At 43.1% G+C, this 98549-nt stretch carries 84 protein-coding genes; 34 read left to right on the top strand and 50 right to left on the bottom strand.

What is annotated here, in order from left to right; genetic code table 11:
* The 9 genes from AB4160_RS01720 to AB4160_RS01680 all read right to left on the bottom strand — a co-directional run.
* The coding region (locus tag AB4160_RS01720) for a cadherin-like domain-containing protein (protein WP_372003408.1) at positions 1-1154 on the bottom strand (1154 nt) is incomplete at its 3' end.
* Positions 1155-2003: 849 nt separating this feature from the next.
* Positions 2004-2774, bottom strand: coding sequence for an ABC transporter permease (locus AB4160_RS01715; RefSeq protein WP_372003406.1), 771 nt, complete (start codon positions 2772-2774; stop codon positions 2004-2006).
* A complete protein-coding gene (locus AB4160_RS01710; protein WP_372003403.1) occupies positions 2774-3709 on the bottom strand; it encodes an ABC transporter ATP-binding protein in 936 nt (311 codons plus the stop codon). Before AB4160_RS01710 ends, AB4160_RS01715 begins: the two co-directional genes overlap by 1 nt.
* Before the next feature lie 162 nt (positions 3710-3871).
* Complete coding sequence (gene hpt, locus AB4160_RS01705; protein WP_102440266.1) at positions 3872-4402, bottom strand: hypoxanthine phosphoribosyltransferase; 531 nt, start codon at positions 4400-4402, stop codon at positions 3872-3874.
* Positions 4403-4409: 7 nt separating this feature from the next.
* Entirely contained in the window at positions 4410-5081 is a 672-nt protein-coding gene (locus tag AB4160_RS01700; protein WP_102475935.1) for a flavin prenyltransferase UbiX, read from the bottom strand.
* An 88-nt stretch (positions 5082-5169) separates the two neighbouring features.
* Complete coding sequence (gene mpl / locus AB4160_RS01695; protein WP_372003400.1) at positions 5170-6558, bottom strand: UDP-N-acetylmuramate:L-alanyl-gamma-D-glutamyl-meso-diaminopimelate ligase; 1389 nt, start codon at positions 6556-6558, stop codon at positions 5170-5172.
* Between the two features lie 164 nt (positions 6559-6722).
* Positions 6723-7541 (bottom strand): ion transporter, encoded by an 819-nt coding sequence (locus AB4160_RS01690; RefSeq protein ID WP_198589978.1) that lies wholly within the window; start codon positions 7539-7541, stop codon positions 6723-6725.
* 143 nt (positions 7542-7684) lie between these two features.
* Positions 7685-8068 carry a VOC family protein gene (locus AB4160_RS01685; protein ID WP_102475934.1) on the bottom strand — a complete coding sequence of 128 codons (384 nt, stop codon included), beginning with the start codon at positions 8066-8068 and terminating at the stop codon, positions 7685-7687.
* Between the two features lie 47 nt (positions 8069-8115).
* Positions 8116-9348, bottom strand: a complete 1233-nt coding sequence (locus AB4160_RS01680) for a DEAD/DEAH box helicase (protein WP_372003397.1) — start codon at positions 9346-9348, stop codon at positions 8116-8118.
* A 278-nt stretch (positions 9349-9626) separates the two neighbouring features.
* Here AB4160_RS01680 and AB4160_RS01675 point away from each other — a divergent pair, with 278 nt between their 5' ends.
* The 3 genes from AB4160_RS01675 (at position 9627) to AB4160_RS01665 (ending at position 14029) form a co-directional block, all read left to right on the top strand.
* Positions 9627-11210, top strand: coding sequence for an alkaline phosphatase (locus tag AB4160_RS01675; RefSeq protein WP_372003394.1), 1584 nt, complete (start codon positions 9627-9629; stop codon positions 11208-11210).
* Between the two features lie 12 nt (positions 11211-11222).
* Positions 11223-13133: an alkaline phosphatase gene (locus AB4160_RS01670; protein ID WP_102475932.1), complete on the top strand. Its 1911-nt coding sequence runs from the start codon at positions 11223-11225 to the stop codon at positions 13131-13133.
* Between the two features lie 134 nt (positions 13134-13267).
* A complete protein-coding gene (locus tag AB4160_RS01665) occupies positions 13268-14029 on the top strand; it encodes a hypothetical protein (RefSeq protein ID WP_241903586.1) in 762 nt (253 codons plus the stop codon).
* Positions 14030-14504: 475 nt separating this feature from the next.
* Here the strand turns inward: AB4160_RS01665 and AB4160_RS01660 are convergent, their stop codons facing one another.
* Positions 14505-15512 (bottom strand): DUF4382 domain-containing protein, encoded by a 1008-nt coding sequence (locus tag AB4160_RS01660; protein WP_372003391.1) that lies wholly within the window; start codon positions 15510-15512, stop codon positions 14505-14507.
* Between the two features lie 124 nt (positions 15513-15636).
* Positions 15637-15780 carry a hypothetical protein gene (locus AB4160_RS01655; RefSeq protein ID WP_157936457.1) on the bottom strand — a complete coding sequence of 48 codons (144 nt, stop codon included), beginning with the start codon at positions 15778-15780 and terminating at the stop codon, positions 15637-15639.
* Between the two features lie 257 nt (positions 15781-16037).
* On the opposite strand from AB4160_RS01655, the gene AB4160_RS01650 reads away from it, so the two are divergent.
* The gene (locus tag AB4160_RS01650) at positions 16038-16580 is read left to right on the top strand and encodes a DUF4287 domain-containing protein (RefSeq protein ID WP_102440257.1); all 543 of its coding nucleotides are present in this window, start codon (positions 16038-16040) and stop codon (positions 16578-16580) included.
* 98 nt (positions 16581-16678) lie between these two features.
* On the opposite strand, the gene AB4160_RS01645 is transcribed toward AB4160_RS01650, so the two are convergent.
* Together AB4160_RS01645 and AB4160_RS01640 are read right to left on the bottom strand one after the other, a co-directional pair.
* Positions 16679-17113 carry a hypothetical protein gene (locus tag AB4160_RS01645; protein ID WP_372003388.1) on the bottom strand — a complete coding sequence of 145 codons (435 nt, stop codon included), beginning with the start codon at positions 17111-17113 and terminating at the stop codon, positions 16679-16681.
* Between the two features lie 195 nt (positions 17114-17308).
* Complete coding sequence (locus AB4160_RS01640; RefSeq protein WP_102475929.1) at positions 17309-17779, bottom strand: GNAT family N-acetyltransferase; 471 nt, start codon at positions 17777-17779, stop codon at positions 17309-17311.
* 146 nt (positions 17780-17925) lie between these two features.
* Between AB4160_RS01640 and rluF the strand changes: the two genes are divergently transcribed.
* From rluF to AB4160_RS01620, 4 genes are all read left to right on the top strand, one after another.
* Positions 17926-18870, top strand: a complete 945-nt coding sequence (rluF, locus tag AB4160_RS01635; protein WP_303413376.1) for a 23S rRNA pseudouridine(2604) synthase RluF — start codon at positions 17926-17928, stop codon at positions 18868-18870.
* Positions 18871-19436: 566 nt separating this feature from the next.
* Positions 19437-21668, top strand: coding sequence for a putative Ig domain-containing protein (locus AB4160_RS01630; RefSeq protein WP_303413374.1), 2232 nt, complete (start codon positions 19437-19439; stop codon positions 21666-21668).
* Between the two features lie 403 nt (positions 21669-22071).
* Positions 22072-23907: a hypothetical protein gene (locus AB4160_RS01625; RefSeq protein ID WP_303501820.1), complete on the top strand. Its 1836-nt coding sequence runs from the start codon at positions 22072-22074 to the stop codon at positions 23905-23907.
* Positions 23908-24036: 129 nt separating this feature from the next.
* Positions 24037-25356, top strand: coding sequence for an IS4 family transposase (locus AB4160_RS01620; protein ID WP_372003385.1), 1320 nt, complete (start codon positions 24037-24039; stop codon positions 25354-25356).
* Positions 25357-25407: 51 nt separating this feature from the next.
* Here AB4160_RS01620 and pyrC read toward each other — a convergent pair whose 3' ends face one another.
* Positions 25408-26445 carry a dihydroorotase gene (pyrC, locus tag AB4160_RS01615; protein ID WP_102440253.1) on the bottom strand — a complete coding sequence of 346 codons (1038 nt, stop codon included), beginning with the start codon at positions 26443-26445 and terminating at the stop codon, positions 25408-25410.
* A gap of 346 nt (positions 26446-26791) precedes the next feature.
* Between pyrC and AB4160_RS01610 the strand changes: the two genes are divergently transcribed.
* Together AB4160_RS01610 and AB4160_RS01605 are read left to right on the top strand one after the other, a co-directional pair.
* On the top strand, positions 26792-27853 hold the full coding sequence (locus AB4160_RS01610; protein ID WP_372003469.1) for a sorbosone dehydrogenase family protein: 1062 nt from the start codon (positions 26792-26794) through the stop codon (positions 27851-27853).
* 807 nt (positions 27854-28660) lie between these two features.
* Positions 28661-29161 carry a hypothetical protein gene (locus tag AB4160_RS01605; RefSeq protein ID WP_372003382.1) on the top strand — a complete coding sequence of 167 codons (501 nt, stop codon included), beginning with the start codon at positions 28661-28663 and terminating at the stop codon, positions 29159-29161.
* Between the two features lie 82 nt (positions 29162-29243).
* Here the strand turns inward: AB4160_RS01605 and lysS are convergent, their stop codons facing one another.
* Entirely contained in the window at positions 29244-30746 is a 1503-nt protein-coding gene (gene lysS, locus AB4160_RS01600; protein WP_102435746.1) for a lysine--tRNA ligase, read from the bottom strand.
* 12 nt (positions 30747-30758) lie between these two features.
* Positions 30759-31857 (bottom strand): peptide chain release factor 2 gene (gene prfB, locus AB4160_RS01595; RefSeq protein ID WP_198589352.1). Its coding sequence is split into 2 segments (ribosomal slippage): positions 30759-31781 and positions 31783-31857, totalling 1098 coding nucleotides; the frame shifts between segments, so codons are not numbered across the junction.
* On the opposite strand from prfB, the gene AB4160_RS01590 reads away from it, so the two are divergent.
* The gene (locus tag AB4160_RS01590; protein WP_102435742.1) at positions 31856-32047 is read left to right on the top strand and encodes a hypothetical protein; all 192 of its coding nucleotides are present in this window, start codon (positions 31856-31858) and stop codon (positions 32045-32047) included. The genes prfB and AB4160_RS01590 overlap by 2 nt on opposite strands.
* Before the next feature lie 435 nt (positions 32048-32482).
* Positions 32483-36715 carry a formate dehydrogenase subunit alpha gene (gene fdhF / locus AB4160_RS01585; RefSeq protein WP_372003379.1) on the top strand — a complete coding sequence of 1411 codons (4233 nt, stop codon included), beginning with the start codon at positions 32483-32485 and terminating at the stop codon, positions 36713-36715.
* Between the two features lie 102 nt (positions 36716-36817).
* On the opposite strand, the gene chrA is transcribed toward fdhF, so the two are convergent.
* Positions 36818-37969, bottom strand: a complete 1152-nt coding sequence (gene chrA / locus AB4160_RS01580) for a chromate efflux transporter (protein WP_102435738.1) — start codon at positions 37967-37969, stop codon at positions 36818-36820.
* Positions 37970-38210: 241 nt separating this feature from the next.
* Positions 38211-38654 (bottom strand): MarR family winged helix-turn-helix transcriptional regulator, encoded by a 444-nt coding sequence (locus AB4160_RS01575; protein WP_372003374.1) that lies wholly within the window; start codon positions 38652-38654, stop codon positions 38211-38213.
* A 269-nt stretch (positions 38655-38923) separates the two neighbouring features.
* On the opposite strand from AB4160_RS01575, the gene AB4160_RS01570 reads away from it, so the two are divergent.
* Together AB4160_RS01570 and AB4160_RS01565 are read left to right on the top strand one after the other, a co-directional pair.
* Positions 38924-39109, top strand: a complete 186-nt coding sequence (locus tag AB4160_RS01570) for a cytoplasmic protein (RefSeq protein WP_076543161.1) — start codon at positions 38924-38926, stop codon at positions 39107-39109.
* Positions 39110-39221: 112 nt separating this feature from the next.
* Positions 39222-39938, top strand: a complete 717-nt coding sequence (locus tag AB4160_RS01565) for an MliC family protein (RefSeq protein WP_102435734.1) — start codon at positions 39222-39224, stop codon at positions 39936-39938.
* A gap of 83 nt (positions 39939-40021) precedes the next feature.
* Here the strand turns inward: AB4160_RS01565 and AB4160_RS01560 are convergent, their stop codons facing one another.
* A complete protein-coding gene (locus tag AB4160_RS01560; RefSeq protein WP_076543163.1) occupies positions 40022-40408 on the bottom strand; it encodes an RNA polymerase subunit sigma in 387 nt (128 codons plus the stop codon).
* 130 nt (positions 40409-40538) lie between these two features.
* The gene (locus AB4160_RS01555; protein WP_102435732.1) at positions 40539-41237 is read right to left on the bottom strand and encodes a DUF3581 domain-containing protein; all 699 of its coding nucleotides are present in this window, start codon (positions 41235-41237) and stop codon (positions 40539-40541) included.
* A 312-nt stretch (positions 41238-41549) separates the two neighbouring features.
* On the opposite strand from AB4160_RS01555, the gene AB4160_RS01550 reads away from it, so the two are divergent.
* The gene (locus AB4160_RS01550; protein ID WP_372003371.1) at positions 41550-43739 is read left to right on the top strand and encodes a TonB-dependent receptor family protein; all 2190 of its coding nucleotides are present in this window, start codon (positions 41550-41552) and stop codon (positions 43737-43739) included.
* A gap of 164 nt (positions 43740-43903) precedes the next feature.
* Here the strand turns inward: AB4160_RS01550 and mrcB are convergent, their stop codons facing one another.
* The 3 genes from mrcB to AB4160_RS01535 form a co-directional block, all read right to left on the bottom strand.
* The gene (gene mrcB / locus AB4160_RS01545; protein ID WP_303446313.1) at positions 43904-46147 is read right to left on the bottom strand and encodes a penicillin-binding protein 1B; all 2244 of its coding nucleotides are present in this window, start codon (positions 46145-46147) and stop codon (positions 43904-43906) included.
* Between the two features lie 227 nt (positions 46148-46374).
* The gene (gene hrpB / locus AB4160_RS01540) at positions 46375-48984 is read right to left on the bottom strand and encodes an ATP-dependent helicase HrpB (protein ID WP_372003368.1); all 2610 of its coding nucleotides are present in this window, start codon (positions 48982-48984) and stop codon (positions 46375-46377) included.
* A gap of 159 nt (positions 48985-49143) precedes the next feature.
* The gene (locus AB4160_RS01535) at positions 49144-51384 is read right to left on the bottom strand and encodes an EAL domain-containing protein (RefSeq protein WP_372003365.1); all 2241 of its coding nucleotides are present in this window, start codon (positions 51382-51384) and stop codon (positions 49144-49146) included.
* A 199-nt stretch (positions 51385-51583) separates the two neighbouring features.
* Here AB4160_RS01535 and thpR point away from each other — a divergent pair, with 199 nt between their 5' ends.
* Positions 51584-52135, top strand: coding sequence for an RNA 2',3'-cyclic phosphodiesterase (thpR, locus tag AB4160_RS01530; protein WP_157936280.1), 552 nt, complete (start codon positions 51584-51586; stop codon positions 52133-52135).
* 68 nt (positions 52136-52203) lie between these two features.
* Here thpR and pepB read toward each other — a convergent pair whose 3' ends face one another.
* A complete protein-coding gene (gene pepB, locus AB4160_RS01525) occupies positions 52204-53478 on the bottom strand; it encodes an aminopeptidase PepB (RefSeq protein WP_102435724.1) in 1275 nt (424 codons plus the stop codon).
* Positions 53479-53620: 142 nt separating this feature from the next.
* Between pepB and sfsA the strand changes: the two genes are divergently transcribed.
* The 8 genes from sfsA (at position 53621) to AB4160_RS01485 (ending at position 60994) form a co-directional block, all read left to right on the top strand.
* Positions 53621-54325, top strand: a complete 705-nt coding sequence (sfsA, locus tag AB4160_RS01520) for a DNA/RNA nuclease SfsA (protein WP_102435722.1) — start codon at positions 53621-53623, stop codon at positions 54323-54325.
* A gap of 118 nt (positions 54326-54443) precedes the next feature.
* Positions 54444-54887, top strand: a complete 444-nt coding sequence (dksA, locus tag AB4160_RS01515; protein WP_102435720.1) for an RNA polymerase-binding protein DksA — start codon at positions 54444-54446, stop codon at positions 54885-54887.
* A 201-nt stretch (positions 54888-55088) separates the two neighbouring features.
* A complete protein-coding gene (gluQRS, locus tag AB4160_RS01510; RefSeq protein WP_372003360.1) occupies positions 55089-55967 on the top strand; it encodes a tRNA glutamyl-Q(34) synthetase GluQRS in 879 nt (292 codons plus the stop codon).
* A gap of 167 nt (positions 55968-56134) precedes the next feature.
* On the top strand, positions 56135-57472 hold the full coding sequence (locus tag AB4160_RS01505; RefSeq protein ID WP_241901108.1) for a polynucleotide adenylyltransferase PcnB: 1338 nt from the start codon (positions 56135-56137) through the stop codon (positions 57470-57472).
* Between the two features lie 2 nt (positions 57473-57474).
* Complete coding sequence (gene folK / locus AB4160_RS01500) at positions 57475-58005, top strand: 2-amino-4-hydroxy-6-hydroxymethyldihydropteridine diphosphokinase (RefSeq protein WP_102435714.1); 531 nt, start codon at positions 57475-57477, stop codon at positions 58003-58005.
* A 66-nt stretch (positions 58006-58071) separates the two neighbouring features.
* Entirely contained in the window at positions 58072-58866 is a 795-nt protein-coding gene (panB, locus tag AB4160_RS01495; protein WP_102435750.1) for a 3-methyl-2-oxobutanoate hydroxymethyltransferase, read from the top strand.
* A gap of 115 nt (positions 58867-58981) precedes the next feature.
* Positions 58982-59827: a pantoate--beta-alanine ligase gene (gene panC, locus AB4160_RS01490; protein WP_372003466.1), complete on the top strand. Its 846-nt coding sequence runs from the start codon at positions 58982-58984 to the stop codon at positions 59825-59827.
* A 630-nt stretch (positions 59828-60457) separates the two neighbouring features.
* A complete protein-coding gene (locus tag AB4160_RS01485; RefSeq protein ID WP_102439907.1) occupies positions 60458-60994 on the top strand; it encodes a DUF4124 domain-containing protein in 537 nt (178 codons plus the stop codon).
* 170 nt (positions 60995-61164) lie between these two features.
* On the opposite strand, the gene AB4160_RS01480 is transcribed toward AB4160_RS01485, so the two are convergent.
* On the bottom strand, positions 61165-61362 hold the full coding sequence (locus tag AB4160_RS01480; protein WP_198589351.1) for a YheV family putative zinc ribbon protein: 198 nt from the start codon (positions 61360-61362) through the stop codon (positions 61165-61167).
* A gap of 164 nt (positions 61363-61526) precedes the next feature.
* On the opposite strand from AB4160_RS01480, the gene AB4160_RS01475 reads away from it, so the two are divergent.
* Both AB4160_RS01475 and AB4160_RS01470 read left to right on the top strand, forming a co-directional pair.
* Positions 61527-63437, top strand: coding sequence for an ABC transporter ATP-binding protein (locus AB4160_RS01475; protein ID WP_102439909.1), 1911 nt, complete (start codon positions 61527-61529; stop codon positions 63435-63437).
* Positions 63438-63468: 31 nt separating this feature from the next.
* Entirely contained in the window at positions 63469-63918 is a 450-nt protein-coding gene (locus AB4160_RS01470) for a TIGR02444 family protein (RefSeq protein WP_241901101.1), read from the top strand.
* 31 nt (positions 63919-63949) lie between these two features.
* Here the strand turns inward: AB4160_RS01470 and AB4160_RS01465 are convergent, their stop codons facing one another.
* Together AB4160_RS01465 and AB4160_RS01460 are read right to left on the bottom strand one after the other, a co-directional pair.
* Positions 63950-65545 carry a GMC family oxidoreductase N-terminal domain-containing protein gene (locus AB4160_RS01465; protein WP_372003355.1) on the bottom strand — a complete coding sequence of 532 codons (1596 nt, stop codon included), beginning with the start codon at positions 65543-65545 and terminating at the stop codon, positions 63950-63952.
* Positions 65546-65580: 35 nt separating this feature from the next.
* Positions 65581-66081 carry a TAT leader-containing periplasmic protein gene (locus AB4160_RS01460; protein WP_102439912.1) on the bottom strand — a complete coding sequence of 167 codons (501 nt, stop codon included), beginning with the start codon at positions 66079-66081 and terminating at the stop codon, positions 65581-65583.
* A gap of 98 nt (positions 66082-66179) precedes the next feature.
* Between AB4160_RS01460 and AB4160_RS01455 the strand changes: the two genes are divergently transcribed.
* From AB4160_RS01455 to AB4160_RS01445, 3 genes are all read left to right on the top strand, one after another.
* Positions 66180-67142, top strand: a complete 963-nt coding sequence (locus AB4160_RS01455; protein ID WP_102439913.1) for a hydrolase — start codon at positions 66180-66182, stop codon at positions 67140-67142.
* A gap of 2 nt (positions 67143-67144) precedes the next feature.
* Entirely contained in the window at positions 67145-67411 is a 267-nt protein-coding gene (locus AB4160_RS01450) for a YheU family protein (RefSeq protein ID WP_102439914.1), read from the top strand.
* A gap of 148 nt (positions 67412-67559) precedes the next feature.
* On the top strand, positions 67560-68468 hold the full coding sequence (locus AB4160_RS01445) for a phosphoribulokinase (RefSeq protein ID WP_372003352.1): 909 nt from the start codon (positions 67560-67562) through the stop codon (positions 68466-68468).
* 275 nt (positions 68469-68743) lie between these two features.
* Here AB4160_RS01445 and AB4160_RS01440 read toward each other — a convergent pair whose 3' ends face one another.
* Both AB4160_RS01440 and AB4160_RS01435 read right to left on the bottom strand, forming a co-directional pair.
* Positions 68744-69175, bottom strand: a complete 432-nt coding sequence (locus tag AB4160_RS01440; protein WP_102475916.1) for a hypothetical protein — start codon at positions 69173-69175, stop codon at positions 68744-68746.
* A gap of 134 nt (positions 69176-69309) precedes the next feature.
* The gene (locus AB4160_RS01435) at positions 69310-70101 is read right to left on the bottom strand and encodes a tetratricopeptide repeat protein (protein ID WP_102439961.1); all 792 of its coding nucleotides are present in this window, start codon (positions 70099-70101) and stop codon (positions 69310-69312) included.
* Positions 70102-70476: 375 nt separating this feature from the next.
* Between AB4160_RS01435 and crp the strand changes: the two genes are divergently transcribed.
* The 4 genes from crp to AB4160_RS01415 all read left to right on the top strand — a co-directional run bounded on the left by crp (position 70477) and on the right by AB4160_RS01415 (position 73553).
* Positions 70477-71112, top strand: a complete 636-nt coding sequence (gene crp / locus AB4160_RS01430; protein ID WP_076538973.1) for a cAMP-activated global transcriptional regulator CRP — start codon at positions 70477-70479, stop codon at positions 71110-71112.
* 86 nt (positions 71113-71198) lie between these two features.
* Positions 71199-71543, top strand: a complete 345-nt coding sequence (locus tag AB4160_RS01425; RefSeq protein WP_076538976.1) for a PepSY domain-containing protein — start codon at positions 71199-71201, stop codon at positions 71541-71543.
* Positions 71524-72198, top strand: a complete 675-nt coding sequence (locus AB4160_RS01420; RefSeq protein ID WP_102439917.1) for a response regulator transcription factor — start codon at positions 71524-71526, stop codon at positions 72196-72198. The genes AB4160_RS01425 and AB4160_RS01420 overlap by 20 nt, the downstream gene beginning before the upstream one ends.
* The gene (locus tag AB4160_RS01415) at positions 72195-73553 is read left to right on the top strand and encodes an ATP-binding protein (protein WP_102475915.1); all 1359 of its coding nucleotides are present in this window, start codon (positions 72195-72197) and stop codon (positions 73551-73553) included. The genes AB4160_RS01420 and AB4160_RS01415 overlap by 4 nt, the downstream gene beginning before the upstream one ends.
* A gap of 120 nt (positions 73554-73673) precedes the next feature.
* Here AB4160_RS01415 and AB4160_RS01410 read toward each other — a convergent pair whose 3' ends face one another.
* The 7 genes from AB4160_RS01410 to AB4160_RS01380 form a co-directional block, all read right to left on the bottom strand.
* Positions 73674-74474, bottom strand: coding sequence for a DUF1338 domain-containing protein (locus tag AB4160_RS01410; protein WP_372003349.1), 801 nt, complete (start codon positions 74472-74474; stop codon positions 73674-73676).
* 66 nt (positions 74475-74540) lie between these two features.
* A complete protein-coding gene (gene astD / locus AB4160_RS01405) occupies positions 74541-76001 on the bottom strand; it encodes a succinylglutamate-semialdehyde dehydrogenase (protein ID WP_102475913.1) in 1461 nt (486 codons plus the stop codon).
* A gap of 10 nt (positions 76002-76011) precedes the next feature.
* Entirely contained in the window at positions 76012-77031 is a 1020-nt protein-coding gene (gene astA / locus AB4160_RS01400) for an arginine N-succinyltransferase (protein WP_102439921.1), read from the bottom strand.
* Positions 77032-77141: 110 nt separating this feature from the next.
* On the bottom strand, positions 77142-78359 hold the full coding sequence (locus tag AB4160_RS01395; RefSeq protein ID WP_102439922.1) for an aspartate aminotransferase family protein: 1218 nt from the start codon (positions 78357-78359) through the stop codon (positions 77142-77144).
* Positions 78360-78697: 338 nt separating this feature from the next.
* Positions 78698-79840, bottom strand: a complete 1143-nt coding sequence (locus AB4160_RS01390; RefSeq protein ID WP_102439923.1) for an HDOD domain-containing protein — start codon at positions 79838-79840, stop codon at positions 78698-78700.
* Between the two features lie 125 nt (positions 79841-79965).
* Positions 79966-82452 (bottom strand): prolyl oligopeptidase family serine peptidase, encoded by a 2487-nt coding sequence (locus tag AB4160_RS01385; protein ID WP_372003345.1) that lies wholly within the window; start codon positions 82450-82452, stop codon positions 79966-79968.
* Between the two features lie 233 nt (positions 82453-82685).
* A complete protein-coding gene (locus tag AB4160_RS01380; RefSeq protein WP_102475911.1) occupies positions 82686-83255 on the bottom strand; it encodes an aminodeoxychorismate/anthranilate synthase component II in 570 nt (189 codons plus the stop codon).
* Positions 83256-83461: 206 nt separating this feature from the next.
* On the opposite strand from AB4160_RS01380, the gene AB4160_RS01375 reads away from it, so the two are divergent.
* The gene (locus AB4160_RS01375; protein ID WP_102439926.1) at positions 83462-84745 is read left to right on the top strand and encodes a hypothetical protein; all 1284 of its coding nucleotides are present in this window, start codon (positions 83462-83464) and stop codon (positions 84743-84745) included.
* A 157-nt stretch (positions 84746-84902) separates the two neighbouring features.
* On the opposite strand, the gene AB4160_RS01370 is transcribed toward AB4160_RS01375, so the two are convergent.
* The 14 genes from AB4160_RS01370 to AB4160_RS01305 all read right to left on the bottom strand — a co-directional run bounded on the left by AB4160_RS01370 (position 84903) and on the right by AB4160_RS01305 (position 98144).
* Complete coding sequence (locus AB4160_RS01370) at positions 84903-85391, bottom strand: ClpXP protease specificity-enhancing factor (RefSeq protein ID WP_372003342.1); 489 nt, start codon at positions 85389-85391, stop codon at positions 84903-84905.
* The gene (sspA, locus tag AB4160_RS01365) at positions 85391-86020 is read right to left on the bottom strand and encodes a stringent starvation protein SspA (protein WP_076539012.1); all 630 of its coding nucleotides are present in this window, start codon (positions 86018-86020) and stop codon (positions 85391-85393) included. The genes AB4160_RS01370 and sspA overlap by 1 nt, the downstream gene beginning before the upstream one ends.
* Positions 86021-86113: 93 nt before the next feature.
* Entirely contained in the window at positions 86114-86818 is a 705-nt protein-coding gene (locus AB4160_RS01360; protein ID WP_102439928.1) for a cytochrome c1, read from the bottom strand.
* Complete coding sequence (locus AB4160_RS01355; RefSeq protein WP_102439929.1) at positions 86818-88032, bottom strand: cytochrome bc complex cytochrome b subunit; 1215 nt, start codon at positions 88030-88032, stop codon at positions 86818-86820. Before AB4160_RS01355 ends, AB4160_RS01360 begins: the two co-directional genes overlap by 1 nt.
* On the bottom strand, positions 88032-88622 hold the full coding sequence (petA, locus tag AB4160_RS01350; RefSeq protein WP_076539021.1) for a ubiquinol-cytochrome c reductase iron-sulfur subunit: 591 nt from the start codon (positions 88620-88622) through the stop codon (positions 88032-88034). The genes AB4160_RS01355 and petA overlap by 1 nt, the downstream gene beginning before the upstream one ends.
* Positions 88623-89037: 415 nt before the next feature.
* On the bottom strand, positions 89038-89928 hold the full coding sequence (gene hflC, locus AB4160_RS01345; RefSeq protein WP_102439930.1) for a protease modulator HflC: 891 nt from the start codon (positions 89926-89928) through the stop codon (positions 89038-89040).
* A 3-nt stretch (positions 89929-89931) separates the two neighbouring features.
* Complete coding sequence (hflK, locus tag AB4160_RS01340) at positions 89932-91083, bottom strand: FtsH protease activity modulator HflK (RefSeq protein ID WP_102439931.1); 1152 nt, start codon at positions 91081-91083, stop codon at positions 89932-89934.
* A gap of 33 nt (positions 91084-91116) precedes the next feature.
* The gene (hflX, locus tag AB4160_RS01335; protein ID WP_102520637.1) at positions 91117-92436 is read right to left on the bottom strand and encodes a ribosome rescue GTPase HflX; all 1320 of its coding nucleotides are present in this window, start codon (positions 92434-92436) and stop codon (positions 91117-91119) included.
* Between the two features lie 19 nt (positions 92437-92455).
* Positions 92456-92722 (bottom strand): RNA chaperone Hfq, encoded by a 267-nt coding sequence (gene hfq, locus AB4160_RS01330; RefSeq protein WP_102439933.1) that lies wholly within the window; start codon positions 92720-92722, stop codon positions 92456-92458.
* Between the two features lie 96 nt (positions 92723-92818).
* Positions 92819-93745, bottom strand: a complete 927-nt coding sequence (miaA, locus tag AB4160_RS01325; protein ID WP_102475908.1) for a tRNA (adenosine(37)-N6)-dimethylallyltransferase MiaA — start codon at positions 93743-93745, stop codon at positions 92819-92821.
* Position 93746: 1 nt separating this feature from the next.
* The gene (gene mutL / locus AB4160_RS01320; RefSeq protein ID WP_372003339.1) at positions 93747-95672 is read right to left on the bottom strand and encodes a DNA mismatch repair endonuclease MutL; all 1926 of its coding nucleotides are present in this window, start codon (positions 95670-95672) and stop codon (positions 93747-93749) included.
* Between the two features lie 3 nt (positions 95673-95675).
* Positions 95676-96980, bottom strand: a complete 1305-nt coding sequence (locus tag AB4160_RS01315) for an N-acetylmuramoyl-L-alanine amidase (protein WP_102520665.1) — start codon at positions 96978-96980, stop codon at positions 95676-95678.
* A gap of 78 nt (positions 96981-97058) precedes the next feature.
* A complete protein-coding gene (tsaE, locus tag AB4160_RS01310; RefSeq protein WP_102439936.1) occupies positions 97059-97520 on the bottom strand; it encodes a tRNA (adenosine(37)-N6)-threonylcarbamoyltransferase complex ATPase subunit type 1 TsaE in 462 nt (153 codons plus the stop codon).
* 168 nt (positions 97521-97688) lie between these two features.
* Positions 97689-98144 carry a hypothetical protein gene (locus AB4160_RS01305; protein ID WP_102439937.1) on the bottom strand — a complete coding sequence of 152 codons (456 nt, stop codon included), beginning with the start codon at positions 98142-98144 and terminating at the stop codon, positions 97689-97691.
* Positions 98145-98549: the final 405 nt, after the last annotated feature.

Below are 98549 nucleotides of genomic sequence, written 5' to 3'. Positions count from 1 at the left end.
GGCGAGAAGGTCACTGAGCCATCTTGGTTTTGAACCAGGATACCGTCAGTACCAGAGTAAGACACTGAGTCTAGGCTGACAGTGCCATCCACATCACTTGAGTTCGCTAATAGCTGCTCAGCGCTAATGGTGATTTGGCCGTCTTCGTTGACTGTGTATGAGGTTGAACCCGCAACCGGTGCATCGTTGACATCCGTAACCGCGATATCGATGTTAGCTGGGGTCACAACGGTGCCATCACTGACACCAAACTCTAGCTGTAAATCACCATTGAAGTTTTCATTTGGCGCAAAGCTATGGGTGCCATCACCGTTGTCGGTAAGCACACCGTCAGTGCCGGTGTAGGTAACTGAATCAATTAGCAGGTCATCACCATCTACGTCGGTAGCACCTGCCAGCAGCTGCTCATCGGTAATGATGATTACGCCGTCTTCATTCATTGAGAAAGCTTGGTCTTCTACCTCGGCAGCATCATTTACCGCGGTCACATCGACATTAAAACTCATCGAGTCAGTAGTCGTATCTGTGGTAGGTAGATCATCAGCGTCTATCTGACCATCAGCATTGTTATCACTTGAAACATTTACCTCAAAAGTCTCACTGTTGGTCGCAGTGCTTGCATCTGTTGATGAGGCGCCATCAGATATTTCAGTTTCGCTATTTGCACTTGATGGTGTTGCTGCAGACGCAGTTGCTGACGAAGATGGCGCACCTGAACTAGTTGAAGCACCTTCAGCCCCACCGATACTTTGGGCGCCTGAAGATACAGCCTCTTCAGGGGCTGCATTAGCTGCCCCTTCGGCCGCAGAGCTACTAGCTGCTTCCGTATCAGCATCTGAGGTTGAGCTTTCAACAGCTGATGATTGAGAATCTGTTGAACTAGGGGCTGCAGAAGAAGCCTCGGCATTGGCGGCCTCTGCATCATCAGTTTGAGAGTCATCTGTTGATGATTCTGAGCCGCCTGAAGGAGCCAAGCTTTCTTCTGCCGTTTGTATGTCTACCGATGATGTCGCAGTCGCAACAGTATTGGTGACTGTTGATTGATTATTCTCAGCCTTAGATGATGAAACCGTCGAGTCTTCTGTGTTTACTTGTTCAACAGCATCATTAAGAGCATCATTTTCAGGATTATTAGACAGGTTATCATTTGACATAAAAAGGCCTATTTATAAAATAATTAATTGAATTTAAAAGCACGGAATCCCCAAGAGAACTGGGCAGTTCTCTTGTTCATTTAATAAATTTTTTGAATCATTTTCGGAAGGCCAATCAAACCCTAGTTTTTATTCACACCTATGTTAAAACTCAACATAACTATGCCTTTAGATTTAAACTAGCCTGTATAATTAACGGTAGTCTATAGTTTTGAGTTTGTGTATAAAAAACACACTTTTTTGATCTAGATCAATAAAACAACAAATCAACATGCCAAGTTGACAGGTTGACAGAGGAAGAGTATTCGAGGGGGTTGCCCAAATAGCGGCTAAATAAATAACGTTACTAGATTAAATGAAGCTATAAGTAGATTTAATATCAACTCAAATTAAAAGTAATATCCAAGAATAATATAAAAAGGCTAAGCCCCTTTATTAGTATTTTTAAAACTATTCATATGACGAATTATTAATATTGATGTGTAGCGCTTCAACAATAAATAGCTCAAAGCTGAATTTAACTATTACACTTCAACCAATACTAACCCCGACAATAGTCTGCTAATGCCAAACAATAATGACTCAATCGTAAAGCCTTAAGTGAATGAGAGAAGTTTAAGAATGGAAGCGAAAAGGATTAAAATGGCAAATGATCAGCTGATATTCCTCCATTAACAGCTAAGAATTAAGTTTTTCTCAGTAATTACCATTGCAGCATAGTTATGTCGCGATTTAGTTAAAGCGACAGCCAAATAACAAAAAAGGACTCATTAGAGTCCTTTCAACAATCTTGCTCAGCTACATTTAACCAAGGAAGTTTAACCAAGCTAGCTTAACAGCTAACTAAACCTAGCTACGTAGGCCGATGCCACGTGAAATAAGGTAGTATGCTACAAACCATAGCGAGGCACAAAAGCCTACCATAATGGCAATTGATAACGGCACACTGATATCAGCAAAGCCTAAAAAGCCGTAGCGGAACACGTTTATCATATATACCACAGGGTTTAGCGCTGACACGCCTTGCCAAAAATCAGGTAGTAATGACAGCGAGTAAAACACCCCACCAAGATAAGTCAGTGGCGTTAAAATGAAAGTGGGGATAATGCTAATGTCATCAAAACTTTTAGCAAATACCGCGTTAATTAACCCGCCTAACGCAAATAACACCGAGGTTAAAAACACCGTCATAATCACTAAGCCAACATGATGTAGGCTGAGGTTAACAAAGAACATTGCCACCAAGGTCACAATCAAGCCGACACTTAAGCCACGGGCGACGCCGCCGCCAACAAAACCGGCAATCATCACATAATGCGGCACAGGTGCCACCATTAACTCTTCAATACTGCCGTGCATTTTGGCACTAAAAAAGGACGAGACCACATTAGAATAGGAGTTGGTGATAACCGACATCATGATTAAACCTGGTGCGATAAACTCCATGTACGATACGCCGCCCATTTCACCAATACGGTTGCCAATTAAGTTACCAAAAATCAAAAAGTACAAGGTCATGGTAATGGCTGGCGGCACTAAGGTTTGTACCCAAATACGGGTAAAACGATTGGTTTCTTTAATTAAAATACTTTTAAAGGCAATCCAATAAAGCTTGTTCATTATTTTGAGTCCTTAGTTTTTTTAACTAACTCGACAAATAGCTCTTCAAGGCGATTAGCTTTGTTGCGCATTGATAGCACTTCGATATCTGCATTGCTTAACTGGTTAAACAAGTCATTCAAATTATTGGCTTTAGCCACATCCACTTCCAATGTGTGACCATCCACTAAGCGACAACTCATGTTATTTAATACAGGGGCAGTGGTAATATTATCGCTTAAATCTAAAATGAAGGTTTCCACATCCAGCTTACTGAGTAGGCTTTTCATGCTAGTGCATTCAACCAATAAGCCTTTATCGATAATGCCGATATTGCGGCACAGCATTTCAGCTTCTTCAAGGTAATGGGTGGTCAAAATAATGGTCACGCCTTGGGCGTTAATTTGCTTTAAGAACTCCCACATCGAGCGGCGAAGCTCAATATCTACCCCTGCTGTTGGTTCATCAAGGATCAACAATTGTGGCTCATGCATTAACGCACGAGCAATCATTAAACGGCGCTTCATGCCGCCTGATAACGCTCGTGCTTGGCTATCACGCTTTTCCCATAAATCTAACTGGCTTAAATACTTTTGTGCACGCTGCAATGCCACTGCGCGGGTCACGCCATAGTAACCGGCTTGGTTAACTACAATTTGCAGCACGGTTTCAAACTGATTGAAGTTAAATTCTTGCGGCACTAAACCAATGCACATTTTGGCGCGCTCTAAGTTGTTGTCGATATCATAATCGAACACTTTAACGCTGCCTGATGTCTTTTGCACTAATGAGCTAATCACGCCAATAGTCGTCGATTTACCCGCACCATTGGGGCCTAATAGCGCAAAAAAATCGCCCTGCTCTACGGTTAAGCTAAGGCCTTTAACCGCTTGAACACCGCTCTTATAGGTTTTTTGCAGGTTTTCGATCACCAACGCTTTGGTGGGGTTGCTCATTGTGATACCTCTGGTTCATGAATTGCGAATGACGTGCTGTTAATTACACTGTCTTAATTACATGATCTTAATGACCTAATGTAAATGATTAACACGCAAAATTTTCTGACGCCCAAAACAAAACTCCCGCCTATAGCGGGAGTTGGTCGACCACAGATTGGATTAATCTAATGGTACAACTTTAGCAATGTAAGGTAAGTTACGATATTGCTCTGCGTAGTCAATACCATAGCCGACGATGAACTCATCAGGAATGGTAAAACCAATAAAGTCGACTGGTACATTAACTTCACGACGCTCAGGCTTATCGAGTAATGTACATAATGCTAAGCTTTTAGGCTCGCGCAGTAATAACATCTCACGTACTTTATTTAAGGTATTACCTGAATCAATTAAATCTTCAACAATCAATACGTCACGTCCGGCAATCTCAGATGATACATCTTTAAGGATCTTCACGTCACGTGTGCTTGTCATTGCATTGCCATAACTTGAAACTGACATGAAGTCGATTTCAACATGGCCTTTGATACGGCGACATAAGTCAGCCATAAAAACCACAGACCCTTTCAATAAGCCGACCATTAGCAAACGTTCGCTGTCTGCGTAATGGGTATTAATCCTTTCAGCTAATATATCCAGTTTTTCGCTGATTTCTTCTGCAGAAATCATCACTTCTGTTGTGTGTTTCATATTACTCTCAATTGTCGATTTTTTCGGACTTGTCGTTGGCATATCCCCAACGATTTGTCAGCCCGTGCTCTATGCCCAAATGATCTAGAATTCGGGAAACCATGAAGTTTACCAGATCTTCTATCGATTTGGGATAATGATAAAAGCCTGGTGCCGCTGGCATGATGGTCGCGCCGTTGCGAGTCAGGCTTAACATATGCTCTAAGTGTATGGCACTAAAAGGAGTTTCCCGAGGAACAAGGATTAATTGACCGCGCTCTTTTATTACTACATCTGCCGCTCTTTCTAACAAATTATTACTCATTCCGGTGGCAATCGCCGCTAAAGTGCCTGTTGAGCAGGGGCAAACCACCATTTGCTTTGGCGCCGCACTGCCAGATGCCGGTGGCGAAAACCATTCATCTTTGCCCAAAACCACCAGCTCACCAGCAGCATTTTTATCCATCTTAAAATGGGCTAATAACTGCTGACAGGCTTTTTCTGAGTTTGCGCTCAGTTGCAAACCTTCTTCAGTGGCAAGCACCACTCTGGCAGCACTTGAGATCATCAAAAACACTTGGTAATCGGCGGTCAGTAAGCACTGCAGTAACTTTAAACCATAGGGCGCACCAGAAGCGCCAGTCCACGCGAGACTAATGGCCTTTTCTTTTTTTGCGTACGGGTGGTTCGAATTACTCATATGTTCTCTTTTAATCAAGCTTTACCGCTTATACGGCCAAAACCGACTTATTGATGACTATTAACCTAAACTAACCTTATCTAAAAGGTTATTTTAGGGCATTTATCAATTGTTGATGAATACCATGAAAGCCGCCATTACTCATAATCACTACGGTATCACCACTTTGTGCTTGAGCTTTAACTTGAGCAATAATGGCGTCGATATCCGTAAACACGGCAACAGGAATACTGGCGCTAGCCATATTGGCTTTTAAATCCCAGCCGACATTGTCCGCTTGATACAAAAAGGCGCAATCCGCTAAGGCCATAGATGCTGCTAAAGTGTCTTTATGTACGCCGCTTTTCATGGTGTTTGAGCGCGGCTCGAGCACCACGATTAATTTACCTGTAGCTAAATCGCCCTCGCCCACTTTGGCGCGCAGGCCTTGTAAAGTCGTTTCAATGGCCGTTGGATGATGCGCAAAGTCATCATAAACCGCAATGCCATTAACGGTATCTAATAGCTCTAAACGACGTTTTGGCGGCGCAAATTGGCTCAAGGCTTCAATAGCATGACTTGGCGCTACGCCAACATGCCTTGCTGCTGCGATGGCCATTATGGCATTTTCAATATTGTGCTGACCGATTAAGCCCCAGTTTAATATGCCTTGGGACTCGCCATTAAACATCACTTCAAACTCATGACCGTCTGCAGCAATGGTTTTACCATACCAGCCTGTGGCGCTATGCTCAGTTGCATAAAAATGCTCTTGCTCGCTCCAACAACCTAATTCAATCACTTGTTTTACCGCCTCTACTTCAGCAGGCCAAATGACTTTACCTTCACCAGGAACCGTGCGGATAACATGGTTAAATTGACGCTGAATAGCAGCCAGATCGGCAAATATGTCGGCATGATCAAACTCAAGATTATTGATCACTAAAGTGCGCGGGCGGTAATGCACAAACTTAGAGCGTTTATCGAAAAAGGCACTGTCATATTCATCGGCCTCAACCACAAAAAAAGGCGAGTTACCTAAACGGGCTGACACGCCAAAGTTTTGCGGTACGCCACCAATTAAAAAGCCCGGCTCATAGCCGCAATATTCTAATACCCACGCCAACATACTGGAGGTTGAGGTTTTACCATGGGTGCCTGATACCGCCAGTACCCAGCGTTCTGGCAAGATATATTCTGATAAAAACTGCGGCCCTGAGGTGTATTTAATGCCACGGTTTAATACTGCTTCAACACAAGGATTACCACGGCTCATAGCATTACCAATGACCACTAAATCTGGCTGATTTTCACCTTCTTTACCCAGCTGTACGGGGTCGAAGCCTTGAATAAGCTCAATGCCTTGCTGTTCAAGCTGGGTGCTCATAGGTGGATACACATTGGCATCACTACCGGTGACTTTGTGTCCCATACCGCGGGCTAATAACGCTAAACCGCCCATAAAAGTGCCACAAATTCCAAGAATATGTACGTGCATGCCGTTGCTCTACTTAAAAAATAATCAGGGGGCTATTCTAATGCAAATAGGGGGTTAATGTCAGTTATCGCTGCTAACAAAACAGGCAAGCATAAATGCTTGCCTGTTTTAAGGGGCTATCCATAAGCTTGGCTTAGATTACTGCTTAAGCCTTGGTTGTAGTTTTAAGTATTCGTTTTAGCTTGCAGCAGCGCGGTTAACTTATCTATCTTATCGTGCAGCTGCTGAATATCTTCCGCGGTTGCCGCTGTTTTTGACTCAACGTTTTTATCATCGTTGGCTTCTTGCTCTTCACGCATTATTTTGGTTTCTTCGCCCATCACATCTAGCACTGCGCCCACCATCATGTTTAAAAACACAAAAGTCGTTAAGAAAATAAACGTCAAGTAATACAGCCAACTTAGTGGATACACTGCCATGGTTTCGTACATGATCGAGGTCCATGACTCGAACGTAGAAATACGGAACAATGTCAGCATCGCAATAGACACATCGCCCCATAAAAAGTCATTCACATGGGCAAAAAACATGCTACCAATCGCGCCATAAATATAGAAGATTACAAACATTAATAATGCAATATAACCCATGCGTGGAATGGCTTTAAGCAGCGCATTAATCAACATTCTCAGCTCTGGCACCATAGACACCAGTCGTAACACCCTGAAAATACGTAATAGTCGCGCCAGTAATATGGTGGAGCCACCCAATGGTACTAAACTGCCAATCACAATAATGGTGTCGAAGATATTCCAGCCCTTGGAGAAGAAGGACTTAATACCATCACTGGCCATGTAGCGAATAATGAGCTCAAACAAAAAGAACACTGTAATGGCAATATCCAACACATATAAGCTGTTTTCAAGCCAAGTAGGCAAATGATAGGTGTGAGCACCAATAGATAATGCCGACACAATAATCACAAAAATAACAAATCCCTGGAAGGTTTTGCTTTGGTCAATTTTTTTTAGTACTGAGAGCATACCTGTTGCTTGCATAATGAATGGTTTTCTCCAAATGAGGCGCACTTTTGAGGACAGCAGAGCCTACTGAACCATGCTTAAATTAGAATTAAAAGCTTCAGCTATCACTAATGTTACAGTTAATAAAATACTTAGGTTGGCAACTAGCCTTGATAAATCTCTAGCGGTAAATCATCAGGATCGCTAAAGAAAGTGAACTTCTTGCCAGTGTATTCATCGATTCGAATAGGCTCGACATCGACATTGTGTGAGGTTAAATGCGCCACGACCGCATCAATATCGGTGACCTTAAAGGCTAAATGACGCAGTCCTTGAGCCTCAGGATAACTGGGGCGTATAGGCGAGTTTGGAATAGAAAACAGCTCAATCTGACTGCCATCTGCCAGCTGTAAATCAAGCTTGTAAGATTGGCGATCTTCACGGTAGTTTTCTGCCAACACCTTAAAGCCTAAAACCTCAGTGTAGAAGTGTTTTGAGCGCGGATAATCTTCACAAATGATCGCCACATGATGAATACCTTTAAACATAGCCTTTCCTATTCGGTTAGTGATATTAGCAACTGCTGTAAGTCAGCTTAACGGCCTTTTTTAGACTGCGCTAAGGCTTTTTGGCGGGCTTGTTGCTTAAGGGATCCCTTTTTCGTTTTACGGGTCACGGGGGCAACTTGGGTTAAATCGGGCTCAAACCCTTGCAGCCATTGCTGTGGTAAACGTCTATCTAAAAAGGCTTCCAGTTTTATTAATTGCGGCTCATCATCAACACTTAACAAAGTAATGGCTTGGCCTGCTTTGCCAGCGCGGCCTGTACGACCAATGCGGTGAATGTAGTCTTCGTTTTGAAACGGCAGCTCAATGTTCACCACATAGTTTAGCTCATTAATATCTAGCCCTCTGGCAGCAACATCGGTGGCCACCAGCGCTTTAATGTCACCCGACTTAAATTGGGCTAACACACTTTCACGCACCGCCTGTGACAGGTCGGCATGAAACGCCGCGGCATTAACCCCCGCTTGTTTCATTTGCGCAGCTGCTTTATCCGCCCCTTGCTTGGTGCGGCTAAAGATTAACGCTTGTTGCCAACTTTCTTTGTTAATCAAGTGACACAATGCGGGCATTTTTTTATTGGCATCAAGGTTATACACCCGCTCAACAATTTTGGCCGCTGTCGTATTGCGCTCGCTGGTTTCAATCACTTGAGGCGATTGCAGCAGTCGCTTACTGAACTTAAAAATTCGCTCATCTAACGTTGCTGAAAACAATAAGGTTTGGCGCTCTTTTGGCAGGCGCTTTAATACCTCGATAATTTCATCTCTAAAGCCCATGTCTAACATGCGGTCGGCTTCATCAAATACCAACTGGCTGATGTTTGATAATGTCATCACTCGATTACGTAAGTGATCTAATAACCTGCCCGGCGTAGCAACAATAATATCTGCCCCCGCTTTAATGGCATCAGCCTGCGCTTTAATACTCACGCCGCCATACACCATTAGCGAGCTAATTTGAGTGTGCTCGGCATAGGTTTGAATGCTTTGGTTTACTTGTTGGGCCAACTCACGTGTTGGCACCAATATTAACGCGCGAGTGCGTTCTTGATGCTCACAAGGCGATGTATTAACGAGTTTTTGTATTATCGGCAATGCAAAGGCTGCGGTTTTACCCGTACCCGTTTGCGCCCCAGCTAATACGTCTTTTCCGGCAAGCACCACTGGAATTGCTTGTTGCTGGATCGGTGTAGGTTGCTCGTAACCTAAACGGGCTAAATGCTCAACTAACTCAGCTTGCAGCGATAACGAAGAAAAAGACATAAACACTCCTAAAAACAGATACCCCAAAGTTTACCATGCTGGTTATTTTCTCAATAGGAAGAGTTTTGTCATTACCATCAGCTTGATGATGTCATTTGTAGGCTATTAATTAGTGCATACAACTGCCAAGACACAAAAGCGAAACATTTCGTTCACAAAAGCATCAACTTTGCGTAAGACCTTGTTCATATAACCGCTCTATGCTTTTCAAGTTTCCAAGGGTTGAGCCACGAATTGCAGCCTACCCCACCCAACTCGTCAATAGGATAGACAACATAATGAATAAGACCTGGAAAGCATCATATGGTGTGCTTGCTTTAGTCATTTCAAGTGCCCTAAATGCTGAAGTGCTACCGACATACCAAACTGAAAATGCTTGGTTTACTGATGCACAAAGCGCAATCGATGCAAAACTGAATACCAATAATCAATTCAAAGCTAAAAACGTGATCATTTTTGTTGGTGATGGCATGGGCGTTTCTACCCTAACGGCATCACGCATTCTTCAAGGACAATTGGCAGGAAACCCTGGTGAAGAAGGCTACTTAAGCTTTGAAACATTCCCGCACACTGCTTTAGTCAAAACCTACAACGTTGATGCGCAAACCCCAGATTCTGCAGGCACCATGACAGCAATGATGTCGGGTCTTAAAAGTGATGCTGGTGTATTAGGTGTTGATGAAGACATCGTGCGCGGCGACTGCTCAACCGTTGCTGGTAACGAAGTAGTCACAGCGCTTGAGCTTGCTGAAATTAAAGGTTTAGCAACGGGTATTGTCTCAACTGCGCGCATTACCCACGCTACACCCGCTGCAACTTATGCAAAATCTGCCGACCGCAACTGGGAAGATATCTCTGACATGCCAGAAGATGCGGTAACTGGCGGCTGTAAAGATATTGCCGATCAACTAGTGAATTTTGAAGCCAATGTCGAAGCCCGTTTTAAAGGTGTTGATATTGATGGTATCGACGTGGTTATGGGCGGCGGTCGTCGTCATTTTTTACCAAAAGATGCCAGCTTTAACAGCGCAGATGCCGTGAGTGAGATTGAAGGCGATCGCACAGATTCACGAGATTTAACCGCTGAGTGGCAAGCAAAATACAGCGAAGGTGTTTATGTAATGGATCAAGCAGGATTTGATGCCATTGATACCGAAAACACCAAGCAGCTGATGGGGTTATTTAACGAATCTCATATGCAGTATGAAGCTGACCGTGACAATGATGTTGCAGGTGAGCCATCAATTGCACAAATGACCAGTAAAGCTATCGATATCCTAGATAATAACGATAACGGTTTCTTCTTAATGGTGGAATCAGGCCGTATTGACCACGGTCATCACGCAGGTAGCGCTTATAACGCGTTAACCGATGTCATTGCATTGTCTGATGCCGTTAAAGAAGCGGTCGCAAAAACTGACCCAAGCGAAACACTGATTCTGGTTACCGCTGACCACGGTCACGTGTTCACCATTGCCGGTTACCCAAAACGCGGCAACCCTATCTTAGGTAAAGTTGTTGGTATCGGTAGCACTGAACCTTCAACAGCATCTGATGGCCTACCTTACACCACTTTAGGTTACACCAACGGTAATGGCTTCCACGATTTAGGTGATGAAACCGATGCTGACGCAGGTTACGGCGAAGACGTTAACGCAGGTCGTCAAGACTTAACCAATATTGATACAACGACTTCTGGTTTCCACCAGGAAGCCTTAATTCCAATGAGCTCAGAAACCCACTCAGGTGAAGACATCACTTTGCATGCACAAGGTCCAGGCGCACAACTGGTACAAGGCGTTGTTGAGCAAAGCGTGGTATTTCACCTTATTGAGCAATCTCTCGACTTAATTCAGCAATAAGCAGGAATGAACATGAAAAACTTAAATCTATCCCTAGTCGCCCTTGCTGTAATGGGTCTATCTGCTTGTTCAGACGGTGATGATGGTTCAAACGGTGCCGATGGTTCGAACGGTTCAAATGGTTCAACGAGCCTTATCGTGCAAACAGCTTTAGCCATTGGCGATGCAAACTGTCCTAACAGCGGCGTGCAAATTGACTCAGGTATTGATACCGACAGCGATGGTGAATTGCAAAGCACTGAAGTCACAGCCACTGAATACGTCTGTGCTCCTGGTAATTCAACCGTTAGCACCAGCGACATATTAACCAGCGTTAACAACGATTGGTTTGTAGCAGGTCAGCAAGAAATCACCGCAGCACGCCAAAATTGGCTTGCTGCCACAACGCCAAGTATGGCTACAACGAGCAGCGCTAAAACATCAGTACCATCTGTTGCGGCAACTAATGCTAGCGCCTTAAACGAATTACGTGGCAGTGCTAAAAACGTGATTTTATTTGTCGGTGACGGCATGGGCATTTCAACGGTGACAGCAGCGCGTATTTTAGAAGGCCAAATGCAAGGTAAAAACGGTGAAGAGCATAACCTTTCATTCGATACCTTCCCATTTGCAGGCTTAGCTAAAACCTACAACGTTGATGCACAAACCCCTGACTCAGCAGGCACTATGACTGCGATGATGAGCGGCGTAAAATCTGACGCAGGTGTCTTAGGTGTTGATGAACATGTTGAGCGCGGCGACTGTAGCACTGTTGCGGGCACTGAGTTAATTACCGCATTAGAACTGGCTGAAATCGCGGGTAAATCTACAGGTGTTATCTCAACGGCGCGTATTACTCATGCAACGCCAGCGGCAACCTACGCAAAGTCTGCTGATCGCAACTGGGAAGATATTTCCGACATGCCAGAAGATGCGGTATCCGGTGGCTGTAAAGATATTGCTGACCAATTAGTCAACTTCGAAGCCAACCTAGAAGCACGTATTAGCGGTATTGATGTTGATGGTATCGACGTGGTAATGGGCGGCGGTCGTCGTCACTTTTTACCTAAAGATGCTGCTTATAACTCAGCAGATGCCGTCAGTTCAATTGAAGGTGACCGCACCGATGGTCGTGACTTAACCGCAGAATGGCAAGCCACTTATGCAGACGGTGTTTATGTGATGGATCAAGCAGGTTTTGATGCCATTGATGCAGCTAGCACGACTCGCGTAATGGGCTTATTTAACGAGTCTCATATGCAGTATGAAGCTGACCGCACTAATGATGTTGCGGGCGAGCCATCGGTTGCAGAAATGACCGCTAAAGCCATTGATATCCTTGATAACAATGATGAAGGTTTCTTCTTAACCGTTGAGTCTGGTCGTATCGACCACGGCCATCACGCAGGCAGTGCATACAACGCCCTAACGGACACAATTGCATTTTCTGATGCGATTGCCAAAGCCGTTGAAATGACCGATATGTCAGATACGTTAATCATTGTCACCGCCGATCATGGCCACGTATTTACCATTGCTGGTTACCCTAAACGCGGTAATCCAATCTTAGGTAAAGTGGTTGGCATTGGTAGCGAAGAACCATCAACTGCGGCAGATGGCATGCCATACACCACACTGGGTTACACCAATGGTCGCGGCTATAAAAACCTCGGCACTGAAACCGATGCCGATGCTGGATACGGTGAAGATATTACTGCAGGTCGTTTTGACCTAACCGATATCGACACTGCTTCAACAGGTTTTCACCAGGAGTCTTTAGTGCCGACTAGCTCTGAAACCCATGCGGGTGAAGATGTCGGTATTTATGCTTACGGCCCAGGGGCAATGTTAGTTAACGGCACCAATGAACAGAGTGTGATTTATCACATCATGGACTTTGCCGCCGACTTAACCAACAAAGCGAACGCAGCAATAGCGAACTAAACCGTTCGCTTACAAGCGAACGAGTCTAAAAGCCAAGGCTGCAACCTAATTGCAGCCTTGGTTTAATTGATTATTTTAGCCTTAACCTTTTTATATCGACATGCATCACTATCAGCAATGTCATAGGAGTTCCCGTGAAGTTACCTCTGCCTTTATCAATCATGTTTTCAAGTCTGCTTATCACTTTATCCGCTGCAAGTTACGCCCAATGCGACTTATCCTCGTCAAGCTTACAGGCAAGTTATCAACTCACCTCCACTGATAGTCCAGTCAGCCAACACCAGAATAAAAGCAGCCTTAATTTATGGCGCCAAGGCAATACCGTGGCGCATCAATACCCGCAAACTGATATCACTGAATCATGGTTTTTGCTCAATAATAAGCAAATCAAACCCACCCGTTTTTTTGATGGCTATCAACGCGGTATTGAATACCAACCAGGCGAAATGGTTCACGGCAAGTCTGAACACGACTGGTCATATCGCTATCAATTTATCTCTGACAAGCTTATTTCACAGTTAACACTTAGCACCGAAACAGGCAAAGGCTGTGAGCGTCAGCAAGTGCTCACTCAAACCTCTGCAAACAGTAAAATTGAGCTAGTTTGGTTACCTGAACTACAACTTATCAGCCGCTTTAGTTGGACAAAAGGCCAAGGACAACATCAAACACATGAGCAATGGCAACTCACTGAACTCAGCCATGATGCAGATAAAGTCGCTGCTTTTTTCAAACAGCTTAATCATTACAAAATGACCGATTACGCCGATATTGGTGATGACCATAGCGATGAGTTTTTAACGAACATGGTAACTTTGGGGTTTGTTGAGCACGGCGCATCTGGGTTTTATGACACCGAAGGCAAAGCGCTTGCAGGTAATGGGCATGCTCATTAAGCATTGAGCATTGAGGGCAGTAGAAGTAATCCAATAAAAATGCCGACTTTCTGATTAAGCTACACAGTATTGGTTACTGTGTGCCTAGGGTCTGTTGATCTTTCACGGTTGTTTTTGCAGCGAATTGTTGGCCATTTATACAAGGCAGAGGCTTTGCAGTGTAGTTATTCTACATAATGAGCCGATAACGAAGTAAAAATGGCCAACAAACGCTGTCCGAAGGATTCGGCTAAAAACGAATTACGCTTTGTTGAGTGAATTTTTTGCAAACAAAGAGCGCTTAGATTGCTAGGCTGCACTCCACTCGCCGCGCTTAATTCGTTTTTATCTCGAACAAAATGCCACCAGCAAAGATCAACAGACCCTAGAGAATACTCGGCAACTTTCAGTTTATTCGCATTTGAACGAATTTATAACTTAATTTTAGCTGTTAAAAATAGCCGTTAAAATTAAACGTTAAAAATAGCCGTTAAAATTAAAAGCTACGCTCTGTGGTTTCACCATTAATCACAATAACCTCTTGCTCATCGGCATGGAGGAAAAAAGCCGGATCATCTTCTGGGGTATTTGGCAATTCAGGGTCATCATTTTGCGCAACGCAGGTATAACCTAAGCTGTAGTTATTGGCGACCACAAAACCAAACTCGTAGTCATAACTTACAACATCATCGTTTGCATCCAAAACAGGATTAACTCTGGCTGCTGCAATAGGCGCCACCATGATGAACTGACTTTCGCTATCACGAAAATCATCCATATTTTCAAGGGCTGTGGCTTCAGGGTATAAATACACTGCGGAGCTAAACTCTGAGCCCCCAGCTGCCATTTCACATTGCTCAATCACCTCAGTAGAGACACTACCATTAATGGCGCCAACTTCTGCACTATTTACCAATTGCACTGATGTTGGCTTTAAGGTCCAGTAGTCTTTATTACCTTTTGGCCCTTGTAAGCCTTTTTGTAAATTAAACTCAGCCACAAAACTATTGTTACCCGCTGCTATGGTGAATGCTTTATTAAAGAACAAGCGACCAGTATTGTCATCTTCAGCGCCAACCCCGCCACAACTGCCATTGCTGTTAGTGGTTAACCCTGCAATGGTTTCGTCCATCGTTTGTACATAGGAGCTTTCTTCATTGACCACTTCACTGTTTTCCATGTAAATACACATTTGGTATTCACCAACAACCACATCTTGGCCGCTCACTAAGGTTTCAACCTCTGAGCCTTGAAATTCTAATAAATCGACTTGCTTTAATTCGCCGTCTTCTGACACGTCAAATGAGATACTGCCAGCATCATTTTTTAACACCACTTGCTTAAACGCTATGGTGACTTTTTTTGCATCAGCAGGATTATCTGACACCCCTAAATTAAAGGTTCCGGTTTCAATGACCGGAGTAGAGTTATCACTATCACTTCCGCCACAGGCCGTTAATAATCCAGCCGTTGCGATAAGAAATGCTATTTTTGAAAGTTTCATTGGTTATCGACCTTTATCATTACAACCTAAGGTTGAAGTGTAGCATAGCAAGTCACAGCACAGCTCGACGAAAGCACAGTCGTATCAATACCTACGCCCAAATAACACTTAGGTCATGACAATGTTAATGTCCTGCCGTGCTTGGTCCATAACCACCAAACTTGGTAGCAAAATAGCCAATAATCCAACCCGCGATTAATCCATCGGCAACAAACCAAAATGGCGATTGCAATGCACCGCCCAGACCGAATATGGCGAAGTGGTTCATAGTAAATCCGCAAGCAAGAGTGATATCGACTTCAGTTTATTCCTTACAAGCTCATCTGGCATGATGATAATGTGTCTAACCGCCTAACTTTATTTTAAACCGTGGATATTACCTAAATATTCATTTTCAATATTTGTAGATAACTCCCATACACTTGCTTATGAAGATTGAAATAAAACCAGTGCATTATTGGTTTCAAATGACTACCTTTAATAAGTACAAACATAAACGATGTTTGCCATCGATTGGAGACCGAAATGGATAAAGCACTGCAAACCATGATTGCTAATATGCCAGAAAAAACAGGCAAGTCATTACCAGAGTGGCTCGATATACTTGCAAAGCAGAACATTGAAAAGCATGGAATGGCAGTAAAATATTTGAAAGCTGAACATGATGTTAGCCATGGGTTTGCCAATACCATCGTCACCTTATCAAAACAAAAAGACGAATCAGCTGATGAGTTAGTCACTCAACAATATCAAGGCAAAGAAGCCCTGACGCCAATCTATGATGTGCTTATTGCTATTGTGAGCGGCTTTGGCCAAGACGTAGTGATAACCCCTAAAAAAGCGACAGTGAGTATCATTAGGAAAAAACAATTTGCCCTGATTAAACCTGCGACCAAAACCCGTATCGACCTAGGGTTAAAAATCAAAGACACACAACCTCAAGGTTGCCTTGAAGATTCTGGGCCTTTTGGTGCAATGTGTAGCCATCGCATACAATTAAAAGATATTGCGGATGTGAATGATGAAGTAAAGCAATGGTTGCTTTTAGCATACGATCAATCTGTTTAATAGCAGTGATACAGGTTAGCTGCTTAAACTGAATTCATGAGTTAAGAATTTCAGTTAGGCAGCCAAACCAACCCATTAAGCTCGATAAAAGCCTTTCATTACCTTCCCGCCGTACTTGGACCATAACCACCAAACTTGGTAGCAAAATAGCCAATAATCCAACCCGCGATTAATCCATCAGCAACAAACCAAAACGGTGATTGTAATGCACCGCCAAGACCAAATATAGCCACAATTAAGGCTTGAATTTGATCATAGGCCACAAAGGTAAACACCAGATTCATCCAGCCGCCCATTATGGTTGCGGTTAGCCACCAAGGCATGGCTATTTTTAACACCGGATGATAATCAAATACCCCAGCAAGCCCAATAATGGCGCCAAAAGTGATATACCACAGCAGTAATCCCCACAAAAACAATAAACTGGTTTCTGGGGCAAGCCATGGCACTATCCAAAAGCACAATACCCCAAAGGCTAAACCAATAAGCTTGCCAACGGCGGTGCGGGTGACTAAAGAAGGGTTAGAAATCATAATGACCTCCATACTATTTGAATGAGTCAGGTAAATCACCTGACTGATTTAGCCACGGCGATTAAGGGCTGCTATTAGCGGTTCACAACAGCGTTTATTCACCGCCAAGGTTGTTGTAAAGACCTCCATATTAGCCCTATCTGTTAACCCTCAATGTGATCTTGGATAATCAATGCTTGGATTAATACTTAATTATTAGCCAAGGCGAAACAGCAATAAGGCTCGCTCATTGTCAGTGCTTTTATTAGTTTGACCATCATCAAGCTGAGCATCATGAATAAAGCCATTGCTGATAAGCACTTTAATAGAACCCAAATTATCTTGGGTCACTTCGGCAAATATTGGCCTTTGAGTTTGCTCCGCTAAAAAGACTCTTAAGGCATTAGTACCGATGCCCTGACCCCAATAGTCTCTCCCAAGCCAATATCCCAATAGCCATTGCTGCTCACTTTGCCATAAAACCACACTGCCAACGATATCGTTATCAACAATTATCGCTTTGGCTGTTATATCAGCATGACTCAAAATATTGCTCTGCCAATGTTCAAAAAAGGCATTACGGTCTCTCGCCGGAAAATCGGCCATCTCATTAGCCTGTGGATCGGCTTGAAACTGATATAAATGTTCTAAATCGGTGGCTAATACATTCCTAAGCTGTAAGTGCATGCTTCCCTCTCATCTTTCATTCCATTAATTGCATTTCGACGCGCTCTTTTATCAGTATGCTTATGCAAAATTGCCAAAAATTGATAAACTGTCTGGCTTAAACCTAACCTTTCTTCAGATTAATCTCTACTCACAGGAAAACCATAGTGACCGATTCATCAATGCGCCTTAATAAATACATCAGTGAAAGTGGCATATGTTCAAGACGTGATGCCGACCGTTTTATTGAGCAAGGCAACGTGTTTATTAACGGTAAGCGTGCACAGGTCGGCGACCAAGTTAGCTTTGGTGATAAAGTAAAAGTAAACGGTCAAGATATTGAGCCAAGAGATGCTGAAGATTTAGTCTTTATCGCCCTTAATAAACCCGTGGGCATTGTCAGTACCACCGAAGGCACCGAACGCGATAACATCGTCGATTTCGTCAATCACTCAACCCGCATATTCCCTATTGGTCGTTTAGATAAAGACTCCCAAGGTTTAATCTTTTTAACCAATAATGGTGACTTAGTTAATAAAATCCTCCGCGCGGGTAATAACCACGATAAAGAATACGTGGTCACGGTGAATAAACCCATTACCGATAGCTTTATCAAAGGCATGGGCGCTGGGGTACCGATATTAGGGGTAGTCACGAAAAAGTGTAAGGTTGAACAAGTATCACCGTACGCTTTTAAAATCGTATTAGTTCAAGGTCTTAATCGCCAAATTCGTAGAATGTGTGAACATTTTGGCTTTGAAGTCACCAAGCTTGAACGCCAACAAATCATGAACGTCAGCCTCAAAGGTCTGCCAATCGGTGAATGGCGTGATTTAGATAAGCAAGAGCTAGATGTATTGTTTGAGATGATTAAAGACTCATCATCAGAAGACAAAAAAGCCCCAAAGAAAAAGTCTCAGCCTAAAGTTAAAACCGTAGCTCGTGAAAAAATTGAAGGCCCAGAGCACTTTATGCAGCACAACCGCAGCACCAAGCATAAAGGCCAAGCAAAAGGTGGCGGTAAAGGCCAAACTAAAGGTCAAGCTAAGGGAGCAGGTAAAGGCGGCAAAGGTAAGCCAAGCGGCGGTCGTAAGCCAAATCGCGCGCGTTAATTAAGCCGAGTTGAAATTGCGTCATTCGCCTTACTCGTTTTAACTCTCGCACTAGAAATAAAAAGCGCCAATATAAGAATATTGGCGCTTTTTATTGTTTGCAGCTCAGCTGCAAGCTAACCGTAGCAATACATTCGCTGGTAGATATAGCAACTCTGAAACAAGCCTAGAGATGGTTGTACTAGCGCAATAATAAAACAAAAAATACCAATAACTATGAAACACCCAAGGTAATTTAATCAGGTTGCTGCAAAATTTAATGGTAAATGACTAAAAGTCACTTAATTTAAACCCACACTCATCAAAGTAAAATCCTTCCTAACCGATAATTTATTTTTCTAGCTTAGATGCTCTCTAACGCTAATAAAGCAGCCCCTATCGAACGAGAACAAACTCATACCACATCCTAAAGTATGTGTAGATAAGCCAAGCACACCCTTTGTGATAATTGTCAAAAATAATAATAACCGCCATGATCGCAGCGCGAGTTTATTTAAGCTCGCAATAAAGTGAAAATCATCAAGCTATCACTACAGATAGTTAATACATGGATATGGAGTTTTTAAATGGATTTAAATCGTAATTGGTGCAAAACAATTATTGCGTCTGCACTTACAATAGCTTTAACGGGTTGTGGTTCTTCTGATTCAGATGAAGCAACACAGAAGAATGTTGCACCTTCTATTTCATCAAGTGCGCTAATCACTGCGACAGAAGATACTGAATATCGTTACCAAGTTACTGTAACAGATCCTGATGATGCTAATAACGGCACTGATTTAGGCTTTTCATTAACCAACCCTCCAGAAGGTATGAATGTCTCTGACACAGGACTTATTACTTGGACTCCGACTGAAGGCATATTAACCTCCGGGCTAATGTCTGTAATTGTGACTGATGGTGGCGAGGATAATGCTGTAGCTTCAGGGCAAAGTTTTGAAATTATTGTCACACCAGTTAATGATGCTCCTACAGTTACATCTGTGGACGAGCAAACAGTCATTGCCGGCTCAGCATTCTCTTATCAACTTATTGTCACTGACGTTGATGATGTCGATATTGAGAATGACATTAGCTTTGAAATGATTACCGGTCCAGCTGAATTATCGATTTCTGCATCAGGCTTAATCAGCTACGACTCTACTGTCACCGAAACCACCAAAACTGATATTTCGATACAAATTGCTGACGGCGGTGAAGATAGCGCTGCGCCAGCTATCGTTAACTTTACACTTGAAGAGCAGTTTTTTATCACTTTAAATGGTATGACAATTAACTATTTCAACGGTGAAGCTATTTCAAATAGCCAAATTGCTGTTTCAAATGGTAATGAAATCATCCAAAGTATCGAGTCTAATGAATCTGGCGCTTTCTCTGCGAGCGTACAAGATACTCAGCTAACTGAACGAATGACCTTTACCGCTGATGCGACAGGTTATTCAGAGGCGGCGTTGAGCATTTCAAATAATGAAGTTGCTCAAGTTCATAATTTATTACTGCAGCCTGTACACACAACCGTTAACTTTGACGTCACGCAAGCAACTGAATTAACTGTTGAAGGTAGTTTATTAGTAAGTTTGCCTGAAAACAGCTTAGTGGATGCCGATGGAAACCTAGCGGCAACTGCGGTTGTTGCAGAGCTTACCGTCATCAACCCCGCCATTGATATTGAAATGATGCCTGGCGATATGTTAACAACCACAGAAACGGGTGAAATTGCACCAATTGAATCATTTGGTGCAATTACTGTTAGCTTCGAAGATGAATCAGGTAATCCATTACAGTTGGCTGAGGGAAAAACCGCTGAAATTCAGATCCCTGTTGTAGGATTTAATCCTCCAGCGACTATCCCGCTTTACTATTTTGATGAAGTATCAGGCTTATGGATTGAAGAAGGTGAAGCTACGCTCATCACCGACAATGGTGCACAATACTACGCTGGAAATGTTAGCCACTTTACCACCTGGAATGCCGATAGAATCTATGAAACCGTCATGATAAATGGTTGTGTTGAAGATGCCGAAGGAAATCGATTAGCTGGTGCCAGAGTTATATCTGATGGTCGTGATTATTTAGGTCGTTCACTGACTTATTCTGAAGATGACGGAACATTTAGCCTACCGGTTAGAATGAATTCAACTATCCTACTTGGCGCTACCATTGGGTTTCAAAGTCGCACTTCAATTATCGACTCTACCGATTCGGATTTAACATTAGCTTCATGTCTAGTGTTATCAGAGGCGTTAACTAAAATAACCTTAAACTGGGGCGAGGCGCCACGGGATTTAGATTCTCACCTTTATATAACTGATGTCGATGGCAATCAAAATCATGTCTATTTCTACAATCCGAGCGTAGTAATCGAAGAAACTATCATCGACTTAGACGTTGATGATGTAACTAGTTTTGGCCCTGAAGTTATCTCTATTCCAGAATTCCCTGTAGAAGGCACCTACGATTATTATGTGTACAATTTTTCTGGTAGCCCTGAAATCGATCCTGCCAGCACTCGAGTAGAAGTTATCTTTGAGAATGAGCAACATTTATTCACACCGCCAACTGAAAATATTACCCGATGGTGGCATGTAGCCAGTATTGAAAAAATGACTGATGGTGAACTGGTACTGACGGCGCATAACGAATGGGTTGATTCACCTTCTATTGAAATTCCAGAAGAAGTTGAAGCAGCAGCTCAGAGCTCAGCACTGCGTACCAACTCACTTATGCCAATGAAGAAGTTTAACTCTATTGTTAAAGGCTTAATTAACAGCAAGTACTACGCTGAAGAAAATCAATAATTCTATTAGCGTTTAAAATAAAAGGCATTGAGTATTCACTCAATGCCTTTTTTATTCGGTATCACTAGGTTTTTGCAATGTGCTTCTAAATTGCTAAGTTAATTTAAGTAATACCAACATCTGGCCTGTCAATAATGATGACTATTGGATTTTTAATTAACATCTTTCTCTGTAAAACGTTAGCTGATAAACACGCTTAAAACACATCAAAAAGGATGGGGTAAAGCCTAAATACACCCCTTTGGATAATTGTAAAAAAAATAATAACCGCCATGATCTCAATGCGAGTTAATCTAGCAGGTTGCACTCGCAATCAGATTGAACAAACACCTGCAATGATTACAACAAGCGATCACTACAAGCTATCAAAAAAGATAGTCACAAATGGATATGGAGTTTTTAAATGGATTTTAATCGTCATTGGCGCAAAACAATTGTTGCGTCAGCACTTACATTAATTTTAACTGGTTGTGGTGGTTCTTCAGACAGCGATAAGAGCGAAGAAATTACACCTCCGGAAACCACAACCCCTCCAGCTACCACTACACCACCTGAGACGACAACACCGCCAGCAGCGACAGAATACGATCACCAAGTATCTGGATTAGCGGTTTATCAAGGAGCGCTTGTTGGTGCTAATGTTTGTGTTGATTTAAATCAAAACTTAAGTTGCGATAGCGGCGAACCTACCTCGACAACAGACACTGATGGTAACTACCAAATAGATTGGACCAGCGAAGTTGAAACACCAAATTACTACTTACTCGCTAACTGGACCGCCGCATCTTCAGCAACAGCTTTAGCTAACGTTGATCCATTAGCGATAACAGAGCAGCAACCACCTCTAGCAATAAACACTGTGGTTAATTCACAAGGTGAAGGACAACTGCTCGCGACTTCAGAGCATAATGGAGCGATAAACAGTGCCACTCATACCGAGTTAACTCGAATTTTAGCAATGATTAAAGCACAGTTATCCCAACAAGAAGTGAGTACGTTAACACGAGAATTAAAAAGCTTACTTGCCACCTTGTACCAACAAGATGTAGACACTGTTTTTAATATTGATGCTGCAACTTCAATATCCGAACGCATCTTAGTAGTTGAAGCATTTTTACCCTACATTGAGCGATTAATTTCAGGCCAAGTGACAGATATTCTCGTAAATGAAAAAGTCTTAGCTAATACGATTGAAGCAGTCACAACACTATGGAGAAATAGTAACTTATCTTTAGATGAATTTATTAGCCTTGATTCTGACGCCGCACGTACAAATATTAATAACTCACTAATTGCATTAGGCTATGTTGAAGCCCCTATTGATAGTAGCTTGTTATCTCAAGCTGATTGGGCTGTTATTTTTAACAACATTATTAATGAGTCAGGATTTGTTAATACCTTTGTCGTCACTCCCGTAATCAATGATGATTTCGTATTTACTCTACTTCACGAAGATACCCATAAAAATCTAATTGGGGTCTATGGCAATGGCGTTCTTTTTCGATTTAATCCTGATACCGATGAAGATGGTCAAGCAACAGAATGCTGGAACTCAACAACTCAAACTTGGTTATCAGCAAGTGAAGTACCGGACAACTACACCCCTCCAGAACCCTATGTTGAAGGTAATAATTACCACACCTACTACGAAGGCACTGAAGTAGCTTTAACAATTAACTTTGAAAAACTCTTAACTGAAGACACCAAGTGGCAAACCCTATTAGCTGCGAGCCCTAGTTTATTAAACTTAGATGATGTTGAATGGCCAAGTGCAGTTTATAAAATGCAGATGTCGCTGCAAGCTGATGTCATGTGCCGAAATCAAGATGGCGGTGAATCTTATGAGTTACCTGAAAGCTCATCTCCACAACAACTCACAACTACAAACATAGCCGAAACCTTCTTTGAAAGTGATTATCCAGATTACACCCTCATAGATGAAGATGAGCAGACTATTGCTATTCATGATGGTGCAGGAAATATTAGCGAAGAGTACCAATGGACTAAATCAGAAGCACCAAACGGCGCCGATTTAATATCACTTGAGCAAAAAACGGTGGTCTCAGAACAAGAAATGTACACATTTACTAGCCACTACTTGCTAGACAGCAACACATTGAATGAAGTTGAAATCATGTCAGCCACTCCTGAGAATGTGACTGATTCAGGACTATCAATCACATTTGAAAACAGTAGTAGTTTCACAGATCGACTGCTGCAACATTTAACTGACCTATAAAATAATATGTGACATAAAAAAACCAGCATTTCTGCTTAATGCCGATCAGTTAAGGCCAATATGATCGGTTGACCGATCTTTAAAAGGCTTCAAAATCCAGTACAGACTCTTGTTTGTACTGGATTTTTTATGGAACTTTCTGAAGCTTTAGCGCGTACCTCTATCAACCGACTTACCGAGTTCGACAGTCTTGGTGAACTTCTCTGCCCAGAGCTTATTCAACATAGTCTACAATCCAATGGTGTAGCCACGCTTCGTAAGCGAAAATTACCTATGGAATCTATGATTTGGGCTGTTATCGGCATGGCCTTATTTCGGGGTGAGTCCGTTAGGCAACTGATTAATAAATTGGATATTATCCTCCCAAATGAAGTCGATTATGTTGCTCGAAGCGCTGTCACTCAGGCAAGAAAAAAATTAGGAAGTGACGTTGTAGAAGATATTTTTAGACAGACTCAGCAGCAGTGGAACATGCAGGCTGAACACCCACAATGGTGCGGCCTTAATCTTTATGGGGTTGACGGTGTCGTCTGGAGAACCCCCGATACTCCTGAAAACGATAGTGCATTTTCTCGCACGAGTAATCAATCGAATAATGCTTCCTATCCCCAAGTTCGCATGGTGTGTCTAATGGAGTTAAGTAGCCATCTGTTAGTTGACTCCTCTTTTGCGAGTGTGGCTGAAAATGAAATGACATTAGCGGCTAATCTCATCAACAACACGCCGGATAACAGTTTAACCCTGTTCGACCGGGGCTTTTACTCGTTGGGGTTATTACATGACTGGTCACAAGCGGGAAGTAATAGGCACTGGTTAATGCCATTGAAAAAGAATACACAATATGAAGTGATACGTTCTTTAGGGCGACAGGACAAGCTTATTAGGCTAACAACCACGCCTCAATCGAGAAAGAAAAGGCCTGATTTACCTGAGTTTATGGAAGCCCGTTTACTGACTAAAACAGTGAAGGAAAAAACGCTGCAAATCATCACTTCACTCACCGAGCCAATGCGTTATCCATCAGGTGAAATTGTTGATTTATATGCTCATCGATGGGAGATAGAGCTGGGGTACAGAGAGATGAAGCAGTACATGCTTGAAACTCGGTTTACACTCAGAAGTCAGCTTCCGGAATTAATTAGGCAGGAGTTGTGGGGAGTCCTTCTTGCGTATAACTTACTGAGATATAAGATGGTATTGATGGCGCACTCATTAAAAAGAGTCTTCCCTAACCAATTGAGTTTTAGAGAAGCGTCATCGCATATTATTTTTAAACTATCCCAGCTTCCTAGTATGTCTCCAGGCAATATCCCTAAGGTAATCTTTGATATAGAAAAGAATGCAAAACAGTTTGTTTTAGAAGGAAAAAGGGAGCGTAGTTACCCTAGAGTGCTGAAGTGTTCGAAGGACCGATACCCCATAAAAAAGAAAGCCGTTCACGTTAAGTGAACGGCATTAAGCATTTCTGCTGGTTTTTTTTATTGAAAAAGAAAAAAAGCATTAAGCGGTTTTCACTTTCCAGTTAACCGTTTCGCCGGCAAAGAATGGCACGATTGGATTCTGATTTGGCAAGATAATTTGCTCAGGAACAACCCACTGTTCTTTCACTAATGTCACTGTACCAGTATTGCGCGGCAAGCCATAAAAGTCGGCACCATGTAAGCTGGCAAAACCTTCTAACTTATCTAACGCACCTAAGTCATCAAACACTTGGGCATAAAGCTCTAGTGCAGACCATGCGCTGTAACAACCCGCACAACCGCAAGCTGACTCTTTACGGTGCTTTTCATGGGGCGCAGAATCTGTGCCTAAAAAGAACTTACTTGAACCCGTTGCAACAGCCGCTTGCAATGCTTGCTGATGAATATTGCGCTTAAGTACTGGTAAGCAGAAGTTATGTGGGCGTACGCCGCCAACTAATAAGTCATTACGGTTTAGCAATAAATGCTGCGGGGTAATGGTTGCGGCAATATTGTTTGGGGCGCTCGCGACAAACTCAGCCGCATCTTTAGTGGTAATATGCTCAAACACCACTTTAAGATTTGGCATGGCTTCAACAATGCGCGCCATATAGCGATCGATAAAGATTTTTTCGCGATCAAAAATATCAATGTGCGATTCAGTCACTTCACCATGAACTAGCAATAACATGCCTTGTTCGGCCATCACTTCAAAGATAGGAAATAATGCATCTAATGCTTTTACTGCAGCATCAGAATTAGTGGTTGCGCCAGCTGGATATAATTTTGCTGCCACAACGCCCGCCGCTTTGGCATCAATAATGTCTTGAGCGCTGGTGTTATTGGTTAAAAACAAAGTCATTAACGGCTCAAAACTGCTACCAGCAGGACGCGCCGCTAAAATGCGCTCACGGTAAGCTGACACCATAGCTGCATCGGTAACAGGCGGTACTAGGTTAGGCATCACAATCGCACGTTGGAATAAACGCGCAGTGGCAGGTACGGTTTCAGCTAGCATATCTCCATCACGGAAATGTAAGTGCCAATCGTCCGGCGTAGTAATTGTCAGTTGCGTCATTGTGAGCCCTTAATATCAATAGCAATAATTTGGCGCTATTGTGCCTGAAAAGGGCTTTTTTTGATAGGTGCTAAACTTAAACGCTGACTTTGCTACAGCAAAAAATATAGCGGCAATTACAATGATAAATTGCCGCGCAAAACGGGGAAATAGCCCCAACAAGCAGCACATCCAACTGAGGTTAAGCTGTCGTTTCAACTCAAGTGCATTAGCAAGTATGATAACCACTCAGCATTAGTCGCCACGGCATAATCAATAAAAAACTAACAAGGACATGTTTGTGATCAAATCCATTCCCCTATTCTTAGGGCAGCAGCTAAAACACACTACGGCCATATCATCAGCGATGCTGGTATCCCTTAGCGTAAATGCGCTGCCGATAGAAAAGATTAAGCTACCACCCAATTTTACTATCGAGGTGTATGCCGATAATGTCGAAAACGCCCGTCAAATGGCGTTAGGCGATAACGGCACCTTGTTTGTCGGTAGCCGCCGCGCGGGCAACCTCTATGCGCTAATTGATAGCAATAATGACATGAAAGCTGACAAACAAATTGTATTAGCCAAGGACTTATTTATGCCATCAGGCATCGCTTTTCATGATGGCAGTTTGTATGTGGCTGAAGTGGATAAAATCTGGCGCTATAGTGATATCGAAAAACACTTACCTAATGTGCCAAAACCTGAGCTGGTTTACGATAAGTTGCCCAATAAAGCGCATCACGGCTGGAAGTTCATCAAATTTGGCCCAGATGGCAAATTATATATCCCAGTGGGTGCGCCCTGTAATGTCTGCGAAAGCGAACTGCCTTTTGCATCGATTTTAAAGCTCGATATAGAGACTAAACAAACCACTATCGTCGCCAAAGGTGTGCGTAACAGTGTCGGTTTTGACTTTCACCCTGAAACCGGTGAGTTATGGTTTACCGATAATGGCCGCGACATGATGGGCGATGATTTACCTGATGACGAGCTTAATCATGTCACCCAAGTTGGCCAACACTTTGGTTTCCCTTATGTGCATAACGCTGACATTAAAGACCCAGAGTTTTATGATGCGGCTAAAGCCAAACTTAATACGCCACCAGCACTAAATCTCGGCGCCCATGTGGCAGCGTTAGGCATGGAGTTTTACCAAGGCGAGCAGTTTCCTGCTGAATATAAAGGCCGCATTTTCATTGCTCAGCATGGTTCATGGAATCGTAGCAGCAAGGTCGGCTATCGTATAATGCAAGTAACGTTAGACGGTAATAAAGTAAGTGATTACCAACCATTTGCCACAGGCTGGCTGCAAGGTGAACAAAGTTGGGGCAGACCCGTAGCGGTGCTCACCATGGCAGATGGTTCGCTGCTGGTTTCTGATGATGCAGGGAATGCGGTTTATCGGATTAGTTATTCTGAAAACTAATCTGGTTCATTTTTTTTCCAAACTTCGTTTGGATTAACGTCGTGGGTAACTTTATTGATTTCGATTAAATCGAGTAACGGCATTTTCAAACTTCGTTAGGATTAACGTCGTGGGTTGTCCACCCACACCCGAGCAAAAGGGAGTGGACGGCAACTCCCTCTTGCATCACCCTCGCCGCTCCGGCGAAATTTAAACAGCAAAATTTCCAACGGAGTCTGATCCAGCTTTTGACGTCATTTGTAGCCTGCCTCGGTCTTTGTCGAAAATGCTAACGCTTCCGATGGGCCATCCATGGCCCCCGAAAGCTAACCTGACATCCATGTCAGGCTCACGCTATTTTCTCGGCGACCTCTATTTAAATTGAACATTCAAGTAAGATCAAAAGCAGTTTTAAACCTTTACAGAATGAGCCCTATAACAACAAATGAACTCGCAGACTCAATAATCTCCGTTGGAAGTGTCCGAATGCGTTGAGCTAATTTGCGTGATGGAGGCAGGACGCCGACATAGCCTCAGTTGAGCCAGGGATGGCGAATCTGAGGCGGTAGCTAATTCGCTCTATAGCATGAGGAACAACACTTCGTCGGAGCGGCACAGGGAGATGCAAGAGGGGGATTGCTGTTGATCCCCTTCTTGCTCGGGTGTGGGTGGAAAACCCACGACTTTAATCTTCCAACTTAAAAACTTAGCACTCGAAAAACAATATTTCTCGAATGCTAAAATATAAAATCAACAATTACCCCCCCTAAATTACGTTAATTAGGGCAAAATAACTTAAAGCTATGGAATGTGATGGAGTTAATGTAGATGGTCGAGTTAAACGTATTAATCGGCGGGGTAATTGGATTTGTTTCAGCATTAGGTATGGAAGAATATAAACGATTTATAGCAGAAAAAGAAAAAAGTAAAACTTTGAAGAGACTACTAGTGTTGCTTTATGAAGAGGTGGAGCAAATTTCTGAATTATTATCCATTGATCTAAAAAACTTCGAGATGTGTTGCGGCAGCGGTTTAGATAACCATGATAAACTACACGAAAAAGAAAGAATAGAAAGTGTAATAAAAAGACTAAAACACAACCATATAATCTACGAATCACAATCGGAAAGACTACTTACTATTCCTTCCTATTTACCTAATTCTTTAATTCGATTTCACACTCGCCTAGCAGTTAATACAGATAAAATGTTAGATCTATTAAAAATTGAAGATGAAGAAAAATTAAAGGAAATTATAAACCTGTCTTCAATTGAATCTGAATCATTGAAAAAAGATATTAAAGATCAAATCGATAAAATTAAATCATGACTTTATCACAAAAAACCAGCCACTTTTTCAAGTAGGCTGGTTTTTTTAATCGTGATTGTTAAGCCAACGGCTTAACCAACAATTACCCTTGTGGGCGCATCGCTGGGAACAAGATCACGTCACGAATAGTGTGTGTGTTAGTGAATAACATCACTAAACGATCGATACCAATACCTTGACCTGCAGTTGGTGGTAAACCGTGCTCTAGTGCGCGAATATAATCGGCATCGTAGAACATCGCTTCATCGTCACCGGCATCTTTAGCATCAACTTGTGCTTTAAAGCGATTGTCTTGATCTTGTGCATCGTTAAGCTCAGAGAAACCGTTAGCCACTTCACGGCCGCCAATGAAGAACTCGAAACGGTCGGTGATGAAATGGTTGTCGTCGTTACGACGTGCAAGTGGTGAAATGTCAGCTGGGTAACCAGTAATGAACGTAGGTTGCATTAACTGAGGCTCAGCGGTTTCACCAAAGATTTCTTCAAGTAGTTGACCACAAGTCCAGAACTTCTCGATTGTCATGCCAAGGCTCTTAGCCAAGTCACGCATGAACTCAACGTCTTTAACTTCTTCGTAAGTCATAGACTGAATGGTTGCGTTGTCAGGGTTGTATTTTTTGATAGCGTCTAACATGCTTAAACGTGCATATGGGCCACCAAAATCAACAGTATGCTCACCGTATGGTAGCTTGGTAGAACCACAAAGCTCAGTAGCGATCGAACTTAGCATTTCTTCAGTAAGATCCATTAGATCTTTGTAATCAGCGTACGCCATATAGAATTCCATCATAGTGAATTCTGGGTTATGACGAGGCGATAAGCCTTCGTTACGGAAGTTACGGTTAACTTCAAATACTCGCTCAAAACCACCAACCACTAGACGCTTAAGGTATAGCTCTGGTGCGATACGCAAGTACATCGCCATATCAAGTGCATTGTGGTGCGTTTCAAAAGGACGCGCGCTAGCGCCACCAGGAATGCTGTGCATCATTGGGGTTTCAACTTCCATGAACTCTTTTTTGATCATGAAGTTACGGATAGCTGAAACCACTTTAGAACGCATAATAAATGCATTACGTGACTCTTCGTTAACGATTAAGTCAACGTAACGTTGACGGTAACGCGTTTCTTGGTCTGATAAACCGTGGAACTTTTCAGGCAGTGGACGCAATGCTTTAGTGAGCAATTGGTACTGCTCCATGTTCACATATAAATCGCCTTTACCAGAAAGGTGTAACTTACCGGTCACACCGATGATGTCACCAATGTCTAAACCTTGGAATGTGGCTTTAAGATCTTTTTGAACATCTTTACCCGCGTAGGCTTGAATGCGACCAGATACATCTTGGATTACCAAGAATGGGCCACGTTTAGCCATAATACGCCCAGCAATTGAACGGTTAACGTCCATGCCTTCAAGCTCTTCTTTAGTGAAGTGACCATATTCAGCTTGAATATCGGCAGCTTTGTGTTTGCGATCGAAGTTATTTGGGTGACCATTTGCAGGGCAGTTTTCGCGGATGTGATCTAGTTTCGCGCGACGTTCTGCAATTAACTTGTTTTCGTCTTGGGTTTGTTCAGTCATCTTCTTCTCTCGTTAAAGGCCAGATTTAAGGCTAGCTTCAATAAACTTGTCCAAGTCGCCATCTAAGACGCTTTGGGTATTTCGGTTTTCAACACCGGTACGTAAATCTTTAATACGGGCATCATCAAGCACGTATGAACGGATTTGGCTGCCCCAACCAATATCTGATTTGGCATCTTCCGCGGCTTGCTTATCAGCGTTCTGTTTGAGCATTTCTAACTCGTACAGTTTCGCTTTTAATTGTTTCATTGCAGCGTCACGGTTCTTATGTTGCGAACGGTCATTTTGACACTGCACCACAGTATTAGTGGGTAAATGGGTAATACGTATTGCTGATTCGGTTTTGTTGACGTGCTGACCACCTGCACCTGAGGCGCGGTAGGTATCAATACGTAAATCAGATGGATTGATATCAATCTCAATTGAATCGTCAATTTCTGGGTAAACGAATACCGAACAGAAAGAAGTATGACGCTTACCTGACGAATCAAACGGTGACTTACGCACTAAACGGTGAACACCGGTTTCTGTACGCAGCGAACCAAAGGCATATTCACCATTAAACTTGATGGTTGCGCCTTTAATACCAGCGACATCGCCGTCGGTGACTTCCATTAGTTCAGGTTTGTAATCGTGGGCTTCACCCCAACGTAAATACATACGCAGTACCATATTGGCCCAATCTTGTGCCTCGGTACCACCAGAACCTGATTGAATGTCTAAGTAGCAGTCTGCAGCATCATGTGGGCCCGAGAACATACGGCGGAATTCAAGTTCTTCCAAACGTTTCTCAAGATCATCTAATTCTGTGCTGGCATCGTTAAAGGTTTCTTCATCATCTTCTTCGATGGCAAGTTCAACCAGTCCTTCAATATCTTCAAGGCCGCTATCCATATCGTCGATCGTTTTCACGACGGCTTCTAGGGCGCTGCGCTCTTTACCTAGGGCTTGGGCATTATCTGGATCATTCCAAACTTCCGCACTTTCGAGCTCTCTACTGACTTCTTCTAAACGCTCACTTTTGGCAGCGTAGTCAAAGATACCCCCGAAGAAGTTCGGTGCGGTCAGCGAGTTCCTTGATTTTGAATTTAACTGGATTTACTTCAAACATGAATTTTCTACTTAATTTAGCGGTAAACAATACAATTAACCGCGCATTTTACCCCATGACTGCGACTAAACCTAGCGCTCAGAGGCGATTATTAACAAACATTAGTGGAATTGTTGATAACCAGGAAAAAACCGCCCATCAGCAAGCTGAACCACAAGCTGTGTTATTGGCTAAAAATGTCAGCAAATAGCCCAAAACCATGGCATTACTATAGCTAAAAATGGTTCATCAAGCCCCTGACTGGTAATGTAACCGGCTTAGAATTAATTGCTAAAAAAACGTTAACCTGCGACATAATCGGGCCTTTTATTCAGCACATCTATAACAATCTCTTTCAAATCTGCACGTTACTCCCCTTAGCTTTAAACTTTTATCAGCACTCGAATATGGCAGCGATCAACTACCAATAGCACCAAGATCAATTTAACCCCAAATTTGCGACCTAATCCCACTTAAAGCTAGAGCAAAACAGATTAAGTCACAAAACCACACCCAAGCGTGATGGCGGTTACAAAAGCTTATTCCACTTACTCAGCTTGATTCTGTTCATCTAAAAATAGGTATATTTTGTAGAGCTAATAAAGGGCGAAAATTTAGCCTGTAATAACCCCTACAAGGCCTAGTGATGATTACTCTCAAAATAGATGGCATTGCGTTAACTGTCAGTGCTGATAAAAATATTCTTCAAGCCGCTCGCGATGGCGGGATAAACATTCCTAGCTTATGCGATCCTGCAAACGGCAATACCCAGCGCAGTCATGGCAAACACAGCGATGGCAAACAAGCCTGTAATCTTTGTGTGGTTGATATCAAAAATCACGATGGCAGCTGCCGCAAAGTAAAAGCCTGTGAAACCCCTGTTGCCAGTGACATGCACATTACCACTCAAACCGCTGAGTTAAGCAAGTTACGCCAAGCAGCGTTAACCACTATTTTGTCTGATCACTTTGCTGACTGTGAAGCGCCCTGTCAGCAAGCCTGCCCTGCAGGGGTGGATATTCAAAGTTACCTGTTTCATATCGCCCAAGGTAATCACACCGAAGCGGTAAAAGTCATTAAGCAAACCTTACCTTTGCCGCTGTCTATTGGCCGTGTTTGCCCGGCCTTTTGTGAAGCCGAATGTCGCCGTGGCTTGGTTGATGAGCCAGTGGCTATTAGACAATTAAAGCGCCACGCCGCCGATTTAGACCTTGCCGATGAGCACAGCTATCAAATTGAAAAGCTGCCAGCTACTGGTAAAAAAGTCGCCATTATTGGTAGTGGCCCTGCTGGTTTAAGCGCCGGTTACTTTTTATCAAACCAAGGCCATCAGGTGCGCATTTTTGAGTCTATGCCCAAAGCGGGCGGCTGGCTGCGCTATGGCATTCCTGAGTATCGCTTACCTAAAGATATTCTTGATAAAGAAATTGATTTACTTAGCCAAAATGGCCTAGACATTGTCACTAATACCCGCCTTGGTGAAGATGTTCATCTAAAACAACTTACCGATGATTACGATGCTGTGTGTTTAGCCATTGGCGCCCAAAAAGCAGTGGCGATGAACTACCCGGGCAGTGATTTAACAGGCTGTTACTTAGGGGTCGATTACTTACGAGATTACTGCACCGAGCAAAGCTATCAAATCGGTCATAAAGTCGCGGTGATTGGCGGCGGTAATACTGCCATTGATTGCGCCCGCACCGCCGTGCGCGCAGGCCATGATGTCACCTTAATTTATCGCCGCACCCGTGCTGATATGCCCGCTGAGCCTTATGAAATTCATGAAGCTGAAGTTGAAGGGGTTAAGTTTCACTTTTTAACTAATCCGCTTAACAATATCGCTAATGAAGACGGCCAAGTCAGCGCCATTGAACTGGCGAAAATGGCCTTGGGTGAACCTGATGCATCAGGGCGGCGCTCACCAAAAGCCACTGGCGAAAGCTTTATTGAAGCCTTTGATACTGTCATTGCTGCGGTGTCGCAAACCCCAGATATGAGCTTTATGGAAGATCCAGCCAGTCACCTCACCACAGGTGAACTGGCGCTAACTCGCTGGAATACTTTTATCGGCTGTGAGCACACTATGTCTGCAGGGGTTGATAAACTGTTTGTAATTGGTGACTCTCGCCGCGGCCCAGCGACAGCAGTAGCGGCCATTGGTGATGGCCGTAAAGCCGCTGTAGCCATTAATAAATTGCTACACGAGGGGCTCAATTGCGACTTAACCCCAAAACCATTTAATGCAACGAAAGCGCCTAAAACCGCTGAATTATCAGCCGAGTTATACCCCAGCATTGCAGCAAAACCTCGCTACAAAATGGCTGAGCTTAGCGCCATTGAGCGTCAGCTAAATTTCAATGAAGTGGAGTTAGGCTATGCGCCCGATGAAGCAATGCAAGAAGCCGCCCGCTGTTTAGAGTGTGCTTGTCAGGCCAATACCGATTGTAAATTACGTGATTATGCCACTGAGTATCATGTGCAAGCGGAGCAATTAGACAGCACCAATGCGCGCCAATTTGCGGTGGATAAAACCAGCCCGTTTATTCAGTTTGATGCCAACCGCTGTATTAGCTGCGGCAAATGCGTCGATATTTGTGGTCAGCAAAGTGGTCACAATGCCATTAAGTTCACTAAAGACAGCTTCCAAGCATTACCGAATCAATTAACCGATGAGCGCCAAGCACCTCGGGTTGGCTTTAGTGCCAGCATGGCCGACAGTGATTGTGTGCAATGTGGTAACTGCGTGCAAGTGTGCCCAACTGGCGCGCTGGTTGATGCCCGTGATAAACGCCAAGGCGATGAAGAGCAGTTAACGACCACCTCGACCATTTGTACATACTGTGGTGTGGGTTGTCGTATCGAAGTCAGCGTGTCACCGACCACAGGCAAAATTTGCCATGTTGAAGGCAGTAAACACTCTGATGTTAACGATGGCATGTTGTGCGTTAAGGGCCGTTTTGGGTTTGACTTTATTCAAAGCGAGCAACGCTTAACCACGCCGCTTATTCGTAAAATGGGCGAGCTGATCCCCTGCAGTTGGGATGAAGCGCTAGATACCATCGCCGATAATTTTGCCAAGGTTAAAGCTGAAGCAGGCGCTGATGCCATTGCCACTTTAGCCTCAGCCAAAGCCACCAATGAAGATAACTACCTCATTCAAAAGTTTGTTCGCAGCGTATTAGGCACCAATAATATCGACCATTGTGCCCGTTTGTGTCATGCCAGTACTGTGTCAGCCCTGCAACTAAGTTTGGGTAGCGGCGCAATGACCAATGATATTCCGGGGATCAAAGAGTCTGACTTAATCTTTATCTTAGGCTCAGATACCTGCAATGCGCACCCGATAATTGCCTCAAGAATTAAACAAGCGATTCGCTCCCATGGCGCCCGCTTGATCGTTGCCGACCCAAAACGTGTCTCCATTGCTGATGATGCCTGTTTATACGTAGCGCAAAAGCCCGGCTCTGATGTGGTGCTGCTCAATGCGATTATGGCTGAGATCATTCGTCATGATTGGCATGACAAAGACTATATCAACGCCCATACCCAAGGCTTTGATGCAGTGATGCAAGAAGTGCTTAAGCCTGAATATCAGTTGCAAAATGCCACCAAGATTTGTGGGGTTAGCGCTGAGGATATTGCCCAAATGGCGCGTTATATTGGCACAGCGGAGAAAACCGCAGTCTACTACGCTATGGGCATAACCCAGCACACCTCAGGCCATGACAATGTCACTGCTATCGCTAACCTGCAAATGCTCTGTGGCAATTTAGGTAAAGTGGGTGCAGGCATTAATCCACTGCGTGGCCAAAGTAATGTCCAAGGTGCGTGTGATATGGGCGCGCTGCCAAATTACTACACTGGCTATCAGCGGGTTGATAACCCTGTGGTGCGTGAGAAATTTGAGCAGCAGTGGCAAACGCCGCTGTCAGCCACCGAGGGCTTAACGGCCACTGAAGTGATGCATGCCATTACCGAAGATAAAGTTAAAGCCTTATACGTTATGGGCGAAAACCCTGTGCTGAGCGACCCAGATCAAGCCCATGTGCTTGAAGCTTTGGAGAAGCTGCCGTTTTTAGTGGTGCAAGATATCTTCTTAACTGAAACCGCCAAGTATGCAGATGTGGTGCTACCTGCGGCATCATTTGCTGAAAAACAGGGCCACTTTACCAATACAGAGCGCCGAGTGCAGCGCCTAGAAGCAGTATTAACCCCGCCGGGACAAGCCCGCGCTGACTGGCAAATCATTCAAGATATTGCCAATAAACTGGGCGCTAACTGGCACTACGCTAACGAGCAAGCGATCACTAACGAGATCAATCAAGTGACCCCGCAATATCAAGGGATCACTTGGGATCGTTTAAGTGCTGATAAACATGGCACGCCAAGTAAAGGGCTGCAGTGGCCTTGCCGTGATGAGCAACATACGGGAACGCCCGTGCTGCATCAGGAGCAGCCCATTAAAGGCAAAGGTATATTCACCGCCGTGAGCTATCGCGCCCCAGCCGAATCTACCTGTGATGAGTATCCATTGGTATTGTCTACAGGTCGCTTATTAGAGCAGTTTCACACCGGTACCTTAAGCCGAAAAACCAGCGGTTTAGATACTTTAGGTACCCCAAGAGTGATGATGTCGGTGTTTGATGCTGAGCGTCTTGGGGTGAGTAATGGCGATAATTTAAAACTGAGTTCACGCCGCGGCGAAATTGAAATTGCCGCCTTTGTCACTAAGCGAGCGCAAGCGGGCGTTTTATTCTTACCGTTCCACTTTGCTGAAGCGGCGGCGAATAAGTTAACCAATAACGCAGTCGATCCGGTGGCCAAAATACCTGAGTTTAAAGTCTGCGCCGTTAAAGCGGAGTTAGCCACAGCGGTGTAATTTCACGCTTAACTGAAGTAAAACTGACGTAAAAACTGATAAAAAAGGCAAGCTTAGGTATATCACCAAGCTTGCCTTTTTTTATCGCGATATCGTATTTAGTTAAAGCACGGCTAACAAAGCCCCTGTAGCGGCAAACCCTGCTACTAACAAAACAATGTTGGGCTTAAAGATTTTCAGCACGCCAAAGCCTAATAACACCAATGCCATATCAATAGGTAATAGCACCGCTGAGGTAAACACTGGCGAATAAAGTGCGGCAAACAATAACCCCACCACTGCGGCATTCACTCCAGCAATAGCACCTGATATAACCGGTCGCTCACTGATAGCATGCCAGCTTTTTAACCCCACCAGCATCAGTAAAAATCCCGGTACAAAAATGGCAATGGTCGCCACAATCGCGCCTAAAATGGGTTGCTCCAACCATAAATCGGCCCCTAAAAAGGTCGCCAAGGTGAACATAGGCCCAGGAATCGCCTGCGCTAGTGCATAACCGGTTAGAAATCGATCTGGGCTTACCAGCTCACCGACATTGGCTTCCAGCAGTGGCAGCACCACATGACCGCCGCCAAACACTAAGCTGCCCACCTGATAAAATTGTGCAAATACTTGGCCTAGGGTGCCAGTTTGATTAATAAAGTAAAACGTCGACACTATGCCAATGATAAATAATGCTAACCAGCCATAGTTAAGCTTAATGGGGCTATTTTCTGGGGTAATATTTTCTCCTTTGGTGAGCAATACCACGCCCATTATCGCCGCCAGCAATAATACGATAATTTGGGTCAGCATTGAGGGGAGTAACATCAAGCAAGCTGCGGTAAGCAACATAATAACCCGGGCGGTTTTTCGCTGACAAAATTGGCTAAACATTCCCAATGTCGCATCAGCAACGACCACTACTGCCAGCAGTTTTAAGCCGTGGATTATGCCGACAACCGCATCGGCTTCAAGCCACTTGGCACTGGTTATGGCGAGTAAGAACAGCAATATAAAAGACGGTAAGGTAAAACCCAAAAACGCAGCAATTGCGCCCGCTAAGCCGCCGCGATGATAACCAATAGCAAAGCCAACCTGACTCGAACCCGGCCCTGGCATAAACTGGCTTAGCGCCACAAAACTGCCATAGCGTTTTTCATCGAGCCAATTAAGCTCGCTAACAAAGGTCTGCCTAAAATAACCAATATGCGCTGCGGGGCCGCCAAAACTGACTAAACCTAAGGCTAAAAAGCGGGTAAATATTTGCCACATAAGCTGTCCAATTCCGTTTAGAGATAAGCTGGCGATAGCATCACTGGCTTAAGTTTAAATAATGAGGTTTAAATAATTAGTTTTAAATAATAAGAGTTTGATACGAGATCATTAATACCAGCTTGCTATCAACCCCGTCACTAGATTAATTATATGACGCTTTGGTGTCGTTTTTATGACAGCGTACTTTTTCTGACCGCACAGTTTGATGACAATAGGCTCGATAGCTCATTGAGTCTAGTTAGGCTTGTAATTGCGCTAACACTTTCTCGCTGAGTAACTTTAATTGCTGTAATTCATCTGCGCTGCCACCGACTTTACAGCGCATCAATTGTGGAATTTGGCTCGCTTGCCGTTTTAAAGCCAGTCCTTGGGGCGTTAACTGTAATACCCTAACCCGCTCGTCTACTTTACTGCGATCTCGGATAACCAGTTGCTTTGTTTCCAGTCTTTTTAGTAACGGTGTTAAGGTGCCTGAGTCCAAATGTAATTTTTCACCTAAGGTTTTAACGCTAATCCCTGGCTCTTTCCACAGCACCATCATCACTAAATATTGCGGATAGGTTAGTGATAGTTCATCAAGTAGTGGCCGATAAGCGCGCACGACCGCATTGGTGGCACTATAAAGCGCAAAACATACTTGGTTTTCTAATGCCAATGCATCAAACTTTTCACTCATAATCATTCCTTAAATCCTAGTCACAGGCTTACTTTCTCGCAAAATTCTAATATCTATGGCGCTCAGTATTTGATGTGCAGCTTAATCACAACTACTGCATAGCCAAAGCGATTATCAGTTTATCACACTTAAATTGCGCACAATACAATATACTGATAGACCATTAGCTATTACTGCGCTGATACAGATTAATACAAAAATATTATCTACCTTTCCTTATTTTGGCCGATAAATCATTAACCCATTTAGGTTTCGCTAATTAGAGTAATAATATTATGGCACTTTCCATCAATGCTCCATCATCAATGCCGACCAATATCGATTCAGGTAGTAGCCTCAAAGTTGCTGTAATTGCAAAAGATCAGCAAAAAATTGAAGGTGAAATGGCCCTTCAATTAATTGAAGCCGCGCTGCCACCACCGGTTGGTAACTCAGGCCATAACATTAATATCAAAGCCTAAAGCTGTTACTGCTGAGTTGAGCTGTTGGATTAAGCTCATGATCGATTAAGCTAAATTAGCCAGATAGGTTATGATTTATTTTTAAGCACCTTTAAAAATAGGATTGTCTATCATGGCTATAAGAGCATTACTGTTATTGCTGAGTTACTGCGCGAGCACTCAGGCCATTGCACTGAGTGATCATGAGGTATTAGCTAATACTCAAGCCACTGAAGCTGATAAGTTAGCGCCTGCTTTTGATTGCCAGCAAGCAAGTGGCGAAGTGGAGCAGCTTATTTGCCAAGATAGTCAATTGGCACAGCTTGATATACAGCTCAATCAAGTGTTCAAAAAGTCAATTTCCCAGCTAGGCGCAGATGCTGATTTAGATGTAGATGCATTAGCGCAACTTAAAGCTTTTCAGCGAGGCTGGATAAAAGGCCGTAATGAGTGTTGGAAGGCTGACGATATTAAACAGTGCGTGATTTACGCCTATACTTCACGGCTAACCGAATTACAGATCGCCGCTGCGGTATTTGACGTACCTAAGGCGGTACAATATCAATGTGATCCCCCATCGAACAACAATCTGATGAGTATTAGGGTTTATTTTTATAACCAAACTGCGATACCTGCAGCAATATTGAACCTAAGCTTAGCTCCAACTGCTGATCCAATTGCAGATTCAAGAGCTGTCACGGTAGCGCAGCAAAATCCGCTATTAACATTACTGACGCTAAGTGCATCTGGGGCGAAATACCAAGGGCAGAATGTTAGTTTCTGGACTCACCAGCAACAAGCCGTGCTAAGCCAATTTGGGCAAGCGGATATAGATTGCCGAGTAAAATAGGGTAAAAGTCCAATAAAAAAACCATGCTAAAAAGCATGGTTTATTGTTTACTAACGCTAAGTACTAAGCGCTAGCGGTTTAGATTAGTTTAAAATGCTGTAGCCGCGATTTGCCATGCAGTTACGCACTACTGTTTCTTTCTCTGCTTCGTAATTGGCTTCATTGGCTCTTCTATCTTTCGCGCCACCTAGCAAGCCTACAGCAACACCAATACCGGCGCCGGTTTTAGCACCATGTGAACCACTACCACCAGCAATGGCACTGCCCGCTGCGCCTACTGCCGCACCTTTAAGGCCACTACTAATGGCACCACGAGATTCAGTATTTTTATGAACTTGCTGTGACATTTCTTGGCATTGATATTGATCGAAAACAAAATCTTTTTCATTCACGCCCGTTTTATCATAAATAATATTCGCGCTAGCTGAAAATGCTAAAAAAGAAAGCGAAACCAGTAATAATTTTTTCATATAAACCTCAAGCGATAATCAACTTATGGACGTATCCTACCTAAAGCATAATGTAAAAACGGAATATCGCATTTTTAAAATGGAATAATGCTAATTTACTACTGGCTAACTAAAACTTAACTTTCAGAAGTTAAGCTAATTTACTGCTTTCATAGCTATGACACATTTGCTGCGCTTGCAGCTCATCGTATTCGCGTAAACCGCTTAACACTAGGGTTTTGATACCTGAGCCTATGACTTTACCTGCGCTTTTTAAGGCAAACTGCAAGGTCACATCACCGCGTTTGCCATTGATTTGCATATCCTGCTCAACCAATTCAAGGCTCATATCAGTGAAATCGAAAGTATCTAATTGAAAAGACATACTTTCATAAATAACCAAAGGTCTGGCTGGGTTAATCATCATGCCGTACTGTTTCATCATCGGCACGAGTACATGAATAAAATTAAGCCCAGAAAACGCCACATAACTTTTGATGAATGCCGCTTTTTGTACATCACATTGACAAAGCGCCCCTTCACGTTCGATATGCAGGTATTCTTTGCCTTTGTTGTCACAAATACTAAATTGTTCACCGGCTTGCTGATCCAGAATTAACTCAACGCCATCACCGACCATGCCAGCAAACTTAAACTTCATTTTTTTGCTCAAGCCGAACTCTGTGAGCACTAAAGCAAACAGTAAGTCACCAGGAACACAGAAGCGTTTAGCGCCAACATTATGAATAGGATTAAAGTCTTCAGCGACGTGCTTGGCGAAATTGCTCGCTTGCAAAGCAGAAATAAACACACTTTGGTCTTGCTTAGCGTAATAAGGTGACAAAAACATATACATCCATTCTTATTCGTTAAAGATATCCATCTCTTATTGAGTTGGGTTTATTGTGAATCGAGTTTACAGCAAAAATTCACATAAACTCAGCCGATGACTTAATCGCTGTCACGACTGCAGCACTATGCTCTTACCTCACTATTTGTGAAGCGAACCACATCATACTAATCCAACTCCAACATTTGAGTTAACATTATTAACTCAAATGTTGATTTTAGTAATTAATTAAGTAAACTCCATCACAATACGGATACAAATGATAACAATTACCATTTTTATTATATTTGCAATTCGCCTTTGGAGATTTACATGACTCAACACAGCCTTCGAATTAGTCTTTTAGCCACTGCCCTATTCAGCGCTTTTTCAGCATCTGCTGCCGATACAGATCCTGCAACCAATGCCACCATGGAGCAAATCTCAATTTTTGGCAGTGCCAATCCGGTTAATAATGTTCCCGGTAGTGCTCATGTTATCGGTGACGCTGAAATTGAAAACTTCAAATACACCGACATTATGCGCACCCTAGCGTCTGTGCCTGGGGTGTATCTGCAAGAAGAAGATGGTTATGGCTTACGTCCAAATATTGGTATGCGTGGCACGGGTCAAAATCGTTCTGAAAAAATCACCATTATGGAAGACGGCGTATTAGCGGCGCCTGCGCCTTATGCTTCTCCTGCGGCTTACTACTTTCCAACCTCTGGTAGAATGCAAACCGTTGAGATCATGAAAGGCGGCTCGACCCTTAAATACGGCCCTCGCACCACTGGTGGTATTATCAATATGCTTTCTCGTCAAATCCCAGTGGAAGAACTGGCTGGCGGTATTGATGTGGCCGCAGGACAAGACGGCTTTGCTAAAGTACATGCCCATGCAGGCGGTCAAGGCGAACGCGTTGGCGCGGTAGCAGAAATTTACCGTTATCAAGCTGATGGCTTTCGCGACATTAATGGTGTTGGTGGTGATACTGGTTTTGTGAAAAACGATGCCTTAGCGAAAATCAGTATTGATAGTAGCGACGATGCCAAGTATCAGCAACGCCTTGAATTAAAATTAAAGTACTCAGATGAAGTGTCTAACGAAACTTACATGGGTTTAACTGAAGATGATTATAACGCTTCACCTTATATGCGTTACTCTGCCTCTCAAAAAGATGAAATGAGCACTGATCACAAGCAAATTCAGTTAAACCATATCATCGACTTTAGCTCGACTGTATCACTTGCGACCACGGCTTATTACAATAATTTTGCCCGTAACTGGTACAAGACCTCGAAAGTTGATGGCGAAAGCTTAGGCAGTGGCGGTATTAAAAAAGCGGCTGAATTTGATCAAGATCCAACGTCAATGTCACCAATGGATGTGCAAGTGAAAGCCAATAATCGAGAGTATTTATCCCAAGGGATTCAAACTGAACTGAACTGGTTACTCGGCGATCATGATTTAGCCATTGGCGCGCGTTTTCACGAAGATGAAATGGATCGCTTTCAGTGGGTTGATACCTATGAATTAGGCGCTAACCAAGTAATGTCACTGACCAATAGCGGCGTTCCTGGCACTGACTCTAACCGTATTGATAGCGCTGAAGCGTTTGCTTTTTACGTTCAAGATAAAATGACCTTTGGCGATTTAGCCATTACTGCCGGTCTGCGTTATGAAGATGTCACTACTCAGCGTCGTGATTGGGGTAAAACTAACGTCGGCCGTGAAGGTGCACCAGATGAAGATATCAGCAACAGCTTCGATGTGGTTTTACCTTCAGTTGCAGCAACTTACCAAATAACCGATAACTTAATTGTGCTCGCAGGCATTCAGCAAGGTTTTGCCCCTAGCGCCCCCGGTAATGATGACGGTAAAGAAGAAAAAAGCTGGAACTATGAAGCGGGCGTTCGTTACAACACTGGCGCTTTAAATTCTGAAGCTATCGCCTTTTACAGTGATTACAGCAATATGCACGGCAACTGTACCGCTGCACAAGGTTGTGATGATGACAATATTGATAACCAATATAATGCTGGTGAAGTGGAAGTGAGCGGCGTAGAACTGAGTTTAGGTTATGAATTTAATCAAACAGGCGAGATTAGTTTCCCGGTAAAAATGGCTTACACCTTCAGCAATGCTGAATTCCAAAACGCATTCATCTCTGACTTTGAGTCATGGGGCGACGTTGAAAAAGGTGATGAACTGCCTTATTTACCTGATAACCAACTGTTCTTATCTGCAGGCGTTCAAGCACAAGCATGGCAAGTCACTATTGCAGGTCGTTATACCTCTGATATGCGCACCGTCGCCGATCAAGGTGGTATCCCTGCAGAAGAATTAATTGCCAATAAAACCGTTGTGGATTTATCGGCTCGTTACTTCATTAATGATGCATCTGAAGTCTACTTAACCGTTGATAACTTATTGGATGAAACCTATATGACCACCCGCATTCATGGTTCTATCTTTGCTGGTAAGCCGCAAACGGCAACACTCGGTTATCACTATAAGTTTTAATCGCTTAGGTTAAGATTTAGCTAAGCTTTAGTTAAGCGATATAAACTTAAGCCAAAGGTAAGCTCGCTAAATACCGACACAATAAAAATGGCTACTCAAACGAGTAGCCATTTTTTATTCTGCCTAATTAATCATTAAGATTATAAAGCTGACTCAGCTGAGTGTTAATTGATGATTTTTTGCCACCAAGACAAGGGCTCACCACAGTTTGCAGCAGGCTTGTAGCTGTCACGTGTGGCAGGCAGCGCCATCACATTGTCACAATCGGCTTGTTTTGCCACGCCAGTGTCTTTATCAAAATAACCTTGGGTTATGCCATCTGCCGGCGTCATTCTTAAACCTAACGGCGGACGCTGCTTTAAAAATGCTTGGTACACTGCCATTGCGCCGCTTGAGCCATATAAACCCGTTTTACTGTTATCGTCTTGACCAACCCAAATAGCTGCCACGTTACGCTCATCAAAGCCTGCAAACCAAGAGTCACGACTATCATTACTGGTGCCGGTTTTACCCGCTAGAGCTACATTAGGGAATGCTTGACCCAAGCGTTTAGCAGTGCCGGTTTTGACCACTTGATTCATCGCATATTGCACCAAGAAATCGGTTGCAGGATCCATTCCTTGAACGGCACTTTCACGCGTTACCTTCAATGGTTGATTATTAGTATCAAGCACCGCAGTTATTGATGTTAATGGTCGATAACGGCCATTATTGGCAATGGTTTGATAAGCCTGCGCCACCATATAAGGTGAGCCATTAATGGCCCCTAACAACATTGATGGATAGCGAGGTATAGCATCGGACCAACCCGCATTAGCCATGGTTTTAGCGACATTATCAACGCCTAATTCAATACCAATATTCACCGTTGGTACATTCATTGAGTTTTTAAATGCATCTAATAATGGCACCTGTTGACGGAATTTTCGATCCACATTTTGTGGCGACCAGGTTTTACCTTGACCATTTTGTAAGGTGATCGGTTTGTCAGCTATTGGGGTCGCCAAATTATATTTACTGCCTTGTTGCAATGCAGTGGCATACACAAATGGTTTCACTAACGAGCCAATCGGGCGGCGAATTTCCACTGCGCGGTTAAAGCCGTCAAAGCTTGGCACTCTATCCCCTACCATGGCGGCAATGCCATCGGTGTATTTGTCAGTTACCACCATCCCTACTTGCACGTTTTTAGTGCGTTCATCCAGTGACTTCATGGTGCTTAATACGGCTTTCTCAGCGGCATCTTGAGCCATAGGATCTAAGGTGGTGTATACCTTGACCCCTGATTGCTGCAGTAAGCTATCACCATAACGCGTTCGTAACTCTTGTTTTACCACCGCAAAGAAAGCTGGCAGTTTTTGATGTACTGATTTATTAAAATCACGCAGCCCGAGTGGTGATTCTACCGCCGCTTTGTATTGCTCAACGGTTAAGCGATCATCTTCCATCAGTAATCGCAGCACCAAGTCGCGGCGATTTTGCGCCCGCTCAGGTGAGCGCCAAGGGTTGTAGTATGATGGCCCTTTAATGGCGGCAATTAAAAAGGCTTGTTGGGATACTGTTAGCTCCGCGATAGGACGGCCGAAGTAAAACTGCGACGCCAAGCCCATACCATGAACGCCACGCGCCTTGTCTTGCCCCATATACACTTCATTTAAATAAGCCTCGAGTATCTCTTCTTTGCTGTATCGAAAATCAATGATGATTGCCATTAAGGCTTCACGGATTTTACGCACAATTGAGCGCTCACTGGTTAAAAAGAAGTTTTTAGCTAATTGCTGAGTTAAGGTTGAACCACCTTGAACTGTGCGCCCGGCGGTCACATTGACGATAGCGGCGCGGAGAATGGCAAATGGATTAACCCCATGATGCTGATAAAAACTGCGATCTTCGACCAAAATCAGGGCATCGACAATAGCTTGGGGCATTTCTGTGGTAGGCACAAATAATCGGTCTTCAGCGCCAGAAGCCAAAATGCGATCCAGCAATACTGGCTCTAAATGAAATACTGCTAATTGACGCTTATCACTCATGCGCTGCACTGAGTTGACCCCTTGAGAGTCAAATGAAATCATCACCCGCTGAGCTGCTTGATCGCCTTCTGGGTGTAAAAATGGTCGACGCCAAAGCTCAATTTTACTACTGGATGCTGAAAACTCGCCCACTTGACGAGGGTTGGCCACTTTACGATAGCCAAGCAGTTTTAGCTCCGCCATTAGCTGCGGATGGTTTATGGCTGCGCCGGGATAAATGGCCATTGAACGGCTAAACACTTGTGCGGGTAAGTGCCATTTTTGCCCTTCAAATTTACGGGCAATAATTTGATCTAAATAGATGCCGTAAGAGCTCACCACCACGATGCCAATCAAGCCGAGTTTCCAGCCGATTGACCACAGTTTTTTCCACATTGACGGCTTAGCTTTAGCAACGACCCTTTTTACTCTAGGCTTTTTAGTCGCCGCTTTTTTGCTGGCGTTTTTTTTCGTCGCAGCAGTTTTGGTCGCTGGCGTTTTAGGCGCTGCTGTTTTAGGAACCGATTGCTTTTCTGCAGGCTTTTTCGCTACATTTTTTTTAGGCGCTTGAGGAGCCATCATCTTTGTCGTTTCTGTCATCTTTTTTTAATTCTTTATCGCCATTAGCAATTTAAGCCTGGCGTCTTCTTTTTAGTAAATTTAGTGGCGGTTGTATTAACCGGATCGTCAGGCCATAAATGGCGGGGATAACGGCCACGCATTTCTTTTTTTACTTCAATATATGGGCCTTGCCAAAAACTGGCTAAATCTGCGGTTACAGCAATAGGTCGCTGGGCTGGCGACAATAATTCCATGGTGACAGTGAGCTTACCATGAAGTAATAGCGGACTTTGTGATAAACCTAAAGCCTCTTGCAGGCGTACTTTTAATAGCGCTCTACCGCTGACGGCCTTATTGCTGTCGGCGGCATCATTTTCCATGCTTTGCTTATCACTATCGCTGCCATCGGCTTCACTTTCTACGGCCTGAGCAGCGACCACTTGATACTCAATCGGTGCTCGGGTGCCGGTAGCCATTTGCCAATGAGTGGGAAGCAATTCATTCAATGTTTGCTGTTGCTGCCATGTCAGCAGATTTTTCACATGGCCAAAGGTATCAAGTTTTTGTAATTTGGCAATGGAATTCACCTCAGCTAAATATGGCGCTAACCACTGCTCTAAGCTTGCTAGCATGCTGGCATCATCAAGGTTTGGCCAATCATGTTGCGGCGCAAATTGCTGGGCTAACTTCAGTCGATATTGTAATTGCAAAAAACTTTCGCCCAAATCCAGCACAGTTAAGCCTTTAGCGCGGATGTGACTCAATAACGCTTGCTGGATTAATTTATTATCTACCTGAGTTTCTTGAGCGCGCTGTATAATAACCTCACCCACTCGGGTTTGCTTTTCAGCAAAAAAGCGCCCTTTGGTTTCATCCCACTGACAAATTTTAACCTCATGGGTTAAAAATTTAAGCTCTTGCTGGAAGTGCTCAGGGTTGATTGCCGCAGCAAGATAGACTCGTCCTGCATTGCGGCCTTGGGTTTCTTGAAAATCGGCCACCACTAACCAAGCTTGATTAGCCATAGCATCTTCAGCATCAATAGTAACCCCTGTGCCGTTACTGAGGGCAAAACCTAGTTTACCGCGGGCTTTGGCAATTCTGTCGGGGTATGCCAGCGCCAATAATAAACTAATATCACGACTGGCGGCGTCGCGAGCCACTTGCTTGATATCGCCTTTAGCAGATAGCGCCCGCTGCCATTTATTCACTTGGGTTGCCATTTGTCCTTGGGTCGCTAAACCCAGGTACTGACTGATATCAGCGCCTTTTTTAGGTAAGCCTCGTGCTTCGAGTACCGCAGCAAGTAAACATGCCAGTAACACTAAGTCGGCCTGTTGCTGGGATTTAGCAAGGGCTTGCGAAGTCAGCAACATGTGCGCTAAACGCGGGTGACAACCTAGCTCATAGGCCGCTTGGCCTTGAGCGGTGATTTTATGTTGCTCATCCACCAGCTCAAGCTTGGCGAGTAATTGCCACGCCACCTGTTGATGAATCGCTGGCGGCTTGGTTAATAGCGGTAAGGACTCAATATCACTCACGCCCCAATAGGCACAATCAAACGCCATTGACGTCAGCTCGCTTTGGGTGATTTCAGGCGCATCAGCCACCATCATTCGACTTTGTTCTTCTTGGCCCCACAATCTCACGCAGCAGCCTTTTTGTAAGCGCCCTGCACGGCCTGCACGCTGAATACTCGAGGCTTGGCTTATACGCCTTAACGATAATCGACTAACACCTGTGCGTGGGTTAAAGCTTGCCTCACGCTTATACCCACTGTCTATCACAATAGTGATGCCATCGATGGTTAAGCTCGACTCAGCAACATTAGTGGCAATGACGATTTTACGTTTGCCACTAGGGGCGGGAGAAATGGCTTTATCTTGCTCAGCAGGAGATAAATCACCGTATAAGGGACACAGTAAAAATTCATTTGGGTCTAGTCGCTGACTTAATAATCGCTGCAGTTGATTAATTTCCCCTTTGCCGGGTAAAAACACCAACACCGAGCCATGTTGGTAGTCGCTTGGGACTGTGTTGCTACTGCTGACACTGTCGATAACCACTTGGCTTAAATGACTTAGCCACTGCACTTGCCCCATTACCGGTCGGTAAAGCGTTTCAACATCAAAGCTTCGACCTTGGCTTATTAATGTGGCAGCGTCAGGCATTAATTGGCTTAAGGGTAAGCCCGATAGGGTTGCCGACATGGCAATAATTTTAAGATCTTCGCGCAGCGAGTCTTGCACTTCTAGCGCCAGCGCTAAACCCAGATCTGTGGGTAAATGACGCTCATGGATTTCATCGAAAATAATGACCTCTATGCCTTCAAGCTCTGGGTCTTGCTGGATCATCCGCGTTAAAATACCCTCTGTGACAATTTCTAAGCGGGTATTAGCCCCGACTCGGCTCTCACCTCTGACCCGATAGCCCACTCGCTCACCGACTTTTTCCCCTAGGGATTTAGCAATAAATTGCGCCACACTGCGAGCAGCAACCCGCCTTGGTTCCAGCATGAGGATTTTGCCGCTAATTTGCGGCCACTGCAGCATTGCCAGAGGTAGTGCGGTGGATTTACCGGCACCCGTGGGCGCTTCGAGGATAATTTGCGAATGATCGCCCAGCGCCTGTTGTAATGGCGCAAATAAGGCTTGAATAGGTAATGAGCTCAAAGGAGATACTTTAACGGCGAAAATCTGGCTTCAGTTTACTCATAAACGATTATTGATGCTACGGCTCTATGCAGATCGAAGCGGGGGCAGATTAAAGCATATGCAAATCGAAGCATGCACACATTGACAATTAACGACTGAAACGAAAAAGCTAATCGCCTATAAATCGATTAACCACGGCGTTCTGATCCCTGAGGATAAATCCTGCAAGCGGGTAGGTTTTCCAATCGCGTAGCCTTGGCCATAGCTAACACCAAGCTGTTTTAATTGCCGCCCAATGTCAGCGCTTTCAACAAATTCGCCTATCACTTCAAAGTCCATATCTTTACCCAGCTGGCAAATAGCCGAGACAATGGCTTTATCACTGCGGTCGTCACAGACATTAACCACAAACTGACCGTCAATTTTGACATAGTCCACATCTAAGCATTTCAAATAAGCAAAACTTGAAAAGCCCGATCCGAAATCGTCCAAAGCCAGCTTACAACCTAAAGGTTTTAATAGCTCAATCAAGGCGGTGGCCTGTTCGAGTTGACTAATAGCGGCGGTTTCGGTGATTTCAAAACACAACTTAGACACCAGTTCGGGCTCAACCATCAAGCGTATTTCTAACCAGTCCATAAACTTGCTATCGGATAATGACAGCGCTGACAAATTTAGCGACACCATTGATAATTGTGACCAAATTTCGCTATTGCGTGCGCCCCACTTTAAAAGGTTGTCGATAACCCAGCTATCAATTTTTGATGCTAGGTTATAGCGCTCTGCTGCAGGTAAAAACACCCCTGGTGATACAAAACGGCCATCCTCTTGCACCATGCGCAATAAGATTTCCATGTGAATGCCACGCTCGTCAGAATTTAGCGGTTCTATGAGTTGATAAAATAATTCAAACTGATTAAGCGCCAGTGCCGAGACGATATCAACGGAGGCCAGCATTTGATTATATAAATGATGTACTTGGGGATCGTTTTTACTGTAAAAATGCCAGCGATTACGGCCATCTTCTTTGGCGATACGACACGCCGCATCTGCCTGACTCATAATGCGGTAAATGTCTTCTGACTTCGCATCCAGTTGAGTCATACCCATACTAACGCCAATATTATGGCTGACTTCGCCCCAAATAAATTCATGTTCGGATAATTGCTGGCAAATGCGGTTGCCCACTTGCTCGGCTGACTCTTTATCCGCTTGGAACATTAAAATGCCAAATTCATCGCCGCCTAAACGGGCAACGACATCGCCATGACGCAGTAAGTAGCTCAGACGCTTAGACACCTGACGTAACAATTCATCCCCAGCTTGATGACCACTGATATCATTAACCACTTGAAATTGATCAAGATCCATAAAGGCAACACACACAGGCAAGCGATCTTTATGCTCAATTAATTCTTCAAGCATTGCCTCAAACTGTAACCGATTCGGCAGACCTGTGAGCGGATCATAGTTGGATTGAAATGACAGCTCATCGGCTAAACGATAGCGTTCTGACACATCTTCAATCATCATCAATAATTGCTGCTCTATGTCTAATGCGCGGCAAAAGCTAAGTTTATACCAGTGAGTCACACCCGCTTTAACCAGTGGAACTTCACACCATGACTGATGCAGTGCTCCATCTCTGACAATGTGTAGGCAATCATCCAACAATATGTGGTCATCTGCATTGATTAATGAATATAAACTTTGATTACTGATTGACGGAAAAATTTGGCTAGCCACTTGATTTTGACTGCTAATACAGTTGTCCTTATCAATGAGCGAACAGGCTACCGGCAGTTGCTGAAAAAGCTCAAGGTATTGGGCTTCTTTGTTTGTTAATAATTGCGATACGCGAGCCAGCTCAGCTTCAGATGCCAGCTTTAGGCTAGCCTCGTTAAGCTTTGTCATAGGACAATTGACACCATCCGAGGCCTCAAGTTGCCAATTTAATTGATATTTTAGTGGTAAAAAAATCAACCTGGTATTGCCTATTTGCACCGCTTCACTCAAAGAGAGTGAAAACACCTCGGACCGTGACTGAACAAAATCAGTTATTTGACGCTGCAAAAGACTTGTTGTGGCATTGATATCAGCACTATCTTGTGCGAGTAATTGTTCACATAAATCAGGCAAGGCAGCGAGTGATTGGCCTATTCGTGCGTTATTAGGTTGGCGCTGAAGATGCTGTTGAAATTGATCTTGATGCTGATAAGCTTGCAACGCCTTGGCATGGTAAACTTTACCACTGGTTAGACTTTCAGTTGTTTGGGATAGTAAAACCACGATTTCATCGACGCCTAATTGCAGTTGCAATGCATCAATCTCAGCCATAACCTTATCACAGCACAGGTAGTGATTTAATTCAGCAGACTGCGGGCTAGCCCATACTGATTTCAGTTCACTATTGCTCATTCAATGACTCATTCATTCGCAGCATTTTTGCTGTCATTATACAGTATCCCTCTAAACGGAGCTTCACTGGTCTTGCTGTTAATTTACCTAACCGTAAACTGTTGCCGTCGATTAAGCTAACATGTCTTTGACGATAAACGTCATAATAATAAAAAATAATGCTAACAACAGATAAGGATCAATGGCGTTAAGGAGACCCATGACTAAAAATCACCATAAACGTTGTTTTATTGCCATTGCATTATCAGAGTCAAACCGCACTCAATTGAGCCAATATCAGCAGCAATTAATGCCGCATCTGAGTATACAGGTTAGCGCCGTTAAGCGGGAGAATTTACATCTAACCGCTGCATTTTTAGGCAAAATTAGTTCTAATCAGATGCTGCAGATTGATCGGTATATCACCGAGCAGCATTTCAGCGCTTTTGAACAACCACTGCAACAACTTGCTTACTGGCCTAAAGCGAAAGTCTTGTGCATTCAGGGTGATGCCGAAAAAGCGTTGGCGCATATTGCCCACAGCTTAAAATTAATGACATCACACTTAAACCTTTATCAAACTCAGCATGAATTTAGACCCCATATCAGCTTATTTAGAGCTGTGTCAGAGCCTGCAGCCCTTATAGATAAGTTACCTGCACTCACTGAAGCTATAAACACAAAAGCCCGCAATTTAACCCTCTATGAATCCATTAGCAGTACTCAAGGGCTTATATATAAACCACTGCAACAGTGGCCTTTACAGCCATAACGAAAAAAAGCTGCCTAGGCAGCTTTCGTTTCTCGAATCTATAGCTAAAACCTGAAGAGTTATAGGCTTTATCGCTCTAACATTGCCGCGATGGTCAATACTCCATGAGCTGTTGCGCCAGCGCTCCATAATGGCGTAGCCGATGATGCATATGCACCAGCTAAATCCATGTGCAACCAGTTAACTTCTGGGCTCACAAAGCGCCATAAGAAGCCTGCTGCATTTGACGCGCCGCCTGCACCGCCGCCTTTCATTGCGCGGCTATTGGCGGTATCTGCATAAGGTGAAGGGCACATATCTTTATGCCAAGTATCCAATGGCAGTGGCCAGACATTTTCAGCAACAGTGGCCGCTTTTTGTTGTGCTAATTGCAAGGTTTCCATTTGCGGTGAAAATATCGCATTGTAATTATTGCCCACAGCCATAATCGCCGCACCTGTCAGTGTTGCCGCATCAATAATTAATTCTGCTCCAGTATCTGATGCTGCTTGCAGCCCGTCAGCTAACACTAAACGCCCTTCAGCATCGGTGTTAACCACTTCAACGGTAACGCCATTTTTATAAGTTAAGATGTCACCTAACTTGTAAGCATGGCCACTGATGAGGTTTTCGGCGCAACACAGAAACAATTTAACCCGCTTATTCAGACCGGCTTTCATGGCTAGACCCAGCGCTGCTGTCACTGTTGCCGCGCCGCCCATATCGCATTTCATATCCAGCATGCCTTCTGAAGGCTTAATGCTGTAACCGCCAGAGTCAAAGGTAATGCCCTTGCCCACAAGAGCGGTGGATACTTTGGCATCGGCTGCGAGTGGATTAAAATCAAGCACTAGCATCGCTGGCGGACGCTCACTGCCACGGCCAACCGCATGTAAACCAATCCATTGTTTTTCGAGTAATTCTTGGCCTTCAAAAATATCAAAACTGACCTTGTCGCCACCAATGTCTTTGAGCCAGTTTGCTGCGTGCTCGGCAAGAATAACCGGAGACAATTCTTCAGGGGTTTCGTTAACTAATTTGCGCGCGAAACTTGCCGCTTCAAAGCGATGAGATAAAGTGGCTTGAGTGCTCACGTCACCACACCAGAGTACTTCAAATGGGCCTTTGGCCGTGGTAAAACCTTGAGAAAAAGCCCATTGCGAATCAAGGCTCCATAACTCACCGTCAAGCTGCACCTTGCTAATACCCTGACTACGAATTTTTCTAGCCGCCATTTGTACTTGACGTAATTCATCTGCTGCAGATAAATGGATCAGCGCTTGATGGCCTTGAAAGCTCACATCTGCTTTACCCCAAAGGCTCTGTGGCGCTTCTCGTGTTAGGGTAATCGTCATAATTTCCATTGTAATGTCCTTGTTATGCTTGCGTTGTAACTTAGATAACCAATAAGCTAAGTGTACTGTAAATCACTAAATGAACGTGACTAATTCAGCATCATTTAGTAAAAATAATTGTTAATAAATAATTTTAGGAGCATTCTTTTTAATGGACTTTAGCCCTCCCTTACAACAAGGTACTTTATTGAGGCGTTACAAACGTTTTCTGGCCGATGTGCAACTTGATGATGGTAGCGAAATCACCATTCACTGCCCCAATACTGGTTCGATGAAAAACTGTTTGTTTCCCGGTGAAACAGTTTGGTTTTCCAGCTCAGATAACCCCAAAAGAAAATACCCAAATACTTGGGAGCTCAGTGCCACCCCCGACAATCATTTAATTGGCATTAATACCGGCCGCGCCAATGCATTAGCCGAAGAGGCGATTAGTAATGGTGTCATTACTGAACTTAGCGGTTATGCATCACTAAAAAGAGAAGTGAAATATGGTGATGAAAATAGTCGTATCGACATTTTACTCAGTGATGAAACTAAACCTTTATGTTACGTTGAGATAAAGAGCTGTACATTATTAGAGCAAGCAGTAGGCTACTTTCCTGACTCAGTTACCACTCGTGGACAAAAGCATTTGCGTGAGTTAATGCATATGGCTAGTCTAGGTCACAGAGCGGTATTACTTTTTGTCGTCCAACATAGCGGCATTAATCTCGTTCAAGCTGCTGCGCATATCGATCCACAATATGCACAATTATTAAAGCAAGCAGTTAACAGTGGGGTTGAAGTGTTAGCATATCAAACCGAACTGTCGGCGCTATCCAGCAAAATTACTCGTAAGTGCAAAGTCATTGTTTAGTTCAAAAAAGTATAACTTACTAATCAAATAATTTGCCACGCTCTAGTGTTTCTGCTATAGATAGCGGCCATAAATTTTAGACGCACATAAAATCACTAATTATTACAGGAGATGCGTTATGCCTGAAGGCACCAAAAAACTTGGCGTACTCGCTATCGCAGGTGTAGAACCTTACCAGGAGAAAGCTGGCGAGGAGTATATGGGTGAAGAGCAACGCTCTCATTTTAAGATCATCTTAGACGCTTGGCGTAATCAGTTACGCGAAGAAGTTGATCGCACCTTGAACCATATGCAAGATGAAGCTGCTAATTTTCCAGATCCTGTTGACCGTGCAGCTCAAGAAGAAGAATTTAGCTTAGAGCTTCGAGCACGCGACAGAGAACGTAAGCTGATCAAGAAAATTGAAAAAACACTACAAAAAATTGAAGAAGACGATTTCGGTTTCTGTGATTCATGTGGTGTTGAAATCGGTATTCGCCGTTTAGAAGCACGTCCAACAGCTGATCAATGTATCGATTGTAAGACGCTTGCAGAAATAAAAGAAAGACAAATGGCTGGCTAATATAGCCCATACATTTGTCACACAGCAAAACTGCTAGCTTGCTATTTATGAGGCGGGGCAGTATTGATACCAAAAGGCGAGATTATTCTCGCCTTTTGTATTTTTTGATTTTTACTTTTAGGATTAACAGAACTTGTTTATCGGCTATGGCATAAAAGCAGTAACCTTTTATGTCGACACCAATAAATCGAGGCAAAAGCTATGTCGCTGAACTCATCCCCTTATATTGGTCGCTTTGCTCCGTCCCCATCTGGCCCGTTACATTTTGGCTCCCTTATTGCAGCCCTTGGCAGTTACCTGCGGGCAAAACAGCAACAGGGTAAATGGCTCGTCAGGATTGAAGATATAGATCCACCAAGAGAAGTGGCTGGTGCAAGCAGTGATATATTGACCACCTTAGAGGCTTATGGCCTGCATTGGGATGATACTGAGCTATTTCAAAGCCATCGGCTTGATATCTATCAGCAGCATATTGAGCAGCTCTTAAAAGAAGATCTTAGCTATTTTTGCCATTGCACTCGAAAAAAAATTCAACAAATGGGCGGCGTTTATGACAGCCGCTGTGGTCAGCTACGCCCTCGATTAACCCAAGGCGCCGTTCGTATCAGAAATAGCGCCCAGGTTGAACATTTTACTGATTTAGTGATGGGAAGTGTCACGGTAAAGCACAGCTTTGCGGCTGAAGACTTTATCATCAAACGCAGTGATGGCCTTTACGCCTATCAATTAGCTGTGGTGTTAGATGATGCCTTTCAACAGATCACTGAAATAGTCAGAGGCTGCGATCTACTGGAAACCAGCTGCCGCCAAATAAGCATGAATAATATTTTGGGCTTTAACTCCCCCAATTGGCTGCATCTACCTTTAGCCTGCACCAAGCCAGGGTTTAAATTATCAAAGCAAAATTATGCTAATGCCATTGATCGAAAACGTCCCCAAGCCAGCATCAATGCCGCATTGCGCTTTCTTGGGCAACAACAAGTTGATATTGATGATGTCGATGTCATGCTAAAACAGGCCGCAGAGCAATTTGCGATTAGCCAAATTCCACAACTATCTGAGATTCTGATTGAGCAGTGATATACTCATTCAGTAACATTTGGTATATCATAGCCGCCAGATTTTTAACCATTTAATAATGTCGTTCGAGGTGTATTATTTTTCGCCGTATAAGTCAATTCTGCAAACAGCTGTTTGAAGACAATAAAACCACTCCTGTCATTGAGCCACAAAGCCAAGATGACGGCCTGCGTTTGGACATTGTCACCAGAGATGCCCATACTATTTCTCGACGCCAAATAAGTGAAAATGCGTTAAAAGTACTCTATAGACTCAGTAAATCTGGCTATAAAGCTTACCTAGTTGGCGGTGGTGTTCGTGACATTCTATTAGGTATGGAGCCGAAAGATTTTGATGTGGTCACCAATGCGACCCCTGAAGAAATTAAAAAGCTCTTTAGAAACTCACGCTTAGTGGGCCGCAGATTTAGATTGGCACACATTGTTTTTGGCCGTGATGTTATCGAAGTCGCCACCTTCCGTGGTCATCACAATGAAAATGATGACAAAATTTCCAAATCCAATGCTGAAGGTCGTCTACTTCGTGACAATGTCTACGGTGAAATAGATGAAGACGCTGAACGTCGCGACTTTACTATTAACGCCCTGTATTACGACATTAGCGACTACTCTATCCACAGCTACGGCGGTGGTATTCATGATATCGATGCTAGAGTCATCAAGCTGATTGGCGATCCTGAAACTCGTTACCGTGAAGATCCGGTGCGGATGTTACGTGCGGTGCGCTTTGCTACCAAACTGGATATGACCATTGAGCCGGTAACGGCTGCGCCAATAAAAGAATTAGCGCCATTATTAAAAGATATCCCTGCAGCGCGTATGTACGAAGAAGTGCTAAAGTTATTTTTTGCTGGCAAAGCAGAAGCTAACTACAACATGATGCAAGATTTTGGTTTATTTGCGCCGCTATTTCCGCAAATTGCTGCGTTAATCAAAGAGCAACCCAGTGGCAATACCGCTAAAATGCTAACGGCAGTCATGGCCAGTACCGACTTACGCGTCAGCCAAGATAAACCGGTAACGCCCGCCTTCTTTTATGCGGCATTATTGTGGTATCCACTCAAGCAACGTGCTGATGATATTGCCTTAGAAAGTGGCTTAAGTCATTACGATGCTCATGTTGCCGCTATGGGTGATGTGATGGAGCAGCAATGTCGCACCATTAGCATTCCACGCCGCTTCAGTACTCCAGCAAAAGATATTTGGCAGCTACAATTGCGTCTAGAACGTAGCCAAGGCACCCGTGCCTTCAAATTATTAGAGCACCCTAAATTCCGCGCTGCTTATGATTTATTATTACTGCGCGGCGAAGCCGAAGCGGGCAATATTGGTAAAATTGCCAATTGGTGGCAGTCATTTGTTGAAGCCGATGAGCAACAACGTACTGATATCGCCAAAAGCGGTAACAAGAATGGCCCAAGCAGAAATCGTAACGCCCAGCAGCGTAAACGTAGACGCCCTAATAAGCCTAAGCCAGCTCCAAAGCCTGCTAATACTCAAGAATAACAATGAGTCATAAACCACTTAAGGTTCACACTAGGGCGACCAAAGCCGCTGAAAAGGCAACAAGGGTATTTGTTGCCCTTGGCGCTAACCTTGAAAACCCAGAGCAGCAATTAGATAATGCAGTTACTGCAATAAAAAGCTTAGGGCAAGATCATCATATAAAGGTCTCTCATTATTATCGCTCACGACCAATGGGCGATGTAAAGCAACCTGACTATGTCAATGCCGTAGTTAGCTTTAGCACCACTCTTAGCCCTATCGATTTACTTGATGCCCTTCAGGCCATTGAGAATGAGCAAGGTAGAGTGAGAGATTTGCGCTGGGGACCAAGAACATTAGATCTCGATATTTTATTATATGGCGAGCTAATGGTTGATTTACCGAGATTAACAGTCCCCCATTACGGCATGAAACAACGCAGTTTTGTGCTAATACCACTGGCAGATATTGCTGCCGATTTAGTGCTACCATGTAACACTAAATTACAACACCTTATTACCACTGAAATGCGAGCTGAGTTAATTCAAATTTAACCCATTGTAATGGTAGCTCAGAGTGTATTTCCATTATTTGAATATGATTTCTTTGCAGAGTTTATTATGTCAAAAGTCACTAGCTCAACCCTGATAAAATTCAAACAAGAAGGTAAAAAATTTACCGCCCTTACCGCTTATGATGCCAGCTTTGCCGGCGCATTTGATAGCGAAGGTGTCGATGTGCTTCTTGTTGGCGACTCCTTAGGCATGGTGCTCCAAGGCCACAATGACACCTTACCTGTGACCGTTGATGACATTGCTTATCACACCGCCAGCGTCAGCCGCGGTTGTAAACGCGCCCTACTTATCGCAGATATGCCTTTTATGAGTTACGCCACACCGGAACAAACCATGCGCAATGCCAGCACCCTAATGCAAGCAGGTGCAACCATGGTAAAAATGGAAGGTGGTGAATGGCTACTTGAAAGCGTTAAAATGCTCACTGAACGCGGTATTCCTGTCTGTGCTCACCTTGGGTTAACTCCGCAATCAGTACACGTATTTGGTGGCTTTAAAATTCAGGGCCGAGAAGAAGATAAAGCCCAACGTATGATTGATGATGCCAAAGCTTTAGAAGCCGCTGGCGCGCAATTATTAGTAGTTGAATGCATTCCAACTGCACTCGCGAAAAAAATCTCTGAAGCGCTTACCATACCGGTAATTGGTATTGGTGCAGGTCCTGATACTGATGGCCAAATTTTGGTCATGCATGATGTACTGGGGATCTCCAGTGGTTACATTCCAAAGTTTTCTAAAAACTACCTCAAGCAAACTGGCGAAATACGCGCGGCAATAAGAGCCTATATCGAAGAAGTTGCCAATGGCAGTTTCCCTGCTGATGAACACTCATTTAATTAATAGTGAACCAATTAATTAATAGTGAACCAATTAATTAATAGTGAACCAATTAATTAATAATGAACCAATTAATTAAATCGATAGATATTTTGGATAAATAGTTTAGGTAAAAATGATGATCACCACCGCGAATATTGCTGAGATTAGAAAGCAAGTAAAGCAATGGCATATGCAAAGTGAAACCGTTGCGTTTGTGCCAACCATGGGCAATTTACACCAAGGTCACATTAGATTAGTTACTGAAGCGCTTAAAAGAGCCGATCATGTGGTGGTGTCTATTTTTGTTAATCCAATGCAGTTTGGACAACATGAAGATTTAGCAGCTTACCCGCGCACCCTAGCAGATGATCAGAATGCACTGATTAATGCGGGTGCAGAGCTACTATTCACACCGACACCAGAGATTATTTACCCTAAAGGCTTAGAGAATCAGACCTTTGTTGAAGTACCTAAAATAGGCGAAGAGTTTTGCGGCGCCAGTCGTCCCGGACACTTCCGCGGTGTGGCAACCATAGTTTGTAAACTATTTAATATTGTTCAAGCGGATATCGCCCTATTTGGTCGTAAAGATTATCAACAGTTGATGGTCATCACCGCCATGGTTGAAGACTTATCTCTGCCTATCGACATCATCGGCATCGACACTGTTCGAGAAGCATCAGGGCTCGCTATGAGCTCTAGAAATGGCTATTTATCTGCCCAGCAAAAAATCCAAGCCACAAGCATAAAGAAGGTAATGGATTATGTTGCCGCTCAAGTGACCGCTGGAGAAACCATTGAGCTAGCCATTGAAGTAGCTAAACAACAGCTCATTGATGCAGGTTTTAAAATGGACTTTTTAGCGGTAAGAAACGCAGCGACTTTAGCCCCAGTGACAGCTGAAGATAACCATTTTGTTATACTTGTCGCGGCCTATCTGGGCAATACTCGCCTAATCGACAATCTAACTTTTAGTCGTTAAACCATTGGCTTGTTCGTTAGTAAGACTTAGAAGAGAATTCACTAAGTCTTACTAGTCTAATTGCTGACTCTGATTATGATTATGATTTTTAATCCAAATAGATAGTTATTTTGAAATTCGCTTTACTGCCCTTTTTAGCCAATATTCGCCTAATCGACAACCTGAGTTTTAGCCGTTAAGTCATTCGCTAGTTGGCTTGTTCGATAGTAATACTTAGAAGAGGATTCACTAAGCCTTACGATCGTAATTGCTAAATCAGAAACATATCATCACTTTGTAATACTTATTACTGAATTTTGGCGAAAACCTCACCGAATCAATAACCTTACTTTTAGTCGTTAAGCCATTCGCCATTGACAGTGTAAGACTTAACCCACTGTCCACTAAGTATTACAAATTTATAGTGATTTTTTACTATTACATTATAAAACCAGCGTCAAAAAACTGGCATTCTCACCAAAATTAAGCCATAGTTAAAAAGTATGCTAAAGCATTACAGCAATAACCGACTATAATAATTAACAATCAGCGGAACTCAATGGATATTGAGCCTCCAAGCGGTAACCTTCTGATATAAACCCAACACCTAAGTTGATACGATATCGGTTAGACAAAAGGATCTGTGGCCGCATGCCAAGTAGACTATTACAAACATTCATTTTGCTAGCGTTGATTGCAAGCCCTATCGCATCAGCCAATGGCATTTATAAGTGTATGAAAGATGAACGCGTCGTCTTTAGTCAAACTGTCTGCCCGAAAGAGTATCGTCAGCACAAAATCGAATTTCAATTAGGGATCACTACCGAAATCGACTCTGATAAAGTTGTCCTTAAAGAAGACCCGCTCAAAGCCCTACTGAAGAAAAAAACCATTTCAAAAGAGAAGTTAATTCAGCTGCTTGATAGTGAAGTGTATCGATTGAAGCAAGAAAACAGCTACTTCGAAATTCTGCGCGCCAGTGAAATCCAAAAACTTGATCGTAATCGCTATTGGCATAAAAAAGAAAAAGATGACCCTGATTACATTAAAGATTTGAAAGAAATCAATTCACGCTTTGACGAGCTTATGAGCAATAATCGTCAAGTTATCATCGTATTAACTGATCATAAAAAGAAAATCATCGAAGAAAGTGATGCGCCAACATCACTGACACAAAAAGAAGGCTAGCCGCGACTAAAAGTGATTTTTAGTCGCTTTCATTTTAGCTAAGTACTGATTATCGACCTCACCAGCTAGCCTCAACTTAAACAGCCAGTATCAACTTAAACAGCCAGTATCAACTTAAACACTAGGCCAAACTCAATATTCTTGAGAAGCAAAGCCAGTTACTCCAGCCGCTAATCAGGCTTAAATACTCCGATCATATTGCCATTGGCTTTTTCAGCCACTTTAGCTTCCGTTTGTTGCTCTCGGTAATCACAATCAGTACATTCCACAGTTTCAATACCATTTTCTTTGAATAATACGATACTGTCTTGGGCGTGACATTTAGGACATTTTGCTCCTGCAACGAAGCGCTTTTTAATTTTTGGCATAATGTTGTTATTTTTCTAATGTAATTGTGCAATTCCTGTGACGCTATTTTGCCATGATTTCAGCCAAAGCGTCTCACTATTTCACAGAAATAAAATGTCATTCAGCATTGGGATACGTTATTATCACTGCACTTTACGTATTCACTCCAATCAAGTTGCTATTCATGATCAACATCAGCCAAGCTCAGCTCATTCGCGGAACTAAAACCTTACTCGATGATGCCAACCTTACCGTTTACCCGGGCCATAAAGTGGGACTGGTCGGGGCCAATGGAACCGGAAAATCAACCCTGTTAGCGTTGATTTTGGGACAGTTACAACTTGATAAGGGTGAGTTTAGCCTTCCTGCTGGTTGGCAAATAGCCACTGTAGCCCAAGAAACGCCTGCGCTAGAGGTGTCTGCACTGGAATATGTGCTTGATGGTGATAGTGAATTTCGAGAGCTTGAAGTTCAATTAAACAAAGCTCAAGATGAAGATGACGGCCATAAAATTGCCCTCATCCACGGTAAAATTGATGCGATTGGCGGCTATGCGATTAAATCTCGCGCCGGCTCATTGTTGGCAGGCCTAGGCTTTAGCGAAGCGGAGCAAAGCAATCCTGTAAAGAGCTTTTCAGGTGGTTGGCGAATGCGACTCAACCTTGCTCAAGCACTGTTGTGCCGCTCAGACTTACTGCTGCTGGATGAGCCCACCAACCATTTAGATTTAGACACCATGTACTGGCTAGAAGGCTGGATTAAGGCCTATCAAGGTACCCTGATCTTAATCAGCCATGACCGCGATTTTATTGATGGTATCGTGGATGAAATTGTTCACGTTGAACATACTAAGCTTAATTACTACAAAGGCAACTACAGCTCCTTTGAGCGGATCCGCGCCGAACGTATGGCGCAGCAGCAAGTGGCCTATGAGCGTCAACAAAAAGAACGGGCACATATGCAGAGCTTTGTTGACCGCTTCCGCTACAAAGCCAGTAAAGCTAAACAAGCCCAAAGCCGCTTAAAAGCGCTGGAGAAAATGGCTAACTTACTGCCATCCCATGCAGACAGTCCATTTCACATGGCATTTCGTGAGCCTGAAGCCTTGCCTAACCCATTAGTGACTATGGAGAAAGTCTCTATTGGCTATGATGATAAAACCATCCTTAGCGAAGTGGAGCTTAACTTAGTACCAGGTGCACGTATTGGCTTGCTGGGCCGAAATGGCGCGGGTAAATCAACCTTAATTAAGTTGCTATCGGGTCAATTACAACCCAAAACGGGTAGATACCAACCTAATCCAGGAATGAATATTGGTTATTTTGCTCAGCATCAAATTGAATTTTTAAGTCTTGATGATACCCCGTTACAGCACATGGTGCGATTAGCGCCTAACGCAAAAGAGCTAGAACTTAGAAACTTTCTCGGCGGTTTTGGTTTTAATGGCGATATGGCACTTGCCCCCGTTAGACCGTTCTCTGGTGGCGAAAAAGCGCGCTTAGTGTTGGCGCTATTAGTTTGGCAGCGTCCTAACGTACTGTTACTCGATGAGCCCACCAACCACTTGGATTTAGAAATGCGTCACGCATTGACCATGGCGCTGCAAACATTTGAAGGTGCGATGGTGATTGTGTCACATGATCGACATCTTTTACGTTTAAGCTGTAGCGATTACTACTTAGTAGACCAAGGCGCTGTTAAACCATTCCAAGGTGATTTAGATGACTATCATCAATGGTTATTAGATGCGGCTAAAGCGGCTCAGTCCAATAGCAGCAAAGATAGCTCGGCAACTCCAAGTATTGATAAAAAGCAGCAAAAACGCATTGAAGCAGAGCTAAGACAAAAAGTATCGCCACTGCGTAAAAAACAAATAAAGTTAGAAACTGAGCAACAAAAAATCACTGCCAGATTAGCAGAATTAGAAATAGAGTTAGCTGATGGTTCACTTTATGAAGCTGAAAATAAAGCTAAAATGACCAAAGTACTCAATGAAAGAACCACGCTCACCCAATCAATGGACGAAAGTGAAATGAACTGGTTTGAGCTACAAGAAGAAATTGAAATCATCGAACAAGAGTTTGGTATCGGTTAATTCATAATGCAGATAACAAGGGATAGGATCAGTGCAGCAGTTTAATTCATTACTATGGCGAGAATGTGAAAGCCAATACGCTATTGAACCTAAGCGCTACATCAGCCTTCAGGATGCTTACCAAGTGAATGTTAACATGCTGCTACTGGCGCAATACCTTGATAAAAAAGGCTATCTACTGCCCTTAGTCCAATGGCAAGCGTTAGCGGCTACCATAAACGATTGGGACACCAAGGTCGTTAACCCTTATCGCACCTTGCGCCGTTTAGCGAAAGAGCATATTAAAGCTAATGAATATCAGCAGATGCTCGACATTGAGTTAATGCTGGAACGTAAATCCCAGCAAATGCTACTAACAAAACTCAACACTGTTACCCCAGAGATTAAAGCGAATCAGCATTGCGCAAATGAAAATACCGATAACTACTTATCATTATTCGGGATTAACCATGATGATTTTAAAAATTTACACGCAATTTAATACCGCTGCAGACTAACAAAATCACATAGCATTAAACCTTAACTGACGGCTTTAAACGCTCTGCCAATAAGGTCGCATTTCGGGTCACAATCGCGTAAATCGATAGCTGCGGATTAGCACCTAAACTAGTTGGAAACATGGAGCCATCCATAACTGACAAGTTTTCAAAATAATGGGAGCTCCCCTCACTATTGACCATCGATAGGGTTTTATCTTCTCCCATAGCGCAACCGCCCATTACATGGGCAGAGGCTACAATGGTTTTTAATAAACCAATATCCATAGTGGCAATGGTTTGCTTGGCTTGTTGCCAGTTAAGCTGCTTGCCAACACCATCATTAATGGGCAACACGGCATTAGCACCTGCAGCAAATTGCAGCTCTGCCATAGTGGCAAACGCCCTTCTCGCCGCATCCCAAAAAGGTTTTTGTAGCGGATAATCTAACGCAAAGCCGGTATCAGTTAAGCGTACTTGCCCACCTGGAGACTGAGCCGAATAGCCATCACGCACTAAGGCAATCATCACCTGTAAATTGTTAAACTGGGTCATTAACTCGGCATGACTACGACCATAACCAATGGTTTTTGATGCGATTAATACTGGATGGATCGGGGGCACTTCTAATTTATAACCCAGCTCTCCAGCAGCGCCATCACGCCATACAAATTCATCGGAATATATCGATTGCGGCGCGCCGCTATGGCCATCAATTTGCTTATCAAAAATGCTGCCTGATAACAAAGTAGGATGAAGAAAAGTTTTACCTAAAAGCTGATAAGGATCTGGGGTATTAGCACGCATTAAAATCGTCGGCGTATGAAGAGCACCCGCACTAAGAATATAGTGCTTCGCCTTAAAAGTCAGAGTCGCGCCATGGCCTGAAGCAAGAGGCGCTCTGGCGGTTAAACCAGTCACTTTATCGGCTTTATGCTGTAGATCAGTAATTTTAGCGTTTGATATTAACTGAGCGCCTTGCTCTAAGGCACTCGGTATGGTTGTGACCAGCATAGACTGCTTAGCGTTAACCGGGCACCCCATACCGCAATAACCTGTATTCCAGCAACCTTTAACATTACGTTTGATCACCGTATATTCCCAACCGAGTTTTTCACAGCCTTCTTTTAAGGCCGCATTATTACGGTTAGGTTGAAATTGCCACTCGCTGATATTTAGCCGCGTTTCCATTTTTTCAAACCATGGCAATAAGCTTTCTGACGATAGGCCTTTAACTGACTTTTCTTGGGCCCAAAATGCTAAGGCTTGCTCAGGTGTACGAATTGAGGTGGTCCAATTAACCGTCGTTGAGCCGCCCACACTGCGACCTTGAAAAATACCAATACCTTTGTCAGCGGTTTTCATCGCTGCTGCTTGCTGATATAGATCAGGGTAAGCACGGCGCTCTTCCATATTAAAATCACTGGACGATTTAAGTGGTCCAGCTTCAACCATGATGACCTTAAGACCCGCTTGAGTGAGGATTTCAGCTGCCGTTCCGCCCCCCGCGCCCGTGCCGACAATCACTACGTCTGCTTCAAAATTCTGATCGTTTTCAAGTTTACTCGCATCAATATGTTGCCAGCCGGCTTTTAAACCTTCTGTAATGGGGTCAATAATATTAGCGGCCACGTCTCACTCCTAAACACGGTTTACATCAAAGAAAATTAGGCGGTCAAAAAAGTGGGTTTAGCGTAATGTAACCGTCCCCAATGCTCTGGGCAGGCATAATAACTGGATAGCACTAATTCCCGTAAGCCAAGATAGGCAGTTTGCAGCATTTGCAGAAAATGATGGCGCCACTCTTCTAGCATCAACACTAACTCATCAGCAGAGCGAAGCATCAATGGCGTCAGGCTACTCGTTAGCAGCAATAAACCCATCCGGCTCTCAAGTAGATTTAATAGCTGATTAATCTCGCTTTTTTGATCATCAGGCAGCACACTGATGGTTTGATTAATCGCGACTATGGTACGATTAATAAAGGCTTCGCGATAATTAGCAACTTCTGGCAAAGTGCCATCCATAAAAATAGGGATTAGCACATTAAAAAGTAAACGATGATTTTCATCAGGATGATCGGTAATGTCTGGGGTGTATAAACTCACACCCAAGGCCAGCGCAGCGGTACCGGTAAAGGCGCCAGCCAAAAAGGTTCTTCGTTTCATAGTTATCCCTTGCTGCAAACATCTGTGATAAAGTGGTCGCTAACAACATTTAAACATACGTTTGAACATTCACAAACTATTGCACTATACATACCCTTATGAAAAAGATTTTCACTCCACCATGGTGGGCAGTAAGTCCTCATATTCAAACGATTTTACCTGTTTTATTTAAGGTGGCCAAACCAGACACCCACAGACAGCGCCAAGAGCTGACTGACGGTGATTTTATTGATTTGGATTGGTTAGGCAAGCCGCAAAATGGCCAGCCAATTTTAGTGATCCTCCATGGACTTGAAGGCAGTAGTGAATCACACTACGTCAGGCGTATGCTACAAACCGCCCAAAACCATGGCTTATGCGCTGTTGTCCATCATCACCGTAGTTGCTCAGGCGAGCCAAATCGGTTAGCCAGAAGTTACCATAGTGGCGACACCGAAGATATTCACTTTACCCTAACTCAGTTACATCAGCAGTACCCAGAATCACCACTGTATGCCGTCGGCTACAGCCTAGGCGGCAATGTACTGGCAAAATATCAAGGTGAACAAGGCGAGCAAAGCTTGCTAGAAAAAACCATAATTGTTTCAGCGCCTTTGTGGCTCGCAGCCTGTGCTAAAAAATTAGAAAAGGGCTTTTCAAAAGTTTATCAGCAGCATTTAATAAAGCAACTGCAAGCCAAAATGCACAGCAAAGTACTGCAAAGCAATTTGGTTGAGAAAATGCCCGTCACTGAAGCGCAAATTCAGCAATTAAGCACCTTTTATTTATTCGATGATAAAGTGACGGCTCCTTTACACGGTTTTGCTGACGTTAATGATTACTACCAAAGAGCCAGTGGTAAGCCTTTTTTAAAAAATGTCAGCAAGTCGACCTTAGTTATCCATGCTCAAGACGATCCTTTCATGACCGATGATGTCATTCCTGCGGCAGTAGAATTATCAGAACATGTGGAATACGAGTTACACCCTAAGGGCGGCCATGTTGGCTTTATCAGCGGCGGCGTTCCTTGGAAGCCACGTTTTTACCTTGAATCAAGAATTATCCATTTTTTAAAGAGCTAATTATGCTTATTCCTTATGATGCCTTGCTACAACTGCCACCAGCAACATTAGACAATTTAATTAAAGAGTACTTGTTTACCCAAATTGAAGATGGCTCTTTTGGCCAAACCGATGACGCTCAGTTACAAAATGCCATAAATCAATGTAAACAAGCTTTAAAACAAGGCGAACTCATCGTTGAATTTAGCGAAGAAGATGAATCCATTGCCATTAGACAAAAACAGCAGATCATTCATCCAAACAGTGATGACAAAGAGCCATTCTTTTAATGCAAGATTGACCTAACCCGTTTCAAGCCGTATAAATAGAGTCTGTTTTTCTTCAGGTTGAAACATGTGAATGTGAATGACTAACGGATTATAAAATACTGAATTGTCATCATAATTAACTTCTTCACGTTTGATCTAGGTAGGATAAATGTCTATTAAACACCCCATTATTGCTGTTACTGGCTCATCTGGCGCAGGCACAACAACAACGACCACAGCATTTACTCATATCTTCCGCCAGCTGGGCATTAATGCAGCGTTTATGGAAGGGGATAGTTTCCATAATTTCACCCGCGCAGAGATGGAAGTATTAATTCGCAAATCACAGGCTGAAAATAACAACCTCAGTTACTTTGGCCCTGAAGCCAATAATTTTGTCAAACTTGAAGAATGCTTTCAAAGCTATGCTGAAACAGGCCAAGGCCAAACTCGTAGTTACCTACATACCTTTGATGAAGCTGTGCCATTTAACCAAATGCCCGGCACATTTACTCAGTGGCACCCATTACCTGAAAAAACTGATGTGTTGTATTATGAAGGTTTACATGGCGGCGTGGTCACAGAAGATGCTGACGTTGCAAAGCATGTGGACTTATTGATTGGCATGGTGCCCATTGTCAATTTGGAATGGATTCAAAAAATCATTCGCGATACCTCAGATAGAGGCCATAGCCGCGAAAAAGTCATGGGCTCGATTGTGCGCAGTATGGATGATTATATTAAGCATATGACGCCACAATTTTCTCGCACCCATATCAACTTTCAACGAGTTCCTACAGTTGATACCTCCAATCCATTTAGCGCTAAAGACATCCCCAGCTTAGACGAAAGTTTTGTGGTGATCCGCTTTAGAGATATTGACAATGTTGATTTTCCTTATTACTTAAGAATGATTGACGGCTCGTTTATGTCACGCATCAATACTTTAGTCGTGCCTGGTGGCAAGATGTCATTAGCAATGGAGTTAATATTAACCCCACTGATTAAAGATATTATGCAGAAAAAAGCAGCTGCCGATGAAGTACAACAGCTCGATGATGCTAGCCCAGCAGAATAAGCAACGACTAATACAAGTAATACAAGTAAACTTGGCAGGTTAAGCTTAATTTAAGCCTAAACCATTATCATTCTCGCTGTCGGGACTTCAGGCGAAAGAACGATAGTTGATGTGCTCTTGGGTGTTAATTCCCCCTTATTTATCTGTTAGCGCACTTGGGCATATCAGCAAACCTGCTTCTATTATTCGCTGTTCCTGTCACTTGCTCTTTGAAGCGCCCTTATAAGCCGCGTTCAATTAAGACTAAAACCATTTCAACTCGCCCTGTTAAACCGTTAATTTAACGAGACCAGTAAGCGTTTTATCTCAGCCCGAACCAAATCAATTTTAGCGGTAATCTCCATACTTGCAGCTTCGCTCTCTAGCATCTGTTGCCATTGTTCTGACCAAACCAAGGTTAAATTTTGTGCTTTAAGCCTGACTTGATCATTGGTTAATGAACTTAAATCTTCAATTAAGCCCACTTTGACCCATCCCACCCTAGGGTTACCTAATTCAGTATCATTATCGTAATGCGCCGCATAGACCAATTGCTCTAATTGCGCTAGCTCTAGCAGCATTTCAAAACTTGCTGTTCTAACATTGCTATTATGCTCTGTTATCTCCATACGCCAGACGTTATATGAGAATCCCATTAGCGAAAACAGTAAGCTAAATATCACCGTAAGCTGATAGAGCTTTAATTTATTATCTACAATTCCATTCATTGTGATCGCCTAGTCGTGATGAATAAACTGACTCTAATCATCAGCTAATAATAGCTATGATTTGTCCACGCGCACTAAAATTTAGCCACAAAAAAACGGCCTTGTTGGCCGTTTCAATTCAAACAAAACATTGCTTAATTCATTAATGGAATGATTTCACGATAAGCCCTGCCTTGCTGATACTGTTCAAGTCGCATGATAAATTCATCGCTCTGGGCAACTTCTGGGTTTTGCTTTAATGCTTCAATGGCTTTTTGTTGGGTATCAACAGCCAGTTCAAACTCACCCATTTCGGCATAAGCAGCAGCAAGGTTATCTAAGTTGGTCGGATCGTTAGCGTTACTTTCAAGCAATTGCAGTGCAAGCTGCACCGCTTTTGACCCATTACGATACTCTTCTTCAGGGCAGGTCGCTAAAATCCACGCCACATTCCCCAGCGCAATTTCGTCACCTGCTTGGGTGAATTGCTCTAAAGCTTTGCCGCAACTGCGGGTTACACCATCGCCACCAGCAGAGTAAATAAAGCCTAATCGAAAGTGAGCTCGTGGATCGCCATGCTTAGCTAAAGACTGGTACCATTTTTCTGCTACCGCTAAATCCCGCGGTAATAACTTTCCTTCAAAGGTTAAATCTGCCAAAGTTTGCTGCGCTTTAATATGATCTTGTAGCGCCGCTTGCTCGACCCAATAAATGCCTTGATCAATATCTTGGTCGACAAATCGCCCCGCTAAACTCATTAGCCCTAATAAAAATTGTGCGTCGGCATTGCCTTCCGCCGCCCGCAATTGGATATGAACTAATTTACTAGCCGCTTGAGATGCTTTCGATTGAGGAATTGAAAAGGCACTGACTGGCGCACTGACACTCGTCAATAAACCTAATGAGCAGGCTAAGCCAACACTTAATAATTTCTGCGAATATTTCAAACTAACCTCGTACTGCAGCGATTCAACTTTGATAATCAAATTAACAATAACCACCAATGGGGATTTTTACAATAAACCAATCCCTATTAATCATAATAAATCGTTCATCTTCAATCTAAAGCTTGATAAAAATCTGATAAAACAATGCTTTTAAAGAAACATCAACTTGCCAATTAAAACAGATAAGGCTAAATTAGATAATAATGTGGCGTGCAGCTGCAAAAATAAATTTCTAATTTAATAACTTAATACCGTACTTGACTGTTTTTTCATAATGTTAAACTCGATCTTCATCAAAGTTTTACACGATTAACTCAAGTACAATTACTTTATTAGATAGTCCTTACTTTCATTTTATCAATCGAGGAAATACACATGGCTCTGATTGGCAAGCCTAAACCTGATCCAACTTTGGAATGGTTTCTTTCACACTGTCACATCCATAAATACCCAGCGAAAAGCACCTTGATACACGCAGGTGAAGAGTCTGATACCTTGTATTACATCGTTAAAGGTTCAGTCGCTGTATTGATTAAAGATGAAGAAGGGAAAGAAATGATCCTTTCATACCTTAATCAAGGTGACTTTATTGGTGAACTTGGTTTATTCGAAGAACAAGCTGAACGTACAGCTTGGGTTCGTGCCAAACAACCTTGTGAAATCGCAGAAATTTCTTACAAGAAATTCAAGCAACTGATTCAGGTTAATCCTGAAATTCTAATGAAGTTAACTGCGCAAATGGCTTACCGTTTGCACAGCACTAGCCAAAAAGTCGGCGATTTAGCTTTCTTAGACGTTGCTGGACGCATCGCACAAACATTATTACACCTTGCTAAGCAACCAGATGCAATGACTCACCCTGATGGCATGCAAATTAAGATCACTCGTCAAGAGATTGGTCAAATTGTAGGTTGTTCACGTGAGACTGTTGGCCGTATATTAAAAATGCTTGAAGAACAAAATCTTATTCAAGCTCACGGTAAAACTATTGTGGTATATGGCACTCGTTAAGTTAAGCTTCAGCTTGATTTAAGGGTGATTAATTAAAGTGATAATTAGCAATTCTAATTATCACTTTTTTTATGGGAGTCTGTCTGATGAGGCTGCTGACTGCATTACTACTCAGTCTACTTATATCGACTCTAACACCAGCATCACAAGCAATGACTGCAGAGCTACCACATGATGAAGTTCAACGCTTAGTTACATCCGGTAGCATTCGTTCGCTTGATTATTCCCTCACTTTACTTGCACAATACTGTCAGGGTGAATTAATTGATGCCAGCCTCTATCAAGAGGATGACAAATGGCGTTATGATTTACAGTTAAAGATAAAAAAAGGGCATATCATCCATTTATTTCTCGATGCTACAAATGGGATGCCAGAGTCAATTGACCAACTACCAAGTGAATGCCAAATAAATGAAACTGCTACTCGTTGAAGATAACACCCTCTTAGTTGCTGAGCTTGAAAAACAACTAAAACAAGCCGGCTACGTTACTGATGTAACCGATAAAGCTGTTGAAGCAGATTACCTCATCAAAGAAACTCAATACGATTGTGTGATTTTGGATATTGGCTTGCCTGACGGTAATGGCTTAACACTCGTCGAGTCTTGGCGTGAAAAAGGCATTGATACGCCGGTGATTATGCTTACTGCGCGCAGTCAGTGGCACGAGAAGGTCGAAGGCTTTAATGCGGGGGCTGATGACTACCTTGGTAAGCCTTTTCATGCTCAAGAGCTGTTAGCGCGAGTTCAGGCACTTATTCATCGTGCCCATGGCCGTCTTAATACCTCATCAAAGCAGTTGAGTTATGGTGGCATTACCCTTGATGAGTCAGAGCAACGAGTGCATATCGGTGACAAGCATTACGAATTAACCGCCATGGAATTTAGACTATTAAAAATATTTTTAATGTCGCCAAAGAAATTACTCTCAAAAGCACAACTTACCGATAAGCTTTATCAATTTGACGATGAAAAAGAATCAAATGTGGTTGAAGTATACGTTACCCATTTACGTAAAAAACTTGGTAAAACCGCCATTGAAACCCGCCGTGGCCAAGGGTATATTTTTCACGGCATTGTTGAATGATATCAATCCGCAGTAAGCTAAGTTTATGGCTTAGCGGTTTAATCATTATTGCCACCGTCATCGGACTCATATTATTTGAGTCCATGTTAAGACAAGCGTTTCATGACTCTATCATCAATCGTCTCGAAGAAGATTTAGAACACATCATTATCGCCAGCCATATCAATGCTGGTGAAATTATCATCGACCAAAACCAACTCTCCAGCTTTTACAAACCCGCCTATTCAGGTCGATACTTTCAATTTAACTCCGATGATCAAGTGATCCGCTCCCGTTCTCTATGGGATGTGCAATTAGATATCGAATTATTGCAGCATGATCAAACCCGGGTATGGCAAGCCAAAGGGCCAAAAAATAATGACATGCAGTTATTATCGATTGGTATAGGCTCAATCAATGGCGATAAAGTTGCCACCCTTACGGTTGCTCAAGACTTAAGTATTGGCCGGCGGGTCTTTAGTGAAGTGTTTGGCACTAAGTTGGCGATTAATATCGCCATGCTACTGGCAATGATTGGCGGTATTTTTATCATTCTACGCCAATCATTTAAGCCAGTTAAACACATTCAAGATTCACTGGCCAAATTACGCCAAGGTGAAATCGATGCCCTAGAAGTCACCAAGATTCCAGTTGAAATAAAACCTTTAGCTGAAACCTATAACGAATTATTAGATTACACCGCTAATCAAATTGAGCGCAGTAGAAATAATTTAGGTAATTTAAGCCACGGCCTAAAAACCCCATTAGCCGTGATGCAGCAACAAGTTGAAGTATTGGGTTTATCAAACCCGCAAGCGGCTGAAGCCATGCAGCAGCAATTAGACCTGATCCGCAACATGATCGAACGTAAGCTCACTGCAGCTAGAATTACTGGTGATATGCTGCCAGCAGCGCAAATGGTGGTGCCACGTGATTTTGAGGCGCTCATTAGCACTCTAGATAAAGTACATCACCATAAAAACATTCATTGCAGCATTGATGTCAGCGATGACATAAGTCGCCTGCCGATACACCGTGAAGATGGTATGGAGCTGTTTGGTAATTTATTAGATAACGCTTACAAGTGGGCAAATTCAGCGGTCAATTTGACGGTATCTCAGCAGCAACAAACATTAACCCTGTGTATCGAAGATGATGGCCCCGGCGTCAATGACGATCAAATCAGCCAACTGACCAATCGCGGTAAACGTTTAGATGAAGCCGTGTTAGGCCATGGGCTGGGGTTATCCATTGTAAAAGAAATTGTTGAGCAATATGGTTATCAACTCAAGTTCGAGCGTGGTGATGTGTTAAAAGGCTTACATGTTTGCATTATATTTGCCAATACCACCCCAGATGGTAGCGCCGTAACATAATCCCTTAATGGCGTACTAAAACCTTGCAACTTAACAATGAAAAATGCCAGATAAACTGACTTACTTGGCATTTTCATTAGCGGTAAAATTAACGCAATTCTACCGACTTAGCTAGCAGCATTATTTGACAGCATTAGTACTTTCAAAGATTTTGTCAGCAGACGCAGCGACAAAACCAGTATACAGGTCACCGTCAGCCATCGGATAACGACGGGCAAACTCATAGAAACAAGTTGGAATTTCAAGTTCGCCATCTGCAAAGCTGACCGCCATGCGATCTGCCATCGTTGATGACTGCTCTAATAGCACTTCAGCTGAACCTTTAATCTCACCACCAGCGGTGTTTAAGGTAAAGCCAGCAGCTTTTAGGGTTTCATTGACTGATTCAATGGTTTCAAAATCAGGCAGCTCATTAATGGAAACCGTAAAATGGTTAGCGCGATAACCAATGGCCGCAACCCAAGCTGCGTACTCGCTTTCTGCCAATAAGGTTTTGTAAGTGGCGATATCGACACGCCAATGACAGCCTGAATATAAAAAATTATCCGCAGTTGTCACCGCAGCATCCACTTGATCAACTAAACCATGGATAATGCTTTGCACTTCAGGGCTAAATTCTTCCACTAACAGCTCAGAGATAAACACCTTAGGCTGATGCGGATCGGGATGCTCGAAATGCTTGGCAACCAACTTTTTCAGCTCAAAGTGATAATCACCACTGGCAACATAACCAAGCGACTCAAAATGAGCCGCCAATACAGCAAGGTTAACTTTTTCAATATTAAAGGTACGCAGGGCAATATGATCGTTAATGATCGGTTTTCCCTGCCCTAACAGTTGCTGAATGTTTGCCGCCGAGGGCGTCATATTGATGTAGTCTTGCCATAAAGCGGCGAATAAAGTGTTAACGTCGGTATGCATAATAAAATCCTTCTTTAAAAAAAGGCAATGACCCAAAAGTCATTGCCTTCATTGCAATCTAGATCACTAGATAGATAAACCAGGGCTTAATGTCGCAGGCAAGCTAACACTATCCGCTTCCACAGAAGCCACAGGGTAAGCACAGTAATCTGCAGCATAAAATGCACTTGCACGATGATTACCTGATGCACCAACACCACCAAATGGTGCTGCGCCAGATGCACCAGTGATTTGCTTATTCCAGTTAACGATACCTGCACGAATACGGGCTAAGAAGTAATCGTAATCTTCGCGGCTATCCGCCAACAAACCAGCAGAAAGTCCATAACGCGTGTTGTTTGCCATCTCAATGGCATCATCAAAGGCTTGGTATCTAACTAATTGCAGCAATGGACCAAAGTATTCTTCATCAGGCAGCTCTGCAATTGCTGTCACATCAATTAACCCAGGAGACACTAGACCAGTCCCCGCTTCAACGTGAGTAAGCTCAATAAGCGATGTCGCACCTAATGCCAACAAGTTAGCCTGCGCGGCAACCATGCCTTTAGCTGCGGCTGCAGAAATCATCGAACCCATAAATGGCTGCGGCTGTGCATTCCAGCTAGCCACTTTGATTTGCTTAATCGCGGTAATAAGCTCAGCAATTAACGCATCACCTGCAGCGCCTTGCTGGATGTACAAACGACGTGCACAAGTACAACGTTGACCAGATGAGATATAAGCTGATTGAATAATATCGTGAACGGCCGCTTTAGTGTCTGTGACGTCTTTGATAATTAATGGATTATTACCCCCCATTTCAAGGGCTAAAATTTTGCCAGGATGCCCTGCATATTGCTGATGCAACAAGTGACCAGTACGAGAACTACCGGTAAAGAATAGTCCATCAATTTGCGGGTGCGAGGCCAATGCTTTACCGGTTTCAAGCTCGCCTTGAACCAAGTTAATCACACCTTGTGGCAAACCTGCTTTGTCCCAAAGTTTTAGCATTTCTTCAGCGACTTTCGGAGTTAGCTCTGATGGCTTAAACACCACGGTGTTACCCGCAAGTAAGGCTGGAACAATATGACCATTGGGTAAATGACCAGGGAAATTATAAGGGCCAAATACCGCAACAACGCCGTGCGGCTTATGACGTAAAACGGCGCGACCTGCGGGAATGTCATTAGTTTCAGTACCAGTACGCTTATCATGCGCTGCAGCTGATAAGCCAATTTTGCCTATCATAGCGCCCACTTCTGTGGCGGTTTCCCACTGAGGTTTACCGGTTTCTTGGGCTATCACTTCAGCAAGCTCAGCTTTGTGCGCTTCAAGTTCGCTGCGGTACGCTTCAACAATGGCTAAACGCGCCTCATAGCCAAGCATAAACCAGTCAAACTGCGCACTTCTTGCGGCATCAATGGCGCTATTAACTTGGGCTTCTGTCGCCGTTTTACCGCTCCAGATCACCTCACCATTTGCTGGGTTGAGTGATGTAATTTCATGACCTTCGCCATTAGACCATTGGCCTTTGATAAATTGTGTCATTTGCTGTTTCCTACAGTTCTAATACGCGAATTTGCTGGCCTTGCTCAACCATTAGCGCTTCAGCTAATTGTGGGCTTAAGGTGACGTTATCATGCTCTTGTGAAACTAAAATTCTTGCCGCTGTTGCGCGGTAATCCGCTAACAAGGTATTGGCGACAAGATATTGATGATCGGCATGAGGCATCTTTCCAATAGTGACCGTGAGTAGACGGCTTTGACTCACGGCGCGGATGTCGCTTAGCGCACACTCCACTGTTGGACCACCATCGAAAATATCGACGTAATTTCTAAATTTAAAGCCTTCAGCCTGCAATAACTTCAGCGCAGGTTTAGTATTTCTATGCACCTCGCCAATCACTTTTTGTGCTTTTTTTGGCAATAGGCATACATGTATCGGGCTTCTTGGCATCATTTCAGCCATAAAGGCCTTTTTACCTAACCCCGATAAATAATCGGCTTCGACAAAATCAATGCCTAAGAAATGATCTTGTAACCACTCATAAAAAGGTGAATCACCCTTTTCATCGCTTACGCCGCGCATTTCAGCAATTACAGTGCTGCCAAAACGTTGCTCATGTTGAGCGAGGAATAAAAAACGCGAGCGAGAAAGCATGCGGCCGTTATAGCCTCTGCGATATTCTTTATTTAAAAACAGCGTACATAACTCTGCAGCGCCAGTGTAGTCATGGCAAAGCGTCAGTGTTTCCACTTCGTTACGAACTGAGATTTGTTTAGAATGATAGACTTCAGTGCCTAAACGGTAATGATAAAAGGCATCTTCCATCCCGACAGCGGCTTCAATACCGCAGGTACCGACAACTTGATTGGTTTTTAAATCTTCAAGCACCATCAAATAACCTTCATCGAAAGGTTTCTCAACTTGCTTGGAAAAAGAAGCTTCAGCTCTAGCGATTTTAGAGCGTAATAGCTCTTCGTTGACTGGCAGGGAAGTGAACCCATGACCCGATTCAACGGCGACCTTGTAAAGTGCTTCGTAATCACTGCCACGAATAGGTCGTATGATTAGCATCTGACTCTCCTTGATAATCCAGTAATAAAAAGTCACCAACAAACAGACTTTTCATTACCGATAACCCAATAAAAAAGCGCAAGGTTTTACCCTTACGCTTTACTTATCTATTAACCTGCAACCACTTTAGCTACAGCACGTTCGAAACGTGCTAAACCTTCAGCGATATCAGCTTCTGGGATAACAAGAGATGGAGCAAAACGCACGACGTTAGCGCCAGCAATCAAGCTCATTAAGCCTTCTGCAACCGATGCAACTAAGAAGTCACGGCTACGGCCTGCATATTGCTCGTTAAGTACTGCGCCTAATAACATGCCTTTACCACGCACTTCTGAGAACACATTATATTTGGCATTGATTGCCGCTAAACCATCACGGAATAACTGTTCGCGATGCTTAACACCATTCAGTACTTCAGGCGTATTCACCACATCCATAACAGCATTACCAATAGCGCACGCTAATGGGTTGCCGCCATAAGTCGAACCATGAGTACCAATTTTAAGATGTGCGGCAATTTTAGCAGTGGTTAGCATTGCAGCAATTGGGAAACCGCCACCTAGGGCTTTGGCGCTGGTTAAAATATCAGGCACAATATCGGTGCCCATGTAGGCAAATAACTCACCGGTACGGCCAACACCTGTTTGCACTTCATCAAAAATAACTAATGCGTCATGCTTATCAGCAAGTGCGCGCACAGCTTTTAAGAATTCTGGGTCACCATTGATAATACCGCCTTCACCTTGAAGTGGTTCAAGCATGATGGCACAAGTGTTATCAGAAATTACCGCTTCTAGAGCGGCAATATCATTAAATGGTACATGAGTAACGCTTTGTGGTTTAGGCCCGAAACCATCAGAGTAAGCCGCTTGACCACCCACAGTAACAGTAAAGAAGGTACGACCATGGAATGCTTTATCAAAGGCGATGATTTGATCTTTTTGTGGGCCGTGATTATCTAATGCGTAACGACGGGCAAGTTTTAGTGCAGCTTCATTGGCTTCAGCACCTGAGTTAGCAAAGTAAACACGCTCAGCAAACGTGGCGTTAACCAGTTTCGTCGCCAGCTCTAATGCTGGCTCATTGGTCATTACGTTTGATAAATGCCACAGCTTTTCACCTTGTTCTTTTAGGGCGCCAACAAGTGCTGGGTGACAATGACCTAAACAATTCACTGCAATACCACCAGCAAAGTCAATAAACTCATTACCTTGTTGATCCCAAACTCGACTGCCTTCTCCGCGAACTGGGATTACGGCTGCTGGCGCATAGTTAGGCACCATGACTTCATCAAATTGGGCACGTGTTAAGTTCATTTCAACGCTCATTGCTTTTCGTTCCTTAAAGTTATTAGCGACACTTAAGTCACTCTATTCCGCTTGCTGTATTGATTTTGGTTTAAGTTGACTGCGGATGTTTGTATAGCTTGCAGGTCATTATTAGCTAAAACGTGATCAAAATACCAGTTTTTAGCGGTTAACTATTCATAACTTAAATGAATAATGCATAAAGAGTTAACAAACTTCACATACAAAGTGCTATTACAGCTTATTTTTAGCATAAATAGTCATAAAAAAAGTTATTTGGCCTCAAATAAGCTAGCTATTCATCATAAATGCATAACTAAACAAGATTTAGTCATACTTAAGGGGGATAAAGCCTGACTTTAAACTAAATTAAGCTTGCGGTAATTTTGCGATTTTAAACGGATCAGCTCTTGCTCGGTAAATTCATAATAATCAAATAACACTCGCTTCTCTTGCGGCTCAATTAAACGCGATTGCTCTAATATTAATACCTTGGCATAACAACTGGCTTTGGCAACGATAGCGCTTTCTGTGGAAAACTCGCTAAAGTGATAATTTAAATCGAGCTCTTTTAGCACTTGGGTTAGCTGGCTCTGGTTAAAATCCATTAAGTCCAATAATTGCCAATTAAGCTGCTCACCATAGGACATCACTTGCTCAAACACTTCCTCAGCTGGAAATGCTGAGGCCATTACCGCATCGTATAAGGTTTTATCCCCTTTGGCGCTGGTCTCACGTAGCCAGGTTCCCCATGTGTTTTCAAATTGTCTGGCGCTGGCATTTAATATAGTCGCTGCGCCTAATTGCTTCATCAAAGCTGCGCTATAAACCAATGCCACATCCTTTTGATGCAGCGCTGCCAATGCTTTGGCCGCTATGGCGGTGATCATGCTGTAACGCCATAACTTACGACTAGCCCAAATCAGGTTAGTATTGCCCGATGGCAGCCAATGTCGTAAACAAAAGTAAGGGATCACAGCTTGCAAATTTTCAATGCCAATATAATTAAGCACTAACTTAATGTCGGTTACTTTGACTTCTGATCGCTGCGGTCTGCGGTGACTCGAGGCTGGGCTATTGATTAAATTGATAAGATCGGTCGATAGCCAGCTGATATTTTCAACAAGCGATCGCACTCGGCGCAGATCAGGTTCTTTGTTAAGCAGTAAATCCAATAATAAAATATGGGACTCTTTTAAACCCGATTGCGCTAACATCTGCTGAGGTGAATTGAGCTGATGCTCAAGGGAGCTTATGACAGTGTTAGTCAATTGCTCTGATATGCGCTGTAACACCAACTGAGCCCGCGCTTGCTCTTCTAAACGTGCTTTAATGGCTAAACGTTCAACTTCAAGTTTATTGGCGTCATCTTCTAACTGCTTATCTAAGTCATCAAGCTGCGAGGGTAACTTTTCCTTACCCATAATCAGTTGCTTATACAGCCTGCGCTCAACTTCAATGACTTTTCCTGGCCTTACGCCACCTGCTACCGACACTGCCACAAATAAACTGCCTTTAATTCTGTGTTAGTTATATGAAAATTATATTTCAACTGCTGCTTATCGTTACAAATAAGGCCTCCAAATGGAAGCCTTATGGTTTAAATCAGCTTAAGTAAAACGCATCATTACTTTAGCTCTTGCTCAAACAATTTGTAGATACGACGATATTCATCTAACCAGCTTGATGCCTGTCTAAAGCCATGTGGCTCAACAGGGTAAATCGCGGTTTCAAACATCGCCTTTTCTAACTCAATCAAGCGTTGTACTAAGCGCACACTATCTTGGAAGAACACATTGTCATCGAGCACACCGCTCATGATCAGCAATGGTTTTTGTAAACCCTGTGCGTGTTCAATTGGTGAACTCTTTTCATAGGCAATGGGGTCAACATCTGGGGTATTTAAGATGTTAGAGGTATATGGCGCATTATAATGCGCCCAATCGGTGACCGGACGAAGTGCTGCGCCCGCTTGGAATAACTCAGGCTCATTAAATAACGCCATGAACGTTAAGAAGCCGCCATAAGAGCCGCCATAGGTACCTACTTTAGCGCCGTCAACATGACTGTTAGCCGCCATCCAGCTAACGCCGTCTTTTAAATCTTCAACTTCAGGATGACCCATATTGCGATACACAGCGGTGCGCCAATCGCGGCCATAACCTTTAGAACCACGGTAATCCATATCCATGACGACATAACCCTGTTGTGTTAATAAGTTATGGAACATGAACTCTCTGAAATAGCCAGAAAAACCATTATGGGCATTTTGCAGGTAACCCGCACCATGGTTAAAAATTACTGCAGGATATTTTTCAGCATTATTAGCATCATAGCCCTGAGGTAAATAGACTCTAGCGTAAATGTCTTTCGCACCATGAGTTGATGGTACTTTTACTACTTGAGGGGCTTGCCATGCATAATCTGCAAACGCTTTACTGGTGTAATGAGTTAACTGCTTAAGCTCGCCGCCAATTGGCTGCACATACAGCTCATTAGGTTGGGTGGCTGTTGATGCCGTTAATAGCAACGATTGACCATTAGGGCTTAACTCATAATCAAGGGTACCTGTCCACTGGGTCAGCTGCTCAGTTTTACCGCTAGCAATCTCAACCCGATAAACATTATAAGTTCCAGGGTGGTCTTTGTTAGCACGATAATAAAGATGCGTCGCATCGGGTGATAAGGTCACTTGATCAACCACATATTCGCCATTGGTAAGTGCGCTGGTCTTGCCATTTTCACCTTTAACATAAAGCTGTGAATAACCAGACTCTTCAGATAAGTAATAGAATGACTCAGATGTTCCCACCCAACCAAATTGATTGAAGGTGTAGTTAACCCAAGCATCATCATGTAAACGGTGCTCTGTTTTTAGCTTGCCGGTTTCAAGGTTGACACTGGCGATCCAGCGATCTTTATTATCAACCGCTTCAATCATAACCAGCAATTTATTTTCAGATTCATGCCACTGCATCGGACTTTGACTCCAAGTCCAATCTTGCATCAGTTGCAATACCCGTGGCGATTTTTCGCTGTTATAACGCTCGCCTTTGGCTTTGGCATTTTCAGCTTTTACACTGGCTAACACGTCGGCATCGTAACCATCAAGACCTTCAATAGTGATATCTTTCTTAACGTGATCGACCAAGTCTAGGACCACCAATCGTTCACCTGGGTAACTGTCTTCAGCCACACGCGCCCTTGCAGGTACTGCATCAACATAGCCATCTTTACCTAGATAATTTGGCATGATGTCGTGCTCGCTGCGCCAGCTATAGTCTTTATCAACTAAGTTAACCACTAAGTAACGGCCATCAGCGGAAAGACTCATATCAGAGACTTTTTCATCATCGCCTAAATACCAAGTTTTAGCCGCAAAAGTCGGGTCTTGCGCCGCTAACTCCTCGGCATATTCAGCGCGGGTTTTACTCTTGTTATGCTGCAAAGCAACATAGGCAATCAAACGATGCTGTTGTTTGGCAATGTAAGATTCTGGATCGCTAACCCCTTTAGGGGCATTGGCCATTTGCACATCTGCTAGCTGCTCAGTTAACCCAGTCTGCAGATGTATCTTGAAGACACTATTACCTTGAAAATAAGCCAAATCGCCGCTACTAAGGAACTTAACCTCATCAATGGCAGTATTCACGCGGGTAAGCTGTTTTACGTCCCCTGACGCTAATTGCTTAACGAATATATTACCCTGATAGATATAGGCTTTTTGCGATTTATCTGCACTCAACACACCGTGCTTTTGATCAGTTAAATGCAACTGATTCAAGCTAATAAGACTTGCCTGAGTTTGACTCACGCCTTGCTGATAAACCTCAGCAATTGGCGCCTGATGTGCTTGTCGATTAAAATAAATTGACTGACTATCATCGCCCCAATAAGCATTTTTAGCTAACACACCCATCCAATCAGGGTTGGCCATGATCTGATTTAAGGTTAAAGGCTGTTCAACTTGAGGAGGTGTCGCAAGCGTCACTGTGTAACTTGAAGCTGCGTTAGAAATGCTTGGGGTGTTATTGCTAGTTGCGGTCGCGCTGCAACCAGAAATGATCGCTAAAGAAAGCGCACTAAGCGCAGTATTGCGCAGTAGCCTTGTCATATTGAATCCTTTGTCATCAAAGATGTTTGGTATATTCTCGCCTAAACGTTAACCACTGTTTGGCAAGTGCTTTTATTATTGCTCTTTTATATCATAAAAAAGGAGTAAACTTGTGAGCTTTTTTGGTCAAAGTTGTAACGGAAATTATTGATTATTGGAGAGGAAAGTAAGGTTAGCCGTTTAGAAGATGATAAAGGGATCCAAATGCGACTCATTGGCCCCAAATGAGCAAGTTAATAATTTAAAAAATTCTGTAGTAACTCAAGACCTTGTTCGGTCAAAATAGCTTCTGGATGAAATTGCACCCCAAATATAGGCAAACTATTATGGCGCATCGCCATGATCTCACGGCCATGAATTGGATCATCAAACCATGCATCAAGTTGAAAACCATCAGGTAAACTTTCAACTAGTAAAGAATGATAACGGGTAACTGTAAGTGGCTGATTAAGCTGTTTAAACAAGCCAGCTTCATGGTGATTTATCTTGCTGGTTTTACCATGCATCACTCTTTTAGCACGAACAACATTAGCGCCGAACACCTGTGCAATGGCTTGATGACCTAGACATACCCCTAAAATTGGCAGTTTACCGGCAAAGTATTCGATTGCTTGTAATGAGATCCCCGCTTCATTAGGCGAGCAAGGGCCTGGAGAAATAACCAAATGAGTTGGATTTAAGGCTTGGATTTCTGCAATGCTGATCTCGTCATTACGCTTTACCATAATCTCAAAACCTAGCTGCTGAAAATATTGCACTAAGTTAAAAGTAAACGAATCGTAGTTATCAATCATTAACAGCATTAAGGACCCTAAGTACAAGATTGCTTTATAAGAATAATTAATCAGGAAAGCTAAAATACCTGAATGGTGGCGGATAATAGCATAGCTTTGCTCAGTGCTTAAGCGTTTAGACCTATCGCTGGTTTTGTTGACTGTAACGTTTAATTGCTAGGTTATACTATAGCTCTATATCAGTGGCTCCTACCGCCATCTTAGGAAGGTAAACTATGGGAATGCAATTTTTAAATACACAAGTTTCAGGAACACAAGTCACACAGGTGGGAAATGTCAGTCTTTATTTTATTGGTGATATTTATGGTCGCTTAGACAAGTTAACCGATTTATTAGCCGAAATTGATTTTGATATCGATGATCCACAATCGAGTATTCAATTTGTTAAGTTAGTTTTTTGTGGCAACTTAATTGCGTCACACCAGCCTGCTCAAACCGATGCAGCCGCTATTGAGCACATCGCCTTACTCAACTTTATAAAACGGCTGGTTGATGAAGGTTATGCTTATTGTTTGCTTGGCATAAATGAGTTTAACGCCATAGGTTGGAGTAAACACCACCCGATCACAGACGAGCCTTTAGTTAGCGCGAGCAAGCTAGCACTCAATTCAGATAGCCTAAGCCAACAAGGCCCCTTTTTCCTATCGTTATTTGATCCCGCTGACGAATCAATTTATCAATGGATAGATTGGTTTATGTCATTGCCACTGTTTTTGGATTTTGGTCATATTCGCGCAGTGCATGCTTGTTGGGATCAACAAACAATCACAGCGTTAGCGCCGTATATAGAGCCAAGTCATGCTTTATCACAGCAATATTGGCCCTGCGCGTTTGATAAAGATCACTCGCTCAATCATGCACTAAATATTATTTTGAATTACCCAACATTTGAGTTAACCGAGCAACACCCTCACTATCTGTTAACAGTTCCGGTAATAGTGGCTCATTATCCCTTAGACAGTTTCCCAGATATTCAAAATGAATACCTGGCTTGTGTTAATTACAACGCAGCGGTTGCCAACTACCCACTCGTGAGTTTTGCTTGGCATCAAGGTCGCAAAAAACAGCTTGAGGACGCCTGCGTATCTGATAATGCACAACTCAGCCTTGGCGAGTTTTGTTTTATTGACCAACCCACCCCAGAAGAACAGATTGCCAGTGGTGTTGAAGCATTGTTAGCGATGATGATAAAGCAACTGCCTAAGGTGGATATAAGCCCTGAAGCCTTATGCCAATTTCAACAGCAAGTGGATCTTTGCCTATGGCAAGACTGGGACCCTAGTGAGCAATTTCCTAATGCTCGCTATCGAAATCAGTACCAAACCTTTATCGAACCAATCGCCCAATTAGCATTAGCCATGGATAGCGAGCAGCTCTGTGCTTATCTGGCTATTTTGGCGCGCTACCAGCTAGAAATTGAAAATGATAATTTGGAAAACCGTTGTTTAAAAGTCGCTTTCAAACTAACAAGATTAGCAGCCCATGCGCTTAAGCACTAGGACAGTTCAGTGGAGTGGAAGTAAAACTAGCAAGATAAGTTTAAGATGTTACTGAGACTTCAATAGCTGCACACTATGCCACTCAGTAAATAACAGACAATAAAAAACCAGTTACTAATCTAGGACTAATAACTGGTTTTTTTATGATTTGAGCCGACTATTTAACAACCGTTAAATGAGCACGTCCTTTAGTTTTTTCAGAATCACCAGTTGGCTTTTCTTCAGTTGATACAGCAGTGTCAACAGTAGCATCTACGGTCGATTCTACTGTAGAAAATGCTCTTGTAGCAGGTGATAAATCTTCAGATTTATCTTCTGCCATATAAGCATCTTCCATATCAAACACGGTACCAGCACCATTTTCACGGGCATAAATTGCCACGATAGCAGCCATCGGTAAAACGACTTGCTGCGGTACACCACCAAAACGAGCATTAAACTCGACAAATTCATTGGTCATTTGCAAATTTCCCACAGCACCGCCAGCTATGTTAAGTACGATTTGACCGTCTTTAACAAACTCTTGAGGTACTTGAGTCCCTTTCACAAATGCATCCACGACAACATGTGGGGTAAAGTGATTATCCATCAACCACTCATAGTAAGCCCGCAACAAATATGGACGATTAGGGGTAATTGCTTTCATTACATGCCCATGCGCATTTCGCGCTCAACCTCAGTTAACGATGCTTTAAATGATTCACGTTCAAAAATACGTGTCATGTAAGCATGGATATCTTTAGAAGTACGGGCATCAAGGTTAATACCTAGTTCAGGTAAACGCCATAATAGCGGCCCTAAGTAACAATCAGAAAGACCAAATTCTTCGCTCATAAAGTATGGCATTTCAGCAAATACTGGCGCTAAAGCAACCAAGCTATCAGTTAACTCTTTACGAGCAGCATCAGCTTTGTCGCCACGGCGAATACGGGCAACCAATTCATACCAGTCAGTATCAATACGGTGCATCATTAGACGACTTTGTCCGCGAGCAACTGGATATACTGGCATCAATGGTGGATGTGGAAAGCGTTCATCCAGGTATTCCATGATAATGCGAGACTCATACAATACTAATTCACGATCAACTAAAGTCGGAACTGAGTTGTAAGGATTTACGTCAAGTAACTCCTGAGGCTTCTCGCTAGGGTCTACCTGTAATACATCAACAGTTACCCCTTTCTCAGCCAGTACGATACGTACTTGGTGGCTATATAAATCATCGGCACCTGAAAACAGTGTCATGATAGAGCGTTTGTTGGCAGCTACAGCCATTGATATCCTCCAGAAACGGAAAAACAAAACAAACGAGGGGCTAAGCCCCTCGTTTAGAGTATGCGAATAATGTATTTTACCCGTTATTCGTGTCTAGTGCACATCTTTCCAGTATTCTTTCTTCAACAAATAGGCAATGATGAAGAAAAAGAATAGAAATCCGAGTACCCACCAGCCTAAAGCTTCACGTTCAAGCTTCACTGGATCGGCTGAATATACAAGGAAACCGGTGATATCTCGCACCGCTTGATCGTACTCTTCTGCGTTCATAGAGCCACCAGTCGCAACTAGCGTTCCATCTTCTTGTTTTACAGAAATACCTTGTAAATCTTCAAGAACATGGGGCATACCCACCAATGGGAAAACAGTATTGTTTACCCCAAATGGACGACTTTCATCTTTATAAAAGCCTTTAAGGTATGAATAAACCCAATCGGCACCACGCACGCGAGCCACTAAAGTTAAGTCTGGTGGCGCTGCACCAAACCACTTAGCTGCGTCAGCTTCAGGGATAGAGTTTTCCATTAGCTCACCCACTTTAGCATCGGTGAACATATACTTGTTACGCATGTCATCAACTGAAATACCTAAATCTTCAGCAACACGGCCATAGCGTTGGTACTGGGTACTATGACAACCTGAACAGTATTGTTGAAATAAGTCTAAACCACGCTCTAATGACTCATTGTCATGTAGGTTGATTTCCGGATCAGGACTCTTAACAAATTCATTGTTGCCACCAGCCGCTATTGCTAGCGTTGGTAACAATGTAACTAATGCGATTAATAGCTTTTTCATTAGTGCGTCACCCTCGTAGGAACTGGTTTTGTCTTTTCGTTTTTACTGTAAACCCACAGCGCCACGAAGAAGGCAAAATAAGTAAGTGTAAAGATACGCGCTGCAATAGTTAATGTAGGCGTAGCTGGAACCGCACCTAAATAACCTAGGATCAAGAATGAAACGGTAAACTGCGCAATGTTAATCTTATGAACAAGTCCACGATAACGAATCGACTTCACTTTACAGCGATCTAACCAAGGTAATACGAACAGTACCGCAATCGCGAGCCCCATACCGACAACACCTAAAAGCTTGTCAGGAATAGCACGCAAAATTGCATAGAATGGCGTGAAATACCATACTGGAGCGATATGCTCAGGGGTTTTCATTGGGTTAGCCGCTTCAAAGTTTGGCTTTTCAAGGAAGTAACCGCCACCTTCAGGCATAAAGAACAACACGTAACAGAAGACGATTAAGAAACCGGCGACGCCCATGATATCTTTTACTGTGTAATAAGGGTGGAAAGGGATAGCATCAACTGGCCAGCCATTTTCATCTTTATTCTTTTTAACTTCGACACCGTCAGGGTTGTTTGAGCCTACTTCGTGTAAAGCAATCAAGTGAAGGAAAACTAATACAACTAAAACTAGAGGCAGTGCAATAACATGTAATGCAAAGAAACGGTTTAGTGTCGCACCAGAAACAACATAGTCACCACGGATCCACAATGTGAGGTCATCACCAATAAATGGAATCGCACCAAATAATGAGATAATAACCTGTGCACCCCAGTAAGACATTTGTCCCCAAGGTAGCAAGTAACCCATGAAGGCTTCAGCCATTAGCACGAGGAAAATCAACATACCAAATAACCAAAGTAGCTCTCTAGGTTTTTGATAAGAACCGTAGATTAAGCCACGGAACATATGCAGATAAACCACCACGAAGAATGCCGAGGCACCCGTGGAGTGCATATAACGAAGTAACCAGCCGTACTCTACATCACGCATGATGTATTCAACTGAAGCAAAAGCGCCTTCAGCTGTTGGTACGTAGTTCATGGTTAACCAAATGCCCGTTAATAGCTGGTTAACTAAAACAAGTAATGCTAATGAACCAAAGAAATACCAAAAGTTAAAGTTCTTTGGTGTTGGATATTGACCAACATGGCGATTATAGGTCGCCGTCATTGGGATGCGAGCATCAATCCAATCAACGATATTCTTAACCATTATGCAGCTCCTGTGTCGACACCAATGAGTACAGTTCCATCATCGACATATTGATGCGGAGGTACAACTAGGTTCAATGGTGCTGGTACGCCCTGGAATACACGTCCAGCCATATCAAACTTAGAGCCATGACATGGACAGAAGAAACCAGCAGATACACCTTCTACTTGCTCACCAAAGCTATCTGGTAAATAAGTTGGTGAACAACCTAAATGTGTACAAATCCCGACAGCAATAAAGAACTCAGGCTTAATTGAACGTGCAGGATTAGCTGCATACGCGGGCTGTTGTAATTCTTCTGAAGCAGGATCGCGTAATTGACCATCTAATGAACTTAACTCATTTAAAATGGTTTCGGTACGACGAACAACCCATACAGGTTTACCACGCCATTCAACTCGAATTAATTGACCTGGTTCTACTTTACTAATGTTAACTTCTACCGGTGCACCTGCAGCTTTCGCTTTAGCGCTCGGATTCCATGACTTAATAAAAGGCACCGCTACAGCGACGGCACCAGCTCCACCAACTACGGCGGTTGCGGCTGTCAGGAATCTGCGGCGTCCGGTATCGACTGGCGCTTTGCTCATCCACTTATCTCCCAGAGGGTGTTGGAATTCTTATATTTTAATAACTTAGCAACATTAGAATCACTAACGGCTAAATCTATACTTTGAGGCGGGGCTCATTATAGCGAAAAATTAGAACCAGATCATAGTAATTCACACAACTAAGTTACGGGATTTGCGTGTTTTTTTTGCGATGAGCAAAAAATAAGCTACCGATTTGTTCAGTTGTTATGAAGATAAGAACAAACAAAATAGTTAAATTGCTGTAAATAAACAATATTTAATGAAACATACGCTATCTAAATTAGTCACAGCTGATTAATGGTATCAACTGGCAGAAATTCAATTTATTTCGCTGCACAATCTCAAAACGCAAAAAACCCGGTATAAACCGGGTTTTTAATTAACGCTAAATTTCAATTAATGAAATGTTGGCTTATTTACCATCGATAGATTTCATGTATTTGAAGAAATCACTGTCAGGTTCTAAAACCATAACATCACTATTGCCAGCGAAACTCGCCTTGTAAGCTTCAAGACTTCTTAAGAAACCATAAAACTCAGCATCTTTGTTATAAGCATCAGCATAAATCTTCGCAGATAATGCATCACCTTCACCACGAACCGTTAATGCTTTACGTTCTGCTTCAGCCACTTTAACTGTCACGTTAGCATCAATAGTTGCACGGATGATTTCAGATTGCTCTTTACCCTGTGCACGATGCTCTTTTGCTACAGCTTGACGTTCAGCACGCATACGCTGGAAGATACTGCTACTTACGTTGGCAGGTAAGTTGATTTGCTTAACGCGCACATCAACCACATCGATACCAAGATCTTGTGAGCTTTCAGATGCGTTTTCAAGTGCATTAATCTGCAACTCATCACGTTCACCTGAAACAATTTCTTTAATAGTACGACGACCAAACTCTGTGCGTAAGTCATTGTTGATTTTACGCTGTAACAGGCTTTCAGCTGTTGCAACATTACCGCCACCAGTGGACAGGTAAAACTTTTCAAAATCGCTAATACGCCACTTAACATAAGAGTCAACCATAAGGTCTTTTTTCTCTGAAGTAACAAAACGATCTGCAGCGCCATCTAAGGTCTGAATTCGCGCATCTAGATATTTTACTTTATCTATTGCTGGAATTTTAAAGTGTAAACCTGGTGCAAATACACGCGTGACAGGTTGACCTTCAACGTTATCTTTTAAGATCTCACCAAAGCGAGAAACGATAGCACGTTCACCTTCGTTAACGACCATAACAGATGAAAAACCAACACCTAAAATAATTACCAGAACAATCAGTCCTATTCTACCCATGAGTTAGTCCCTCCCTTGGCGTGAACGAGACTCACGAGTCTGACGTCCATCAACTGGCATAGAAGACGTAAGCGAATTATTTGAAGGCGTGTTCACATGCGTTTCAACAACTGGCTCTGCAGGCATAGTTTTAGCTTGATTACCCATCATTTTGTCTAATGGTAAATACATTAAATTACCATTGTTTTTAGTATCAATTAGTACCTTGTTAGTATCTGCCATGACCTCTTGCATCGCATTAAGGTATAAACGTTTACGGGTCACTTCTGGTGCCATTTGATACTCAGGCAAAAGTTTTTCGAAACGAGCAACCTTACCTTGAGCTTCTAAGACTTCACGTTGCTTATACGCGCTAGCCTGTTGCGCCATACGCTCAACCTGACCACGTGCTTTAGGCTCAATTTCACGCGCATAAGCTTCTGCTTCGCGAATGAAACGCTGTTCATCTTCTTGTGCAGAAATAGCATCATCAAATGCATCTTTCACTTCTTCAGGCGGACGCGCTGGTAAGAAGTTGACATCTTGAATTGATAAACCAAGCTTATACGGCTCAAGAATACGCTCAAGTTCAGCCCAAGTATCACGACGAATAGCATCACGACCAGTAGTCAAAATGTCATCCATAGTGTTATGCCCAATCACATAACGAAGCGCACTGTCTGTTGCTTCACTCAAACTCTCATTTGCATCAACTGCACTAAACAAGTAAGAATAAGCATCATCCACTCGATACTGAACATCAAGTTCCACTTTCACTAAGTTTTCATCAGCCGTTAACATGCTGCCTGATGCAGGAATAGAGCGCACTGCTTTAATGTTTACCGGAAACACTTCATCAATAAAAGTTGCTTTCCAATGTAAACCAGGACCAACTTCACCAGAATGCTGACCAAAACGTAAGGTTACGCCTCGCTCTGCCTCTTTAATGGTATAAAAGCCTGAACCACCCCAAATAATTAAACCAATCACCAAAACTACAATAAGGCTCATTGGGTTAAAAGAAGGGCTAGAAGATCCACCTGAACCACCTTTACCACCGCCGAAGCGCTTTGAAAGGTTACGAAATACTTCGTCTAGATCTGGTGGGCCTTTGTCGTTACTGTTTTTGTTTCCCCAAGGGTCTTTTCCCTTGTTACCGGGCTCATTCCAAGCCATTTAGCACTCCATAAGTGGATGAAATAAATGATATTAGCAAATAACGTCTACGTCTGATTCTTCAGAAGAATCCTCAAATATAAACGTCTCTAATTCGCCTTGACTCTGTTTTGTTAATCGGCGCCAATTGGCATCCGATAAACGAACAGACAAAATACAGTTCCCCAGATCGTCGTACTCTTTCTGCTGTATCGCGTCCAGTCGATAAAACTGGCCAAGATAATGTCCAGCCGTAGCTGGAATTTTCAATGTCTGCTCTATAATGACTTCACCGATTAACTCGTTGATAGCCTGCAAGAGCAATTCAAATCCAATTTGTTTTTGTGCAGATACCCAGACTCGCTCTGGCTTACCTTCATCGTCGTAATCGATGCGAGGCACAAAATCTTCCAATAAGTCGATTTTATTACAAACGACCAATTGTGGAATAGTATCTGCTTCAATTTCTTCAAGCACATTTTGAACTTGATCGAAATTCTCCGTCATATTCTCATCAGCACAATCAACAATATGCAATAACAGATCAGCTTGACGTGTTTCTTGCAAGGTTGCTTTAAATGCTGCGACTAAGTCGTGAGGTAAATGACGAATAAACCCAACTGTATCAGCTAAAATAACTGCTCCGTCAGGTAAATTCAATTTACGCAGAGTAGGATCAAGTGTGGCGAACAATTGATCTGCGGCATAAACTTCTGAGGCGGTTAACGCATTAAACAAGGTCGATTTTCCCGCATTGGTGTAACCCACCAATGACACAGTGGATAAGTCACTGCGCTTTCGTGAACGTCGACTTTGTTCACGTTGTTTGTCTACTTTATCAAGTCGGCGATTAATACTTTTAATCCGTCCACGAAGTAAACGTCTATCGGTTTCGAGCTGGGTTTCACCCGGGCCACGCATACCAATACCACCTTTTTGTCTCTCCAAGTGAGTCCAACCACGAATAAGGCGCGTCGACATGTGGCGCAATTGCGCTAGCTCCACTTGCAACTTACCTTCGTGTGTTCTCGCTCTTTGAGCAAAAATATCTAAAATCAGCGTTGTTCTGTCTAACACTCGGCATTGACAGATCTGTTCTAAATTTCTTTCCTGAGCTGGACTCAGTGCGTGATTAAAAATCACCACTTTAGCTTCTGTAGCTGCAACCATAGCTGCAAGCTCTTCTACTTTCCCTGACCCAACAAAAAACTTTCGATCTGGTGAACGCCGACTTCCAGTAATAACACCAACAGAGCGTACTCCTGCTGATTCGACTAATAATTGTAACTCTGTAATGTCTTCTCTACGCTCGTCGTCAGAAAAGTCAATGTGAACAAGTACTGCGGTTTCACCCGCTTCATAGCGATCAAACAAGTAGTAAACTCCTTAAATATTATTCTGATGCAGGTGCTTCATCATTTGGGGTATAGCTCTGAGTACCTTGTGCAGCCACATTAAATGGGCGTGCTGGTACAACAGTTGAAATAGCGTGCTTGTAAACCATTTGGCTTACTGTATTTTTTAACAAGATAACGAATTGGTCGAATGACTCAACTTGACCTTGTAGTTTAATACCATTCACTAAATAGATAGAGACTGGTACACGTTCACGACGCAAAGCGTTTAAAAATGGGTCTTGTAAAGATTGCCCCTTAGCCATTTCAATTTCCTTTTTTTATTTTCAAAATAAATTTTTTGAATTTTTGAAGAATGTTTTATTGTTTAGTTTTAGTATTATACAGCAACAGCTAATTAGCTAGCTAGAATGTTGCATAAGTGTAACTAAATTTCCTTCGGCGCCACTTTCAAGCCAATGTAACTCGGGCCAACTTCTTAACCATGTTAATTGACGTTTGGCTAATTGCCTAGTGGCAGCGGTGCCTTTTTCTATTAAAGTCTCGTAGTCAAATTCACCATCGAGGTACTGCCAACACTGTCGGTAGCCGACACAACGCATAGATGGCATATCTAAATGTAAGTCTTTGCGATCTTTTAATCGTTGAACTTCGTCGATAAAACCATTTTGCATCATTAGTTTAAATCTTTTTGCGATCAATTCATGTAATACTTTTCTCTCATGTGGCGCTATCGCAAATTGCATCACATCATAGGGTAACGGCGCTGACTTTGTTGCCGTTAGCTCAGTCATCGATTTACCCGTAATTCTGTATACTTCTAGAGCGCGAGATAGCCGCTGGGGATCATTAGGATGAATTCTTGCCCCTGCTGTGGCATCAACTTGGCAAAGTTGTTGATGTAATGCATCCCAACCTTGCTCTTCTGCCTCTTGCATAATTTGCGCTCTGATCTGCTCATCTGCAGCAGGTAACGGTGACAAGCCTTCAAGCAATGCCTTAAAGTACATCATAGTCCCCCCTACCAATAAAGGGGTCTTACCACGATTAATTATATCTTCTATTTCAATTAATGCATCGCGACGAAAATCTGCCGCAGAGTAACTTTCACTGGGGTCGAGAATGTCAATTAAACGATGAGGCGCTAAGGCTAGCTCATCGGCATCAGGTTTGGCTGAGCCAATATCCATTTGACGATAGATTAATGCCGAATCAACAGAGATAATTTCACAATTATGCTGCTGGGCCATTTCAATTGCTAAAGCCGTTTTTCCTGAAGCGGTTGGCCCCATTAAAAACAATACTTTGGGCTGTTTGAGTTGGTTCACATTAATTCTCTTCTAACCAGGATTGCCATGGCAATGATTTCGCCTTTGATAACTGCATTTGCTGCTGCTCTGCGGTTAATTGGCTATATTGAAGCCACACTTCAGCTGCGGCTGAAAAATGATTTGCTTGCTGTTTTGCCATCCACAACGCCAACGCTTCATCCGATGGCTGCTCTAATTTAATCCAATCTAATAATTCTGGGATCAACACAGCTAATTGGGTATCTCTGAGATATGGGGGCACATTCTTAATTATCAACTGTTGGTAGCGGATTGAAAGGGTTAATCCTAACCTACGTAATAACTGCTCTCGCTCTTCAAGGATAATTTTCCAGTCAACATCGGCTTCAATTGAAACCGGCATTAATAATGGCTGACCCACAAGCCCTGTTGTTATTTTAGTCTGTATCTCTAATTTTGTAACAAAAATAGAAACTTGCGCGATATCAACTAATAAAATCTGCTGACCTTTAACCATCACCCAGAAGCGACCATCAACAATAGACGGCATAGTGATATGCGCAGACAGATTTGTTTCATTAATTTGCGTTAATGAAGAATTTCCAGCTTGGGTTTGCAGTAATTGTCCATAATTAGCGATAGCCGTTGGGGTTATTTCTACCGTGTCAGCTGTTCTACCACCGCTATAGGGATTATTGCCATTGCTTGTAGCTCCTGTGCTTCCGGTAGCTGCATTATGCTGTGGTTGATGGCTTTGGTGTTGATAGCCCTGCGCTGGCACCGACATGCTGCCAAAGCGGCTGCTCGATAACTCTCTAGGTTGATGTAATTGAGTGGCAGATCCCCGACTTTGCGGCATGTCTTGACTTACTTGCTGCCAATTGCTTATTTCTGCCTCTGATGAATGACCAATTTCCTCGCCAATACCAGTTTGCGCGCCTGTAGGTTTGTTAGCTATACCGAGATCTAATTCAGGTATTTGCGCTAAAACAGACTGCAATGCCTGTAAAATAAAGTCATGCACTAATCGGCTTTGATGAAAACGCACTTCATGCTTTGCTGGATGTACATTGACATCAACCTGATGCGGATCCAGCTCAAGCATCAACACATAACCCGGTTGATGCTGAACTTGAAACTGACCAAATGCCTGCTTTACCGCATGGTTAACTAATCGGTCTCGCACTAAACGGCCATTGACATAAAAATAGCAGCTATCAGTCGGTTGTAAGTCATTTGGTGACTGCAAATAACCCGATAATATCAAGCCATCATGCTGGCATTCTAGGTGCAGAGCATGCTCGGCAAAAGCCCGACCACAAATTTGCCCAAGACGCTGTTTGTATTGAATTTCAGTATTGGCCGCTCGATATTGACGCGCCAACTTACCATTATGGGTTAAGGTAAAATGCACATCGGTTCTGGCGATGGCAATGCGTTTTAACCATTCATCAATATGGGTGAATTCGGTTTTATCACTTTTCAAAAAGCGTCGTCTGGCAGGGGTATTAAAGAATAAATCCACCACTTCAATGGTAGTGCCCTTAGGGTGCGCAGCGGGCGTCACTTTAACGTCCATTTGCGAGCCTGCAGCGTAGGCTTGCCACGCTTCAGTTTGCTCAGCAGGTTTTGATGTTAGGCTTAAACGGGAGACAGAGCTAATACTGGCTAAGGCCTCGCCTCTAAAACCAAAACTTAAAATGGCTTCTAAGTCATCAAGGGAGTGTACTTTTGAGGTCGCGTGACGAGATAAGGCTAAGGCTAACTCTTCCTTTGAAATGCCTTTACCATTGTCCCTAATTTTAATGAGCTTACTGCCACCTTTGTCGATTTCGATATCCACCCGGGTTGCGCCAGCATCAAGGCTATTTTCAACCAACTCTTTAACTACAGATGCAGGACGCTCAACCACTTCGCCGGCAGCAATTTGGTTAGCAAGCTGTGGTGGTAAAATTTGAATAGCCATAATTTACGCTCTTGGAATAACCAGCTTTTGGCCTATCCGTAGGACATCTGATTTAAGGTTGTTGGTTTTTCGAATACTGGCTATGCTGACTTTATATCGCTGGGCAATAACCGATAAAGATTCGCCACTTCTTACTGTATGCTTAGTGTTACTCTGTTTAGCCAATAAGGTGCCTGAAGGTGGGTTAGCGGCAAAATATTTCAGCACACCTTTATGGATCGCATTAGCTAACTTTTGTTGATGGTTACCATTTAACAATAACCCTTCTTCTCTAGGGTTAGAGATAAAACCAGTTTCCACCAAAATAGAGGGGATATCAGTCGACTTTAAAACAGCAAAGCTCGCATGCTCTGGTTTACTCTTATGTAGTTTAGTCACTTTACCTAAACCTGATAATACATCACTGGCAATATGATGACTTTCAGCCAGAGAATGGTCCATCGACATATCGATTAGGGTCATCACAAGATACTGTTCACTATCGGAGTTTTGAATTATGTCTCCAACGCCACCTAATAGCTCGGAATGCTTTTCTTTATCCTCAAATACGCGACCAATTTCGGTATTGGCACGGCGCTTTGATAATACCCATACCGATGCCCCATTAGGTTGTGGTGACGTAAATGCATCTGCATGAATAGAAATCAGTAAATCAGCTCGACTATTTCTAGCCAGTTCCGAGCGTTGATTTAAATTGACAAAATAATCGCCAGTGCGGGTCATCACCGCTTTCATTCCTGGTGTTTTATTAATTTCTCGTGCAAGACGTTTGGAGATCTCAAGTACAATCTTTTTCTCATAGGTGCCTTTGGGGCCGATTGAACCAGGATCTTCGCCGCCATGGCCTGCATCGATAGCGACAATCACATCGGTAGAGCGCTTGCTAGTGTGCACCACCGACTGTACCGCTGCACTTTTACTGGCAGAGTTATCTAAATCGACCACTAAACGATTACCGTAAGGGGCTGTCGGTGTCAGGGCAAACAAATTCGGCTTTGCTGGTGAGTTTAAATCAAGCACCACACGTAAAGTGCCTTTTTTGGGAGGGGAACTAATACGCACTTTTTTGATCAACTTGCTGTCTTTAGCAATATCAGCAAGCTTCACATTGGTTGAAGCTTGTTTTAAGTCGATAACCAAACGCTGGGGGTTTGTTAGCACAAAATAGCTATAATCAGGTGCCGAAGACAAATCAAATACCACTCGGGTTGATTGCGGGGCATCCCAAATTCGCACACTTTCAAGTTTATTAGCTGCAACCTGTAAGGAGCAGAATAATAAACATATGAAGATTATAAATCGTGTCATTTTTTCTAGGGTCATTATTATTTTAGTTAATTGACTTATGCTTACTAGCGTTTGTTTTTAAAGCTTATTATGAACTAATTAGTTATAAAGCTTAGCGACAAGCTGATTACCAGCTCCTGTCATGCCAGTGAGCTCCACCTGTCGTTGCTCTCCGTCATAGCTTAAATGAATGGCAACATCGGCTTCAGGTAATAAGCCATGCCCTCTATCTGGCCACTCGATAATACTAATAGTGTTATCAGTAAAGTAATCGCGGATCCCCATAAATTCAAGCTCTTCAGGATCAAGCAAACGATATAAGTCAAAATGATAAATTTGCATTCCCTTGAGCTCATAGGGCTCAACTAGGGTATAGGTTGGACTCTTTACATTGCCATCATGACCTAAACTTTGGATCAAACCACGGCTTAAGGTGGTTTTACCTGCACCGAGATCACCAGTTAAATAAATCACTAATGGGGCTGAAACCCACAAAGATAATTCAACACCAAGATCAATCGTTGCTTGCTCATCTTTAAGATATTTTTTAATCGAAGTCATGTTAACTTACCAGCACTTGGGAGATTAATCATATAAAACTGCAATATAGCTGAGAATACTAACCTCTTAGCCTATTGCGCTATTTGATGGCCTAAAAAAATAAAGCCAGCTTGATAGCTGGCTCTATATATAAATATTAACATAAAATTGACGCTGGAAAACCGGATTTTAGATATCTTCCATCCGTAATGCGCTATGTACCATACGTTTCTGCTGGGTTTTCTCCACACGAACTAAATCTAATAAAGCATCTTTGATTTCAGTGACCTCAGTGCTGTTAGCGGTTTTTTCTAAAAAACCAATCAAACGGTTTTCTAAATCAAGATGCATCTCGAGTACATCATCTTCACTCATATTGGCTGCTAGAGTCGAGTCTTGGCAGCGTTTTTCAAAGTCTTCGAAGGTGATGTCTTTATACCAAGTTTCAAGCATACGCTTTGGTGCTTCATCAATATAATTTTCAATACTGTCATGCACATGCTGTTGGTGTTGCTGTAGATATTCCAACATCATTTTTACTCTTGTAGAGTCTGCATTGCGGTGTAGTCGGCCATAAAGCTGACCCATGTCTAAGCGTGACTTGGCAATGAACTCAAGCACTTCACTTAATTGTTGGATACGCATAATAAACACTCCATCTGTCACCGCCCTTTGGCGGTCAGTAAAAATAAGATTGTAAAAGCTTGTATTTATTATGGTTGAAAAAAAGTTGAGAATATTTGAGCGAGTTCATATTTTGCATATAAAAAACAAGTAATTTAGCAACAATGAAACAACACCCAGCTACAGCACCCTAAACAATGCATAAATATTGTGCAAGCGGGGGGGGGGTAAACCGAGACATTTTGAACGCAGGGAAAAACTGCAGCGACCTGTCTGTTCATAAAAAGTGTTTCGAACTGATGACCTATACCTTGGCAATAAAAAAGGTATCACTATTTCTAAAAGCACAACTGAGCTAAGAGTGGGTTTATTTTTTTATTTGAAAGGAATGATTTTCTTAAGATTAGAAATTGGAGCGACATATCA

This window comes from Shewanella sp. 10N.286.51.B8 (assembly GCF_041469325.1).
Lineage (GTDB): Bacteria > Pseudomonadota > Gammaproteobacteria > Enterobacterales > Shewanellaceae > Shewanella.
Note: the sequence above shows the minus strand (reverse complement) of the source record. Positions and strands in the feature narration are given on the sequence as shown.

Excerpts from the sequence above, each read along its gene's own strand:
- AB4160_RS01715 (WP_372003406.1), bottom strand. The coding sequence starts at position 2,774 with ATGAACAAGCTTTATTGGATTGCCTTTAAAAGTATTTTAATTAAAGAA.
- AB4160_RS01710 (WP_372003403.1), bottom strand. The coding sequence starts at position 3,709 with ATGAGCAACCCCACCAAAGCGTTGGTGATCGAAAACCTGCAAAAAACC.
- hpt (WP_102440266.1), bottom strand. The coding sequence starts at position 4,402 with ATGAAACACACAACAGAAGTGATGATTTCTGCAGAAGAAATCAGCGAA.
- AB4160_RS01700 (WP_102475935.1), bottom strand. The coding sequence starts at position 5,081 with ATGAGTAATTCGAACCACCCGTACGCAAAAAAAGAAAAGGCCATTAGT.
- mpl (WP_372003400.1), bottom strand. The coding sequence starts at position 6,558 with ATGCACGTACATATTCTTGGAATTTGTGGCACTTTTATGGGCGGTTTA.
- AB4160_RS01690 (WP_198589978.1), bottom strand. The coding sequence starts at position 7,541 with ATGCTCTCAGTACTAAAAAAAATTGACCAAAGCAAAACCTTCCAGGGA.
- AB4160_RS01685 (WP_102475934.1), bottom strand. The coding sequence starts at position 8,068 with ATGTTTAAAGGTATTCATCATGTGGCGATCATTTGTGAAGATTATCCG.
- AB4160_RS01680 (WP_372003397.1), bottom strand. The coding sequence starts at position 9,348 with ATGTCTTTTTCTTCGTTATCGCTGCAAGCTGAGTTAGTTGAGCATTTA.
- AB4160_RS01675 (WP_372003394.1), top strand. The coding sequence starts at position 9,627 with ATGAATAAGACCTGGAAAGCATCATATGGTGTGCTTGCTTTAGTCATT.
- AB4160_RS01670 (WP_102475932.1), top strand. The coding sequence starts at position 11,223 with ATGAAAAACTTAAATCTATCCCTAGTCGCCCTTGCTGTAATGGGTCTA.
- AB4160_RS01660 (WP_372003391.1), bottom strand. The coding sequence starts at position 15,512 with ATGAAACTTTCAAAAATAGCATTTCTTATCGCAACGGCTGGATTATTA.
- AB4160_RS01655 (WP_157936457.1), bottom strand. The coding sequence starts at position 15,780 with ATGAACCACTTCGCCATATTCGGTCTGGGCGGTGCATTGCAATCGCCA.
- AB4160_RS01650 (WP_102440257.1), top strand. The coding sequence starts at position 16,038 with ATGGATAAAGCACTGCAAACCATGATTGCTAATATGCCAGAAAAAACA.
- AB4160_RS01645 (WP_372003388.1), bottom strand. The coding sequence starts at position 17,113 with ATGATTTCTAACCCTTCTTTAGTCACCCGCACCGCCGTTGGCAAGCTT.
- AB4160_RS01640 (WP_102475929.1), bottom strand. The coding sequence starts at position 17,779 with ATGCACTTACAGCTTAGGAATGTATTAGCCACCGATTTAGAACATTTA.
- AB4160_RS01630 (WP_303413374.1), top strand. The coding sequence starts at position 19,437 with ATGGATTTAAATCGTAATTGGTGCAAAACAATTATTGCGTCTGCACTT.
- AB4160_RS01625 (WP_303501820.1), top strand. The coding sequence starts at position 22,072 with ATGGATTTTAATCGTCATTGGCGCAAAACAATTGTTGCGTCAGCACTT.
- AB4160_RS01620 (WP_372003385.1), top strand. The coding sequence starts at position 24,037 with ATGGAACTTTCTGAAGCTTTAGCGCGTACCTCTATCAACCGACTTACC.
- pyrC (WP_102440253.1), bottom strand. The coding sequence starts at position 26,445 with ATGACGCAACTGACAATTACTACGCCGGACGATTGGCACTTACATTTC.
- AB4160_RS01610 (WP_372003469.1), top strand. The coding sequence starts at position 26,792 with ATGCTGGTATCCCTTAGCGTAAATGCGCTGCCGATAGAAAAGATTAAG.
- AB4160_RS01605 (WP_372003382.1), top strand. The coding sequence starts at position 28,661 with ATGGTCGAGTTAAACGTATTAATCGGCGGGGTAATTGGATTTGTTTCA.
- lysS (WP_102435746.1), bottom strand. The coding sequence starts at position 30,746 with ATGACTGAACAAACCCAAGACGAAAACAAGTTAATTGCAGAACGTCGC.
- AB4160_RS01590 (WP_102435742.1), top strand. The coding sequence starts at position 31,856 with ATGAATTTTCTACTTAATTTAGCGGTAAACAATACAATTAACCGCGCA.
- fdhF (WP_372003379.1), top strand. The coding sequence starts at position 32,483 with ATGATTACTCTCAAAATAGATGGCATTGCGTTAACTGTCAGTGCTGAT.
- chrA (WP_102435738.1), bottom strand. The coding sequence starts at position 37,969 with ATGTGGCAAATATTTACCCGCTTTTTAGCCTTAGGTTTAGTCAGTTTT.
- AB4160_RS01575 (WP_372003374.1), bottom strand. The coding sequence starts at position 38,654 with ATGATTATGAGTGAAAAGTTTGATGCATTGGCATTAGAAAACCAAGTA.
- AB4160_RS01570 (WP_076543161.1), top strand. The coding sequence starts at position 38,924 with ATGGCACTTTCCATCAATGCTCCATCATCAATGCCGACCAATATCGAT.
- AB4160_RS01565 (WP_102435734.1), top strand. The coding sequence starts at position 39,222 with ATGGCTATAAGAGCATTACTGTTATTGCTGAGTTACTGCGCGAGCACT.
- AB4160_RS01560 (WP_076543163.1), bottom strand. The coding sequence starts at position 40,408 with ATGAAAAAATTATTACTGGTTTCGCTTTCTTTTTTAGCATTTTCAGCT.
- AB4160_RS01555 (WP_102435732.1), bottom strand. The coding sequence starts at position 41,237 with ATGTTTTTGTCACCTTATTACGCTAAGCAAGACCAAAGTGTGTTTATT.
- AB4160_RS01550 (WP_372003371.1), top strand. The coding sequence starts at position 41,550 with ATGACTCAACACAGCCTTCGAATTAGTCTTTTAGCCACTGCCCTATTC.
- mrcB (WP_303446313.1), bottom strand. The coding sequence starts at position 46,147 with ATGTGGAAAAAACTGTGGTCAATCGGCTGGAAACTCGGCTTGATTGGC.
- AB4160_RS01535 (WP_372003365.1), bottom strand. The coding sequence starts at position 51,384 with ATGAGCAATAGTGAACTGAAATCAGTATGGGCTAGCCCGCAGTCTGCT.
- thpR (WP_157936280.1), top strand. The coding sequence starts at position 51,584 with ATGACTAAAAATCACCATAAACGTTGTTTTATTGCCATTGCATTATCA.
- pepB (WP_102435724.1), bottom strand. The coding sequence starts at position 53,478 with ATGGAAATTATGACGATTACCCTAACACGAGAAGCGCCACAGAGCCTT.
- sfsA (WP_102435722.1), top strand. The coding sequence starts at position 53,621 with ATGGACTTTAGCCCTCCCTTACAACAAGGTACTTTATTGAGGCGTTAC.
- dksA (WP_102435720.1), top strand. The coding sequence starts at position 54,444 with ATGCCTGAAGGCACCAAAAAACTTGGCGTACTCGCTATCGCAGGTGTA.
- gluQRS (WP_372003360.1), top strand. The coding sequence starts at position 55,089 with ATGTCGCTGAACTCATCCCCTTATATTGGTCGCTTTGCTCCGTCCCCA.
- folK (WP_102435714.1), top strand. The coding sequence starts at position 57,475 with ATGAGTCATAAACCACTTAAGGTTCACACTAGGGCGACCAAAGCCGCT.
- panB (WP_102435750.1), top strand. The coding sequence starts at position 58,072 with ATGTCAAAAGTCACTAGCTCAACCCTGATAAAATTCAAACAAGAAGGT.
- panC (WP_372003466.1), top strand. The coding sequence starts at position 58,982 with ATGATCACCACCGCGAATATTGCTGAGATTAGAAAGCAAGTAAAGCAA.
- AB4160_RS01485 (WP_102439907.1), top strand. The coding sequence starts at position 60,458 with ATGCCAAGTAGACTATTACAAACATTCATTTTGCTAGCGTTGATTGCA.
- AB4160_RS01480 (WP_198589351.1), bottom strand. The coding sequence starts at position 61,362 with ATGCCAAAAATTAAAAAGCGCTTCGTTGCAGGAGCAAAATGTCCTAAA.
- AB4160_RS01475 (WP_102439909.1), top strand. The coding sequence starts at position 61,527 with ATGATCAACATCAGCCAAGCTCAGCTCATTCGCGGAACTAAAACCTTA.
- AB4160_RS01460 (WP_102439912.1), bottom strand. The coding sequence starts at position 66,081 with ATGAAACGAAGAACCTTTTTGGCTGGCGCCTTTACCGGTACCGCTGCG.
- AB4160_RS01455 (WP_102439913.1), top strand. The coding sequence starts at position 66,180 with ATGAAAAAGATTTTCACTCCACCATGGTGGGCAGTAAGTCCTCATATT.
- AB4160_RS01450 (WP_102439914.1), top strand. The coding sequence starts at position 67,145 with ATGCTTATTCCTTATGATGCCTTGCTACAACTGCCACCAGCAACATTA.
- AB4160_RS01445 (WP_372003352.1), top strand. The coding sequence starts at position 67,560 with ATGTCTATTAAACACCCCATTATTGCTGTTACTGGCTCATCTGGCGCA.
- AB4160_RS01440 (WP_102475916.1), bottom strand. The coding sequence starts at position 69,175 with ATGAATGGAATTGTAGATAATAAATTAAAGCTCTATCAGCTTACGGTG.
- crp (WP_076538973.1), top strand. The coding sequence starts at position 70,477 with ATGGCTCTGATTGGCAAGCCTAAACCTGATCCAACTTTGGAATGGTTT.
- AB4160_RS01425 (WP_076538976.1), top strand. The coding sequence starts at position 71,199 with ATGAGGCTGCTGACTGCATTACTACTCAGTCTACTTATATCGACTCTA.
- AB4160_RS01420 (WP_102439917.1), top strand. The coding sequence starts at position 71,524 with ATGAAACTGCTACTCGTTGAAGATAACACCCTCTTAGTTGCTGAGCTT.
- AB4160_RS01415 (WP_102475915.1), top strand. The coding sequence starts at position 72,195 with ATGATATCAATCCGCAGTAAGCTAAGTTTATGGCTTAGCGGTTTAATC.
- AB4160_RS01410 (WP_372003349.1), bottom strand. The coding sequence starts at position 74,474 with ATGCATACCGACGTTAACACTTTATTCGCCGCTTTATGGCAAGACTAC.
- astD (WP_102475913.1), bottom strand. The coding sequence starts at position 76,001 with ATGACACAATTTATCAAAGGCCAATGGTCTAATGGCGAAGGTCATGAA.
- astA (WP_102439921.1), bottom strand. The coding sequence starts at position 77,031 with ATGCTAATCATACGACCTATTCGTGGCAGTGATTACGAAGCACTTTAC.
- AB4160_RS01395 (WP_102439922.1), bottom strand. The coding sequence starts at position 78,359 with ATGAGCGTTGAAATGAACTTAACACGTGCCCAATTTGATGAAGTCATG.
- AB4160_RS01385 (WP_372003345.1), bottom strand. The coding sequence starts at position 82,452 with ATGACAAGGCTACTGCGCAATACTGCGCTTAGTGCGCTTTCTTTAGCG.
- AB4160_RS01380 (WP_102475911.1), bottom strand. The coding sequence starts at position 83,255 with ATGCTGTTAATGATTGATAACTACGATTCGTTTACTTTTAACTTAGTG.
- AB4160_RS01375 (WP_102439926.1), top strand. The coding sequence starts at position 83,462 with ATGGGAATGCAATTTTTAAATACACAAGTTTCAGGAACACAAGTCACA.
- AB4160_RS01370 (WP_372003342.1), bottom strand. The coding sequence starts at position 85,391 with ATGAAAGCAATTACCCCTAATCGTCCATATTTGTTGCGGGCTTACTAT.
- sspA (WP_076539012.1), bottom strand. The coding sequence starts at position 86,020 with ATGGCTGTAGCTGCCAACAAACGCTCTATCATGACACTGTTTTCAGGT.
- AB4160_RS01360 (WP_102439928.1), bottom strand. The coding sequence starts at position 86,818 with ATGAAAAAGCTATTAATCGCATTAGTTACATTGTTACCAACGCTAGCA.
- AB4160_RS01355 (WP_102439929.1), bottom strand. The coding sequence starts at position 88,032 with ATGGTTAAGAATATCGTTGATTGGATTGATGCTCGCATCCCAATGACG.
- petA (WP_076539021.1), bottom strand. The coding sequence starts at position 88,622 with ATGAGCAAAGCGCCAGTCGATACCGGACGCCGCAGATTCCTGACAGCC.
- hflC (WP_102439930.1), bottom strand. The coding sequence starts at position 89,928 with ATGGGTAGAATAGGACTGATTGTTCTGGTAATTATTTTAGGTGTTGGT.
- hflK (WP_102439931.1), bottom strand. The coding sequence starts at position 91,083 with ATGGCTTGGAATGAGCCCGGTAACAAGGGAAAAGACCCTTGGGGAAAC.
- hfq (WP_102439933.1), bottom strand. The coding sequence starts at position 92,722 with ATGGCTAAGGGGCAATCTTTACAAGACCCATTTTTAAACGCTTTGCGT.
- mutL (WP_372003339.1), bottom strand. The coding sequence starts at position 95,672 with ATGGCTATTCAAATTTTACCACCACAGCTTGCTAACCAAATTGCTGCC.
- AB4160_RS01315 (WP_102520665.1), bottom strand. The coding sequence starts at position 96,980 with ATGACACGATTTATAATCTTCATATGTTTATTATTCTGCTCCTTACAG.
- tsaE (WP_102439936.1), bottom strand. The coding sequence starts at position 97,520 with ATGACTTCGATTAAAAAATATCTTAAAGATGAGCAAGCAACGATTGAT.
- AB4160_RS01305 (WP_102439937.1), bottom strand. The coding sequence starts at position 98,144 with ATGCGTATCCAACAATTAAGTGAAGTGCTTGAGTTCATTGCCAAGTCA.